This is a genomic window from Brevundimonas sp. FV1ye28, from assembly GCF_058681135.1.
On record NZ_CM178731.1, the window covers coordinates 1,294,182 to 1,404,138 of the forward strand.

The window sequence follows — 109,957 nt, forward strand, 5'->3', positions numbered from 1 at the left end:
TGCGGAAGGCTTCCAGGAACTGGTCGGTCTTGCGGTTCAGGCCGCCGAACTCGAGCAGTTTGATGAGCAGCAGGGTCCAGGAGAAGATCGAGGCCAGCAGCAGGCCGATCATGACGATCTTAACGACGATGCCGGCTTCCATGAACATGGAGATCGGCGTGATGTCGCCGTGGCCCGAGCCACCGACGGCGTCGCCGACCGATTCCGGATCGGCTTCGGCGGGGGCGGCAGCTGCGGGAGCGGCCGGGGCTGCAGTGGTCGGAGCGGCAGCGGCCGGAGCGGCTGCGTCAGGGGCTGCCGGGGCCTGAGCCAGAGCCGGCGAGCCCGCCATCAGGACGGCGGCGCCGGCCAGGGCGAGAAGGGTGTTGGTCTTAATCATGTGTCGCCAGTTCCTGCTTTTTCGTCTGACTCGTGGAACCAAAGGATCGAGGCGCGTCAGGGCGCCCCGCCCTCTATGAAAAATCGGTTGTCCCACCGGCCGGCCGGGATGGCCCTACGGCGGAACGCCTTCTGTCGCACCCGGTTGCCTTGAAAGGCGTCCATCGGCGGGTTGGTCGAGGCCCGATGACACGGGTGTCACACAGGCTCCGGCCGCTCACGCAAAGAAAGCGGTCAAGCTCCTTTGGCGAACCGATAACAGAGCGTCAAGGCTTCCGAGGTGCTTTTCGCCCCCTGAGCGAGCGCGGCGTCCGAAACGTGCAATGTCTTACCGCTGCTGCATTTCAGCGTTAGGTTAATCGACCCCGCCGATGCCGAACGGACTTCCCGGGCTGACGTTGGGGAACGGGCGTTCGCAGAGGCGAAACCGAGCGTCGTCCGCGCAGGAATGCGAGACAGTGACGCACCCTGCAGCGTGCGGCCACGGCCTGCGCGATCGGTTCGATCGCAGGCGATTGAGACTGAGGGAAAAAGGAGTGGTGCCTGGAGGCGGGTTCGAACCACCGACACATGGATTTTCAATCCATTGCTCTACCAGCTGAGCTATCCAGGCGCCGCGCCGAAGCGCGAGAGGCGGGTCTATAAGCGAGCCGAAACGGGGTGTCCAGCCGTTCAATCGTCGTTTTCGGGATCGTTGTCGGGCAGCGGCTCGTCGGTCTCAGGCAGGACATAGGACCCGACCAGCCAGCGCTGCAGATCAAGGTCCGCACAGCGCTTGGAGCAGAAGGGCTTGTAGGCTTCGACCTTGGGATGTTTCCGACAGATCGGGCAGTTCGCGCCGCCGGCGTCGTTCGCAGTCGTCATGGCTCAACCCTCATCGATGACGAAACGCCCGACCGGAACCTGCGGGTCCGCGACGACACTGGCTCTGGGTCCCAGACCCGCCGCCAGGGGCGCTGCAACCGCCGCCTCTTCCGGCGAGCAGCGCGCGACGAAGCGGGGGCTCGTGGTGTCGCTGAGCATGGAGTGTCTCAACCGCCGCACGATATCGATGGCGCGGGTCGTCGCCGAGCGCCGACCGCCCGTATTCAGTATCTCTTCCACCGGCGTCGTCCGCCACGGCAGGGCCAGTTGGAGAAGGCCGAACCGGCTCACCGGCCCGAATGACGCGTCGTCGCCCGCGAAGGCCGCCTTCGCCATCTCCGTGATCTGCCCGGGATCCAGCGCCGTTCCGACTAGGTCCACGGCCAACAGACCGCCCCAGCCGCTCAGACGGATCATCCGTGCCGCCTGCTTCAGCCCCTCCCGGTTCGCCTGCGTCCGCCCCTTGCGGGGATCCCGACCGGGGAGATGCATATAGTCTATATCGACGGCAATCAGGGCCCGTGTCCGCTGCACCGCCACGTCCAGCGCCCATTGGGGAAAGACGCCGCCGGCGGCCAACGCTTCATCCTCGGCATCCCAGCTCGCCTGGATCGCCTCGACGCCAGTGATCGGTGTCACGCCCGGCGCGAAGTGTCGCAGTCTCTGGATCACATCGGGGCCGGTCGAGATCAGGCGAGGCCTGCCCTCCCCGGCTCCAATCCGTTTCAGCACGGGCCCCTTGGTCTCGCGCGGCTCCGCCGTCACTTCGACCTCGATGATGTCGCCCGTCCGGATCGCCTCCCCCTTGCCCAAGGGCAGAAAGCCGGCCTTGTCCCCGCCCAACTCGACGAAGGCCGCCTTGAAGGCGCCGGCCGGCTCGATCACCCGCCCCACGCTCCGCGCGCCCAGCCGATTCTGCGGCGGCACATCGTCTCTCTGGATGATCAGGCGTTCAAAGCGGCCGTCCCGCGACACAATGCCCCGGATCTCGCCGGGCGTGTCGTCCAGGAAAACCTCGACCTCGCTCATGTCCGCCAGCCGGCGCCCGCCAGCAGGTTGACGGTCTCGGGCAACGGCAGACCCATCACAGCGGGATGGCTGCCGATGATGCGCAGCACGAAGGCGGCCGCCGGTCCCTGGATGCCATATCCGCCCGCCTTGCCTCGCCAGTCGCCACCGGCGATGTAGTCGGCGATCTCGGCCTCCGACAGGCGTTTGATGGAGACGCGGGTGTCCACAACCCGATGCGTCACCCGTTCCCCGACCGCCACGGCGACACCGGTAAAGACCCGGTGATTCCGCCCCGACAGCAGACGCAGGAATTTCTCCGCCTCTGCCACGTCTGCGGGCTTCTCCAGCAATCGACGTCCCACGGCCACGACCGTATCGGCGGCCAGGACGACGGCACCCGGCGACCGCGCCGCCGTCGTCTGGGCCTTGGTACGCGCCAGCCGCACGGCCAGCCGCGAAGGCGTCTCATCCTTCAGCGGGGTCTCATCGATATCGGCGGGATCGATACGATCGGGTTTGATCCCGATCAGCGCCAGCAGTTCGATGCGGCGCGGGCTGGCCGAGGCCAGCACGAGTTCAGGCTTGGGGCTCACCCCTGCCCTTACTTGAAGCGATAGGTGATGCGACCCTTGGTCAGGTCATAGGGGGTCATCTCGACCAGCACCTTGTCCCCGGCCAGCACGCGGATGCGGTTCTTGCGCATCTTGCCGGCGGTGTGGGCGATGATTTCGTGGTCGTTTTCGAGCGTCACGCGGAACGTGGCGTTCGGCAGCAGTTCGCTGACGGTGCCGGGAAACTCGAGCAGTTCTTCCTTAGCCATGCGGCCTCTCGCGCCCTTGAATACGAATCAAGGCCCGCGCCGGACGAAAGCGCGAGCCGTAAGAAGTCGGCGCTAATGCACCAGATGAGGGAGAAAGTCGAGTTCAGCCGCGTCGATAGAGCGCGCACACCAATGTAAACAGCCGCCGCGCCGTCTCATGGTCGATCACCACCTTGCCGTCCAACCGTGCCTTCAGCAGTTCGGCGCCTTCGTTGTGCAGCCCTCGCCGCCCCATATCGACGGCCTCGATCTGGCTGGCCGATGATCCACGCAGCGCCTCGTAGTAGCTGTCGCAGATCATCAGATAGTCCTTCAGCACGCTCTTCATCGGCGTCAGGCTGAGGGCATAGGTCCGGCTGTAGTCCACGCCGGTGATGTCGAAGACCAGCCGGTTGTCCTGCAACGAGAGCTTCAGCCCATATGGCCCGCCCTCCGCGCCCTCCGGCTCGAAGACGTTCTTCTCGATCAGGTCGAAGATCGCCACCCGCCGCTCGTGCTCGATCTCGGCCGTGCCGGACGGTAGGGTCGCTTCGTCCAGATCGACGGACGCCAGGCGATGATCGCTCACGATTTCGCCCCCTCAGGCGAAGTGTCGAGATGGGTCGGTGCCACCCGCGCGGGCCAGCGTTCCGACAGATCGGTCACCACCGCGTCCAGGCACTCGACGTCGACCCTTAGGTCCCCGCCGCCCGCGAACATCAGAATGGCCCGCCCGCCCGGCGCCTCGCCCTCGAAGAAGTGGATCGCCAGCAGCTCCAGCGGCGTGTCCGGCAAGCGCGGCAGACCCCGGCTCTTGACCGCCAGGACGTCGCCGAACTGCATCGCGGCGCGCACGCGCGTCCCGCCGCACTCCCAGCAGAACCGGCTCAGTTGGATGGTCAGCCGACGCGCCGCCTTTTCCCACACGATGTCTGCGGGCCTCAGGATCGCATCCTGTAGCGCGGCCGAGATGATCGCCAGATCCTCTCCGTCCTCGGCCAGCAGGCGCAGGGGCTCATTCGCCCCGCCGCCGCTCACCGCGCGGATGGCGTCCTGCTCCTCGCGATCAAGCGCCTCAGTGGTCATCACCCGGTCCCTCGACGGGCGGACCCTTGATCCGCCGGATATCGGCCCCGCAGGCGCCGAGCTTTTCTTCCAAACGCTCGAACCCGCGATCCAGATGATAGACCCGACCGATATTGGTGTCGCCCTCGGCAACCAGACCGGCGATGACCAGGCTGACAGACGCCCGAAGGTCGGTCGCCATGACCGGGGCGCCTTTCAGCTTCTCGACGCCCGTGACATGGGCCTCACCGGCGTGAACCGAGATCTCGGCCCCCAGCCGCGCCAACTCCGGCGCATGCATGAAGCGGTTCTCGAAGATGTTCTCGTGGATCACGCTGACGCCCTCCGCCGTGGTCATCAGCGTCATGAACTGGGCCTGCAGGTCCGTGGCAAAGCCCGGATAGACTTCGGTCGCCACGTTCACGGCCTTCAGACGCTGCGACGGATCGCGTTTGACGATCACCCCGTCCTCGGTCGGGATGATCTCCACGCCCGCCTCGGTCATCTTGTCGCTGAGCGCCGTAATCAACTCGGCCCGGCCCTTCGTCAGCCTCACCTCGCCCCCCGCCATCGCGGCGGCGCAGGCATAGGATCCCATCTCGATCCGATCGGGAATCACCGACCATTCGCCGCCGCTCAGCGACGTGACCCCCTCGATCACCAGGGTGTCGGTGTCGATCCCCTCGATCTTGGCACCCATCATGACCAGACAGCGCGCCAGGTCGCCGATCTCCGGCTCGCGCGCGGCGCGTTTCAGCACCGTCGTCCCCTTGGCGAGGACAGCCGCCATCAATGTGTGCTCGGTGGCACCGACCGAGACGAACGGAAACTCGATCTCGGCCCCGACCAGACCCTTTGGGGCCGTGGCGGAGACATAGCCCTCCTCCAGCTCGATGATCGCGCCCAGACGCGTCAAGGCGTCGATATGCAGATCGACCGGCCGCGCCCCGATCGTGCAACCGCCCGGCAGTGAGACCTTGGCATGCCCGGTGCGCGCCAGCAGCGGCCCCAGAACGTTGAAGCTCGCCCGCATCTGGCGAACCAGATCATAGGGGGCGAAGGTCGATGTGATTTCCTTGGCGTCGAACAGCGTCTCCTGGCCGTCATGGCCGTCGCGCTCGTCCACGGTGATGCCGAACTGCTGCAGCAACCGACCCAGGAATTTGGTGTCCGCCAGACGGGGCATGTTGGTCAGCCGCAGCGTCTGATCCGTCAGGATCGACGCCGCCATCAGCTTGATGGCCGAGTTCTTGGCGCCGCTAACCGGAATCGATCCGTGAAGCGGGCCGTTGCCGTGAACCGTGATGCTGTCCATGTCGTCCTTGAGGCCGCGAGGATCGACTGTCCCGGCGAGCCGGCTATCTAGCGCGGGAGCCGGGTGTCGCGAAAGGGCCGCGCGGCGTCCTGGCGATGACTTTCAGTTGCCCGGCTTGTCGCGCTTCGGCGGGACTGCCTTCCGCCGTCTCAGATTCTCCCTCAGCGCCTTGGCCAGCCGCACGGTACGCTCGGCCCGATCGATTTCGCCGGGGGTGCGGGACGCGACGGCCGCCGTCTTGGAAGTTTCGGACGGTGGAACGTCGGTCGGTTCGGTCATCTTTTCACTCAGCCTCGGGAAAAGTTTCGGGGCAAGGGAAAATGGGCTTCCCCCCCGGCGGTTCAGTGGCTATACGGCCGCTTCCTCGGAACAGGCCGCCGTAGCTCAGTGGTAGAGCGCATCCTTGGTAAGGCTGAGGTCGTGGGTTCGATTCCCCCCGGCGGCACCATTCCGAAGCGATAAGGCCCGGTCGCGAGACCGGGCCTTTTTCGTATCCGTTCGATGAGAACGCCGCTGCCTCGCGCGTTTAGGCGCTTCCTCAGTCCTCGGCGATTCCGCGCTCCCGCCGGCCCTTGTCCTCGTCCCAGCTGAAGCCCAGCGACAACGACCGCGACCGCCCCGACGCGCCGTAGAACGAATCATACCCGCTGAACGGTCTCACTCGCGCGCCATAGGCGGCGCTGCCGTAGCCGTACCCACCTGGATCGCCATAGGCGCCATATCCGTATCCGGGATAGCCGTAGCCGTTCTTGGTCTGGGTATAGGCGAGGTCCAGCCGTCCGTTCTCACCGACCGGCATGGAGACGCCGACCGAGACCGAGCTGTAGTCGTTGGTCCCGATCGAGCCGCTGACGAAGCCATGCATTTCGCGGTCGTCCTGGGGCCCGCGTTCGGCGGCGAACGGCGTCGCATCGGTGGCGCGCGCCGAAACCCAGCGGTCGATCTGTTCCTGGGTCGTCAGATTGTGCGGCGTCGCCGTGACCACCTGGGACGCATCGGGCCGGGCATCCGTGGTCGGCGCCTCGGCCCCGACGACCACAGCCCCGGCGCCGCGCGGGGCGGTCGTCACCACGCCGTCCGGATCCACGGGAGAGAGGACGGCGGCCAGGGCGAGGACGATCAGCATGGGCGATACTCCGGACTGAGGTTCATCCTAACCCGGATTGAGGCCGGACCGTGATGGTGAAGTTTCGGCCCCACTTCCAGCACGGACGTCACGCCACCCCGTCGCCGCGCCCGAGCGGATCGGGCAAGGGCCTGCCCTCCTCCACGAACTGAAGTGCGACGGAGTTTATGCAGTAGCGCAGTCCGGTCGGCGGCGGGCCGTCTGGGAAGACATGCCCCTGATGGCTTCCACAACGCGCACAGGTCGTCTCGGTCCGGACCATGCCATAGGCGCGATCCTCGATGGCCGTCACATGGTCGTCGCTGACAGGCTGGGTGAAACTGGGCCAGCCGGTGCCGCTCTCGAATTTCGTCGTGGCCTTGAACAGCGGCAGACCGCATTCGCGACAGCAGAAGACCCCCGCCCGCTTCTCGCCCAGCAGCACCCCACAGAAAGGCGCCTCGGTGCCATGGCTCAGCAGCACACGCTTCTCTTCCGCGTTCAGATCGGCCTCCAGCGCCACGCGCTGACCCTCGGAGGGCGATGTCAGATCATATCCGGCGGCGGACAGGTTCGGGCGGGTGTCGGTGATGTCGGTCATGGACGGGAAATGGGGGCCGTCACCGACGGTTCCAAGGGGACATGGCCTTCCCCCTCCCACTCGGGGGAGGGTGGCCGAGCGCAGCGAGGTCGGGTGGGGACGGCAAGGCAAAAATCCACAAGACTACAAAACTGTACGAGATCGCCCTCGCCTCCCCACCCGGTCGCTTCGCGACCACCCTCCCCCGAGTGGGAGGGAGAACCGCGCGCGCTAAACGAAAAAAGTCGGGCGGGGTCTCCCCCGCCCGACCCTATCTCGATCAGTCCGCGCTCAAGCAGCGGGCGACCGCTCAGCCGCCGAACAGCGTCCCGACCCAGGTCCGCACGGCAGTCTCGTCCGCCGGATTGCCCGTGTAGACCAGGCCCTGCGCCGGAGTGAACGGCTGGTTGTTGCCGCGCTGACGGCTGGTCCAGGCCTTGTGGCCGTAGCTCAGGTCCGAATAGTTCGAGGGCAGACGCTGCACGGTCGGCTCGATGAAGATCGAGTCGGTGGCCGTGGTCGAACCCGCGATGCGCACGTTCGGCAGCTTGGTCAGCAGGTCCAGCGTGTCCAGGCAGCCGCCCGAGCAACCGGCGTCGACCAGCACGACCACCGGGCCTTGGACCGGGTTTGCGGCGCCCGTGTCGGCGACGGCGGGGCGACCCGCCAGGGTGAAGGTCGGCTGGCCCGCGGCGATGGCGGCGTCGAAGGCGGCCACGATCGCCTGGGTCTGTTCGATCACCGGGGCCGATTCCTGCACGAAGCGCGGGTCGCCCTGCATGCGGCCCAGGGTGTCGGCGTACCACTGACGGTTCCCGGCGGTGGCGCGATAGGTGATCTCGCCGGCGGCCGGCTGGCGGCTGACGGTGAATTCCGGCGTCCAGATGCGGTTGGCCAGGCCATAGCCCCGTGCCGTCGACGTATAGGCGGACGAACCCCGCGCGGCACGCAGGTCCAGCACGAAGCCCTGCGGTCCGCGGATGGCGGTGGCCTGGGCCTCGACCTGCGCGTTGAACGCATCCCAGGCGGTGCCGTCGGCGAACGAGTGGACGTGGACCCACGGGCGACCATCGACCGTCTCGACGCTCAGCGGCGTTGCCGGCGGCATGTAGACGGTGGCGCGATAGGCGGCTTCCAGATCACCGGCGACCAGCGGCACGGGGCGCAGTTCGACCGCGCGCGGACGACCGCGCTCGCCACGCTGGAACTCACAGGTCGACGGCGTGCCGGCCGCGAACGGGTTGTTGCGGTTCCACAGCAGATAGGGGGCGGACGTGACGCGACCGGCCTCGGTCTCGAGGTTGCCCTCCCACTTGTCGAGCTTGCCGCGGGCGTATTCCTCGATCGGCGTCAGGTTGCAGCTGACCACGACGTCGCCGATGCGCGGGGCATTGCGGACGCCCTGTTTGACATAGGTGACCTCGTACCGGCCGTTGCGCCAGCCGGTGGTGATGCCGGGCCAGCTGATGCCGAAGTAGGGGCCGAGGCCTTCGAACGAAGGCGTGATGGCGATGTTCGAATCGCGGAAGCCGCCGGCGTAGTAGCGCATCAGATAGGCATGGGCGTCGCCCGAGTTGACCTGACCGACACGGCCGTTGGCGTCGGCCAGACCGGCGTCGATCCAGCTGCGGAAGGTGTCGCCCGCGGCGCCCGGGATGGCGGCGGCGGGGTGGTTGGCCTGCAGCGCGTCATGCGCCGCCTGAAGGTCCGTCCGGGCCAGGGCGCGGAAGTCCTGCGCATTGGCGGTCCCTGCGACGAACAGGAGGGCGGCCGCCGAAACGGCGGTCAGAAAGCGGGTCATGAACGAACTCCAGGCCGGGGATGCGAATGGTTCGGGGGCGAGTTAAAGCCGATCCGACCGGACCTTGCCAACCCTCAACGGCACGCGTGTGACGGTTCGCCCCCCGCGCATGCCGAAACCGACGCCCGTTTACACGCCCGCGACGCCCGCCTATCCGTCACCCATGTTCTCAAAGATCCTGATCGCGAACCGGGGCGAGATCGCCGTCCGGATCATCAAGACGGCCCGCCGCATGGGCATCCAGACCGTCGTGGTCCACTCCGACGCCGACGCCGGCTCCATGGCCGTCGAGATGGCCGATGAGGCCATTCACATCGGCCCGTCCCCTGCCGCCGAATCCTATCTGGTCCAGGACAAGATCGTCGAGGCGGTGCGCCGCTCGGGCGCCGAGGCCGTCCACCCCGGCTTCGGCTTCCTGTCGGAGAACCCCGTCTTCGCCCGCCGTCTGGAGGCCGAGGGCATCGCCTTCATCGGCCCCAATCCCCACGCCATCGAGGCCATGGGCGACAAGATCACCTCCAAGAAGTTTGCGGCCCAGGCCGGCGTCTCGACGGTCCCCGGCTACATGGGGCTGATCGAATCCGACGAACACGCCATCCAGATCGCCAACGAGATCGGCTATCCGGTCATGATCAAGGCGAGCGCCGGCGGCGGCGGCAAGGGCATCCGCGTCGCCCACTCCGACGCCGACATGGCCGAGGGCTTCTCCGCCGTGAAGGCCGAGGCCCTGACCGCCTTCGGCGACGACCGCGTCTTCCTCGAGAAATTCATCATCGACCCGCGCCACATCGAGATCCAGGTGCTGGGCGACAAGCACGGCAACATCGTCTCCCTGTTCGACCGCGAATGCTCGATCCAGCGTCGCAACCAGAAGGTCATCGAGGAGGCGCCCTCCCCCCTGCTCGACGACGCCACCCGCAAGGCCATGTCGGAACAGGCCGTCGCCCTGGCCCGCGCGGTGAACTACGACTCGGCCGGCACGGTGGAGTTCGTCGCCGGTCAGGACCGCAGCTTCTTCTTCCTGGAGATGAACACCCGGCTCCAGGTCGAACACCCGGTCACCGAACTGATCACCGGCGTCGATCTGGTCGAACAGATGATCCGCTCGGCCGCAGGCGAACGCATGGCCTTCGGTCAGGACGACCTGAAGATCAACGGCTGGGCCATCGAGAGCCGCATCTACGCCGAGGACCCCTATCGCGGCTTCCTGCCGTCCATCGGTCGCCTGGTCCGCTACGACCAGCCGGAAGAGGGCGAACAGGACGGCTACACGGTGCGCAACGATTCCGGCGTCCGCGAGGGCGACGAGATCTCCATGTTCTACGATCCCATGATCGCCAAGCTGAACACCTGGGCCCCGACCCGGATCGAGGCTGTCGAAGGCATGGCCCGCGCGCTCGAAGACACCCATCTCCAGGGCGTCGGCCACAACGTGCCCTTCCTGGCGGCCGTCATGGATCAGGAGCGGTTCCGCTCCGGCCAGCTCTCGACCTCCTACATCAAGGACGAGTTCCCCGAGGGCTTCAAAGGCGCCACGCCAGATCGTCGCCGCACCGACATCCTGATCGCCACGGCCGCCGCGATGAACGAGATTCTGGCGGAGCAGTCTGGCGACCCGTCCGACCGCACCGACTGGATCGTCCTCATCGACCGCGATGCGCATGGCGTGTCCCTCGGCTACGACGAGGACGAGGCTCTGACGCTGGACCTCGCCGGCGAGGATCGCGCGCTCCAACTCTCCGAGATCGACTGGCGCCCAGGCCTGGCGCAGTTCCGCGCCGTGCTCGACGACACCCCCTTCACCGCCGAGGTCGCCCGCATCGCCGACGGCTTCAACATCCGCACCGGGGCCACCCGCGCCCGCGTCCGCGTCCTCACCCCCCGCATGGCCGAGCTCTTCGCCCGCCTGCCTGAGAAACAGGCCGCCGACACCTCCAAGCTGATCCAGTCCCCCATGCCCGGCCTCGTCGTCTCCATCGCCGTGACTGTCGGCCAGGAGGTCAAGGCCGGCGAAACCGTCGCCGTCATCGAAGCCATGAAGATGCAGAACATCCTCAAGGCCGAACGCGACGGCATCGTCAAAGCGGTCGGCGCCAAGGCCGGCGATCCGGTCGCGGCGGATGATGTGCTGGTCGAGTTCGGCTAGGCTTCGCCGCACTGGACTAACCTGCCCTAGTCCACTAAAGTTCGGGTATGGAAACCCTCAACATCCACGCCGCCAAGACCCACTTCTCGGGTCTCGTCGAGCGTGCTGAGCAGGGCGAGACCATCATCATCGCCCGGGCCGGAAAGCCGGTCGCCAAGCTTACGCCGCTGGAGCCAGAAGCCGACTCGCCGCCAAAGCGCCGGATTGGTTTTCTGAAGGACGTCTACGATCTCCCCGAAGATTTCGACATCAAGGCAATCGGTCGTGACGACATCGAGGCCATGTTCTACGGCGAGCCCGAGGATTGAGGCTGCTCCTCGATACCCAGCTGGTCCTCTTCCTCTCCATTCAGCCCGAAAGACTTTCGGCTGAATGCAGGGACATGGTTCTCGACAACGCGAACGAGGTCGCGTTCAGCGTCATCAACCTGTGGGAAATCGCGATCAAACGCGGACTGGGCCGACCGGATTTCCAGTATGACCCGCGCGTCATCCGCCGATGGTTCATCAGCGAAAACTATGTCGAACTCCCCGTCTGCGGAGAACATGCGCTGGCCGTCGAAGGTCTGCCTCCCATCCACCGCGATCCGTTCGACCGTCTCCTGATCGCTCAGGCCGCCAGCGAGGGCCTTACCCTTCTGACGACCGACAGCAAGATCGCCTCATATCCCGGTGACATCCGCCGCGTCTGACGAGGCCTTGCCCTCCGAACCCGGGGCGACGATGCGCCGGCGCCTTCAGCATCGCCTGCATCACTCGCTCAGCGTGACATAGAGCTCCCGCTCCAGCAGCCACTGCCCGTGCCGCGCCCGCCAGGCGGCCATATAGGTCCCGCTCATCTCGACCCCGCCCTGCCAGGTTCCGAGCCAGCGACCCGCCTCGGCCGCACGCTGTCCGTCCGCCGCGACCTCGACCGTCTCGGTCGTCCGCACATAGGCGACGAAGGCCGGATCGGAGAACTGGGCGGCGAAGGCCGAAACCACCGCCTCCACACCTTGGATCAGACCGCCGTCGCCCACGATCACCACGACATCCTCGGTCAGATGCGGCCTCAACCGCGCCGCATCATGCGCTGCGATCAGGCGGTTGGTCAGCTTGCGCTTGGCGCGAACGGCGGCGTCGGGTGCGGGCATGGTTCAAGTCTGACCCGGCCGTCGCCGCCAGCCAACCCTATCCGCCTAACCCGATCTTCAGACCTGTCAGGCATCGTCGTTCTCCCGAAAAGGAGAAGCCTGTGTTCGGAGAAATGCTCGCCTGGCTGCATCGCCACAACCGCCTCGCCGTCACCAGCACGATGCTGCTGACCTTCGTCGGCGTGGTGCAAATGATCGCCTAGGGAGACTGGGGCTTCCTACTCAGGCACCGCCTGAGCGATTCCGGCGAGCAGGCTCGCCGCCGTCACCGGTTTGGCGACGTGCAGATCCGCCCCTGCCGCCAGCGCCTCGTAGCGGTGCTCCGCCATCGCATTGGCGCTCAGCATGATGATCGGTGTCCGCGGACGGCCCCGTTCGGCCGCACGGATCGCTCGGGTGGCGGTCAGACCATCCATGACCGGCATCTGCATATCCATCAGGATGACATCGAAACCCGACCGCCCGACCGCCTCGACCGCCAGGGCGCCGTTCTCGACCGTGACCACCTCCGCGCCGACCGAGGCCAGGATCAGTTGAACCACGCGCTGATTGGTCGGATGGTCTTCGGCCAGCAGGATGCGCAACGGCCGTTCGGGCAGGAAGATCGGCGCCGGTCCCACCTCATTGGGCGCGCCCAGCCCGTCGTACTCGTCCAGCGCCACGACGCGTGGCAGCGGCAAGGTCAGGGTGAAGGTCGAACCTTCGCCTGGACAAGACCGCGCCTCGACCACCCCGCCCATCATCTCGGCCAGCGAACGGCAGATCGACAGCCCCAGCCCCGTGCCGCCGAACCGGCGCGTGATCGACGAATCCGCCTGGTTGAAGCGCTGGAATAGGGTCGCGCCGGTCGCGGCGTCGAAGCCCACGCCGGTGTCCGAGACGACGAAGGTGAACATACCCTCGCCCGCCTCGTCGCCCTTCACGTCCCAGTCCACCGTCACCTTGCCGGTCGCCGTGAACTTGACCGCGTTGGACAACAGGTTGCCGACGATCTGGCCGATCCGGGTGCTGTCGCCCATGAAGACGCCGCGCGCCCCGGCACCCTGACGCTCCTCGAAATCCAGCCCCTTCTCGGCCGCTCGGTTGTGAGACACGTCGATGATCCCGGCGAGGGCTTCGCCGAGATCGAACGCCCGGGACTCGAAATCCAGCTGTCCGGCCTCGATCTTGGATACGTCGAGAATGTCGGACACCAGCCGTTCCAGCGTCACCCCCGACATCTGGATCAGATCGACCATCTCTCGCTGTTCGGGCGTGAGCTCGGTGCGACGCAGGGCGTCCACGATGCCGATCACCCCGTTCAACGGCGTGCGGATCTCGTGGCTCATATTGGCCAGGAAGTCGGTCTTGGCCCGGCTTGCGGTCTCGGCCGCCGCCTTCGCCTCGATCAGGGCCGCGTCCGCCGCGACGCGCTCGGTGACGTCGCGCGCCACGCCATAGATCCGGTCGTCGTACCGGTGCGCGCGCCATTCCACGGTGCGATACCCGCCATCCTTGTGGCGATAGCGATTGACGTGCCCGTAAACCGGCGCATCGGCCTTGCGCGTCTCGACCTCGACGGCGCTGCGACGCGTCTCGGGCACATCGTCCGGATGGACGAAATCCAGCAGCATCCGCCCTTCCAGCTCGTCCGGCCGCCAGCCGAGATGAGTCTCCCACGACCGACTGACGCGCGCGATCCGCCCGTCCAGCTGGCGGATGATCAGCATGTCCAGCGAGACGTCGAAGAAGGTGGCAAGATCGGTGAGGTCGGACAGATCGATCGATCGATCGCTCACTCTAGTCGCCGTCGCTCCGTCCATGAGGCTCATCCGACTCAACCGTTGGTCCGTTACCGTACCAGCGAGCTGTTAAGCCCGTGTTTCATCCAACGGGGATTTTCCGACTGCGCCAAAAACGCGCACGAAGCTGGCCTTCAATGCCGCATCGGCCTCATCCATCGACGCGGTCACGCCCAGGTCCAGCAGACTGGTGACCCCGTGCTCGGCGATGCCGCACGGCACGATGCCGCCGAAATGGTCTAGGTCCGGTTCGACGTTCAGGCTGATGCCGTGAAAACTGACCCATTTCCGCACCTTGACGCCGATGGCCGCGATCTTGTCTTCGCGCGACCAGCCAGGACCTTTGCGCTCGACCCAGACCCCCACCCGGCCCTCGCGCACATCCGCCTCGACCCCGAACTCGTCCAGCGCGCCGATGATCCACTGCTCCAGCCCGCGCACGAAACCGCGCACGTCCTTGCCGCGCCGCGTCAGGTCCAGCATCACATAGGCCACCCGCTGACCCGGCCCGTGATAGGTGAACTGCCCGCCTCGTCCGGTCCGGTGAACCGGAAACCGACCGGCATCAATCAGGTCCTCGTCCCTGGCCGAGACCCCGGCGGTATACAGCGGTGGATGTTCCAGCAACCAGACCCGCTCGGCCGCCTCTCCAGCGGAAATCAGGGCGACCCGCGCCTCCATTTCGGCGACTGCTTCGTCGTAGGGGACATAGCCGGGCGCAACGACCCATTCGACCGGACGGCCGTCGGGACGAATCAACGGGGAAATGGCGGCGCTTAACGGGTCGGCAAGCATGATCGTCCCAATGTGCCCCTGAGGGCCGCCAATGCAAGACCTGCCGCCAGTACCCTCCAGCTTACCCGGAGAGACCTTGAGCCAGATCGAAGCCGTAGACGTCGAACTGTCGGTCGTCCTGGGTCGCTCCGTGCTGCCCATGTCCCAGCTTCTGAAGATGGGTCGCGGTGCCGTGATCCCCCTGGACGCGTCCGAAAACGACGAGGTCTGGATCCTCGCCAACAACCACCCCGTCGCCCGCGGCCAGATCGAGATCCGCGACGACCGCATCGCCATCACGGTGACGCGTCCGGCCGATGTCTATGATTTCATGGCTGGAGCGGCCTGAAGGCGAGGCAGTAGGCAGTAGGCAGTAGGCAGTAGGCAGTAGGCAGTAGGCAGTAGGCAGTAGGCAGTAGGCAGTAGGCAGTAGGCAGTAGGCAGTAGCGAGGATGGCGGGCGATGGACACGTCAACAGCTATCGCGACCTCAAGGTTTGGCAGCGGGCCATGGATGTGGCCGTTCTCGTCTACGAACTGACGCGGACCTTCCCGAAAGAGGAGCAGTTTGGTCTGACTTCCCAGGCTAGGCGCGCCGCAGTCTCGATCGCGGCGAACATTGCCGAGGGCTATGGACGTTCGAGCAAGGCCTCATATCTGAACTTCCTGCGCATCTCTCAGGGGTCGCTGAAGGAAGTCGAGACCCACCTGATCCTCTCCGCGCGCGTCGCTATCTGCCCCGAAGCGGCCACGACCCCCATTCTGACGGAGGCGGACGAACTCGGCCGGATGCTCCGCGCCCTCATCGTGCGGTTGGAGCAGCACACCACCCCATAAACCCGCCTTCTACTGCCTACTGCCTACTGCCTACTGCCTCTCTTCAAAGCCCCTTCCCTTCCTCTCCACTCTCCGCTATCAGCGCGCCTCCGATGCGAGCGGTCGTGGCGGAATTGGTAGACGCGCAGCGTTGAGGTCGCTGTGGGGCAACCCGTGGAAGTTCGAGTCTTCTCGACCGCACCATCGTTCACGCACCAGGCAGAGCACTACCGGCTTTGCCGTCCGGTGCGTGAAAACAAAACGCGAGATCGGGCCTGACCGATCTCGAACAAGGGATACAATCGGCGCGATCGGCTGATTCACATCGAGAGAGGGAGGAAGCTCCATGCGCGAACGCACCGCTGCTCTCGATCCCGACGTCAACGAAGACCACGAAGCGCTCGACGAGGACTACGTCCTGACGGCTTCCTTCGTCGAGAAGGTGGTCGACGCCGCCGACGACGGCGAGGGCCTTCGCCTTCGGTCCCTGCTCGAAGATCTCCATCCCGCCGACGTCGCCGACCTGATGGGCTTCCTGACGACCGAGCATCGCGCCGTCGTGGTCCTGTGGCTCCCGCCCGAGCTTCTGGCCGAGACCCTGCCCGAACTGGACGACGGCATCCGCGAGGAGGTGCTGGAGCGCGTCCCCAACGCCACCCTGGCCGAGGCGCTGCAGGAACTGGACTCTGACGACGCCGCCGCCGTCGTGGAGGACCTGGAGGACGAACAGCGTGAGAAGGTCCTGGCCGCCATGCCGGCGACCGACCGCGCCGCCATCGAAAGCTCGCTGGGCTATGCCGAGGACACCGCCGGCCGCCTGATGCAGCGCGAGGTCATGGCCGCGCCCCTGTTCTGGACCGTCGGCGACACCATCGACCACGTCCGCGCCCAGGGCGAGGACCTGCCCGAGCTCTTCTTCGACATCTACATCGTCGATCCGCACAACAAGCCGGTCGGCGGCATTCCGATCAGCGGCCTTCTCCGCGCCGCCCGAACCGTGAAACTGTCGGACCTGATGGAGCCGGTGAACGAGATCGCCGCCGACACCGATCAGGAAGAGGTCGCCTACGTCTTCGAGAAATACCACCTGATCTCGGCGCCGGTCGTGGATGCCGCCGGACGCCTGGTCGGCCAGATCACGGTCGATGACATCGTCAACATCATCCAGGAAGAAAACCGCGAGGACATCCTGCGCCTCGCCGGTGTTCAGGACGAGGATCGCGGTTCCTCAGTCACCGAGATCGTGCGCGGCCGGGTGCCCTGGCTCGCCATCAACCTGTTCACCGCCGTCATCGGCGCCAGTGTCATCGGCTGGTTCGAAGGCACGATCCAGCAGATCGTCGCCCTGGCCATCCTGATGCCCATCGTCTCGGCCATCGGCGGGAACGCCGGGACCCAGGCCCTCACCGTCACCGTCCGCGCCCTCGCGACGCGCGAGTTGAACAGCTCCAACGCGCCCCGCACCTTCATGCGCGAGCTGGTCGTCGGCATGGCCAACGGTCTGATCCTCGCGCCGATCATCGGTTTGGCCACGGCCCTGTGGTTCCGCGACGAGGACTGGAAGATCGGCCTCGTGATCGGCACGGCCATGGTGCTCAACCTGATCGTGGCGGCCACCATCGGGGTGCTGACGCCCCTGACCCTGTCCAAGCTGAAGTTCGACCCGGCCGTCTCTTCCGCCGTCTTCGTGACCGCGACGACGGATTTCTTCGGCTTCCTGATCTTCCTCGGTCTTGCGACCCTCGTCCTTCTGTAGGAACGGTTCCGGGCGGCGCGACCCTTGCTGGCTCCCCTGCAGGGCGACCGCGCCCTGTCTCGATTTGGGTCATTACCGTTGTCCGACGCAGCCAGACAAAACCTGAAGGTCTCCCGCGAGGGGATCGTGCTGATCAAGAGTTTCGAGGGATTCCGCCCCCGAGCCATCCAGCGCGCCGAGGGCGGCTGGATCATCGGCTACGGCCATACCCTGTCCGCCCGCGAAGGCGCGACGGTGTCGGAAGCCGACGCCGAGTTGCTGCTGCGCTACGACCTGCTGCCGGTCGAAAAATCGGTCAATGACGTCGTCCCGGCGACCCTGAACCAGCACCAGTTCGACGCCCTGGTCAGCTTCGCCTTCTCGGTCGGCGTCGACCGCTTCGCCGGCTCCGATGTGCGCCAGCGTCTGGCCGCCGGTGCGCCGGGTGAGGCCGCCGATGCCATTATGGGCTGGCCCGAGCCGGTCCTGCCCGAAACGGCCCTGCGTCGTCGCGCCGCCGAGCGCGCCCTGTTCGTCGCCAATCCCGACGCTCCCGTCGCCCTCTCCGACCTGCTCGGCGCGCCCCTGCCTCCGCCGCCCGTGGTCGTGCCGTTCCAGACTCCACCGGTCGAGACGCCCGCCTCAGTCCCTGCGAAGGCCGAACTCACCCCGCCCCCGGAGCCCGAAGCGCCGGCAGAGATCGACCCGCGCGGCGCCGCCGTCGCCGCCCTGCTCGGCGAACCGCCTGCCCGCATCGTCCAGGAGGACACACCGGAAGCCTTCGACGAGGCCCCGGTCGCCAACGACAACCCACCTGCCGAGATCGCGGAAGACGTCGCTCCGTCCGTCGAGCCCGGCTCTGATTCCGACGACGGCACCGAAGTCGCGCCCGAGACCATCGAACAACCCGCAACCTCCGACGTCTCGATCGAGCCGACCGAAGAAACCCGACCGATCGCCGAAGCTCCTGTGGATGCTGACGAACAGCCGGCGTCCGAAACCGCCGTGGAGTCTGAGCCCGACCCGAGCGCGTCAGCGAATCCCGCTCTCGGCTGGGCCGCCACCCGCTACGCTCCCTACGGCATGGCCATGGTCGGCCCCCTGCCCTTCCTGACGCGGGCCGAACCGCGCGACGAGCCGACGACGACCGAAGCCGCCGTGGACCAGCCCGTCGTCGACGTCACGCCGGCCTCTGAGCCCGATCAGGCGCAGGAAAGCGTCGCCGAGCTCGAACCCGCCGAACCGATCCCGTCCGAGCTCGTCGTCGAGGCGGAGCCCGTCCCGGCTTCAGCAGAAGCCGCCGTGGTCGAGCCCGACCCTGTCCCGGCTGAAGCGGAGCCCGCCGTCCAAGCCGAGGTGACCCCGGTTGAGCCGATGGCCTATGTCGCACCGGCCGATCCCGCGCCCGTCACCGAACTGGTCCTGACGCCGCTGGAGGAAACGCCCGAGCCCGCCGTCATCCGCCCGCTCTGGACGGCGGAAGAGCGCGACGCCCCCGACGGTTCGGAGACCAATCTCTTCGGCGAAGACCTGACCCTGACCATGGGCGGCGGCTCGATCATGCGCCACGAGATCGAGATGGAAGCCCCGGCCAAGTTCGACTGGAGCGAGACCGGTCCCTTCATCTTCATGGGCGGCGTGGGCCTGGTGTCCTTCGGCGCCTCCATGGCGGCCTTCCGTCGCGCGGCGGAACAGTCGGGCGGCTCCGAACTGACCATCATCGGCTGGGTCCTGGCCCTGATCGGTCTGGCCTGCGTCGGCGTCTCCTCGGTCAACCTGTACCGCAAGTTCGGACTGCCCGGCGGGGACTGACCCCCTCTCCCCACGCGGGCGGGGATCGTGCTAACCCGCTGGCATGAGCATTCCGAACGCACCCCAATCGATGGAATTCGGCCTCGGCGAGAACGCCGACATGATCCGCGAGACCACCGCCCGTTGGGCCTCCGACAAGCTGGCGCCGCGCGCCGCCGAGATCGACGAGACCAACACCTTCGCCCGCGACCTCTGGCCCGAGATGGGCGAGCTGGGCCTGCACGGCATCACCGTCCCAGAAGAGGACGGCGGCCTCGGCATGGGCTACCTCGAGCACGTCGTGGCGATGGAAGAGGTCTCCCGCGCCTCCGCCTCGATCGGCCTCAGCTACGGCGCCCACTCCAACCTGTGCGTCAATCAGATCAGCCGCTGGGGCAATGCCGAGCAGAAGGCGAAATATCTGCCCAAACTGATCTCCGGCGAACACCTGGGCTCGCTGGCCATGTCCGAGGCCGGCTCCGGCTCCGACGTCATGTCCATGCGCACCCGCGCCGAGAAGAAGGGCGACCGCTACGTCCTGAACGGCACGAAATTCTGGATCACCAACTCCCCCACCGCCGACACCCTGGTCGTCTATGCCCGCACCGGCGAAGGCAACGGCGGCGTCACCACCTTCCTGATCGAGAAGGGGATGAAGGGCTTCAGCGTCTCAAAGAAGCTCGACAAGATGGGCATGCGCGGCTCCGACACCGCCGAACTGGTGTTCGAGGACTGCGAAGTCCCCGAAGAGAACGTCATGGGCCCCGTCGGCGGCGGCGCCGGCGTCCTGATGTCCGGCCTCGACTACGAGCGCACCGTCCTGTCCGGCGGCCCGCTGGGCATTATGCAGGCCGCGCTCGACGTCGTCCTGCCCTACGTCCGCGAGCGCAAGCAGTTCGGCAAGGCCATCGGCTCCTTCCAACTGATGCAGGCCAAGGTCGCCGACATGTATGTCGCCTTGAACTCGGCCCGCACCTACGTCTACGCGGTCGCCAAGGCCTGCGACGCCGGCAAGACCACACGCTACGACGCGGCAGGCGCCATCCTCCTGGCCTCCGAGAACGCGGTGAAGGTGTCGCTCGAAGCCGTCCAGGCTCTGGGCGGCGCCGGCTACACCAAGGAATGGCCCGTCGAGCGCCTCGTCCGCGACGCCAAGCTCTACGACATCGGCGCGGGGACGAACGAGATCCGGCGGTTCCTGATCGGGCGGGAACTTCTGGGGTCGTAAGTTGCATGAGTGCGGATAAAACCGTACATTGCATTCATGAATACGCTCGCGAAGTATGTACATGCTCAGCGCGGTCAAACCAGCGCGCTAGCGCGCGAGGTCGGCGTCTCGCAAGGACAGATATCGCGCGTTGCATCGGGCAAATCGCGACCATCTCCCGAGTTGGCCCAGCGGATAGAGGCGGCGACGAACGGCAAGGTCGTGGCTAGCGAACTGCTGGGGCTGTCGGAGACCGCCTCATCCTTCGATCACCAGCTTGCCGCCCATGACCTCGGGGACGGTCGCTGGGCCGCGAATATCGGCCCGGATGGATCGGTCGTGCTGCCGCCGCAAATGGTCGATGCGCTCGGCTTCTCACCCGGTGATCAGCTCGTTTTTGCGCGAACGGCGGGGTCGGTGACCGTCACATCCACCTCCGACGCCATTGCCCGCGCTCGCAGGATGTTCGCCCAGCGCGTGCCCGCCGACATGGATGTGGTAAGCGACTTCATCGCCGATCGACGCGCTGAAGCCGCGCGTGAATAGGGCTGTCATCGACGCCTCGGTCGTTCTGGCGGCCCTGAAAGGCGAACCGGGCGGCGAGCGGCTGGAGGACTTGCGCGCCGGTCGGCTGATCAGTTCGGTCAACCTGACGGAAGTTCTATCCCGACTACTCGACCTGGACTTCTCGGACCGCCAAGCCCTCTCGATGGTCGAGGCCTTGGGGCTGACTGTCGTTCCGTTCGACGCCCAGACGGCCGTCCGGGCTGGTCGTCTGCGGGACAAGACACGGGCGGCGGGTCTGTCGCTCGGCGATCGAGCCTGTTTGGCACAGGCCGAAACCTCGGCCCTGCCCGTTCTCACCGCGGATCGAAACTGGGATCGCGTGACTATGGACGTCGAAATCCACCAGATCCGTTAAGCCGGAACTTCGGTTCACTCGGTCGGTTTCTCTGCGGAAGGAGCCACCCCATGCCAGCCAAATCCGCGGCCCAGCAAAAGGCCGCCGGCGCCGCCCTGTCGGCCAAACGCGGCGATACGCCCAAGTCCGAGCTCAAGGGCGCTTCGAAGTCGATGGAAGAATCCATGACCGAGAAACAGCTCGAAGAGTTCGCCCACACCAGACGCAAGGGCAAACCCGAACACGTCGACGACTGAGCGCGGCGATTGAACCGCTCGAAACCGTCGCGTTCGCCCTCTAGGCTCGCTCCATGAGCCTGACGGAGACCTCGACCGGCCGCCCCCGCCGCTTCTCCGAAACGCTGGAGCGGCTGGGTGCCCATGGCGGTCATGCTGCTGTTCGCCATCATCAACATGCTGCCCTGGCCGCCCGGCGGCACGCCCCTGATCGGCGAATGGGTTAGCCGGATCTTCTAGTTCTGTCGGAATGTTAAGTGGCGGTCAGTCGCCAGCGTGCCTAGATCGTCCCCACCCCTCGCCGAGCTCCATCTGATGCCCGACTACGACTTTCAGAGCGACACCCGGCCGTTTTCCCAGGTGCTCGACGACATCGGCGCCAAGGACGATCCCAAGCTCTATCTCGGCGAGCTCGTGAATGCGTTCGGAGAGCGCGGCTTCGGTGCCCTGATGGTCTTTTTCGGCCTGCTCAACGCCATCGCCTCGCCGATCCCGGGGTCGACCACGGTCCTGGGCGCACCCTTGCTGCTGATCTGCCTTCAACTGGTCATCCGGCGTGATCAGCTCTGGATGCCGGCCTGGGCCCTGAAATCCAGCCTGCCCCGCGAGAGTTATCGCACCACGATCGGCAAGGTCCGCAAGCCGCTCCAGTTCGTCGAAAGGCTGTCCAAGCCACGGTTCAGCATCATGAGCAGCGAGGTGTCCGAGGTGCTCATCGGTATCGTCACCAGTCTGCTGACCGTCATCGTCATGCTGCCGATCTTCGGCGGCAACCTGTTCCCGTCCCTGTTCGTCGCCCTGTTCGGCTTCGGCCTGATGCAACGCGACGGATTCCTGATCGGCGCAGCATGGCTGGGCGTCGCCGGCTTCTGCGTCTTCGTCTGGGCCGCGTGGGAGCTGATCTCCCGACTGTTCCTCGCCAGCGCCGGCTGGTTCATTCACGCCGGCGACTGGGTCCAGGGTCTGTTCTCCTAGCTCCACCGCACCGGCCGCGCTCAAGCGGCGAGACGCCGCGCGAGCGGTAGCGCCCAACAAAAAGGCCCGCCGGATTGCTCCGGCGGGCCCCATTGTCTGACCGCTTACGGTCTGACCTTTAGCAGCCTGAAAGGATCAGGCCCGGACCTCGTGGGAGGACCAAGCTTCGGTCACCGTACGGGTTTGGGACAATGAGATCACTTGATCACCTCCTTTCGACTGTTGAACAGGACCTTCAAGTTGGGGTGCGTTCGAGCGTTCGTCAATCGCTTCCGACGATCGGCGACACCGTCACCTTCAGTCCCTCGAACATGACGCCGTCGGGGCCTTCCTGGCCGATCACGATGCTGGCGTCTCCGCCGCGGCGGATGATCAGGTCGGGCTCCACGGGCTGGGCGTCGCCGTCGATGATGGAGATCGAGAGAGCCAGCGAATCGTCGTCTCCGTCACCCTGGACCGGAGACAGCTGCGCGTTCATTTCGAACAGGCCGCCCGCGTCCTGCACGGTGACGTTCGCCGACCCGTCTTCCACCAGGACCGTCCGGGCGCCCACCGTCTGCACACCCTGATGGATCACCGTCAGTTCCAGCAGATAACGACCCGGCGTCCCGTCGGCCTGAATGGGACCGGCGGCGAGAACGAAGAGGGCGGCGATAGCGCTGAGCATCAAACATCTCCTGGTTGAGGATGCCCAGAATTCGCGGATTCAGTTGAGGCAAGGTTAACGCGCCGCGCCCCGGCCGAAAGCGACGGTGTCCCGCCCGATCGCGCCCTCGAACAAAGAAAAACGCCGGAGAGCTTGGGCTCCCCGGCGTCGTCCTTACGCTTACTGGAACAGCGACAGAAGGATCTGCGGCGACTGGTTGGCGATGCCCAGAGCCTGCACACCCAGTTGCTGCTTCGTCTGCAGCGACTGGAGCTTGGCGCTTTCCTTCGCCAGATCGGCGTCCACCAGATTGCCCACTCCGGATTCCAGCGCGTCCGTCAGTTTCCCGACGAAGGTGCGATGCGTGTCCAGAGCCTTCGCCTTGGTGCCCAGACGCGCCAGGGCGCCCGAGACCAGGTCGATGGAGGCGTTCACCAGACCCAGGGCCGCAGTGGCCTGGGTCGAGGTCCCGATGGTCGTGGTCGTCGTCACGGTGACGTTCGTCGACCCCAGCGACAGCACCTCGGGGGTGACCGTCAGGGTCGCCGTGCCCGCCGCGTTGGCCAGAGCCTGGAAGCCGGTCGCGCCGGTCTTCAAAAGGTTGATCCCGTTGAAGTCGGCGTTTGCGGCAACCGTGTTGATCTGGTCGCGGATGGCCTTGAAGTCCTCGTTCAGAGCGCCCCTCGATGCCGTCGACAGCGACACGTCGGTCGCCGCCAGTGCCTTCTCCTTCAATTGCAGCAAGAGATCCGAGATGCTCTCGCCGGCCGCCAGGCTCACATCCACCGCTGAACTGCCGCGGTCGAGCGAGGTTTTGACCGCCCCCAGGGCTCCGATGTCGGCACGTTGGCCTTGGGCGATTGCCCAGATGGCCCCGTTGTCCTTGGCGTTGGCCACCTTCTTCCCGGTGTTGATGCGGGTCTGGGTGGTCGCCAGCTCGGAGTTGGTGGCGTTCAGATTTTGCAGCGCGACGAGCGCGCCCAGGTTGGTGTTGACCGAGTTGGCCATGATGAAGTCCTTCCATTCTGGTCGGGGGAGCGGCCTTCTGGCCGTTGAACCGGTTCTGGTCCTGCGCGCGGTCTCGCAAGGACCAGGCCGGACCGATCAGTTTGAAAGGATTGGGAAAGTTTCGGAGGGTCGTCGGCGCTCGGCAATTTCTCGCCGGTCAGCGCCGCACTTTGCCCACCTGCAGGCGCTTCAGGCCGCCTGCTGACCCTGGGGCGCGAGGCCCTGCATGATCGACCGGTTGATGTCGATCAGCGGCTCGAAATCCTCCTCGCCGCGCATGACGGCCGAGGAGTGACGTCCGACGAACAGGCTGATGGAGATGATCTGGGCCTTCAGCGGATTGTTCAACTGATTGTCGCTGTCGGAGCAGTCCGTGGCCAGCACCGACCAGAGACGCCGGTTCCAGTCCAGGGCGTCGATCCGGGTCTTAACATCCGACTTGTCGACGCTCGCCGCGTGCATCAGGGCGCGGGTGACCTGGCCGAACAACCGGTACTCCATCTCACGCGGCGTCTCGGTCCGGTTCGACGTCTGCGAATAGGCCTTCAGCATCAGGTCAGGCTTTCCTCGTAGTCCACGATCTTCCGGGCGCTCATCAGGGCCTTGTAATACTCGCGCGTCATGACGTGCTTCGACGTCTGGACGCACTCGGCCATGATTTCGGGATTGCGGGTCGCGCCCATGAACTCGGTCAGGCGGGTGACGAACTCGTCGTACACCTTGGGCACGGCGGTCTCGTCCAGATACATCATCATGACCGGGAAATAGATGCGCTTGGCGGGGGTGGTGACCTCCTCCAGCTGCATGATGTCCTTCTCGCGCAGCACCGAAGCCTTGTTCTGCAGGATCAGGACGCCGCGGCGGTCGCCGTTCTGGACGACGGCGCCGTTCAGGACGAACTTCTCCCCCGGCTTCAAGGACAGCTTCAACGGCATGGGGTGCGCCTCCTTAGCGCCCGCGAGCCTTCGAGATAGCCCGTCGGTGACTGACACAGGCTAAACAGCCGTGGTTAATCATCTGTCTAGAACGCCCCCCGCAAGTGGATCGGCCCCCTCTCCCGTGCCCCCCCTCACCCGCTTTCTCTCACCGTGCACCCCGGCGAAGGCCGGGGTCCAGATGGAGGTCACCAAAGGTTCAGGCAGCACACCGACGCCCCATCCCGGCCGCCTGGGCGCTTGATCTGGACCCCGGCCTTCGCCGGGGTGCACGGATAAAGACGTCCAAGTTTGCCCAAGGATCGCCCAAATCCCCCAACGATTCCAAAGCCGCGAACTTTTAAGACCCCTCCGAACCGGCGCCCCCTCGAACATGCCTTATGATGGGAGCCATCCCGTCGTTGGGGAAGGCGTCCTGGGCCCAGGACCCGGACGTGCGGCGGGACCGATCGTAGCGGGATTGTTCGAGGGGCATGAAACCTCGGAGCCCGGCGGGCCTGAGCCTGCCGCCCGTCGCGGGCCTATCGCCTGAGGGTCCAAAGGACTCGGGATTCGTGGCCGGTCTTCGCCGAGGCGGGGATGCAGGCCCCCCCGGGGTGTCCGTAAACCCGCTGGGTGACGCTCGCGGACCCGGTCGGGGACGGAGCCTTCGGCGCGAGCCGAAAACAACAATCACAGGGTCCCCGTAACGCGAAAGCAGGGGGCCACTCCGGTTCCGGGCGAACGCCCAGGCTCCGTCGACTTCCCCACACCCGTTCGCAGCGGAAGGACGATGAGGCGTGTCTGACTTATCTCCCTCCCCCGAGTGGGAGGGAAAAGATCGCGACCCGTTCAGTGGGCGGCAGGCAGGGCTTTCAGGTCGGTGTCGATGGCGGCGATGGTCTCCGACGTGACCTGGCCCCCCGACATGGGGGCGACCTGGGCCAGGGTCATGTCCTGGAACTGCGGCAGGGCCGGGTGTTGCGAAACGCCCGGCAGGTGTTTCTCGACCACGGCCGCCGTCTCGGGGTTGGCCAGCAGGTCCTTGATCGAGCTTTCGATGGTCGGGCGGGCGGCGGCATGGGCCTCGTGGCCGGCGTGGGGAGCATGGTTCTGGGCCGGAGCCGAGGTGGTCTGGGCGGAGGCGGCGGTGGCCACGGCGGCGAGGGCCACGGCGGCGAAAACGGTCTTGATCATGGGAACAGCTCCGAAGGTGAGACGCACAGATGACGCTCAAATCGCGACAGCCTCAAGACAGGAACTTTCGCTGCGCCGCACTCGGCGCTAATCAGGGCCTATGACCGACACCCTCTCCTCCTCGAAACTGATCCAGGGCCGCACCGGCGACTGGGAAATCGTCATGGGCCTGGAAATCCACGCCCAGGTGGCGTCCAAGGCCAAGCTCTTCTCCGGCGCCGCCGTGGGCTTCGGCGCGGGCCCCAACGAGCAGGTGTCGCTGGTCGACGCGGGCTTCCCCGGCATGCTGCCGACGCTGAACAAGCACTGCGTCGAACAGGCCGTGAAGACGGGCCTGGGCCTCAACGCCGCGATCAACAGGAAGAGCCAGTTCGACCGGAAGAACTATTTCTACCCCGACCTGCCGACCGGCTATCAGATCTCGCAGCTCTATTATCCGATCGTCGGCGAGGGCGTCGTCGAGGTCGAGGCCGAGGACGGCTCCTTCTTCAACGTCGGCATCGAGCGCCTGCACCTGGAACAGGACGCGGGCAAACTGATCCACGACCTGTCGCCGACCGAGAGCTACGTCGACCTGAACCGCGCGGGCACCGCCCTGATGGAGATCGTTTCACGCCCCGACATCCGCTCGCCGGAAGAGGCCGTCGCCTACGTCAAGAAGATCCGCACCATCCTGATCTACCTCGGCACCTGCGACGGCGACATGGAGAAGGGCAATCTTCGGGCCGACGTGAACGTCTCCGTCTGCCGCGCCGGCAACTATGCGAAGTTCAAGGAAACCGGCGACTTCAAGTTCCTCGGCACGCGCTGCGAGATCAAGAACGTCAACTCGTTCCGCTTCATCTCCCAGGCCATCAACTACGAAGCGCGTCGCCAGGTCGAGATTCTCGAAGACGGCGGCAAGATCAACCAGGAGACCCGCCTGTACGATCCCACGGCCGGCGAGACCCGTTCGATGCGGTCCAAGGAAGAGGCCAACGACTACCGCTACTTCCCCGACCCCGACCTCTTGCCGCTGGAACTGGAACAGGCCTGGATCGATGAGATCAAGGCCCATCTGCCCGAGCTGCCGGACGCCAAGCGCCGCCGGCTTATGGCCGAGTACGGCCTGTCGCAATACGACGCCGTCGTCCTGATCTCGGACCAGGCCAAGGCCGACTATTTCGAGGAAGCCGCCAAAGGCCGTGACGCCAAGCTGGTCTCCAACTGGGTCACCAACGAACTGTCGGCTCGCCTCGCCGCCGCGAATCTCGAGTTCGACGCCAGCCCCCTGCCCGCCTCCTACGTCGCCGAGTTGGTCGCCCTGATCGAGGAGGGCGTCATCTCCTCCAAGATCGCCAAGGAGGTCTTCGACCACGTCTGGAACGGCGAGGGTTCGCCCCGCGCCGTCGTCGAGGCGCGCGGCCTGGTCCAGGTCAACGACACCGGCGCCATCGAGAAGGCCGTCGACGAGCTGATCGCCGCCAACCCCGACAAGGCCGCCGCCGTCGCCGAGAAGCCCCAGGCCCTCGGCTGGTTCGTCGGCCAGGTCATGAAGGCCACCGGCGGCAAGGCCAACCCGGCCTCTGTCAACGAGATCCTGAAGTCCAAACTCGGTCTTTGACATGAAAAAGGCCCGCCCGGATCACTCCGGGCGGGCCCTTCACGCCCACGCCGCTCTCTAGTTGGAGAGCAGCGAAACGATCACGCCCGTCGCCAGGGCCGCGAGCACCACGTCACCGGTATCGGTCCGGTAGTAGCCGTAGCCGCGCGGCGGAGGCGCATAGCCGTAGCGGTTGTAGTCGCGGACATACCAGTTGCTGCGGTACTGATATGGCAGGGTCGCGCCGCGATAGTAGCGGCGGTGATCGCGGTACTGATCGCGCTGGCCGCGACGGTAGTCGTTGTAGCGTTCGCGGTTGGTGTAGCGCCTGCCGTCCCAGCGATTATGGTCCGCACGACGCTCCCAGCGCTCGTAGCGGCCGTCGCGATCGCGATCTCCGCCGCGCCACTGCTGGGCCGAGGCGGCGACGGGGGCGGCGAGCGTGGCCAGGGCCACCGCGCCGATGACGAACAGGTTTGTCTTCTTCATTGCACTGCTCCTTTGAATGGACGGCGCGGGATGAGCGCGCCTTGCCCGACCTTGAGGAACAGTCTCGTCGCCGCGACATGAACTGCCGCTGAACGCCTCGTTTAGGAAACGAGCGCCCTGGTCTTCAGCGTTCGCAACGCGCCGCCGTCGCCACCTGGGTCGCCAGAACGGCCTTCACGGCCAAAGGCGTATCCGTGGCGATCACCACCGCGCCCTGATCGAACAGCTCACGGTACTCGGACGGATTTCCGTCGGCGGCGTACTGATCGTCCAGCCGTCGTCCCGGCGCGCCCAGGGTCCCGAACTGCGCCTCCACGCCCCGCTCGGCCAACGCCTGCCAGAGCGCAGGCCGCACCTCCCGCGTCCCGGTCCAGGCCAGGATCTGCGCCGCGTTCAACCCGTCCAGCCCCGCCACATCGCTCAGCCCAGCCGAGATCATCATCTCCGGCGCCAGGGCCGCCACCGCCCGCGCCGTCTCCGGCGAATAGGTGATCAGGATCACCCGATCCTGCGCCCCCGCCGACCGGACCTCTGCGATCACGGCCCGTGCCAGTGTCAGGGTCGAAGCCTCGTCTGCAGGCTTCAGGTCGATGCTCGCGATCGCCCCCACCCGCCCGGCAGCGTCCAGCGCCTCGCGAAGGGTCGGCGGCGGGGCATCGGTCACCGTGCCGTTCGTCGCCTCCAGCCGCGCTGCCCGCACCTCGGCGAAGGTCAGGTCGGCGACCTTGCCGGCACCGGTCGAAGTCCGCTCCAGCGTCTCGTCGTGCATCAGCACCAGCCTACCGTCGCGGGTCAGGGCGGCGTCGATCTCCAGAATCGCGCCCGGGATCGCCCGGCCCGTGGCCTCAATGGCGGCGATCGAGTTCTCCGGATGATCGTTCGCCGATTGGGCGCGATGCGCCGAGATCGCGACACCGCCGCTTCCCCGGACGCAGTCGAAATAGGCGGCCAGGGCCGGCGCATCGGCGTCTCCCCGCATCGGCGTGGCCGCGCAGGCCGAGGCCAGAAGGCCGGTCAACAAAGCAGGGACGACGAAACGGGTCATGATCAAGGCCTGAACTAACGAAGCGCCCTCATAGCCTCCAGAATCGACGGGCGTAAGACGGACCGAACCCTTGTCGCGCCGACCGTGCCGACGCATGTTCGGCTCGAGCGACCATCGGGAGAGAATCAGGTGCAGGATCTTGTCGGGCCAGCGATCGGTACGCTCGCGGCGGTGGCCGTCGGCGGCTACCTGCTGGGCTCGGTCCCGTTCGGTGTCCTGATCACCCGCGCCGCCGGCGCCGGCGACGTCCGCAACATCGGGTCCGGCAACATCGGCGCGACCAATGTGCTCCGCACCGGCCGCAAGGATCTGGCGTTGGCCACCCTGTTGCTCGACGCAGGCAAGGGCGCGGCCGCCTTGCTGATCGCCCGCCACCTGTTCGGCTCGGAACTGGTCGGCGCCATCGCCGGAGGCGCCGCTTTTCTCGGCCACCTGTTCCCCGTCTGGTTGGGCTTCAAGGGCGGCAAGGGGGTCGCGACCTTCTTCGGCCTGCTGATCGCCGCCTGCTGGCCGCTTGGGTTGATGGCCGGAGCGACCTGGCTGATCGTCGCCTTCGGCCTGCGCTATTCGTCGCTGGCCGCTCTGGTGGCCGCCGCCGCCGCGCCGCTCTACGCCCTGCTCCCCCTCCCTGCGCTGGGCCTGCCTGCGGCCCAGCCGATCTTCGTCCTGGCCATCGTCACGGCGATCCTGATCTATATCCGGCATCACGAGAACATCAGCCGCCTGCTCAAGGGAGCCGAGCCCCGCATCGGCGCCGCCAAGACGTGAGCCTGTCGGAAGCCGAACGCTTCGCCCGCCTGCGCCTCGCGCGCTGCGAGCGGGTCGGCCCGGTTTCCTTCCGCCAGCTGCTGGAGCGCTTCGGCAGCGCCCAAAGCGCGCTCGACGCCGTACCGGATATCGTCCGCAAGGGCGGCGGTCACGGGTATGCGATCCCGCCCATAGAGCGGATCGAGCAGGAACTGGCAGCCGGCGATAGAATCGGCGCCGTCCTGCTTGTCCTCGGCGACACCGCCTACCCGCCCCCGCTCGCCGCCGTCGATCCGCCACCGCCGCTGCTTTGGACACGGGGCGATGTCGGCCTGCTGTCCGGTGAAGCCGTCGGCGTGGTCGGCGCCCGTATTGCCTCGGCCGGCGGACAAAGGATCGCCCGTGGCCTTGCAACTCAGTTGGGTGAGGCTGGGTTCGTCGTCGTCTCCGGCCTCGCGCGAGGGATCGACGCCGCCGCGCACGCCGGATCGCTGGAGACCGGCACGGTCGCGGTACTGGGCGGCGGCGTGGACGACGTCTATCCGTCCGAAAATGCAGGCCTCTACGACCAGATTGTGGAACAGGGCTGCGTCGTCTCCGAAAGCCCGATCGGTGCCAGGGCCCAGGCCCGCGACTTCCCCCGGCGCAACCGCATCATCTCCGGCCTGTCGCGCGGAGTCATCGTCGTGGAGGCGGAACTGAGGTCCGGCTCCCTGATCACCGCCCGCCTGGCCGGCGAACAGGGCCGCGACGTCTTTGCCGTGCCAGGCTCGCCGCTGGATCCGCGATCAAAGGGGCCCAACGAACTGCTGCGCCAGGGGGCGATCCTCTGCGAAGGGATCGACGACATCCGCCGCGCCTTCGAGACCCTGCGGACGCTCCGTGAGCCGCCGAGCCATCATCCTTTCGACGACGTCCCTGACGAGATCGACGCGGCCTTCCTCGACAGAGTGGCTGATCTGCTGTCGCCGACGCCGACGCCCCGAGACGAGATCGCACGGGCCCTGAACGCGCCGATCGGCGAAGTCGCCGCCGCCCTGCTGGAGCTCAGTCTCGCCGGGCGGGCGACGCTCCTGCCCGGGGGATCGGCCTCGGTTTAGACTGCGCGCGGGCCGGCCGGTTGGGCGACAACGGTCCGCTTCATCGCCTCACCCGCCAGACTGGCCGCGCTTTCCAGAATCCGGGCCAGAGCTTCGTCGCCGTCCCAGCGCGCCATCTGAGCCAGTTCCAGCGCCATCGCGCCGATGTATTCCCGCACGGGGAACTCCGCCGGGGCCTCTTCCAGAGCCGCTTCGGTGGCGGCCACCCTTGCCGTTTCGCTCCCGCCTTGCATCGCCGTCGCCATGTTGATCGCCTTTCCTAAGCCCAGCACCGCCATAGGATACAACTTTGGGTATATTCGCAACCTTAACGAGAAGACCGTTCCACAAGTTTCGCCTGGTTGACAGGGTTCGCATCCCTGACCACGTTCCACCCCCCTCCTCCCAGACTGAGCCGTAATGAATCTCGTCATCGTCGAGAGCCCCGCAAAGGCCAAGACCATCAATAAGTACCTCGGCTCGGACTTCGAGGTTCTGGCGTCCTACGGGCACGTTCGCGACCTTCCGTCCAAGGACGGGTCGGTGAAGCCTGACGAAGACTTCGCCATGGAATGGGAGGTCGACGCCAGGGCGTCCAAGCGCATGTCCGAGATCGCAGAGGCCGCCAAGCGTGCCGACCGCGTCATCCTGGCGACCGACCCCGACCGCGAGGGCGAGGCGATCAGCTGGCATGTGCTCGACATCCTGACCAAGAAGAAGGCGCTGAAGGACACCCAGGTCGAACGGGTCACCTTCAACGCCATCACCAAGTCGGCGGTGCTGGAGGCCATGGCCAATCCGCGCCAGCTCGACATGGAACTGGTCGAGGCCTACCTGGCCCGCCGCGCGCTGGACTATCTGGTGGGCTTCACCCTGTCCCCGGTGCTGTGGCGGAAGCTCCCGGGCGCCCGGTCGGCAGGCCGGGTGCAGTCGGTGGCCCTGCGCATCGTCGTCGACCGCGAGATGGAGATCGAGCGGTTCAAGGCCCAGGAATACTGGTCGATCGAGGCCGATCTGGCCGCCGACAGTCCGCCGTTCACGACGCGTCTGGTCAAGCACGAAGGCAAGCGGATCCAGCGCCTGGACATCCCGTCGGAGGCCGTCGCCTTCGCCGCGCGTGACGCCATCAAGGCCGGCGACTTCACCATCAAATCGATCGAGAAGAAGCCGGTCCGCCGATTCCCCTCCCCGCCGTTCACCACCTCCACGCTTCAGCAGGAGGCGTCGCGCAAGCTCGGCTTCGACGCCCAGCGCACCATGCGCGCGGCCCAGAAGCTGTACGAAGGCGTCGACGAGACCGGCGGCCTGATCACCTATATGCGGACCGATGGCGTCCAGACGACGCCCGAGGGCATCGCCCAGGCCCGCGAGGTCATCGCCGACACCTTCGGTCCCGCCTTCGTCCCGGCCGAGGGCCGCCAGTACAAGACCAAGGCCAAGAATGCGCAAGAAGCGCACGAGGCGATCCGCCCGACGAACATCGCGCGTCGCCCCGACAGCCTGCGTCTCGAGAGCGACCTGCAGCGGCTCTACGAGCTGATCTGGAAACGGATGGTCGCCTCCCAGATGGAGGCCGCACGCCTGGACCGGACCACAATCGACGTCGAGACGCCCGACGGCCAGACCGGCCTGCGCGCCACCGGCCAGGTGGTGACCTTCGACGGCTTCCTGGCCGTCTACGAGGAAGGCCGAGACGAGAAGCAGAAGGGCGCCGAGACCGAAGAGGACGACGACACCGCACGGCTGCCCGCGCTCAAAGAAGGCGCCAAGGCCAAGGTCGAAGCCGTCCGCACCGACCAGCATTTCACCGAGCCGCCGCCGCGGTTCTCCGAGGCCACCCTGGTCAAGAAGCTGGAAGAGCTCGGCATCGGTCGCCCCTCGACCTATGCCTCGATCCTGACGACCCTGCGCGATCGCGAATATGTCCGCATGGACAAGAACCGCTTCATCCCCGAGGACAACGGCCGCCTGGTCACCGCCTTCCTGGAGCAGTTCTTCGGTCAGTGGGTCGAGTACGATTTCACCGCCGCGCTGGAGAACCAGCTGGACGAGGTCTCCGCCGGTCAGGCCGACTGGAAGGCGCTGCTGCGCGAGTTCTGGTCCAAACTGAAGCCCGCGACGGCTGCCGTTCTGGAGCGTCAGGGCGTCATCGACGAGCTGGACGAGGCGATCGGCCCCTTCCTGTTCCCGCCCAAGGAAGATGGTTCGGACGCGCGTCTGTGCCCGCTGTGCAAGACCGGGCGGCTGCATCTGAAGGCCAGCTTCAAGATGCGGTCGTCCTTCATCGGCTGCTCCAACTATCCCGAGTGCCGCTATACGCGAGGCTTCGGCGCCGGCGAGAACGCGGGCGAGGAGGCCGGCGGCGACCGCGACCTGGGCGTCGATCCCGAGACCGGCCTGCCGGTGGCGCTCAAGATCGGGCGTTTCGGCCCCTATGTCGAAACCGCCAATCCCGGCGAAGAGAAGCCTAAACGGTCGTCCCTGCCCAAGGGCTGGAGCCCGGCGACCCTGACCCTGGAACAGGCGGTGCGCCTTTTGGCCCTGCCGCGTCCGGTGGGCGACCACCCCGAGGACGGCAAGCCGATCACGGCGGGCTTGGGGCGGTACGGACCGTTCATCCTGCACGCGGGCACCTATGCCAATGTCGCGGACATCGACGAGGTGTTCGAGATCGGCCTGAACCGCGCCGTGGTCCTGCTGGCCGAGAAGCGGGCCGGCGGGTTCAAGGGACGCGGCGCGGCCGTCGCCCCGCTGAAGGATCTGGGCGCCCACCCGGAGACCGGCGAGCCGGTCCACGTCATGGCCGGCCGTTTCGGGCCGTATGTGAAGTCCGGCAAGATCAACGCGACCATCCCCAAGGGCACCGCGCCCGAGGACATGACGATGGAGGTCGCCGTCCCCCTGCTGGCCGCCCGCGCCCTGGTCGCGCCCAAGTCCAAGAAGGCCCCGGCCAAGAAGGCGGCGGCTCCGAAGGCGGCAGCGGCCAAGAAACCGGCGGCGGCGAAGAAGCCCGCCGCCAAGAAACCGGCCGCGAAGAAGGCCGCACCGAAGAAGGCTTCGGCCAAGAAGGCTCCGACCGAGGACTGACCCTCGGTCGGAGAGCCGGCCGGCCCTATCCCACCCGACCGGCCGCGACCGCGACGGCGTCCAGATCGGTCAGGGGTTCGACGGTATCGCCGGTCACGAGGACGGCAGGCGCATCGGCATAGGGGGCGCTGGCCTTGCCGAGCGCGGTCAGGGTCGCGACGACGCCCTCACCGAAGGCGAAGACGGGCGCGCCCTTGTTCCAGGCGCGGGTGATGGCGTCATCGAGGGCGGCGCGGGTCTCGCTGTCGCCGGACCCGGCGGGCACGACCAGGGCCTTGAGCGCACCGCTGTCGATGTCGGAGACATCGGCGGTGGCCAGGACGCTGGTCCCGCCGACATTCAGTCCGGCCTCACCGACCGACATGGGCGCCAGAGACAGGCCGTTGGAGCGCAGAACGGTCTCGGCTTCCGGCATGTCGCCGAAATTCATGGCGCGACGCATGGCCAGACCGACGCGGGCGCGAATGGGCGCCGGGCGATAGCCGTAGCGCGAACCGGGGTTGGAGCGGGGGGTGAACGGGGCTTTGCGTTGAGCGAACAAGACGTCTCCTTCAGGGTTGTCGGGTCCTGAAGGGCCTCTCCGAATAGAGTTCGCACACCGGCGCGAGAACGCGTCGGCGGACGAGGGAAAGGGTTCAGGATCGAATAGAGGTGGGCAAGCGGGGCCGTGATTTCAACCCGGTCGGGGCGGCCTCACGGGTTCGTCATACGCGGGTGATGCGGATGCAACCGTGTGTGGCTTGCCTTGCCCGCCCCACCCGACCTCGCTTCGCTGAGGCGGCGCTGTGATGCGGGTGGTAGGCCTGTGTGGCTTGCCTTGCCGTCCCCACCCGACCTCGCTTCGCTCGGCCACCCTCCCCCGCGGGGGGAGGGAGAAGAATTTCGCCAGACACGGGTCATCGTCCTTCCGCTGTGAACGGGTGTGGGGAAGTCGACGGAGCCTGGGCGTTCGCCCGGAACCGAGGTGGCCCCCTGCTTTCGCGTTACGGGGACCGATTGATTGTGTTTTCGGCTCGCGCCGAGGCTCCGTCCCCGACCGGGTCCGCGAGCGTCGCCCAGCGGGTTTACGGACACCCCGGGGGGGCCTGCATCCCCGCCTTGGCGGAGACCGGCCACGAATCCCGGGTCCTTTGGACCCTTAGGCGATAGGCCCGCGACGGGCGGCAGGCTCAGGCCCGCCGGGCTCCGAGGTTTCACGCCCCCCGGACAATCCCGCTACGATCGGCCCCGCCGCACGTCCGGGTCCTGGGCCCAGGACGCCTTCCCCAACGACGGGATGGCTCCCATCATAAGGCATGTTCGAGGGGGCGCCGGTTCGGAGGGGTCTTAAAAGTTCGGGACGTTGGAATCGTTGGGGAAATCCGGCGATCCTTTGCCAACTTCAGCGCCTTCCTTCTCCCCCTGCGGGAGAAGGGACAGGTGAAGCTTCTCCCTGCGCTTTGCGCCCGCTAACCTCGCCTCATGAACGCGCTGACGCTGCTGAGGTCCGTCGAGGAGCTGCTGTACGAGGTGGTCTCGTGGCTGGTCTTCTATCCGAAGACGCTGTGGATGACGCTGAGCCGGCCGTTGCGGACCCTGGCCTATTCGGACCGCGAGCAGCACGACAAGCCGGATCAGCAGTATCTGGACACCCTCAGCCCGCCGCTGTTCCTGGTGCTCAGCATCCTGCTGGCCCACGGGATCGAGCTGGCGGCCGGGCTGCACCTGGATCAGAGCCGCACGGCCTTGGGCCGGATGATAACCTCGAACGACCAGACCCTGTTGTCGGTGCGTGCGCTGGCGTTCAGCCTCTACACCGTCGCCTATGCGACCCTGTTCCTGGTGTTGAGCAAGAAGCGGATCGACCGCGAGACCGTGCGTGCGCCCTTCTTCGCCCAGTGCTTCCTGTCCGGCTCCCTGGCGATCCTGACCAGCGTGGGGACGACCGGCATTCGCTATCCCAGCGATGTCGCGACCCTGGCGGGGCTGGCGCTGATCCTGGTCACGGTGGTGTGGTTCCTGTGGGTGCAGACACGCTGGCTGGCGCGGATCGAGGGCGTCGGCAGGGCGGCGGCCTTCGGGTGGTCGGTGGCGGCCTTCGCGGCGTCCACGGGGGCGGTGATCGGGATTGGGGCAGTGATCGGTTGACCTTCTCTCTCCCAAAGGGAGAGGGCTTTAGCGCACGGCGGCGAAGCCGTCGTTCTGGTGCGAAAAGGTGAGGAGTTACGGTCCATGACGCGTCAGACACCGACCGACTTCGCCCGCGCGCTGCGACAGACGCAGACACCCGCCGAGGCCAAACTCTGGAAGGCGCTGCGTTCAGGCCGCCTCGACGGTTGCAAGTTCCGCCGTCAGCACGCCATCGGACCTTACTTCGCCGATTTCGCCTGCGAGGCCCTGATGCTTGTCATCGAACTGGACGGCGGGGTGCATGACGATGACGAGCAGGTTCTGAAGGATCACCTCAGACAGCAGCATCTCGAAACCCTCGGCTGGTCGGTGCTGCGGTTTCCGAATGTGGAGGTGATGGCGCGGCTCGCCGATGTGCTGGACGCGATCCGCGATCACGCGAAACTGGCGCGCCCCTAGTCTTCCCTCTCCCGGAGGGAGAGGGCTTGAGGCTCGCAGAGCGGAGCGATGCGTCTTCAGCCGAAAGGGTGAGGGGTTGTGCCCTCACCGGTTGGCGACATTACCCCTCACCCTTTCGCGCAAGTCCGATCGCCTGACGGCTCCCGGGCGCTCAAGCCCTCTCCCTCCGGGAGAGGGAAGGCCCGGCCGACGCCGTCTCCACCCCGGCCAGGCGGCGAACAACGGCTCGGCCGTCGGCGAGCGGATGCGGTTGCGGAAGCAGAGGAAGAGGAGATTGGTCAACGACGATGCTAATTGAACAGCTTCCGGACAATGCTCGTGGAGGAGCTTAGCGCTCAAAAAACGCTCAACTTAATGCCGCAAGCCTAGACTTTCTGCCAGAACCGTTGATTTAATCGAACGGGGCGCTGCAACACCAAGTTACAAAGAATCCTGATGGCGGCCGAGGGGGGACTAATGGAGGAGGCTAAGCGGCAATTTCGAAAGGGGTTTCAAGTTGATGGAACCGCCCTTGCAGGCATGTTTGCTACTACCACACAACATCTTGCTAAAGTGGGAGATGGGCAAGTTACGTCAAACTTTAAAGTCGAGCTAAAAGATGGAAGCTCTCAGACTTTGCCGAACGTCGCCGCAGTAACGGCCCTGCAGAACGTTGGCAGGAAAGAAATTCGGACGATCGAGTTCCAGTCTTCGACATCAGATAAGTCGTCTCCCTGCTCAATCTACATCGTCATCGGAGAACCGGAAAAATCGAAAGATCCAACGGTCTCATATTCTATAGAAGGTAAAGAGCGAGAATGGGTTCGATCCACTCAGATTGACATAGACGATTTTGTTTCCGGCATATCTAGACCAAACATAGCAAAGACTCTATCGCTCGCACGCATGATAATACCGCTACTTGTTATGGTCGCAATGATAGCACTTATGTATTCTCTATTTGCTAACGTTGAGAATATCCCAACTGGTAATATTGATGCCCTTAAGTCTTCCCTTTCTGGAAAGGAAGATGCAGCCTCTGCAATATTAGCTTACGCAGAGTGGCAGCAAGAATCAGCTAAGAATATGTCATCCAGATCCGGAATTTCCTCAATGAAATGGATCCTACCCCTTATGGCCCTAATGCCGATTTCGGTTGCCCTAAGTCATGGAAATATAAATAAAATATTTAAGTCTTACGTATTTTATACGGGTGGAATGGTCAGCATTGTAAATCAGAGGCGGACTATGCACAGCATATTTTGGTTAGGTATCGTACTTGCGATAGCTGTCGGTCTTCTCGTCAACTATTTGAGCGCTTCGATATCCTGACGGCACTAAAGCGGAATATTATCGTGTTTTTTCCACGGGTTCGTCTGCTGCTTGTTCTTCAGCGTCCGTAGCGCCCGGATCAACCTCCGCCGCGTCCCATGCGGCATGATCACGTCGTCGATATAGCCCAGTCCCGCCGCCACGAACGGGTTCGCGAACCGTTCCTTGTACTCGGCCTCGCGCGCGGCGAGGGCCTCCGGGTCGCCGGCTTCCTTGCGGAAGATGATCTCGACCGCGCCCTTGGCGCCCATGACGGCGATCTCGGCCGAGGGCCAGGCGTAGTTGACGTCGCCGCGCAGGTGTTTGGAGCTCATCACGTCATAGGCGCCGCCATAGGCCTTGCGCGTGATGACGGTCAGCTTTGGCACCGTGGCCTCGGCATAGGCGAACAGCAGCTTGGCGCCGTGCTTGATCAGGCCGCCGTACTCCTGGCGCGTGCCGGGCATGAAGCCGGGGACGTCGACGAAGGTCACCAGGGGGATGTCGAAGGCGTCGCAGAAGCGGACGAAGCGGGCGGCCTTGCGGCTGGAATCGATGTCCAGAACCCCGGCCAGGACCTGGGGCTGGTTGGCGACGATGCCGATCGGCTGGCCGTCCAGGCGGCCGAAGCCGCAGACGATGTTCTTGGCGAAGTCCGCGCCGATCTCGAAGAAGTCGGCCTCGTCCACCGTCTTCAGGATCAGCTCCTTGATGTCATAGGGCTGGTTCGGATTGGCCGGGACCAGGGTGTCGAGCGAGGCCTCGTCGCGGTCGGGGTCGTCGTAGGAGTCGCGGACCGGCGGCTTCTCGCGGTTCGACAGGGGCAGGAAGCCGATCAGGCGGCGGACCTCCGACAGGGCCTCCAGATCGTTCTCGAAGGCGCCGTCGGCGACGCCGGACTTCTGCGAGTGGACGCGGGCGCCGCCCAGGTCCTCGTGGGTGACGACCTCGTTGGTGACGGTGCGGACCACGTCGGGGCCAGTCACGTACATGTAGCTCGTGTCCTTCACCATGAAGATGAAGTCGGTGATGGCCGGCGAATAGACGTCGCCGCCGGCGCAGGGGCCCATGATGACGCTGATCTGGGGGATGACGCCGCTGGCGAGCGTGTTCTGGAGGAAGATGTCGGCATAGCCGGCCAGGCTCTCGACCCCCTCCTGGATGCGGGCGCCGCCGGCGTCGAACAGGCCGATGATCGGGGCGCCGTTGGTCAGGGCCATGGTCTGGAGCTTGACGATCTTGGCCGCGTGCGCGCCGCTGAGCGAGCCGCCGAAGACGGTGAAATCCTTGGAGAAGACATAGACCAGACGGCCGCCGATCGTGCCACGTCCGGTGACCACGCCGTCGCCGGGGACGCGCTGGGTCTCCATGCCGAACTGGTGCGAGCGGTGCTCCACGAACATGTCGGTCTCTTCGAACGAGCCCTCGTCCAGCAGCACCTCGATCCGCTCGCGGGCGGTCAGCTTGCCCTTGGCGTGCTGGGACGCGATGCGGGCGGGGCCGCCGCCTTGGCGCGCGGCTTCGCGGCGGGCTTCGAGCTGGTCGAGGATGGCTTTCATGGGGGCGGTCTCCGTGTCGAAGACGAGGCTTAGAAGCCGGGACGCCGAGGAGCAAGGCAGGCTAGCGGGAGGCATGCTCCAGAGTTGCCGGTCGATAGGGATGCAACTTCGAGGTTGCCCTACGCAGATATTTGAATAACGTTGGTCTCCAGAAGAGGGAGGGGCGAATGCGTTTGAAGGCAGTTGTGATCTTGATATCGGGCCTGGCGCTCGGCGGGTGTTCGACACTCTATCGAGGAGCCCCGACCTACGCGTCGCCGCCGATGGACATCGAGCAGCAGGTGCAGTTCGACGTCGCCGTGTTGCTGGGCTCGCCTCAAGACACCCGCCTCGAAACGGCGATCATGAAATTCTCCGGCCGCGAAGCCGAACGAAACCGGGTGGCAGGTGCGCTGCTGCTGGCGTCCGATCGCAACTGCGACATCTACCTGGAGAATCTACGGGGCTATCAATCCGCCTGGCGAACCGCCTTCAGTCTGGCGGGTGTCGGCCTGGGCGCCGCAGGGGCGATCGTGACGGGCGCGGACACCGCCCGATTGCTGAGCGGCCTGACGGGCGCAGCCAGTGGTGCCCAGGGCAAGCTGGACGAAAACCTGATGGGCGGCATGGCGTCGGAAATCCTGGTGTCGGGCGTTCGCGCGGGTCGGGAGCCGATCCGGGCGGAGATCGTCGCCAACATGCAGAAGCCCTATCCGCAATGGCCGGTCGAACTCGCGATCGCCGACGTCATCCGCTACCATGGCCGATGCAATGTGGTGTCCGGTCTCACCACTGCCCAGCGGGCTGTCGAACAGTCCGTCCGGCCGCAAGACACCGGTGGTCGCCAAGCCCCCGTTACGCCGACGCCTCCGACGGGCCCGACGACCGTTCCCCGTATCTAGAGCCGCCTCTGCTCCGCCAGCTTGTCGACCATCCAGACGCGGGCCTGAGGGATGGGCTTGTTCTGGGGGTGGAACACGAACTGTTCGAGGAAATGTCCGGTCAGGTCGAGGCCTGAGCGGACGTCGCCCTCGCCGAGGCCCGCCTGGGCGCCCAGCATGAAGGGGGGCAGTTTCAGCAGCTTGTCGGCATAGGGGGCACCGGCCTCGCGGGAGACGGCGCGGCCGGTGCGGGGACTGACCCATATCAGGTCGTCCATCGTGCCGGTGACGGCGCAGCGGGAGAGGTCCAGGCCGAAGCCGAGATCTTCCAGCAGACCCGCCTCGAAGCGGACGAAGATGGCGGGCCAGACGGACGGGATCTGGAACGCCGCCATCAGGGCCTCGAAGGCCAAGAAGGCGCCGGGGTGGGGCTCGCGTTCAGGAAGCGCGCCCTGCGCCACGGCGGCGGCGGCGGCGAGGCCGGTCAGGGCCAGACCGTCATCGAACAGGGCGCTGGGCCCCTCCCCCACCGGCTCCAGACGGGCCGAGCCGAGGTGGTCTGAGGTCCGCGCGCGGTAGTCGGCGATGACCCGGGCGCCGGGCTGCAGGAAGGGCTTCATGCGCCGCGACGCCCCGCCGGCGACGAAGGCGGCGTGACGGCCGTGGGTCTCGGTCAGCAGGTCGACGACCACCCCGGTGTCGCCATGAGCTCGCGCCGACAGGACGAAGGCCTCTTCGTGGAATTCCATCAGGGGGTCGTCGTCTCTTTTGCCGCTTCATAGGCGCCGATGATCCGGGCGATGGGGCTGGCCAAGTCGTTGGGGACGGCGAGGCTGAGGACGTACTGCTCGATCTTCCAGCCGTCGTCGGTCAGCCGCATGACGCCCGAACCGCGCGTGCGGCCGTAGGATTCGTTGGTCAGTTCTTCCTCGAACCAGGCGATGCATCGGCACGCGATCTGGGCGATGGTGATGGTCCGGTTCGTGGCCGGATAGGACCAGCCGTTGCCGCGATCGAAGTGCGGCGTGGCGTAGGCGCGGAACTGTTCGACGCTCCAGTGCTCGCCCGCGTCGGTGCCGACGAAGCGGGCGTCGGGCGTGTAGAGAGCGAAATAGGCGTCGGCGTCGGCGGCGGCCGAGGCTGCGTTCAACTGGTCCAGGACGGCCGCGACCTGGGCCTCGGGGGCGGCTTCCGGCGTGGCCTGGACGGCGAGCGCCATGGCGATGGCTGCGAACATGGCGGGGCCTCCTTGCGGGTGAGACCGAAGCCTAGACCTACTCGCCGCTTTCCGGAACCGGATAGGTCGACGGCTTCAGCACCTTGGCCAAGCCGATCAGGTTGCGGGCGGCGTTGCGGCCCACGCGGTCGGAATAGTCGTGGCCCTGATCGGTTTCGACATAGTCGGGGCCGGGCCCCGGGCCGAGGTGCCAGTAGGTCCAGCTCTGAGCCGGGATGGTGAAGCCCATGTCGATCAGACCCTGCGAGATCGTCGCCACGATGTTGTGGGCGCCGTCCTCGTTGCCGGTGACGACGATGCCGGCGACCTTGCCGAAGGCGACGGGACGGCCCGTGTCGTCGATTTCGCCGAACCAGGCGTCCATGCGTTCGAGCGCGCGCAGGGCGACGCTGGACATCTGGCCGAGCCAGGTCGGGGTGGCGAAGACGACGATGTCGGCGGCCTTCAGCGTCTTGTCGACATCGGGCCACTGGTCGCCGTCGCCCTCGTCGCCGCTGACGCCGGGTTTGATGTCGAGATCGACGAGACGGATCAGTTCGACCTCGGCGCCGCCCTTCTCCAGTTCGGCGATGACGACCTTGGCTAGGGCCTCGGTGGAGGATGTCGCCGGCGAGGGCTTGAGGGTGCAGTTCAGGACGACGGCGCGCATGGGGATCTCCGGTTTGGGTCGAGAGAACGGACGGTGATCGAGCCTGTTCCTTCACTCCCTTTCGTCATCCTCCGGCGAAGCGAAGCGAAGACCGGGGGACGCAGCGGCGCGCGGGAGCGCGAACCTGCCACACACACGCCCGCTTCCGACATCGGGGCTGAACAGATCGCCTTCGGCGCCGCTGCGTCCCCCGGTCTGCGCCGCCAAGCGGCGGCTTGCCGGAGGATGACGAGAGTGAAGGAAGGCATTTAACCGAACGGTTGACAACGCGATCGGGTGGGCGCATTTAACCGATCAGTTACACACGAAAGCGCCATGCAGACCGATCCTCTCTCCGCAAAGTTCGCCGCCCTGGCCGACCCGACCCGTCGGGCCATCCTGGCGCGGCTGACCGAGGGCGAGTGTTCGGTCAGTGACCTGGCGGAACCGTTCGACATGAGTTTGCCGGCCGTCTCCAAACATCTGAAGGTGCTGGAGAAGGCCGGTCTGATCTCTCGCGGCAAGGAGGCCCAATGGCGCCCTGCCCGACTGGAACCGATGGGCATGAAGGGCATGGCCGAGTGGCTGGAACACTACCGCCGATACTGGGATCAGAGCTTCGACCGCCTGGAAGATTATCTTCGCAAGATTCAGAAAGGAAACGACGATGGCCAACGAAACTGAGACCAACCCCTGCGACACCGACGGTGCCGCACACGCCTTCGACCTGACGCTTGAACGGATCATCGACGCGTCGCCGGAGAAGGTGTTCAGGGCCTATACCGACCCGCAAATCCTGGCCCAGTGGTTCGCGCCCAAGCCGTGGAAGATCGTTGATCCGATCATCGAGCCGCGCGTGGGCGGCCGCTTCAACTTCACCATGCATGGGCCGGACGGCGAGGTCTTCCCGAACTCGGGCGTCTTCCTGGAGGTCATCCCGAACCGCCGGATCATCACCACCGACGCCTTCACCGCCGAGTGGAAGCCGGCCGGTCAGCCCTTCATGGTGGCCCAGGTCGACATGGAGCCGACCCCCGACGGCAAGACGAAATACACCGCCGTCGCCCGCCATTGGAACGAAGAGGCGATGAAGCAGCACGAGCAGATGGGCTTCCACGAAGGGTGGGGCACGGTCGCCGACCAGCTGGCCGAAATCGTGAAGACCTTCTGATCCGATGAGCACCGTGGTCGCCGAGGCTCCAAATCGCCCGACCCTGAACATGCAGCGCGTCTTCGATGCGCCGCGCGAACTGGTCTGGCGTGCCTGGTCCAACCCGGAGATCCTGGTCCTGTGGATGGGGCCGGTCGAATGGCCGGCCGTCAGCGCCACGGCTGACTTCCGGGTCGGCGGCGCGTGGCGCATCTGCCTGCGCTCGCCGACCACCGGCGAAGACCTGTGGCAGGGCGGGGTCTATCGCGAGATCGTCGCGCCCGAACGGATCGTCTTCACCTTCAAGTGGGACGAGAGCCACGAGGACGGGCCGCCGGTCGACACCCTGGTCACCGTCCGTCTGTCCGAGACCGACGACGGCAAGACGCGAATGGACTTCACCCACGAGGGGCTGAAGTCCGAACAGAGCCTGACCGGCCACAAACACGGCTGGACCTCCACGGCCGACCGGCTCGAAGCCTGGCTGGCAGCCAACCCTGACTGAAGGAGAAGACGATGAAGATCGTGACCAGCCTGAGTTTCGCCGGCAATTGCCGCGAGGCCTTCGAGTTCTATGCGCGGGTCCTGGGCGGCAAGATCACCTTCGCCCTGCCCTACGGCGATGCGCCGCCGGAGATGCCGGTGCCGCCGGAAATGAAGGACTGGCTGATGCACTGCTGGCTGGAGATCAGCGATCAGGCGCTGATGGGGTCGGACATGCATTCCGCATGGGCGACGAAGATCAACGAGCCCAAGAACGGCTTCGACGTCAGCCTCCATTTCGACAGCGTCGATGAAGGTCGCCGCGTGTTCGACGCCCTGTCGGAAGGTGGCACGGTCGCCATGGCCTTCGGCGAGACCTTCTGGACCCCGGGTTTCGGCACCCTGACCGACCGGTTCGGCATTCCGTGGATGGTCAATGTCGCCCCAGGCGCCGATTGGCGGCCGGGCGAGCCCTCGTCCTGAGGTCTTCCTGCGACAGAGGTTGAGCCTCAGTCAGCCAAGGCCTGGGGGAATTCATGCCCCAGGGCCTCGGCCATGCCCTGCTGCGAAATCAGCAGGACCTGTTGCTGCTGGTGGTAGTTGTTCGACAGGACGATGACCGCCACCCGCTGATCCGGCTGCCAGACCTCGATGTTGCGGAAGCCCGACCAGCTGCCGGTATGGTAGATTTCCCAGTCCTGGAAGGCCGGCGTCACCCGCGTGCCCAGCCGGTTGGACATGACGCCATAGCCCCAGGCGCGATGGGGTCGCCCGCCCCGCTCGTTCGGCTGGTCCGCCGGAGAATGGTCCATGATCATCTGTGCGTAGCTGTACGCGCTCAGCACATGGCCGGTGTTGAGCGCCCGCACCCACACCAGCAGATCGTCCAGCGTCGAATAGAGGGCGCCCGCGCCGTAGACGATCGAGACGTTCGGATTGCGCTGGGCGGTCAGCCCGGCCGGGAAGTTGGCGTGTCCGGTGACGATGCCGAGGTCGCTATCGTCATCGAAGCCGGTGTCCCTCATGCCCAGGGGCTCGAAGAAGGCTGTTTGCAGATAGTCGGGGAAGGTCTGGCCGCTGGCCTTCTCCACAATGGCGGCCGCCAGGTTGAACCCGGCGTTGTTGTAGCGGACCTTGGTCCCCGGCTCGAACGACAGGCGGAAGGCCTTGGAGTCCTCGGTCAGTTCGTCGAGCGTCGCCGGGGTGGTGCGGCGGGCGCCCCAGCCGGGACGGGCCATCAGGTCGGGGATGCCCGAGGTGTGAGAAATCAGGTGATGAATCCTCAGCGGTGCCCAGGCCGCGGGGCATGGCTGGATCCACTGGCAGACCGGATCTCCGATCGTCAGCTTGCCGTCGTCCTGGAGCTTCAGGATCGCGGCGGCGGTGAACTGTTTGGAGATCGAGGCCAGGCGAAAGCGGTCGCCGATGCCGAGAGGTCGGCCTGTGGCGACATCGGCGGTCCCATAGGCCTGGCGGAACAGGATTTCATCGCCGCGCGCAACCAGGACCGCACCCATAAAGCGGCCGGCCTCGGCCTCGCGCTGCAGGCGGGCGGTCAGTTGCGGGAGAGCTTCGACGACCTCAAGCGGCGGACGCGCGGGCGTCGGAGCCAGACGTGAGGCGGCGGACGGCAGAGGCTGGGAGGTCAGGCCGGCGACCAGACCGGCGCCGCCGATCAGGACGACGGCGGCGATAAGACCGAGGAAGAGCCGAGGGTGGTTCCCGGCGGTACGCGGAACGTCAAACATCGAGGCTTGGTAACGGGTCCGGACGATTCGTCACCCCATCGGCCGATCCCGTTTGCGTCATCTTCCGATTTGATCAGGGGCCGCCGCCATGGCGGTAAGGCGGCGATGGCGGACGGGAGTCTCGCGCTCGTCTGACGTGCCGCTTCGGGGCAGGGCGTCGATTTCCGCAAACGCCCCTTAGGTGACTTTAACCTGACGTCGGCTAAAGATCAGGGGAGGGGCGTATGCCACGGAGCACTGAATAAAGGAGGCGGCGGATGGCCGTTACGTTCAGGTCGCCAAGGCTTGCTCACACCTGGAACCGTCCGCATCCTAATCTACGATGAAGCGCGGCTCGGCACTTGGGCGACCAAGGCCAATCTTTGCAATCAACGATTGTTTAACTCCGCTGGCGTCATCAAAGGCCCTGTCGCAATCCGCGATTGGAGCTCAAAATGATTATCGCGCTCGCATTCGCTGCAGCTACCTGCATGTCACCCGAGTTTACGGCCCGTCATCCGAAGGCTGTCAGCGTCGTCGTCTCCCCATATTTCAGCCAAGGGACCGCCGCAGAGCGTGAGGAGCGCCTACGAAACAGCTTCGCATTGATGGACGAGAATAGTGACGGCTTCATCTCTGATCGGGAAATCCCGATTGGAACACGGGGCTTCGCTGGCCGGCCACACGACGAAGAGGCCAGCACTGCCCTTTGGCTCGAAGGCATCGACCTTAACGACGACCGAAAGGCTGACTGGCAGGAGTTCGGTAGCTATTTCCTGCCAGTCATGACCGTGGCGAGTTGTCAGAGGGGGTGACAGACGCGCGAGACGAGGACGTACTTGCACTGGAAGGATCCGTCTGCGTTTACGACACACTGCGGCGAGTAGACGTAGTCGCAGACCTCGCCCTCGTTCGGGGGCGCATCGACCACTTGGGCGGGTGCCATCGTGGGGACGGCCAAAGAGCCGACGAGCAGCGCAGCCGACGCCAGGATGCTTGTGATTTTCATGGGCTTCACTCCTTCAAAATGGTTAACGCCGAAGGAGTTGCACGGCAGATCATTCGCCAGAAGGTTGGATGGCACAACTTTTGATGAATAGTGTGGGTAAGTGCCCAGCACGAACGTGAGCCGTCTAAGAGGAGGACATCTGCTTCCAGGCCGCTAGGGTGAATCCCCTTTCCACCCCTCTCAGACCTGCGGAACGTCCGCTCTGCGGAGCCTTGGTTGTCTGCGTCAGCCTGCTGCCGACGCTTGCTGGTGGAAACCCTAGGCGTTGAAGTCCAGGCCGAACTGGGCGTAGAGCGCGCGGCTGTCCTGCCATTTCGGATCGACCTTGACCGTGATGAACAGGTGGACCGGGCGGTCCAGCAGTTCGGTCAGTTCCTCGCGCGACTTCTGGCCGATCCATTTCAGGGTCTGGCCGCCCTTGCCCAGCACGATGGGTCGCTGGCTTTCGCGCTCGACATAGATGGTCTGTTCGATGCGGGCCGAGCCGTCGGCCTTTTCATCGAAGGCGGTGGTTTCGACGGCGGCCGAATAGGGCAGCTCTTCGTGGACGCGCAGATAGACCTTCTCGCGCGTGATTTCGGCGGCGAGTACGCGGATCGGCACGTCGGCGGACTGGTCTTCCGGATAGAGCCAGGGGCCCTCCGGCATGTCGCGGGCCAGACGCTGTTTCAGGTCGTCGACGCCGTCACCTGACAGGGCCGAGATCATATAGACCTCGGAATAGACGCCGTGCTCGAACAGGCCGTGCGACAGGGCCAGGAGCGTGTCGCGGCGCATGCCGTCGATCTTGTTGAGCACCAGGATGACCTGGGTGTTCGTCGCCTTGAGGTTGGCGATGATGGTCTCGGTGTCCTCGGCGGACTTGCGGTCGGCGCCCGTGCCGTCCTTGCCTTCCGAAGCGATGTGGGAGGCCGCGTCGATCAGGTGGACGACGACGTCGGCGTCGGACGCCCCGCCCCATGCCGAGGCGACCATGGCGCGGTCCAGCCGGCGCTTGGGCGTGAAGATGCCGGGGGTGTCGACGAGCACGATCTGGGCGTCGCCCTCTATGGCGATGCCGCGCACGGGAAAGCGGGTCGTCTGGACCTTCTGGGTGACGATGGAGACCTTTGACCCCGTCAGACGGTTCACCAGCGTCGACTTGCCGGCGTTCGGCGCGCCGATGATGGCGGCGAAGCCTGCGCGGTTCTGCTGGGGGTTGGTATCGGTCAAATCACGCCTTCACGTTGGAGCATGGCCATGGCGGCCGCTTTCTCCGCGTCCTGACGCGAACGTCCGGGCGCGGTCAAGGGTTCGACCCCTGCGATGGAAACCTCGACCGTGAAGGTCGGGGCGTGGTCGGAGCCGGTCTGGCCCACGACGCGATAGGACGGCAGGGGACGGCCCTGGCCTTGGGACCACTCCTGCAGAGCGGACTTGGGATTGTTCAGGGCGCGCGGCGCGGGCGTGGCCAGTTCCTCGGCCCAGGCGCGATCGAACATGGCGCGGGCGGCATCCAAGCCTCCGTCGAGGAAGACGGCGGCCAGCAGGGCCTCCACGGCGTCGGCGACGACGCCTTCCTTGCGACGGCCGCCGGACTTGGTCTCGCCGGGCGACAGGCGCAGAGCCTCGCCGACCTTCAGCCGTTCGCCGACACGGCCGCAGGCGTGCTTGTCGACGAGCGCATGCAGGCGGGACGAGAGCTCGCCTTCGTCGGCGGACGGGAAGTCGTTGTGCAGACGCTCGGCGACCAGAAGGCCGAGGACGCGGTCGCCCAGGAACTCGAGCCGTTCGTTGTGGCGCGCGGGCTTGCCGGCGGCCTTATCGGCCCCCTCCCCCACGCTGGAATGGGTCAGGGCCCGCTCAAGCAGAGCGGGATCCTTAAAGGCATGGCCGAGACGGTCGACCAGCGCGGCCACCGCCTCATGCCGGGTATTGGCCATCAGTCGAGGACGCGGAAGAAGCGGCTGGGCCGGACGTTGGCGAACCAGCTGACCGGGTTGAACAGCGAGGCGCCCGGTTCCCACGAGAACATGATGATCTCGGCCTTGCCGACCAGGTTCTCGTCCGGGACGAGACCGACGCCGGCCGACTGTTCCACGCGGCTGTCGATCGAGTTGTCGCGGTTGTCGCCCATCATGAAGTAGTGGCCGGCCGGGACTTCGTAGACGGGCGTGTCGTCCAGGTCGCCGCCGGGGCCGAAGTCCTGGGTCATGAAGGTGCGGCCGCCCGGCAGGGTCTCGCGAACCTGGGTGACGGGGCGCGGACCGAAAATGTCGTTGACCTCACCGGCGCTGACGACGGCGTCCTGAACCGGCTGGCCGTTGATGTAGAGCTTGTTCTCGATCATCTGGATCGTGTCGCCGGGCAGGCCGATCACGCGCTTGATGTAGTCGGTCTTGTCGTCGCGCGGCAGTTTGAAGACCACGACGTCGCCCCGGTTCGGCGCGCGGCCGAAGACGCGGTCGTCGCCCAGCGGCAGGTTGATCGGCAGGCCCGACGAGAACTTGGAATAGCCGTAGGCCCACTTGGACACGACGATATAGTCGCCCTCGTAGAGATTGGGCTCCATCGAGGCCGAAGGGATGGTGAAGGGCTGGAACAGGAGGACGCGCAGGACGAAGGCGATGGCCAGGGCCACGACCACCGTCTTGACGATCTCGACCGTCTCGGAGGCGGCCGAAGGGCCGTCGTCGTCCTTGTCGTCGTCGCGGACGTGAACCTTGGCGGCCGAGGGGATCTTTTCCTTCTTGCCTGAGTCGTCGAACGGCGCGTCGCCCGCGTCGCTCCAGATCGGGCGACGGGTCGCGGAGGTGACCACGGGATCGGAGGTGACCGTCCGATCGCTTTCGGATGCGGCGAACTCGGCTTCGGGCGTGACCTCGACGTCGTCGGGCGAGACGTCATGGGTCACCACGGCGGACGATTCCGCATCGGTGGTGTCCGTGATGGCCTTGTCGTCGTCGGTGGGCTTGTTGTCGCTCATCGTATGAAGTCGTCCCCGGTCGCCGAACGCGACACGCATGCGTGGGCGAGTATAGCCCGATTACGCCACCGGCAAGGCTTCGATCACCACGAAGGCGAGTGCATAGGGGTGTTCGTCCGAAAGCGTCAGATGAATATGCGGCGTGTGGCCCACAGGCGTCAGCCGTTTCAGGTGCTCGGCGGCCGGTCCGGTCAGGGCCAGGGTCGGCTGGCCGGACCTCAGGTTCACCACCCCCATGTCCTTCCAGTAGACGTCACGGCGCATGCCGGTGCCCAACGCCTTGGCGCAGGCCTCCTTGGCCGCGAACCGCTTGGCGTAGCTCCAGGCGGCGTCGGGTTTACGGTCCGAGCGGGTGCGTTCGATCTCGGTGAAGCAGCGGGTCTTGAAGCGGTCGCCGAAGCGGTCGATCGACGCCTGAATGCGTCGGATGTCCGACAGGTCCGCGCCGATGCCGATGATCACCGGCCCCTCTCCGAAGCCGGCGCCTCCAGCCCGCGCGCCTCGTCCATGAGGTCGCGCATCCGCCGGATCGCGGGACCCAGACCCACGAAGATGGCCTCTCCGATCAGGAAATGGCCGATGTTCAGTTCCATGATCTCCGGGATGGCCGCCACGGCCGCCACGGTGTCGTAGTCAATGCCGTGACCCGCATGAACCTCCAGCCCCAGGGCATGGGCCTGGGCTGCTCCGGCAGTCAGGGACGCCAGCTCGGCCTCGGCCTCGACCGTCCGCCCCTCGCGCACGGCGTCGCAATAGGCCCCGGTGTGCAGTTCGACCACGGCCGCGCCGGTTCGGAACGCCGCCTCGATCTGCGCCGGGTCCGCGCCGATGAACAGAGAGACGCGCGAACCGGCCTCTTTCAACCTGCCCACGACGGGGGTGATCCAGTTGTGACCGCCGACGACGTCTAGCCCACCTTCGGTCGTCCGTTCCTCACGCTTTTCGGGAACGAGGCAGACGGCGTGGGGTCGGTGATGCAGGGCGATGGCCAGCATCTCCTGCGTGACTGCCATCTCGAGGTTCAGCGGCCGGTCCTCGGTATTCAGCAGGGCTGACAGATGGTCGATATCGGCGTCGGAGATATGCCGACGATCTTCACGCAGGTGAGCGGTGATGCCGTCGGCGCCGGCGGCGAGCGCCTCCTCGGCCGCCCTGACGGGATCGGGAGATTGGCCGCCGCGCGCATTCCGCACCGTCGCGACGTGGTCGATATTGACCCCGAGGCGCACGCGCGTGCCGGTCACTTGGATAGCCGCCGGCTGCCCGGATCCTCGACCGGGAGGGCCGCCAGTTCGGGCGGCAGGGCGTCGGCGGGGTATGCGGGGACGTCCAGCGAGGCGAGGGCCACGAGAGGCACGCCGACATCGGCCTTGCCCCCCGAGCGGTCGACGATGCAGGCAGCGGCGACGACGGTGCCGCCTGCGGCCTGGATGGCGGCGATGCATTCGCGGCTCGACAGGCCTGTGGTGACGATGTCCTCGACCATGACGACCTTCTCGCCCGGTTCGACATGGAAACCACGACGCAGCTTGAACTCACCGCCCTCGCGCTCGACGTACATGGAGCGGACGTTCAGGTGTTTGGCGGTCTCGTAGCCGGGGATGATGCCGCCGACGGCCGGGGAGATGGCGACATCGACCGGCCCGACCAGGGCGACGATCTTCTCGGCCAGCGCCTTGCACAAGCGCTCGCAGCGCGCGCCGTCCATGAAGACCAGATTCTTCTGCAGGAAGACCGGGCTGTGCAGGCCGGACGACAGCACGAAATGGCCCTCGCGCAGGGCGCCGGCGGCGCGGAACTCGTTCAGGACGTCTTGGGTGTTCATGTCCTGCATCTAGGACACCCGTCGCCGCTCGTGAAGAACGAACCTTATCAATCACCGTGCACCCCGGCGAAGGCCGGGGTCCAGATCGCGAAGGCGATGGTCAACGCTGGAGGCTCGGTCGGTGATTCCAGCCGACGGTGTCTGTGATCTGGACCCCGGCCTTCGCCGGGGTGCACGGAAGAAAAGTCTAGTATTCCCGGCTTTCGGCCTGGCGCTCTTCCAGATGGCCGTCCTTCAGGGCGAAGACGCGGTCCATGTGGCCGGCCAGCTCCATGTTGTGGGTGGCGATCAGGGCGGCGACGCCGGTGGTCTTGGTCAGTTCGCGCAGGGATTCGAACACCGACTGGCTGGTGGTCGGGTCGAGGTTGCCGGTCGGCTCGTCGGCCAGAAGCAGGCGCGGTTTGTTGGCCAGGGCGCGGCCGATGGCCACGCGTTGCTGTTCCCCGCCTGACAGCTGGGCCGGCTGGTGCGTCAGGCGTTCGCCGAGGCCCAGGGCGGTCAGGGTTTCCTCGGCACGGGACCGGGCGACGGCTTCGGGGTAGCCCGCGATTCGCATCGGCAAGGCGACGTTGTCGCGCGCGTCGAACTCCGGCAGCAGATGGTGGAACTGATAGACGAAGCCGACCCGGTTCAGGCGGATGCGCGTCCGCGCCCGCTCGTCCAGAGCGCCGACATCCTCGCCGTCGATGAAGACCTGGCCGGAGGTCGGACGCTCAAGCAGGCCGGCGGCATGCAGCAGGGACGACTTGCCCGAGCCGGAGGGCCCGATCAGTCCGACCAGTTCACCGGGGAAGATGTCCAGGTCGACGCCCCGGAGGACGGTCAGCTCGCCGTTGCCCGTGACATAGGTCCGGGTCAGGGCGCGGGCGGAGAAGACGGGACTACTCAAAACGCAGGGCCTCCACCGGGTCGATCTTGGTCGCATTCCACGACGGGATCAGGCTGGCCACGCAGGACATGAAGAAGGCCCAGACGGTGATCCAGAAGACGTCCGCCGGGTCCACCTCGGCCGGGATGGAATCCAGCATGTAGACGTCGGCGTTGAACAGCTGCGTCTGGAAGACGAACTCGAGGAAGTGCTGGATCGCGCCGATATTCAGACAGAACAGCAGGCCGAGCACCAGGCCCGTGATCGTGCCCGCAACGCCGATCGAGGCGCCGGCCATGAAGAAGATGCGCAGGATCGACGATGGGCTGGCGCCGATGGTCCTGAGGATGGCGATGTCGCGGGTCTTGTTCTTCACCAGCATGACGATGCCGGAGATGATATTGAGCGCCGCTATGGCCACGACCATGCCGAGGATGATCGACATGGCGACCCGCTCGACCTTCAGCGCGCCCCAGAAGGCGGCCAGCTTGTCGCGCCAGTCGACGACGAAACCGCCTGGGCCCGCCGCTTCGCGAACGGGGACCAGATAGTCGCCGACGCGGTCGGGCTCATCGACCTTGATCTCGATGACGTCCCAGACGCCCTCCTTGCCGAAGAAGAGCTGGGCCTGTTCCTGCGGCATGAAGATGAAGGCGCGGTCGTAGTCGGCGGTGCCCGAGGAATAGGTGCCGCCGATGCGGTAGGTCTTGTTCAGACCGCCCAGATTGCCGAAGGCCGAGTCCGCGCCGGTCGGGGAATAGATCTCGATCGGATCGCCGACACGCAGGCTCAGGCTGTCGGCCAGAGCCTGGCCGATCAGGATGTTGTCGCCGCCGTAGGCGCCCTGGCCGAAGCTGGTCCGCGCCTGTTCCGACAGGCTTTCATAGACGAAATTCATCGTGTCGAGATCGTCGGGCGCGATGCCGCGCACATAGGCGCCGGTCGTCTGGCCCCCTGCGCGGATGATGGCCTGGGACTCGGTCAGGGGGGTGACGCTGATCACACCCTCGACGCCCCGGAGACGGTCGACGACGGCGTCGCGGTTCGGCGCGTTCAGCACCTCGCCCTGCACATACATGTGGCCGTTGAAGCTGAGCATCCGGCCCAGCAGCTCGTTCCGGAACCCGGCCATGATGCTGAGCACCACGATCAGGGCCATGACCGCCAGTGCGATGCCGACGAAGGAGATGATGGCGATCAGGGCGACGCCGCCCTCCTTGCGCTTGGCGCGCAGGTAGCGAAGCGCGAGGCCGATCTCCCAGGCGGAGAAGGCGCCGGCGGGCTTGGGCGGGGGCGTCACAGACGTCGTCGTCAACGGATGGCCTCCAGAGCAGCGTCGAGCGCCACGGTCGACTTCTCGCCGGTTGCGCGGCGCTTGAGCTCGACGACGCCCTCGGCCACGCCCTTGGGACCGATGACCAGTTGCCACGGAATGCCGATCAGGTCGGCGGTGGCGAACTTGCCGCCCGGACGCTCGTCGGTGTCGTCATAGAGGACGGACTTGCCCGCCGCTTCCAGAGCATCGACCGCCGCCTCGCAGGCCTGGCAGACGTCGGGGTCGTTGACGCGCAGGTTGATGACGACGACGTCGAACGGGGCCACGGCGTCGGGCCAGATGATGCCGGCATCGTCATGGCTGGCCTCGATGATCGCGCCCAGCAGACGCGACACCCCGACGCCGTAGGAGCCCATGTGGACGTTGGTGTCGACCCCGTCCGGCCCCGCCACCTTGGCCTTCATCGGCTCGGAGTATTTGGTGCCGAAGTAGAAGATGTGGCCGACCTCGATGCCGCGCGCCGACAGACGGTCGGCCTCGGCGGTCTGGGTCTCGAACTGGGCCGCGTCGTGCATTTCCTCGGTCGCGGCGTAGAGGGACGTGCGCTCGTCGAAGACGGCCTGCACGGCCTCGGCGCCGAAGTCATGCCCGGGAGGCGCCATCTCGACCAGCTTCCTGTCGCAGAAGACCTCGCTCTCGCCGGTCTCGGCCAGGACGATAAACTCGTGGCTCAGGTCGCCGCCGATCGGGCCGGTGTCAGCGCGCATCGGCACGGCCTTCAGACCCAGGCGGGCGAAGGTGTTCAGATAGGCGACGAACATCCGGTTGTAGGCGGTGCGGGCCGAGGCCTCGTCCAGATCGAAGGAATAGGCGTCCTTCATCAGGAACTCGCGGCCGCGCATCACGCCGAAGCGCGGACGGCGCTCGTCGCGGAACTTCCACTGGATGTGGAAGAGGTTCAGCGGCAGGGATTTGTAGGATTTGACGAAGCTGCGGAAGATGTCGGTGACCATCTCCTCGTTGGTGGGGCCGTACAGCAGCTCGCGCTCGTGCCGGTCGGTGATGCGCAGCATCTCCGGGCCGTAGGCGTCGTAGCGGCCGCTCTCGCGCCACAGGTCGGCCAACTGGAGGGTCGGCATCAGAAGTTCGACGGCCCCGGCCCGCTCTTGCTCCTCGCGCACGATCTGCTCGATGCGGTTCAGGACGCGCAGGCCCAGCGGCAGCCAGGCATAGATGCCGGCGGCCTCCTGTTTGATCATGCCGGCGCGCAGCATCAGCTGGTGCGAGACGATCTGGGCGTCCGAAGGCGCCTCTTTCAGCGTGGGCAGGAAGTAGCGCGACAGGCGCATGGGGCGTCTCGGATTCGGAAGGCGTCAGGGGTGGTCAGCTTTAGCCGGGACAGAGGGGCAAAAGCTAGGCGGTCAGCCGGGCTCAGGGCACTGGAGGCGCCATGTCCGGCAGAGGCATCCAGCCGATGAAGACCAGCCACATCACGAACAGCCACAGCAGGAAGGCCACCCAGGTCGTGGTGATGAACTTGCGCTTCAGATCCGGCGTCTTGGGCGCGCCCCACTGCGAGCCGTCGGTCGGCGGCGCCTCGTGGCGTTCGGCGGAGGTGCCGAGCGGCAGGACGGCGAACAGCACCACCCACCAGACGACGATGTAGATGGCGAACATGGTGATCGGGCCGATCGGCATGTCAGTGCGCTCCCTTTTCAGCAGAGTGGGGCGGGGTTTCCATCAGTTCGACCAGGACCCCGCCCATGTCCTTGGGGTGCAGGAACAGGATGGGGGTGCCGTGGGCGCCGATGCGGGGTTCGCCGGTGCCGAGCAGGGTCGCCCCCTTGGCCCGCATCGCGTCGCGGGCGGCCAGGATGTCCTCGACCTCGAAACAGACGTGGTGCTGACCGCCCTTGGGGTTTTTGGCCAGGAAGCCGTGGATCGGGCTGTCGTCGCCCAGCGGCTCGATCAGTTCGATCTGCGAGTTGGGCAGGTCGATGAAACAGACCCGCACGCCTTGCGCCGGCAGGTCGAAGGGTTCGCTGGCCGAGGTCGCGCCGAGCATGTCGCGGTAGAGGGCGACACTGGCCTCGATGGAGGGCGTGGCGACGCCGATGTGATTCAGTCTGCCGATCATGGGGTGGCTATGGGCGTTGATCCGGTCGTGGGCAAGCCGCCCCCATGCCGGGAGCCCGCAGAGCCAGCAGGGTGGATCGTCGCACCTCGGCCGACATCAGGTCCGCCCCCTCCAGGATACAGCCGACCACGGTGTTTGAGTTGGGCGCCAGCAGGCCATAGGTCTCGTCCATCGCCTCCAGTTCGTCACGGGCGCGGGCCAGTTCCCCAGGAGCGGCGGCGACCACGGCCGGGTCGCGGCTGACGATGGTCATCTCGTGCAGGCTCTCGCCCGAACTCGGGAAGTCGTAGGCGCGGTCGTCGTACTGGAAGAGGCGGGCCGAGAGGCGGTCGCCCGGGCCCTCCCCGTCCTCGAACTTACCCTCCTGGCTGGCCGAGAAGGAGATGGCCGGCCCCTCCTGCGGCACTACGAGAATGTAGGCGTGGCGTGGGAACAGCAGGTACTGCGCCATCCACTTCGTCACCCAGACGGCCGGGGCGCGGTCCGGCCCCAAGGCATGGGCCCCGACATAGACGCCGGGCGGCAGGACGCGACTGTCGATGCGGCCGTTGATGGCCTGCATGCGGTCGATCATGACCTGATCCAGCAGGAAGGTGCCGCCCTCCGACGCCCGTTCGAAATGGGCGCGGATGTCGGCGGCGGTCGGGGCGTCGCCCATCTCCCGGCCATAGATGGCGTCGAAGGCCTTGTCCGAGGTCGGGCTGTCGTCGGCGGTCGAGAACCACAGAACGCCGATCTCGTGCGCCGTCCGCGCCACCGGATCGTCGCCCCGGAAGGTCGACAGGCTGAGCACCAGATTGCAGGCGAGGAACAGGACGACGAACCCCGCCAGACCCTGTCCCGTGATCACCGCCCACTTGCGCCACCCGGTCAGCGGATGGCGCGCGTTGCGGACGCGGTGCTTGAGGCGGCGCCCCCTGTCTCGAACGGTTTCGAACGAAGGGCGCCGCATCGGTTCAGAGCCTCAGGATGACCGTCTCGACGATGGGACGGCGGTCCCAGATCTGTTGCGAGGCCTTCTTCAGCACCCGCGCCACGGCCTGTTCGACCACGGTGTCGTCATCGCGGGCCTCGCCTTTCAGCGAACCGACCGTCTGCTCGACCCGCTCCGCAAGATTGTCGAGGGCATCGCCCAGCGGCGTGACCTCGTCGCCCGGAAGGCCGATGGCACGGACGTCGATATCCGAGACGATCCGACCGCGCTTGTCCATGGCGAAGCTGACCACCAGGACGCCGTTGGTCGAGGCGTGGCGACGCTCGCGCAGGGCCTCGCCCTTCTCGGTCACCACCATGCCGCCGTCGACATAGAGGCGGCCGTTCGGGACCTCGTCGATGATCGCGGCCTTGCCGGGGGCCAGGCGAACCAGGTCCCCATTGCGCGGGGTCACCGTCTCCTCGACGCCCAGATCGCGGGCGAAGGCGGCGTGCTCCATCAGGTGGCGACGCATGCCGTGGGTCGGGATCGAGATGCGCGGGCGAGCCCAGGCGTACATCTGCTTGATCTCGTCGCGGCAGGGGTGGCCGGAGACGTGGATGCCGGGGTGATCCTTCTCGGTGTAGAGGCGGACCCCGCGATCGGCCATGCGGTCCTGCAGGTTGGCGATGGCCAGTTCGTTGCCGGGGATGACCCGCGACGAGAAGATGCAGTGGTCGCCCAGACCCAGTTTGATGAAGGGGTGCGAACCGTCGGCGACGCGCGACAGGGCCGCGCGATCCTCGCCCTGGCTGCCGGTGCAGAGATACAGGATCTGGTCGGCCGGCCAGTGACGGGCTTCGTCCTCGGTCAGGATGCGCTGGCTGTCATTGAACAGGCCGACGTGACGCGCGGCGGCGGTGATCCGGTGCATCGAGCGACCGGCCAGGGCGACGCGACGCCCGGCCTTGTCCGCCGCCTTGATGACGCTGACCATGCGGGCGACGTTGGAGGCGAAACAGCCGACCGCGATCTTGCCGGTCTTCAGCGAGCCGATCAGCTCGATCAGGCCGTCCTGGGCCTCCAGCTCCGAACCGGCCTCGCCATCCACGAAGACGTTGGTGGAATCGCAGACCATGGCCAGCAGGCCCTCGGCGCCCATCCGGGTGATAGCCGGAATGTCGGTCGGCTTGCCGATGACGGGGTTGGGATCCAGCTTCCAATCGCCGGTGTGGAAGACCGTGCCCAGGGGGGTGGTGATCTTCAGGCCGTTCGGCTCGGCGATCGAGTGGGTCATGGTGACGAAATCGACCTGGAACGGGCCGAGGTCGACCTGGCCGCCCAGCGGCACCTCTATGATCTTGACGTCGTGCACGCCGTTGTCCCGCAGCTTTTCGCGGATCAGGAAGGCGGTGAAGGGCGTGGCGTACAGCGGCGCCTTCATCCGGCTCCACAGCCAGGGCAGCGCACCGATATGGTCCTCGTGCGCGTGGGTCAGGACGATGCCGCGGATGTTCTCGCCCTCGAGGAAGGACGGGTCCGGGACGATGATGTCCACGCCCGGCGTGGACAGATCGCCGAAGGTCACGCCGACGTCGACGATCATCCACTGGCGATCGTCTTCAGGGCCGTAGCCGTAGCAGTTCAGGTTCATACCGACCTCGCCCGAGCCGCCGAGGGGCAGGAAGACGAGTTCGTCGTGGGCCGTAGCCTTGGTTTTCTTGGTCATGTGTCCGTCAGATGGGTATTGCGGCGCCAGATTTCGAGAAGGCCGCGGATGGTCAGGTCCGGATCGAACCGGTCGATGGCTGGGGTCGCCCCCTCGAACAGGGAGGCGACGCCTCCGGTTCCGACGACGGTCATGGGTGCGCCCCATTCCGCCTTGATGCGCGAGACCATGCCCTCGATGAGGCCGACATAGCCCCAGAAGACGCCGGACTGCATGTTGGACACGGTGTCCTTGCCGATCACGGTGTCGGGTTTCTGGATCGCGATGCGCGGCAGCATGGCCGCCGCCTCGTGCAGGGCCTGGAGGGAAAGGTTGATGCCGGGCGCGATGGCCCCGCCCTCGAACGCCCCATCGGCGGCGATGATGTCGAAGGTCGTCGCGGTGCCCGAGTCGATGACGATCAGGTCGCCGGGATAGACCAGGTGTGCGCCGATGGCGTTGACCAGCCGGTCGGCGCCCGCCTCGGACGGCTTCTTGATCCGCACGGGGATGCCGAGCTCGACATTGTCGCCGATGACCAGGGGCTCGACCGACAGATAACGGCGCGACAGGTTCCTGAGGTTGAAGATCGACTGCGGCACGACGCTGGAGATGATGCAGCCGGTCAGGGAGGCCAGATCGATCTTCCGCATGGCGAGAAGCTGGGTCAGCCAGACGGCGTATTCGTCGGCCGTGCGACTGGCCTCGGTGGCGGTGCGCCATTGGGCGATCCAGTTGTCGCCGTCATGGACCGCGAACAGCGTGTTGGTGTTGCCCTGTTCGATGGCGAGAAGCATCAGGCGGCCCTTCCGTGCGCGTCCGAACCGAAGAAGACATCCCCCGCCGAGATGAGGCGCAGGCTCCCGTCGGCGGTGCGCAGCCGAAGCGCGCCGTCGGGGGCGACGCCCTCGGCCGTGCCTTCGACCGTCTCATGCCCCAGCCGGGCGACGCAGGGGCCGTCAAGGCCGTGCGTGCGGGCGGTCCAGGCGTCGAGGATGGGCTGGAAGCCCAGGCTCTCCCAGCGCCCCTGCCAGACGGTGAAGGCCTCAGCGAGCACGGTCGCGGCGGCGTCGATGGCGGGCGGATAGGCGATGTCGGAGCGCAGGTGGGCTGCGAGACTGGTCGCGGGTCGCTCGGTCCCCTCGGGCGCATGGGCCAGGTTCACGCCGATGCCGACGGCCAGCCACAACTGGCCCGATGCATGGACGCCGGACTCGATCAGGATGCCCGAGGCCTTGTCGCCCGATAGCATCACGTCGTTGGGCCATTTGATGCTGACCACGCCGGGAACGGCGAAGGCGTCCAGCAGGTCGGCGACGGCGAGGGCCGCGACGAAGGTCACCTGAGCGGCCTCAGCGGGAGGCTTGTCCGTCAGGGTCAGCAGCGTCGCGAACAGGTTGCCCGTGTCGCTGTTCCATTCCCGGCCGCGCCGACCGCGCCCGGCGGACTGACGGCGGGCGACGATCCACTGGCTGGACGCGTCGCCGCTCTCGGCCCGGCGACGGGCCTCGGCATTGGTGGAATCGATCTCGTCGAGGAGATGGATGGGCGGGGTCACCGCCCTACCCCGCTCCGAAACCGGTCGCCGCGATACGGGTCAGGGGCTCCAGCCAGGTCAGGCCGACGATGACCAGCGGGAAGGAGAAGGCCGCGCAGGCCCAGCCGATCCACTGGGCCTCGACCGGCGCCTTGTCGGTCTTGGCGACGCCCTCGGGGGCCTCGTCGAACCACATCAGCTTGATGATGCGCAGGTAGTAGAAGGCGGCCACGACCGAGGCCACCAGACCGGCGGCGGCGACCATCCAGTAGCCGGCCGAGGCGGCGGCGCCGAAGACGTAATACTTGCCCCAGAAGCCCGAGAACGGCGGCATGCCCAGGACCGACAGCGACAGGACGGTGATGGCGATGGTCGTCAGCGGACGATCCTTCTTCAGGCCGGCCAGATCGGAAATCTTCCGGATCGGACGACCCGAGCGGCTTAGCGACAGCAGGATGGCGAAGAAGCCGATGGTGTCGATCATGTACAGGGTCATGAAGGTCACCATGGCCTGCAGGCCCTGTTCGGTGCCGGCCGCGATGCCCAGCAGGGCGTAGCCGATGTTGGCGATCGACGAATAGGCGAGCAGACGCTGAATGTCCTTCTGCGCCAGACCGCCCCAGGCGCCGACCACGAAGCTGGCCAGACAGATCAGGATCAGGACCTGGGCCCACTGGTCGTGGGCGCCGAGGAAGCCTTCCGACAGGGCGCGGGCGAACAGGACCATGGCGGCCATCTTCGGCGCGGTGGCGAACAGGGCCACGACTGGCGTCGGGGCGCCTTCGTAGACGTCGGGCGTCCACATGTGGAAGGGCGCGGCCGAAACCTTGAAGGCCAGTCCGCAGATCAGGAAGACCAGACCGAAGATCAGGCCCGGGCCGGGGTTGGCGGTCGCATAGGCGGCGATGTCCTCGAACCGCATCGAACCGGCGAAACCGTAGATCAGGCTGGAGCCGTAGAGCAGCAGGCCCGACGACAGGGCGCCGAGGACGAAATACTTCAGGCCCGCTTCCGACGCCTTGAGGTCGTCGCGGTGGTAGGCGGCGAGGACGTACAGGGCCAGCGAATGCAGCTCGACTCCGACATAGAGCGAGATCAGGTCGCCCGAGGACACCATCATCCCCATGCCGACAGCGGCCAGGACGATCAGGATCGGGAACTCGAAGCGGGCGATGTTCATCCGCTGCATCCAGCCGCCGCCCAGGATCACGGCGACCGCCGAGGCGATGTAGATCGCGACCTTGGCGTAGATGGCCAGGGGGTCGGCGACATAGGCGCCGTTGAAGGCCTGACCGAGCGGGCCGGTGGCGGCCACGGCCGAGGCGGCGACCAAGAGGGCCACCGACAGGATGGATATCAGCCGCGCCGACTTCTCGCCGATGAAGGCGCCGAGCAGCAGCAGGACAAGGGCGCCGATCGCGAGCGTCAGCTCCGAGGCGGCGAGGTTCAGGGCGTAGGACAGATCAGGCATTTATCTTCTCACCCGCCGGTCGCGAGCTGCCAGCCGTTGACGACGGCGTCGACGGAGGCTGCGGTGTAGTTCAGGACCAGATCCGGCTGCACGCCCAGCCAGATGGTGCCGACGATCAGGGGGACGAACAGGACCAGCTCGCGCAGGTCGATGTCCTTGATCGTGGCCAGGGCCGGGTTGGTGATCTCGCCGAACATGACGTTGCGATACAGGGTCAGGGCATAGACGGCCGACAGGATGACGCCCGTCGCGGCCACGAATGCGGCCCAGGTCGAGGCCTGATAGACGCCGGTCATCGTCAGGATTTCCCCGATGAAGCCCGACGTCCCCGGCAGGCCGACGTTGGCCATGGTGAACATCAGGAAGATGGCGGCGTACCAGGGCATCCGGTTCGTCAGGCCGCCGTAGAAGGCGATCTCACGCGTGTGCATCCGGTCGTAGACCACGCCGACGCAGAGGAAGAGCGCGCCCGAGATCAGGCCGTGGCTCAGCATCTGGAAGACGGCGCCCTGCATGCCCTGTTCGTTGCCGGCGAAGATGCCCATGGTCACGAAGCCCATGTGGGCCACCGACGAATAGGCGATCAGCTTCTTGATGTCGGTCTGACGGAAGGCGACCAGCGAGGTGTAGGCGATGGCGATCACCGACAGGGTGAAGACCAGCGGCTGGTACTGGATGGACGCGTCCGGGAACATCGGCACGTTGAACAGGATGAAGCCGTAGCCGCCGAGCTTCAGCAGGATGCCGGCCAGGATGACCGAGCCCGCCGTGGGAGCCTGGACGTGGGCGTCGGGCAGCCAGGTGTGGACCGGCCACATCGGCATCTTGACCGCGAAGGAGGCGAAGAAGGCCAGCCACAGGATCGACTGGGCCTGCGGTCCGAAGGCGTAGTCCTTCAGCGCCGGGATCGAGGTCGTGCCGGCCTCGTTGGCCATCCACAGCATGGCCAGCAGCATCAGGACGGACCCGAGCAGGGTGTAGAGGAAGAACTTGTAGGCGGCGTAGATCCGGTTGGCCCCGCCCCACACCCCGATGATGATGAACATCGGAACCAGGGTGCCCTCGAAGAAGATGTAGAAGAGGAACAGGTCCAGCGAGGTGAAGACGCCGATGACCAGGGTCTCGAGCACCAGGAAGGCGATCATGTAGTCGCCGACGCGTTTCTCGACCGACTTCCAGCTGGCCAGGATGCAGATCGGCATCAGGAAGGCGGTGAGCAGGACGAACAGGATCGAAATCCCATCGACGCCCAGATGATAGCCGGCGCCCGCGAACCAGACGTAGTTCTCGACGAACTGATAGGCCGGGTTGGCGCTGTCGAACTGGAGCACCAGCACCGTCGAGACGGCCAGCACCACGAGCGTCGTGATCAGGGCCACCCAGCGGGCGATGCCGTCTTCGTTGGACTTGGCCATGAACTTGGCCAGCACGATCAGCAACGCGCCGACCAGCGGCAGGAAGGTGACCACGCTCAGGATATTGGGGATCGCACCCATCTTATGCGCCCCAGGCGTAGATGGCGAAGGCGAGCAGACCGGCCACGCCGAGCAGCATCACGAACGCATAGTGATAGACATAGCCGGACTGGATCTTGGCCAGTCGCGCGGCGGATTTCAGCGAGGCCCAGGCGGCGCCGTTCGGCCCCAGCCCGTCGATGATCTTCACGTCGCCGACCTTCCAGAACAGGTCGCCCAGCGCCTTCGCGCCCTTGACGAAGAGGAGGTCGTAGAGCTCGTCGAAGTACCACTTGTTGTAGAGGAAGCTCCACAGCGGACCCTCGTTGGCCGCCATCCGCTTCGCCAGGCCTTCGCGCAGGACGTAGTAGTAGAAGGCGATGAAGGCGCCCAGCAGGGTGACGATCAGCGGCGACCACTTCACCCAAGTCGGGACCTCGTGGCTGTCGTGCAGGACGTGGTTGCTCGCGCCGGAGAAGATGGCTCCGCGCCAGAACTCGCCTTCGTGATGGCCGATGAAATGCGGGGCGAAGACGAAGCCGGCGAACACCGCGCCGATCGACAGCAGGATCAGCGGAACCAGCATGACCGGCGGGCTCTCGTGCGGATGCAAGGGACCGTGGTGGTGATCGTCGTGCGCATGATCGTCGTGACCGTCCGGCTCGGAGTGGGTCTCGAGCTGAGCATGCGAGGCGTGGTCGTCGTGCGCATGAGCGTGGTCGTCGTGCGCGTGCGCGGCCATCGCCTCTTCCGTCCACTGCGGCTTGTTGTGGAAGGTCATGAAGATCAGCCGCCACGAGTAGTAGCTGGTCAGGGCCGCGGCCAGGATGCCTACGGCGAAGGCGAAATAGCCGGCCGCCGAGTGACCGGTGGTCGCCGCCGCATAGGCACTCTCGATGATCGAATCCTTGGAATAGAAGCCGGCGAAGCCGCCGACGCCGGGCAGGCCCAGGCCGGTGATGGCGATCGTGCCGATCATCATCACGCCATAGGTGACGGGCAGCAGCTTCCACAGTCCGCCCATCTTCCGCATGTCCTGTTCGTGATGCATGCCGTGGATCACGGAGCCGGCGCCGAGGAACAGCAGGGCCTTGAAGAAGGCGTGGGTGAACAGGTGGAACATGGCGGATTCGTAGACGCCGACGCCCGCCGCGAAGAACATGTAGCCGAGCTGCGAACAGGTTGAATAGGCGATGACCCGCTTGATGTCGTTCTGCATCAGACCGACCGTCGCGGCGAAGAGGGCCGTGATCGCGCCGGTGACGGCGATGATCAGCGACGCGGTCGGGGCGTATTCGTAGATCGGGCTCAGCAGGCAGACCATGTAGACGCCGGCGGTGACCATGGTCGCCGCGTGGATCAGGGCGGAAACCGGCGTCGGGCCTTCCATGGCGTCCGGCAGCCAGGTGTGCAGGAAGAACTGCGCAGACTTGCCCATGGCACCGATGAACAGGAGGAAGCCGGCCAGGTCGAGCGCCGACCAGGTGTGGCCCAGGAACTCCCAGCCCGTGCCGGCCTTGGACGCGATCATCGGGAAGAGCTCGGCGAACTGGATCGTGCCGAACATCCAGAAGATGGTGATGATGCCGAGGGCGAAGCCGAAGTCGCCGACGCGGTTGACCACGAAGGCCTTGATGGCGGCGGCGCTGGCCGTGGGTTTCTTGAACCAGAAACCGATCAGCAGATAAGAGGCCAGCCCCACCCCTTCCCAGCCGAAGAACAGCTGCATGAAGTCCGCAGCGGTGACGAGCGCCAGCATGGCGAAGGTGAAGAGCGACAGGTAGGCGAAGAAGCGCGGCTTGGAATCGTCCTCGGCCATGTACCCCCAGGAATAGAGGTGCACGAGCGACGAGACGCTGGTGACGACGACCAGCATGGTCGCGGACAGGGCGTCGATGCGGATCGACCAGTTCGACTGGAAATCGCCGACGGTAATGAAGGGCGAGACGACGACCGTGAACGGCTCCAGGTGAGCCCAGGTCCACTGGCCGAAGACCGTCCAGGCGACGAAGCACGAGAAGAACAGCAGGCCGGTCGTGATGGCCTGCGAAGGAATGTCGCCGATACGGCGGCCGAAGAAGCCGGCGACGGCGGCGCCGAGCAGCGGGGCGAAGACGCCCAGGGTGACGAGCAGTTCGAGAGACACGATCAGCCCTTCATCACGCTGGCGTCGTCAACCGCGATATCGCCGCGGTTGCGGAAGAAGGTCACCAGGATGGCGAGGCCGACAGCGGCCTCGGCCGCGGCGACCGTCAGGACGAACATGGCCATGATCTGCCCCGACACGTCGTTCAGATAGGCCGAGAAGGCGACGAAGTTGATGTTCACGGCCAATAGGATCAGCTCGACCGACATCAGGATGATGATGACGTTCTTGCGGTTCACGAAGATGCCGAAGACCCCGATGGTGAACAGCATCGCCGCCACCGCCAGATAATGTTGAAGCCCGACTTCCATCAGCGCAGTTCCTCGCCGGTGACGCCGACGCCGGTGACGACGCCCTTGATTTCGATCGCCGTCTTGCGGTCGCGGTTCGACTGGGCGCCCGGATCCTGGCGGCGGACCGAGGTCCGCTTGCGCAGGGTCAGGACGATGGCGCCGATCATGGCGATCAGCAGCACGATCCCGGCCGCCTGGAAGAAGTAGACGTAGTCGGTGTAGAGCACCCGCCCGATCGTCTCGATGTTCGAGGCGTCCGCAGTGGCCACGGCCGGTGCCACGGCGTCCGACGCCGCCCCGCCCTGCACCACCACGATCGAGATCATGATCATCTCGGCCAGCAGGATGCCCGCGACGATCGCGGCCAGCGGCAGATAGGTGGCGTACCCCTCGCGCAGGCGGACGAAGTCGACGTCCAGCATCATGACCACGAACAGGAACAGCACCGCGACGGCGCCGACGTAGACGACGACCAGAAGCATCGCGAGGAACTCCGCCCCAAGGAGGACGAACAGCCCCGCTGACGAGAAGAAGGCCAGGATCAGCCACAGGACCGAGTGCACGGGGTTGCGCGCTGTGACGACCAGAAGGCCGGACACAACGGCGGTGGCCGCCATCAGATAGAACGCTATGCCTTGCAGCATGGGAGGGACGATGCCCCTTTCAGTCGGTTGGGCGGCGAACCCACAGGGATTCGCGCGCTTCGTTTAGCGATAGGGGGCGTCGAGTTCCAGATTCTTCGCGATCTGCCGTTCCCAGCGGTCGCCGTTATCCAGCAGTCGGGCCTTGTCGTAGTAGAGTTCTTCGCGGGTCTCGGTCGCGAACTCGGAGTTCGGTCCCTCGACGATCGCGTCCACCGGGCAGGCCTCCTGGCACAGGCCGCAGTAGATGCATTTGACCATGTCGATGTCGTAGCGGGTCGTGCGGCGGCTGCCGTCCGACCGGGGTTCCGACTCGATCGTGATGGCCTGGGCCGGACAGATGGCTTCGCACAGCTTGCAGGCGATGCAGCGTTCCTCGCCGTTCGCATAGCGACGGAGCGCGTGTTCGCCCCGAAAGCGCGGCGACTGGGGGTTACGCTCGAACGGATAGTTCACCGTGTACTTGGGCTTGGCCATGTACTTCAGCGACAGGCCGATGGCGCCGAACAGGTCCAGCATCATCGCGCCCTTGGCGGCCTGGGCGATACGCGTGATCATCGGACGGGGTCTCCCGGACGCGTGCAATCGCGTTTGTAGCGATCCGTGTCCTTGTTCATGATGGCGCACAGGCGGACGCGTTCGGCCTCGCGGCGTTCGATGCCGTCCTGGCGGCGCTGCCACTGGTAGGGCGAGTTGGGCAGGTCCTCGTAGGGTGCCGGGAAGGCGCAGCCGGCCAGGGTGGCGGCGGTGACGGCGATGAAGGTCATGCGGATCATGCCCCCACCGCGAAGACGCGCCAGGCCGAAACGATGACCACGGCCACCAGGGACGTCGGCAGGAAGATCTTCCAGCCCAGGCGCATCAGCTGGTCGTAGCGGTAGCGGGGCACGAAGGCCTTCACCAGCGAGATCATGAAGAACCAGAAGACGATCTTGGCGAAGAACACCAGGAACAACAGAAGGTTGACCAGGAACGGCGGCCACTCGGCGGTGAAGTCGATCGGGAAGCCGGGGTTCCAGCCGCCGAAGAACAGGATCGAGATCATCGCGCACATGAAGATGATGTTCACGTACTCGCCCATCATGAACAGCAGATAGGGCGTGGACGAATACTCGACCTGATAGCCGGCCACGAGTTCGGACTCGGCCTCGGGCAGGTCGAACGGGGGACGGTTGGTTTCCGCCAGGGCCGAAACGAAGAACATGATCATCATCGGGATCATGACGACGATCAGCGGCCAGGTGCCCGCGCCGCCGCCGAAGACGTACCAGTTCCAGATCCAGCCGTCCTGCGAGGAGACGATGTCTGACAGGTTCATCGTCCCGGCCAGCAGGATGACGTTGATGATGATCAGGCCGATGGAGACCTCATAGGACACCATCTGTGCGGCGGATCGCAGCGAGCCGAGGAACGGATACTTCGAGTTCGAAGCCCAGCCACCCATGATGATGCCGTAGACGCCCATCGAGGAGATGGCGAAGACGTAGAGGATGCCGACGTTGAGGTCGGAGATGACCCAGCCCGGCGCGAAAGGAATGACCGCCCAGACGATGAAGGCCGTCAGCACGGTGATCACCGGCGCCAGAAGGAAGACGATCTTGTCCGCGCCGGCGGGAACGACGATCTCCTTCAGGACGAACTTTATCATGTCCGCGAAGGACTGAAGCAGGCCGAAGGGGCCGACCACGTTGGGGCCCTTGCGCATCTGCACGCCGGCCCAGATCTTGCGGTCGGCCAGAAGCAGGAAGGCCACGGCGATCAGGACGCCGACGGTGACCAGCAGCACCGCGCCCGTCGTGGCGAGGGTCCAGCCGAGCGGCGTGGTCCAGAAATTCGGTTCCATGCGTCTACTCCGCCGCCAGCAGGGCCGGAGCCATGCGCTGGGCGCTGAGCTCGGCCATCGTCGCGCTGGCGCGCGCAATCGGGTTGTTCAGATAGGGGTCGACCACGGCCGAGGTGAAGGCGACATCGCCCAGTTCGCCCTTGGCGCCCAGGCCAGCCACGTCGAACGACCCGGCCGGAGCCAGGTAGTCAATTCGACCAAAGGTCGGGTGGTCCGTCATCAACTTTTGACGAACCTGATCAAGCGTGTCGTACGGCAGGGTGTGGCCGACGCGTTCCGACAGGGCGCGGATGATGGCCCAGTCTTCCTTGGCGTCGCCCTTGGGGAAGACGGCGCGTTCGCCCATCTGAACCCGACCTTCGGTGTTGACGTAGAGGCCCGACTTCTCGGTCCAGGCGGCGGCCGGCAGGATGACGTCGGCGGTGTGAGCGCCCCGGTCGCCGTGGCTGCCCAGGTAGATCTTGAAGGCCTTCGACGGACCGGTCTCGATCTCGTCGGCGCCGAGCAGGAAGAGCACGTCGAGCGCGCCCGGCTGGACCATGTCGTGGGCCGTCAGACCACCAGTCGCGGGCACGAAGCCCATGTCCAGTCCGCCGACGCGTGCGGCGGCGTGGTGCAGGATATTGAAGCCATTCCAGCCGTCCTTCACGACGCCGAGCTTGGCCGCCAGCTTGCCGAGCGCGTTCAGAACCTTGGCGCCGTCCGGCCCCGACAGGGCGCCGGCGCCGACCACGATGGCGGGGCGTTCGGCGTTCGAAAGCGCGTCGGCGGCGGCCTTCGGCAGCTTGGCCAGCGTCTTCGTGCCACGGCCGACGACATCATAGTCGTAGGTCAGGTCGGCGCTGTCGCCGATGACGCCGACGCGGGTCTTGCCGGCCAACCAGCTCTTGCGAATCCGCTGGTTGAGCAGCGGCGCCTCGGTGCGCGGATTGACGCCCACCAGCAGGATGGAGTCGGCCTCTTCCAGCCCTTGCAGGCCCGTGTTGAACAGCCAGCCCTCGCGCGGGCCATAGCCCAGGACCGAACCGTCCTGGCGGCAGTCGGTGTTCGACGATCCCAGCGCACGGAACAGGTCCAGCGCCGCCTTCATCGATTCCGCGTCCTGCAGGTCGCCGGCGATGACGCCGATCCTGTCGGCCGAGGCGGCCGTCAGCTTCGACGCGACGACGTTCAGCGCCTCGTCCCAAGAGGCGGCGCGCAGCTTGCCGTTTTCACGGACATAGGGGCGGTCCAGGCGACGCGCCTGCAGGCCGTCGACGACGTAGCGGCTCTTGTCCGACAGCCACTCTTCGTTGATGCCCTCGTGCACGCGCGGCAGGATGCGCATGACCTCGGCGCCCTTGGACTGGGCCGAGATGTTGGAGCCCAGGGCGTCCATGACGTCGATGGTCTCGGTCTTCTTCAGTTCCCACGGACGATAGTGGAACTGCCACGGACGGTGGGTCAGGGCGCCGACGGGGCACAGGTCGTTGACGTTGCCCGACAGCTCGGAGTTCACCGCCTGTTCGAGATAGGTCGTGATCTCGGCGTCCTCGCCGCGCGAGATCATGCCGATGTCCGGCACGCCCGCCACTTCACTGATGAAGCGCACGCAACGGGTGCACTGGATGCACCGCGTCATGAAGGTCTTGATGGTCGGACCCATGTGCTTTTCTTCGACCGCGCGCTTGTTCTCCGCATAGCGGGAACCGTCGCGGCCATAGCCCATGGCCTGATCCTGCAGGTCGCACTCGCCGCCCTGGTCGCAGATGGGGCAGTCGAGCGGGTGGTTGATGAGCAGGAACTCCATCACCCCTTCGCGCGCCTTCTTCACCATCGGCGTGTCGGTGAAGATCATCTGGCCTTCGGCGGCCGGAAGGGCGCACGAAGCCTGGGGCTTGGGCGGTCCGGGCTTCACCTCGACAAGACACATGCGGCAGTTGCCGGCGATCGACAGTCGCTCGTGATAGCAGAAGCGCGGGATCTCGTGCCCGGCGCGCTCGGCGACCTGGAGCACGGTCATGCCGGGCTCGAACTCGACTTCGACGCCGTTGACCTGGGCGACGGGCATCAGCGGACCTCTTCTTCAGCGCGGACGACCTCGGTGGCCGTCTGCGTCGTGCCATCAGGCAACGTCTGGGTGATCTCGATCTCGTCGCCACGGATGGCGTAGCGGACGACCGGATCGCCGGATTCATTCATCCACCGCACGGCGGCGGGGTCGGGCAGTTCAAGCGGCTTCCACACGACCAGACCGTCGGCGGCGCGGCATTGGGCCTTCATGACCCCGCCGTCGACCGGCGCGCGCCACTGGGCGTTGACGACATCGCCCTCGATGCCGGTCAGTTCGATGGCGGCGATCTCCTGGCCGTGGATGGCAGCGAGACCGGCCTTGCACACGCGGCGCAGGTCGACGGCCGTCAGCACGGCGGGCGTCTGGGCCACGGCGTCGGACACGGGCGCGTCGGCGGCGACGATCTCCGTCGGCGTCGGCTCGGCCTTCTCCGGCGCCTGGTTGCAGGCGGCCAGAGCGGCCACGGCCACGGTCAGGATAAGCGCAGTCCGCATCCCCTACTCCGCCGCGATGGCGTGGCCGGCGAAGTTCGCGCGGCGTGAGCGGTAGGCCGAGATGCGATCTTCGATCTCGTGGCGGAAGTGACGGATCAGGCCCTGGACCGGCCAGGCGGCGGCGTCGCCAAGGGCGCAGATGGTGTGACCCTCGACCTGACCGGCGACGTCGAGCAGCAGGTCGATCTCCGACGGATCGGCCTCGCCCACGGCCATGCGTTCCAGCACGCGCCACATCCAGCCCGTACCCTCGCGGCACGGCGTGCACTGGCCACAGCTCTCATGCTTGTAGAAATAGCTGATGCGGGCGATCGCCTTCACCAGGTCGGTGTCGTTGTCCATGACGATGACGGCGGCGGTGCCGAGGCCCGACTTCATCTCGCGCAGGCTGTCGAAGTCCATCAGCGCCGTCTCGGACATCTCGCGCGTGATAAGCGGCACGGAGACGCCGCCCGGGATCACGGCCTTCAGGTTGCCCCAGCCGCCGCGAACGCCGCCGCAATGCTCTTCCAGCAGCTGACGCAGCGGGATCGACATGGCCTCTTCGACATTGCACGGGCGGTTCACGTGGCCCGAGATCGACATCAGCTTGGTGCCGGTGTTGTTGGCGCGACCGAAGCCGGCGAACCATTCGGCGCCGCGACGAAGGATCGTGCCGACGACGGCGATCGATTCGACGTTGTTCACCGTGGTCGGGCAGCCGTAGAGGCCGGCGCCGGCCGGGAACGGCGGCTTCAGGCGCGGCTGGCCCTTCTTGCCTTCCAGCGATTCCAGCAGGGCGGTCTCTTCGCCGCAGATGTAGGCGCCCGCGCCGTGGTGGATGTAGACGTCGAAGTCCCAGCCGTGAACGTTGTTCTTGCCGATCAGCTTGGCTTCATAAGCCTGCTTGACCGCCGCCTCCATGCGCTCGCGCTCGAGCACATATTCGCCGCGCAGATAGATGTAGCAGGCGTGGGCCTGCATCGCGAAGGAGGCGATCAGGCAGCCTTCGATCAGCAGGTGGGGATCATGACGCATGATCTCCCGGTCCTTGCAGGTGCCGGGCTCGGACTCGTCGGCGTTGACGACGAGGTAGTGAGGACGATCCTTCACCTCCTTGGGCATGAAGGACCACTTCAGGCCGGTGGAGAAGCCCGCGCCGCCACGGCCGCGCAGGCCGGAGTTCTTGACGTTGGTGATGAGCCAGTCGCGGCCCATGTCCAGCATGTCCCTGGTCGCGTTCCAGCAGCCGCGGTTCTTCGCCCCTTCCAGGCCCCAGTCCTGGAGCCCGTACAGGTTGGTGAAGATACGATCCTTGTCTTGCAGCAGACCGGCCATCAGCGGAGGCCCTCCACGGCCTGAACCGCCAACGCCCTTGCCGCGCGGGCGCGAGAGTTCGCTGCGACGATCGCCGGTCTGGCGCTCGGCTGGCGGAGGCGGACGCTGGCCGCCTGAATTCGAGGGTGTCTGATCAGGCGCATTCGGGGAACCGGCGGGAGAAGACGGAGGGGACGGCGCGGTTGGCGTCGGCGAAACGGGCTGTGCGGAGGCTCCACCCAAGGGCAGAGCGCTGGCGCCCATCATATTGGCCATGAACAGGCCGGCGACGCCGCGCTTCGGATGTTTCGATGTCACGACGGTCCCCCGAACGTCTTGAGATCATGGAGTGTGCACGCACCGTCGGACAATCACGCGACGGTTCGCCGTGGGCGAGAACCAGGACGCTCATCGGGCGGCTCCGTCGAGCTCGGCCAGACGGCGGCGGTGATAGCGGGTGCGAAGAAAGATGGCGGCCAGCATCATGGCCCAGCCGCCGCCGAGCGCGACATAGCCGGCCAGCTGAACCGTGGGACCGAGGCCACCCGCGCGCTCTGCGGACCAGACCAGGACGGCACCGAGCAGCACCAGTCCGAAGCCGACGAGACGCGGCATGCGCCCCACGGTGCGCAGCTCGGCGCGATAGGCTGCGACCTTGGCGTCGGCCTGGGGATCGGGGGCGGTCACGCTGGAACCGGCGCGGGGTCGGAGTTCGGCAGCTTGGTGATCGGCTTGGCCGCCGAGCCGTCATAGAGCTTGGGATCGGTCAGGGTCAGGGCCCCGCCCTCCGGCGCCGAGTTGACGCGGTCGACGCGCGGGCCGGGCTTAGGCGTCTTGCCGGCGGCGAAGTCGTCGATGATCTGGTTCATGTCCGAGGCCGTCAGGTCCTCGAAATAGTAGTCGTTGATCATGGCCATCGGCGCGTTGACGCAGGCGCCCAGGCACTCGACCTCTTCCCAGTAGAACTTGCCGTCGGCGGATAGGGTCTGTTTCTCGCCGATCCGGCTCTTGCAGACCTTCATCAGCTCACCGGCGCCGCGCAGCATGCAGGGCGTGGTGCCGCAGACCTGAATCAGGGCGGCCGAGCCGACCGGCTCCAGCATGAACATGGTGTAGAAGGTCGCGACCTCCAGCACCCGGATGTAGGCCATGCCCAGCAGCTCGGCGATGGCGCGCAAGGACGGCTCGGAGACCCAGCCCTCCTGCTTCTGGACCAGCCAAAGGATCGGGATCACCGCCGACTGGCGACGATCGGCCGGGTATTTGGCGATCCACCACTCGGCCTTCTTCATCGTCTCCTTCGAGAAGGCGAACGAGGCCGGCTGTTCCTTGGCGAGACGACGAACGCTCATGCTCTACCCATCCAACGATTCAGGCGCGCGCCCCAGACCGCCTTGCCGGCGTTCGCGAGGTCGCGGGAAAGCCAGGACATCGGCGGCACGAACCGCACGGCCAGCTGGCTGAGAAAAATGAAGCCGCTCATCCAGACGATCGAGCGCAGGTTGGCCTCCAGAAAGCCCCTGCCCTCGGCCAGATAGCCGGCACGATACGCCCCGCGCACGAGGGTCACGCCCGCGATGCCCGGCGTGGCGATGACGGCGGAGGCCAGGGCGAACTTCGCCGAACCCATGATCTCGCGACGGCGCGGCGAGAAGAAGAACTGCACTAGCACGCCGGACAGCAGGAAGCCGACGAAGGCGATGACCTGCGGCGGGGTGAAGACGGGATCGACGATGAAGGCGCTCATGAGAAGGCCTGCTTCTTCAGAGACACAACACGCGCCTGAGCGCGACGGACGCCAGGGATCAAGAAGCGGGCCAAGACGCAGACGACGCACAGGACAAGCAGCGCCGGCAGCCACCAGACCTGCTCACGCAGCGTCGGGAAGTTCCATCCGACAACGATCATCACCAGAAACGGCGCGACTGTGCCGGCCACGAGCAGTTCGTCGCGCAACCGACCCATGCGGCCGCCCGGATGCATGGCATTCCGGGGATCGTGCATGTTGGCGACGAAGATCACACCGCCGATCATGACCAGACCGGCGACGATGACAGTGCCCAGGGTGATGTCGGCGAACAGCTCGGTCACTAGCGGTCGACCTCGCCGAAGACGATGTCGAGCGAGCCCAGGATGGCGGAGACGTCGGCCAGCATGTGGCCGCGGTTCATCCAGTCCATCGCCTGAAGGTGGCGGAAGCCGGGGGCGGAGATCTTGCAGCGGTACGGCTTGTTGGTGCCGTCACTGACCAGATAGACGCCGAACTCGCCCTTGGGCGCCTCGACGGCGGCGTAGACCTCACCTTCCGGCGTGTGGAAGCCTTCGGTGTAGAGCTTGAAGTGGTGGATCAGGGCTTCCATCGACCGCTTCATCTCACCACGCTTGGGCGGGACGATCTTGTTGTCCTCCACCATGACCGGATCGCCCGGGCAGTTGCGCAGCTTGTGAATGCACTGCTCCATGATGTGGAGCGACTGCTTCATCTCTTCGACGCGGCAGAGGTAACGGTCCCAGCAGTCGCCGTTCTTGCCGACGACGATGTCGAACTCCATCTCGGCATAGCATTCGTAGGGCTGCGACTTGCGCAGATCCCAGGCGATGTCGGAGCCGCGCAGCATGACACCGGAGAAGCCCCATTGCAGGGCCTGTTCCTTGGACACCACGCCGATGTCGACGTTGCGCTGCTTGTAGATGCGGTTCTCGGTGACCAGGCTCTCGATGTCGTCGAGGTCCTTGGGGAAGTCGACGATGAATCGCGCGATGTCGTCGATCAGGTCCATCGGCAGGTCCTGATGAACGCCGCCGGGACGGAAATAGTTGGCGTGCAGGCGCGCGCCGCAGGCCCGCTCGTAGAAGACCATCAGCTTCTCGCGCGGCTCGAAGCCCCACAGAGGCGGCGTGAGGGCCCCGACGTCGAGCGCCTGGGTCGTCACGTTCAGCAGGTGCGACAGAAGGCGGCCGATCTCCGAATAGAGCACCCGGATCAGCTGAGCGCGGTACGGAACCTCGATGCCCAGCAGCCGCTCGATGGCCAGGCAGAAGGCGTGCTCCTGGTTCATCGGCGAGACGTAGTCCAGCCGGTCGAAGTAGGGGATGTTCTGGAGGTAGGTGCGCGACTCCATCAGCTTTTCGGTGCCGCGGTGGAGCAGGCCGATGTGCGGATCGACGCGTTCGACGACCTCGCCGTCCAGCTCCAGCACCAGACGCAGCACGCCGTGCGCGGCCGGGTGTTGCGGGCCGAAGTTGATGGTGAACTTGCGGTCGTCCATCTCCTTGGCGTGGTCGGTGCGGTAGTCCGCGAAGGCGTCCACGTCGTGCGAGATGTGACCCAGGTCGTCGGCAACCACGTCCAGCGAAGCGCGGTCAGGGGTCGCGTTGGCGATCTTCATGTCGTCAGCCATCAGGCCTTGCCTCCCGAAGGCGTGCCGGCCGAGCCGACGGCCTTCTCGTCGCCCGGCAGGACCGGCGCAGGATACTCGGCGCCTTCCCACGGGGAGAGGAAGTCGAAGTTCCGATATTCCTGGGTCAGCTTGACGGGCTCATAGACCACCCGCTTCTGCTCTTCGTCGTAGCGGACCTCGACATAGCCCGTCATCGGGAAGTCCTTGCGCAGGGGATGCCCCTGGAAGCCGTAGTCGGTCAGGAGCCGGCGAAGGTCCGGGTGGTTCGAGAACAGCATCCCGTACATGTCGAACGCCTCGCGCTCGAACCAGTTGGCCGAGGGGTAGACTTCGATCACGCTGGGGACGGGCTGGATCTCGTCGGTCGTGACCTTGACCCGGATGCGGGCGTTCCGCGTCAGCGACAACAAATGGTAGACCACCTCGAACCGCTCGGCGCGATCCGGATAGTCGACGCCGCAGACGTCCAGCAGCTGCTGGAAGCCGAAACGGTCACGCAGCGAGGTCAGGACCTCGACGATCCGGTCGCGGTGGCAGACGATCGTCAGCTCGCCCCAGGCCACGGTCGCATCGACCTGCAGCTCTGCGACCATCTCCTGGCCCAGCGGGGTCAGGATCTCGGCGTTCCGCGCAACGGCGGCGAGATGACCGCTCATCGTTCGATGGTCCCGGTGCGACGGATCTTCTTCTGCAGCTGCAGCAGGCCATAGACCAGCGCCTCCGCCGTCGGCGGACAGCCGGGGACGTAGACGTCCACCGGAACGATCCGGTCGCAACCGCGCACGACACTGTAGCTGTAGTGGTAGTAGCCGCCGCCGTTGGCGCAGGAACCCATGGACAGGACGTAGCGGGGGTCCGGCATCTGGTCGTAGACCTTGCGCAGGGCCGGAGCCATCTTGTTGGTCAGGGTGCCGGCGACGATCATCAGGTCCGACTGACGCGGGCTGGCGCGCGGGGCCATGCCGAACCGCTCCAGATCATAGCGCGGCATCGACGCCTGGATCATCTCCACGGCGCAGCAGGCCAGACCGAAGGTCATCCACATCAAGGAGCCCGTGCGGGCCCAGTTGATGACGTCGTCCAGCGAGGCCGTCAGGAAGCCCTGCTCGGTAACCTCGGTGTTGACCGCCTCGAAGAACTTGTCGTGAATCTTGGGGTCATAGCCTTCGACCGTCGAACGCCCGCCCTGACCATAGGCAGTCGGCAGGGGCGAGGACGGGGCGATCACGCCGCCGGTCACACCCGTAAGGGGGGGAGAGATCACTGCCATTCCAGCGCGCCCTTCTTCCATTCGTAGATGAAGCCGACCGTCAGGACGCCCAGGAAGGCCATCATCGACCAGAAGGCGAAGATCATGCCGCCACGGGTCAGGTCGAACATCGACACGGCCCAGGGGAACAGGAAGGCCACTTCCAGGTCGAAGATGATGAACAGGATCGACACGAGATAGAACCGCACGTCGAACTTCATCCGCGCGTCATCGAAGGCATTGAAGCCGCACTCGTAGGCCGAAAGCTTTTCCGAGTCGGGGCTGGACGGCGCCATGGACCACGAGGCGACCATGAAGCCGACACCGATCACGACGGCGATCACGACGAAGATCACGATCGGCAGATACTGAAGGAGAAATGCGTTCATAGAATTGGGTCCATGCCGCGTGGGAGGGCGGCGGATTCGGCGCTTTCTAGACCCAACCCGGCGACGGTTCAAACCCAAGCGGCGAAAGGATTTTTCTTGCGAACGGTTCGCAGAAATTCGAGGTTTTCGCGGGTACGCGGACCGGTTTTCGGACAACTCGGAAATCTGTCGAAATCGTCCAAAAGGTCGTTGACAGGGAACAGCCCCCCCGCCTAAACGACGCCCCTCGCCGCCGAGGAAACGACGCAGCGGGAAACGCGGGTGTAGCTCAGTTGGTTAGAGTGCCGGCCTGTCACGCCGGAGGTCGCGGGTTCGAGTCCCGTCACTCGCGCCACTTTCTGTGATTGCAGAAAGTGGCGCGCGCCCCGCCCCCATTTGATCTTCAAGACCAGACAGCCGTCCTTGCGCTGGTCGACGACTGCAAATCCAACGCGTCGAGAACCGCCAACGCTGCAAACGCGACGTGCGAATCGCGCAGAGACCGCGCCTATTCTCCGGGCGCCGTCCGCATCTGCACGCGGACCGAATGCGCCATGGCGGAGGCGACCGCACCTAGCCTTCCCTGACCGGAAATCTGGCTCTGTTCCGCGCCATAGACGCCACTGAGAAAGGCCAGGTCCCAATTGGTCAGGGTCGCTGGCGCGCGTGCAGTATCCTCGAACAGATTCAGGATCGTATCGTAGCCGCGAGGTTGCGCCTCCGGGTCGACCTGAACCAGCGCGATCATGGTCAGATAGGCGGCCAGCTGATCGGTCGTAACCCCGCCGATTCTGTCCACATCGACCACGATGATGACCTGGGCCAGGTCGTCCCGAAGATCGTTTCGCAGAAGCGAGGCGGTCACGATCCTCCGGTTATCGCCGAAGTCGTTCGGGCTCGTGAGATCCCCCGACGGCGCAAACGGCTCATCTCCCGGAGCCCGGTTCGCCGCGATTCCCGTATCGCGATCCACCGGAATGCTGACGTGCCACCAGCGCACCGCCGCGTCGGTGTTCTGGAACCGCGCCAGGGCTCGCGAGCCCCGATTGGAGCCGGACATGTTCAGCCTGAACTCACGGCGCCGCGAGGCGACCATCGCCCGGGTCGTTTCGTTGGCGTCGACCGTGAAGGTGATAAAGACCCGCGGTTCGCAGCCCGGCCCGCCCAAACGGACGCCGAGACCTTCGGCCGTCGCTGAAATCCGCTCGATGATCTGTTCGGCCGCGTCGCGCTGCAGATTGCCGACACCGATGCAAAGCGTTTGCCGCCAGGACGCCGCGCCGCTGCCCACCACGGGCGCCGCCACCTCATCGACGAACGCGACCGTCGCTTCACGCAATGGGCGGCCAAGCACGACGATGTCGTCGACTGGCGTCTCATCCTGGCTGCCGGCGAGCGGCCGGCTCGCCTGCTCAGTGGCGGTCGCACCGCTCAATACAGCGGCGACGGCCAGCGCCACGATCCCGAACCCCATGAAAAGCTCCCAACTGATCAGCGCACAGGACGCGGGCAGTTGGAGATCAAGTCAAGCCCCGGTTGTGCGGCAAGACGCTCAGTGAACCGCCAGTTCCTCACCCGGCGTCACGAACTCCGGCCGGCCGCTGACCTCGCCGTAGGTCATGCAGAGGTCCTCGAAGACGCGGTTCCAGGCGAAGGTCTCGACCGTGTGCACCCGCGCTGCGGCGCCGATGGCTTCGATGTCGCGTTCGAACAGGGCCTCGATGGCCGCGGCATAGTCCGAGGGGTCGGCGCTGCGAGAGAGCTGGCCCACGCTGTCGTTGACCGTCTCGGCAACGCCGCCGGCGTTGACGCCGACGACCGGGCGACCGCAGGCCATGGCCTCCAGCACGATCAGGCCGAAGGGCTCCTTGTCGTTGGCGTGGACGAAGGCGTCGCAGCTGGCGATGATGCGGGCCACGGCCTTGGGATCGCGCTCGTAAGGCAGGGCGATGACGCGGTCCTCGGCGGGCATCCCCTGCCCCGCCCCGACCAGGACGAGGTGATAGGGGGCGCCCAGCTTCTGGACCGCCTCGATCAGGACATCGATATTCTTCTCGCGCGCCGGACGGCCTGCGAAGCACAGCAGGCGCGCGCTGGCGGGCAGGCCCAGCTTCTTCAGTAGCCAGTTCCGATCGCCCCGATCCGGGCGGAAGGTGTCGATCTCGACGCCCAGCGGGCGGATGACGATGTCCTGGATGCCGGCCTCTTCCAGGCGGCGGGCGATGAAGCGGCTGGGCGAGATGACGCGGTCGAACTGGCCGAACAGGCGGGCCCAGCGTTTCTCGACGGGCTTCTTGGCCCATTCGCCGAAGTGGAGCGCGGCCAGACCCGCCGGATCGGAGTGGCAGAAGCCGACGACCGGGCAACCGGCGCGCTGGCCTGCCTCCAGGGCACCCTGCCCCGGCGTATAGGGGTCGCCCGCCTCGATCAGCGAGGGCTTCATGGAGGCGACCCAGGCGCCCCAGCGTTTGACCGACGAGGGCCAGCGATAGCCGTCGCCGAACGGCAGCTTGGTGGCGTGCAGCTTGATGATGCCGTCCGAGCCTGCCTGATGACGAGCGCCAGGCACGACCAGAGAGTGGGCCACGCCCGGACGATTCGCCTCGATCCAGGCCTTCTTCGACAGCAGGTAGCGTTTCACCCCGCCTGAGCGCGGCGCGTACAGCATGGTCGTGTCGACCATGCGCGGCCGAGCGTCCTGGGTAGAAGCCCTCAGCACCCTGAGCGTTTCGGCGACTTCCTCGTCCCAGCCCGGAATGAGCCGCAGCTCTCCTTCGTGAACGTCGAGGTCGGTCATGCTCATGGGGTCGTGCTCCGGGGCGGTCGGCGGCTGAACGCGCGTCCGTCGAGATTGGATGCGTGCGGACGATTTGGGCCGGGCCATAAATCGCCCCTACGCCTGAGCTTGGCGAAGCTCAAGCCTGATCGTCGGTCTCACCCGGCGGGGGGATGACGATCCCCCGCCGGGTCAGGGATTCCCGCAAAAGAATCTCCACCTGCGCATTCACAGACCGCAGTTCCGCCGCCGCCAGCCGCTCGACCGCCGTCATCACCCCGGTCGAGGCGCGCATCAGGAAGGGCTTGCGGACCTTGGCCACGGCCTAGCCGTAGAGGGTGCCGGTGTTGACCACGGGCTGGGCCTCGCGGTCGGCGCACAGCACCACCAGCAGGTTGGAGACCATGGCGGCCTTGCGGTCCTCGTCCAGTTCCACGACGCCGCGCTCGCCCAGATCCTTCAGCGCGCTTTCGACCATGCCGACGGCGCCGCGCACGATCAGGCGGCGTGCCGACAGGATGGCCTCGGCCTGCTGACGACGCAGCATGGCCCCGGCGATCTCGGGCGCATAGGCCAGGTGGGCCAGACGCGCCTCGTCGACGGCGACGCCCGCCACGCGCACCCGGTTGGCCAGTTCGTCGCGCAGGCGACCGGCGACATCCTCGGCGTCGGCGCGCAGGGTCAGCTCCTGCTGGACGCCCTCCTCTTCCTCGCCATGGTCGTAGGCGTAGTGGGAGGCGATATCGCGCAGGCCCGTGTCGATCTGGATGTTCACGAAGGCCTGATAGTCGTCGACGTCGAACAAGGCCTGGGCCGAATCCTCGACGCGCCAGACCACGTTGGCGGCGATCTCGACCGGGCTGCCGCGCTTGTCATTCACCTTCAGCTTGTCGGAGGTGATGTTCCGGGCGCGGAAGGAAATCTTCTTCCTCGTGTACCAAGGCAGGACCCAGCGCAGACCGGTGGTTCGATCCGTGCCGCGGTAGGATCCGAACAGCAGAATCGCCGCGCCCTCGTTGGGCTGCAGGGCATAGAGGCCGCACAGCAGGAACAATCCGACCACGGCCAGAACGATGCCGCCGACGACATACAGCGCCACATCCGGCCCCTGGACCACGGCCACGGGCCCCAGAATGATCAGCCCAATGCCGACCAGCAGCATCAGTATGCCGTTAGCCGTCTGCGCGGGCCGCTCCTTCGAGATTGTGCGTTGATCGGTCATTTCGCCCTCCATTTCGATATAAAAGTGATATCACTCTTCAAAGGACACAGCAACGCTTTCAGTGACCTCCGGTCGCCCGGATCCATAGGTTCGGCCTTGCATTCGCCTCAAATTCGCGAAACTTGAGACAGGTCGCGATGCCGCTGTTAGAAGGCGCGCGGCGCCCGTGCGCGTGTCCACTTGGGGTGATTTCTCGAATGCGTAGACTGTTTGCGACCGCGGTGGCGCTTGCCCCTCTCATGGCGGCCGCAGGGGCGCATGCAGAGGTCGTCATCTCGACCGCTCGGACGACGCCCATCGTCACCTCGACCGCGACAGGTACGGCGCGCGACGATATCCGCCTGGCCACCGGCGGTTCGATCGCCGTGAACACCGGCGCGGCCATCACGGTCGATTCGAACAACAGCGTCGATCTGGACGCCGGCTCCAACATCACCATGGCCAACTCGGCCGATGGATCGACCGCGATCCTGGTCGGGCCGAACGCCACCGCCGCCAATATCACCATCGGCAGCACGATCACGGTCACCGACAGCATCGACACCTATGCCGACAGCGACAACGACGGCGATCTGGACGGCCCGATCGCGGCCGGCGCCAACCGCTATGGCCTGCGTCTGACGGGCCCGACCGCCCTGACCGGCAATATTCTCGTCGAGAGCGGCGGGGCGATCCTGGCCGAGGGCGCCAATGCTCGCGCCATCTCGATCGAGCGCGGTCTGACCGGCAACGTGACCACCTTCGGCTCGCTGCGCGCCGTCGGCGACAACGCCATCGCCTACTCCCAGACCGGCAACGTCTCCGGCGCGGTCAATCTGGGCGGCCCCGTCACGGCCCAAGGCGCCGGCGTCAACGCCGTCAACGTCCAGGGTGACATCGGCGGCCGCCTGACGCTGCAAGGCGACATGGCCGCGACCGGCTATCGCTACACCACCCGTCCCAGTGACGCGGCCCTGGCCCTGCTGGACGCCGACGACCTGCTGCAGGGCGGCTCGGCCGTCGTGATCGGCGGGAACGTGGGCGGCGGTCTGGTCCTGGATGCGCGTCCGGCCGATCTGATCACCGACGTCGCCACCACGCCCAGCACAACGGACGAGGACGGCGACGGCATCGCCGACGCCTCCGAAGGCAATCTGATCATCAACAGCTACGGCGGGGCCGCGGCCCTGACGGTCGGCTCGGCGACGCGCGGCATCACCCTGGGCGCGGCCGGAACCACGGCGACCACCAACTACGGCCTGATCAACAAGGGCAACATCAACGGCGACGGCGTCTACGACAACATCGCCGGCCTCGGCATGCAGCTGGGCGTCACGGGCGGCCAGACGGTCAGCATCGCCGGCGGTGTCCGCAACGAGGGCGGCATCAGCGCCATCGGGCGCAACGGCGGCGGCACGGCCGTCTCGATCGGCGCCGGCGTCACCACGCCCCGGTTCGACAACATCGGCACCATCACCGCCGGCGTTTCCAGCACCAAGACCAACTCGGACGCCACCGGGATCAACATCGCGGCGGGCGCCAACCTGCCGAGCCTGTTCAACAACGGCACCATCCTGGCCACCGCCGGCGGCGGCATCTCGAACGTCAACGCCATCCGCGACCTGTCCGGCACCCTGACCTCGATCCAGAACGCCGGCGTGATCCAGGGCTCGCTGGTCGCCAACGAGGCCGGCGATCCGCTTACCGGCACGGTCACCGCGATCGACGTTTCCGCCAATACGACGGGCGTGACCCTGCGCCAGTTCGGCGAGACCAGCACGCCGACAGCCACAGATACCGACACCGACGGCGACGGTGTGACCGATTCCAACGAGCCGGTGCTGATCGGCGCGATCAAGTTCGGCTCCGGTGCCGACCTCCTGAGCCTCGAGAACGGCGCGATGGCCGGAGCCGTCTCGTTCGGCGCCGGGGCGGACCGGCTGAACATCACCGGCGGCGGCGTCCTGACCGGCGCGATCACGGACACCGACGGCCTGCTGGACATTAATGTCGCCAACGGCACCCTCGACGCCCGTCAGACCACCCGCACCAACCTGACCAGCCTGACCGTCGGCGCGACCGGAAACCTGATCGTCACCGTCGATCCCGCGGCCGGCAACACCTCCGGCTTCCGCGTCAACGGCGCGGTGAACATGGCGAACGGGGCCGACCTCGGCGTCCGCTTCAACTCTCTGCTGACCGTCGCCCAACGGTTCACGGTCATCGACGGCAATAGCCTCAGCATCGGTACGATCGACCAGGCGGCGGTGCAGGCGAACTCGCCCTATCTCTACGTCGTCAGCGCGGGCGCCGATGTGGCCGCCGGTGACGTCTATATCGACGCGCGTCGCCGCACGGCCGCCGAAGCCGATCTGATCCCGGTCGAGGCCCAGGCGTTCGACGGCTTCTATGGCGCGCTCAGCTCCAGCGCCGTCCTGCGCGACGCCTTCCTGTCCGAGACGGGCCGTGACGGCTTCATCGACCTCTACGAGCAACTGCTGCCCGACCACTCGGGCGGTCCCCTGCTGTCGCTCGCGTCCGGTGTCGATGCGGTGACTCGCGCGCTTAGCGGCCGCAACGCCACGGTGGAGCCGGGCCAGACCTCAGCCTGGCTGCAGGAAATCAACTTCTACGCCGACAAGGACAAGACCGACACCTACGGCTTCCGGTCGGAAGGCTTCGGCGTCGCGGGCGGCCTCGAACGCGGGACGGGCCTGGGTGCCCTGGGTGTGTCCATCGCCTTCACCTCGTCGGACATCGAGGATCCCGAGGCCGAGGCCGAGGAAATCCTGTCGGCCAACCTGGTCGAGCTGGGCCTCTACTGGCGGGCCCAGGGCCAGGCCTGGAGCACCTGGGCGCGGGCCGCGGGCGGTTATGCGACCTTCGATTCGACCCGCCAGCTGGTGACCGAGAACATCAACCTGATCAACACCTCCAGCTGGAACGGCTTCACCCTGTCGCTGGGCGGCGGGGCGGCATACGAGAAGAATTTCGGTCGCCTCAGCATCCGGCCGGAAGTCTACGCCGAGTATTTCTCGCTCAGCGAGGACGCCCACACCGAACAGGGTCTGGAGCCTGGCTTCAACCTCGATATCGAGGACCGCGACGGTCACATGTTCACCGGCACGGCCGCGGTGAACATCGGCTACGGGTTCGGCGAGAACGGCTGGATCCGTCCAGAGGTTCGCCTGGGCTGGCGCCAGAACTTCTCGGTCGATCCGGGCGAGACCATCGCCCGCTTCGCCTCGGGCGGCTCGCCGTTCACCCTGACGCCGGAATCGATCGAGGGCGGCGGACCGATCGCGGGCTTCCACCTCAGCGTCGGCAACGACCTGGGCAAGATCTCGATCAGCGCCGATGCCGAGATGATCGAGGACTATGTCCGCTACACCCTTCTGCTGCGGGCCAGCTTCCGGTTCTGATCGACTTGATCGATTTGGTCGTCAGACCTGGTCGGTTTGACGATGCAAAACAGAGGCCGCCGGATCGCTCCGGCGGCCTTTTTTGTGCTTGGCGGTTGAACCCGGAGCGTTGGCCGGGCAGTTAGACGCCGTGGAATGGGCGGCTAGCTCAGCTGGTCAGAGCATCTCGTTTACACCGAGAGGGTCGGCGGTTCGAACCCGTCGCCGCCTACCACACCCGAGAAAAAGGCCGCCGGATCGCTCCGGCGGCCTTTCTGGTCTCAGTGGCTGACGACTGTCGATCCGTCGGGGGCCGGAGGAGCCTGCGGAGCCGGGTTCAGCGGCTCGGCCACCTCGTCCCATTCCACAGGCGTCAGGGAGCCGGTCAGGGCCCACTTGAGCGCCTCGTCGGCCGTCGAGATCGGGACGATCTCCAGCGCGCCCTTCACATTGTCCGGCACGTCGGCGAGGTCCTTCTCGTTTTCCTGCGGGATCAGCACCGTCTTCACGCCCGAGCGCAGCGCTGCGAGCAACTTCTCCTTCAGGCCGCCGATCGCCGTCACGCGACCGCGCAGAGTGATCTCGCCGGTCATGGCGATGTCCTTGCGGATGGGGACACCGGTCAGGACCGAGACCATGGCCACGGTCATGGCGACGCCGGCGGACGGACCGTCCTTGGGCGTGGCGCCGTCCGGTACGTGGACGTGGATGTCGGTCTTCTCGAACACCGGCGGCTTGACGCCGAAGGCCAGCGACCGGCTGCGGACGTAGGAGGCCGCCGCCGAGATCGATTCCTTCATCACGTCCTTCAGGTTGCCGGTGACGGTCATGCGACCGCGGCCCGGCATCTTGATCGCCTCGATGGTCAGGATGTCCCCGCCGAACTGGGTCCAGGCCAGGCCGGTGACGATGCCGACCTGATCCTCCTCGTCGGTCTCGCCATAGCGGAACTTACGAATGCCCGCGTATTCGGCCAGCTTGGCCGCGTCGATGGTGATCGACAGCGTGTTCTGCTTGGACATTTCACGCACCGCCTTGCGGGCCAGACCGCCCAGCGCCCGCTCCAGCGACCGCACCCCGGCTTCGCGGGTGTAGTAGCGGATCAGGTCGCGGATCATGTCGTCAGGCACCACGAACTCGGCCGGCGTCAGGCCATTGTCCTTGGTGACCTTGGGCAGGACGTGACGCTTGGCGATCTCGACCTTCTCGTCCTCGGTGTAGCCGGAGACCCGGATGATCTCCATCCGGTCCATCAGGGGCTGAGGCATGTCCAGGCTGTTGGCCGTGGTGACGAACATGATGTTCGACAGGTCGTAGTCGACCTCCAGATAGTGGTCGCCGAACGCATTGTTCTGCGCCGGATCCAGCACCTCCAGCAGGGCCGAGGACGGATCCCCGCGCCAGTCGGCGCCCAGCTTGTCGATCTCGTCCAGCAGGATGAAGGCGTTCGTCGTCTTCACCTTCTTCATGGACTGGATGATCTTGCCGGGCATCGAGCCGATGTAGGTCCGGCGGTGACCGCGGATCTCGGCCTCGTCGCGCATGCCGCCCAGGGACATGCGGACGTACTCACGCCCGGTGGCCTTGGCGATCGACTTGGCCAGCGAGGTCTTGCCGACGCCCGGAGGGCCGACGAGGCACAGGATCGGTCCCTTGAGGCTGTTGGTGCGCGCCTGCACCGCCAGATACTCGATGATCCGTTCCTTGACCTTTTCCAGGCCGTAGTGGTCTTCCTCAAGAATCTCCTCGGCCTTGTCGAGGTCGATCGGCTTCTGCTTGGACTTGCCCCACGGGATCGACAGCAGCCAGTCGAGGTAGTTCCGGACCACGGTCGACTCGGCCGACATCGGGCTCATGTTGCGCAGTTTCTTGACCTCGGCCTCGGCCTTGGTGCGAGCTTCCTTGGACAGGCGCGTCTTACGGATGCGCTTTTCCAGCTCCATGATCTCGTCGCGAGCGTCGTCGGTCTCGCCCAGCTCGCGCTGAATCGCCTTCATCTGCTCGTTGAGATAATATTCACGCTGGGTCTTCTCCATCTGGCGCTTCACGCGCGAGCGGATCTTCTTTTCGACCTGCAGGACGGAAATCTCGCCCTCCATCAGGCCGTAGACCTTCTCCAGACGCGCGGGGACGGCGATGGTCTCAAGCAGTGCCTGCTTGTCGGCGATCTTGACCGACAGGTGGGCGGCTACGCTGTCGGCCAGCTTCGACGCATCGGTGATCTGGGGGATGGAGCTGAGGGCCTCGGGCGGGACCTTCTTGTTGAGCTTCACATAGGATTCGAACTGCTCGACCACGGCGCGCAGCAGGGCCTCGGCCTGGGACGGTTCGCCCAGGTCGTCCTCGATCTCGACGGCCTCGGCCTCGAAATACTCCTCGCGGTCGGTGAAGCGGGTCAGGCGGGCGCGGCCCTTGCCTTCGACCAGGACCTTCACGGTGCCGTCGGGCAGTTTCAGCAGCTGCAGCACGGTGGCCAGCACGCCGATCGGATAGATAGCGTCCGGCGACGGATCGTCGTCGACGCTGTTCTTCTGGGTGGCCAGCAGGATCTGCTTCTCACCCTTCATGATCTCGTCGAGGGCCCGCACGGATTTCTCGCGCCCTACGAAGAGCGGCACGACCATGTGGGGGAAGACGACGATGTCCCGCAAAGGCAGGACGGGCAGAATTTTACTCTCAGTCATAATGCGCTCCTGGACCTTCGATCATCTCCGGTCCGCCTGACCGGACGCCCCGCATTATGCAGCGACACCCTGGACAGGCCCGTCGATTCCGACGGCGTTAGGGTGAGTATGTGGCCCCTTGGCCCCGAGGTTCAAGCGCTGCGGCGGGACGATGCACAACTCCGCCGGTCTGCAAAGAAAAAGGGCGGGACCGCGATGGTCCCGCCCCGGTTCCTTGGGCCGAAAGCCCGGTGGTCAGGCGGCGCCGTCGGCGGCCTTTTTCTTCTCGGCATAGATCAGCAAAGGCTGGGCCTTGCCGTCGATGACCTCGGCGTTGACGACGACTTCCTCGACGCCCTCGAAGGTGGGCAGTTCGAACATCGTCTCCAGCAGGATGCCTTCCAGAATGGAACGCAGGCCGCGAGCGCCGGTCTTGCGCGTGATGGCCTTCTTGGCGACAGCGTTGAGCGCGTCGTCGGTGAAGGTCAGGTTGACGTTCTCCATCTCGAACAGGCGCTTGTACTGCTTGACCAGGGCGTTCTTCGGCTCGGTCAGGATGGTGACCAGGGCCGCTTCGTCCAGGTCCTCCAGCGTCGCCAGAACGGGCAGACGGCCGATGAACTCGGGGATCAGACCGAAACGCATCAGGTCGTCGGGCTCGACGCCCTTCAGGATGTCGCCGGTGCGGCGTTCGTCGACGTTCGACACCTTGGCGCCGAAGCCGATCGAGGCCCCTGCTCCGCGCGCCGAGATCACCTTCTCCAGGCCGGCGAAGGCACCGCCGACGATGAACAGGATGTTGGCGGTGTCGACCTGCAGGAACTCCTGCTGCGGATGCTTGCGGCCGCCCTGAGGGGGCACGGAGGCGACGGTGCCTTCCATGATCTTCAAGAGGGCCTGCTGCACGCCCTCGCCCGAGACGTCGCGGGTGATCGAGGGGTTGTCGGACTTCCGCGAGATCTTGTCGATTTCATCGATGTAGACGATGCCGCGCTGGGCGCGCTCGACGTTGTAGTCGGACGCCTGGAGCAGCTTCAGGATGATGTTCTCGACATCCTCACCCACATAACCGGCTTCGGTCAGGGTGGTGGCATCGGCCATGGTGAAGGGCACGTCGATGATGCGGGCCAGCGTCTGGGCCAGCAGCGTCTTGCCCGAGCCCGTGGGCCCGATCAGCATGATGTTGGACTTCGCCAGCTCGACGTCGTTGTTCTTCGTCGCGTGGTTCAGGCGCTTGTAGTGGTTGTGGACCGCGACCGAGAGGACCTTCTTGGCGTGGTTCTGGCCGATGACGTAATCGTCCAGGACTTCGCGGATTTCCTTCGGAGTCGGAACCCCGTCCTTGGACTTCACGAAGCCGATCTTGTGCTCTTCGCGGATGATGTCCATGCACAGTTCGACGCATTCATCGCAGATGAACACCGTCGGTCCGGCGATGAGCTTGCGCACCTCGTGCTGGCTCTTGCCGCAGAAGCTGCAATAGAGCGTCGACTTGGCGTCTGTGCCGGCTGCTTTGGTCATAGACCCTTCTCACTCTCGCGCCGTTCAATGGGACGGACGCGCTTTTCCCGCGTTGATTCCACCACTATGGACGCGAAGATATTCAAAAAATGACAATCACCCATCCGAACGTCCGCCACAACCCCGCCCGAGCCGGGGAAGTCGTGACTGGCGTGGACATTTCTGGCGAGATGGAGATCACGGCGAATGACTGAGATGGGTGCCGGACAGGCCTTTCGCCAGCCCACCGATCCCACGCGGCCGATCGTCGCGTTCGATTTCGACGGCACGCTGACCGTCCGCGACAGCTTCACCCAGTTCCTGCGCTGGCGGGCTGGCCCCGGCGGCTGGGCTCTGGGCCTGATCAAGATGGCCAAGGCGACGGCGGCCTATGCGCGAGACCGTGATCGGGGGGCGATCAAGGCCGCCTCGGTAAAGGTGTTTCTGAAGGGCGTCACCCGGGCCGAACTGGAGGCCGACGCCGACCGGTTCGCCGATCACGTCTGGGACAAATTCATGCGACCGGATGCCCTCGCGGCCTGGGAGGACTGGGGTCGCAAGGGCGCTCATCGCGTGATCGTGACCGCATCGCCAGAGATCACGGTGGCGCCGTTTGCACGAAGGCTGGGGGCCGAGACCCTTTTGGGCACCGATCTGACCTTCGGCGCCGAAGACAGGGTCACAGGCGCTTTCTCCGGCCCCAACTGCCGGGGAGAGGAGAAGGTGCGCCGTCTGCATGAGGCGTTCGGCAAGGACCTCAAGCTGATCGCCGCCTATGGCGACACATCGGGTGACACCGAGATGCTGGCCATCGCAGACCAGCCGGGTTTCCGGGTGTTCACGGGCCGTCCTTCGCGCGGCTGAGCCGGGGCGCCGGCCGAGCGACGACCGCAGCCGGCAGGCGCATCCACCGCGACTCCAAAATAATTGTGGCAGAGTCGACAGAGTCGCATCCGACCTGCATGATTTCAATCGCTTACCGGTTCGACCCTTGCGACTCCGGCGCCCACGCAGGCCGTGGGATGGCCCCGGAGCGGCGTCATCAGACGGTTTCAAAGACCCGCGCGGGATATGGGCGACGAGGCCGAAGCCGCAAGAGCGCGCGAGGAATAAAGTCTTTTCGGCCGGATTCGGCGGCGCTAATTACCGTCGGCGTCCACGTCGAACACGACGACCTTGCCCCGCGAGGTCGGATCCCAGCCTGCGGCCATGGCGGATCGGACGGCGTTCTTCACGCTCTCGATGTTGATCCGCTGGCGCTCGAAATTGGGCGAGCCGTTGGCGCGCATCACCATCGGGAACAGGACGATCGCCTCACGCTGGCCCGTCACCAGCTTCAGCGCGAGGCCGATGCCGTCCCAGTTGTTGCCGGTCGTCCGCTGGGGCTGGCGACGGACCTCCCATTCGTAGTCTTCGCCGTCGACCTGGACGACGCCTTTGAGATCGCGCGTGTGTTGCATGGCGGCCTGATAGCACAAACGAAAAGGGCGCGCCGATCATGGCGCGCCCTTCCCTTGTCATTGGACGGACCGGATCAGACGGTCTTGATGCCGTCGGCTTCGGCCTCGGTGCGCTTGTCGTAGACGTGGTCGACGATGCCCCAGGCCTTGGCTTCCTCGGCGGTCATGAAGTGGTCGCGGTCCAGGGTGCGCTCGACTTCTTCATAGGTCCGGCCCGTGTGGTGGACGTAGATTTCGTTCAGGCGACGCTTGGTGGCGATGATGTCCTCGGCGTGACGCTCGATGTCCGAGGCCGTGCCGCGGAAACCGCCCGAAGGCTGGTGGACCATGACGCGCGCGTTCGGCAGGGCGATACGCTGGCCCGCCTCACCCGCCGTCAGGATCAGGGAGCCGGCGGAGGCCGCCATGCCCATGACCACCGTCGACACCGGCGACTTGATGTACTGCATGGTGTCGTAGATCGCGAGCGCCGAGGTCACCTGACCGCCGGGGCTGTTGATATACATGCTGATTTCCTTCTTCGGGTTCTCCGATTCCAGGAACAGCAGCTGGGCGCAGATCAGGCTGGCCATGCCGTCCTCGAACGGGCCGGTCAGGAAGATGATGCGCTCGCGCAGCAGGCGCGAGAAGATGTCGAACGCCCGTTCGCCGCGGCTGGATTGCTCCACCACCATGGGAACGAGGTTGTTGGAGATGTAGTCGATCGGGTCGCGCATGGGATCTCGCTGATGCAGGGCCCGCGACTCAGGTCGGTCGCGGTTCCGTGCTCATATTGCGGTCCGGCGCAAGCGATACAAGCCGAACCGCGCGCAAATGCCGATCAGTCTTCGGTCTCTGCGGCTGCTTCCTCGGCGCGGGCCATGGCACCGGCGATGCGGCCGACCTGAGCCGAGCTGCGCAGGACGTTCAAATCCGCAGCGTAGAGCTGGCGCAGATAGGTCAGATCCCAGTCGGTGAGGCCGGACAAATTCGTGGGATCATCGAACAGGTTCAGCACGGTCTCGAAACCGGCCACCTCGGCCTCGGCGTCGACCTGGGCCAGGGAAACCATGGCGATGTAGTCGCCGAGCTGTCCCACATCGACCGTCCCGATGCGGTTCACATCGATGACGACCATGACCTGGAAGATGGCGTTGATGTCCTGGCTGCTGAGGCGGCTGGCGCCGTCGATCCGGCGCGTCGGCGCGTCGCCCCCGTTGCGTGAGCGAACGGTAAGCTCACCCGTCCTCGCATCGAGCGGCAGGGTCAGCATCCACCAGCGCACCGGTGCATCGGAGGTGCGGAAGATGTTCAGGGCGCGATAGGTCAGCGAGGTTCCGGCGACGCCGGTCATGTAGGCGGTCGGCCGATCCTCGATCAGGCTGCTGGCCATGGCGGCCCCGTCATCGGCACCGATGATGATGACATTGGCCTTGCAGCCGGGCTCGCCCGCCTGAAGTCCAAATTCGAGCACCCGATCCACGATCCGATCCGCCAGAGCCTGGGCCACATCGCGCTGCATGTTCACGACGCCCGGGCAGATCGGTTCGCTGGTCTGCCAGCGGGCGATACCGCGCCGGGGCGGGGTGATCAGGATCTCGTTGGCGAAGGTGCGGGCGGCGTTATAGGCCGTGCGCCGCTGGCCTTCGACCTTGATGGTGGACAGGGTCGTCGCCTGGTCCTGATCTTGGGCCTGGGGAGTCGATGCCGGCGGGGCGGTCTGCGCCCCTGCCAGCATCAGCGCGATCGATAAAGCCGAAACCAGCACGCGAAACCCCACAACTCAAACAAGAAGCGGAAGCTAGCGGCGGGTCAGTCGGCCGACAAGGGGGTTAGGCCTCGTCTTCGTCCTTGAGCAGCTCTTCCTTGCTGATCTTGGTGTCGGTGACCGTGGCCAGCTCGACGATCAGGTCGACGACCTTCTCTTCGTAGATCGGGGCGCGCATCTGGGCGGCGGCGTTCGGGTTCTGGCGGTAGAAGTCCAGCACCATGCGCTCCTGGCCCGGATAGTTGCGGGCTTCGGCCATGATGGCGTTGTTCAGTTCCTGATCGGTGACGCCGACGTTGTTGGCGCGTCCGATCTCGGCCAGGACCAGGCCCAGGCGCACGCGGCGCTCGGCGATCTTGCGATACTCGGCCTTCAGCTCGTCGTCCGACTTCTTGGCGTCGTCTTCCGTCAGGTTGCCGGCGGTCTTGTCGGCCTCGACCTGTTGCCAGATGCCGTCGAACTCGGCTTCCACCATCTTGGGCGGCAGGTCGAAGGAGTGGGCGGTGTCCAGCTGGTCCAGCAGGGCGCGCTTCAGCTTGAAGCGGGCGGCGCCAGCGTATTGCTGGTTCAGGTTCTGACGCAGCAGGTCCTTCAGCTTGTCCAGCGACTCCAGGCCGATGCGCTTGGCGAACTCTTCGTCGACGACGGATTCGGCCTCGGCCTTGATCGCCTTCACCTTGATGTCGAAGGTCGCCAGCTTACCGGCAAGGTTGGCGGCCTGGTATTGCTCGGGGAAGGTGACCTCGATGGTCTTCTCGTCGCCGACCTTGGCGCCCTTCAGCTGCTCTTCGAAGCCGGGGATGAAGCGGTTCGAACCGATCACCAGGTCGGCGTCTTCGGCCGTGCCGCCGTCGAAGGCGACGCCGTCCAGCTTGCCGAGGTAGTCGATCGTGACCTGGTCGCCGTCGGCGGCCTTCACGGTCTTGCCCTTCTTGTCCTCATAGGACTTGGCCTGACCGGCAAGTTCCTTCAGCGCCTCGTCCAGATCCTCGTCCGAGGCCTCGTAGACCGGGCGGTCCAACTTCAGGGTCTTGGGATCGACCGGGGTGAAGTCGGGCATGACTTCCAGCGACATTTCGTAAGCGAGGTCGTCCGAGCCGGCCAGGACCTTGTCCATGTCCGAAGTCAGCTTCATGTCGGCCGGGGCTGCGGGGCGGACCTTGATCTCGTCGAGGGCGGCCTGGCTGGTTTCGTTGATCGTGTCGTTGACGATCTCGCCCATCATGTCGCGGCCGAAGGTCTTCTTGACGTGGGCGACGGGCACCTTGCCGGGACGGAAGCCCTTCAGGTTCATCTTCGGGGCCATCTCGGCCAGCTTGGCGTCCAGCTTGGCGTTCAGTTCGGCGACCGGGACGGTCACGGTGATGACGCGGCTCAGGCCTTCGGTGGTGTTTTGGACGACTTGCATGGGACGGTTCTGACGCTCTGAGGCGGCGTCTGGTCGTTGACGCGCGCGAAGATGGTGAAAGCAGAAAGGGCCGCCCCATCCGGAGCGGCGCCTCGAAGCCCGCCCTTATGATGAGATGGGCCCAAAAGGTCAACGCGGAGGCGGTTTCGCCTGACGCCCAGGCTCGCTATGTCGGTGGCATGACCCAAAGCCCCTCCCCCGTCGGCGTCTTCGTGACGCCGGTCACCCCGCTGCAGCAGAACTGCACCACGGTCTGGTGCACGGCGACGATGAAGGCCGCCGTGATCGATCCGGGCGGGTCGGTCGACCAGATCATCGCCGAGGTCGCGCGACGCGGCCTGACGCTGGAGCAGATCTGGATCACCCACGGCCACCTCGATCATGCGGCGGGCGCGGCAGAGATGGCCGAGAAGTCGGGTGCGCCGATCATCGGCCCGCATCCGGAGGACCAGTTCTGGATCGCCGACCTGCCGGAGCATGGCCAGCGCTGGGGCATCCCCGATGCGCGCACCTTCGTTCCGACCCGTTGGCTGGACGACGGCGACACCGTGACGCTGGGGGAGACGACCTGGGAGGTGGCCCACTGCCCCGGCCACACGCCGGGTCACGTCATCTTCTTCAACCGCGCCGCCCGGTTCGCCCAGGTGGGTGATGTCCTCTTCAAGGGCTCGGTCGGGCGCACGGACTTTCCGCGTAGCGACCCCGAGGCCCTGACCCGGTCGGTGGTGACCAAGCTGTGGCCGCTGGGCGACGACGTGACCTTCGTGCCCGGCCACGGCGGCATCTCGACCTTCGGCGAGGAGCGGAGAACCAACCCCTTCGTGTCGGATGCGGCCGTGGCGCGAGCGCCCGTGTCTCGTGAGCCGACCGGGCCGGCTTAACGGCGCAGCAGAAGACCGATCATGACGCCGACGCCCAAGGCGTAGACGGTGGCCTTCAAGGGCTTTTCCTCGATCCGGGTGCGGGCGAGGTAGGCGCGTTCGCGCGCCCAGTCGCGGCCCGTCCCGATATCCGACTTCACGGCCTGACGCAGGCCCTGGTCGCGGGCGAAGCTGCGGCCTTCCGCATCGGCCATCCACAGGTCGCCTTCGCGATCCAGGCGGGCGCGCCGGTCGTCGGCGTCGTCGAGGATGTCTTCGGCGCTGAGATTGGTCGGGTTGATGTCAGTCATTTGAGGGGCTCCTGCCGGGCTTGTGATCAGTTCGATTGAACCCGGGCGGCCCGCGACGGTTCCGATCTGCGACACCCTTCACAGAGGAATGAGCGCACCATGACCGACCCCACCCCCCAGCCCGAGATCACCCCGCCGCTGACGCCGTCGCCGCAACCTGAAATCGATCCCGCAGGCACGCCCGACGAAGTGCCGCCCCAGCCTGGCGATAATGACGGAGAGGTCGACAGGCCAGGCGCTGACTGATTCGCACACGGTTGAAATCATGCGGCTTTGGAACCGCCACGAAGCTTCGGGGTTCTTTCTGCAACCGCCAGCATACAAGTCGAAAGGGAGCCTCGCATGGCCCAAGGTCAGCCCACCCGTCCCTCAGGAGTCTCCAAACGAGGCTTCGCCTCGATGGACCCGGAACGCCAGCGAGAGATCGCGCGCAAGGGCGGCGCCAGCGTCCCGAGCGAGAAGCGCAGCTTCTCGCAAGATCGCAGCCTGGCCGCTCAAGCCGGTCGGAAGGGCGGTGAGGCGTCTCACGGTTCGCGCCGCCCCGACGACGTCGAGGGCCAGGCCGAATAGGCTTCGGACGATTGAGTGAATAGAGGGGCGGCCAGAACATTCCGGGCCGCCCCTTTTTCTTTGCGTGGGTCCGATCGTCCGGACGAAAAAATGCGGACGAAACGGACGAAAAAGACAAGGGCGTAAGGGTCGGCTCCCCCTCGTCCAAGCGACGGCCGGGAGCGAAGGGGCGAACCCCGCAAACCGTCAAGCCGAAAGCAGCACCAGGGCAACGGATGGGTCGGGGCTTTGCTGGAATGACACCACGCGCCAGCCGGCCGCCTCGGACAGGGCGGTGACCGAGGCCTGGGTGAACTTGCGTGAGCTCTCCGTATGGATCGTCTCGGCGGCCTCGAACGGAATCACCAAGGACCCGATCCGCACCTGCATCGGCCTGGTGGCGCGCAGGTGCATCTCCATCCGCGACTGCTCGGCATTCCAGACGGCGAGATGGTCGAAGGCGTCCAGATCGAAGTCGGCCCCCAGCTCACGATTGGCGCGCACCAACAGGTTCTTGTTGAAGGCGGCCGTCACCCCCTGGGCATCGTCGTAGGCGGCCACGAGAACGGCCGGATCTTTGACCAGATCGACGCCGAGAATGAACAGGGACGACGATCCGAGCCGCTCCCGCGCATTGGCCAGGAAGGCCACGGCCTGATCGGCCTCCAGATTGCCGATTGTGGATCCCGGGAAGAAGCCGACCCGACGGCCGCGACCCAGTTCGGGCAGAGGCGCCAGGTTGAGGAAGTCACCCACCATCGGGGCCACCTCCATCTGAGGATAGGCCTTGGCGATGCTGGCGGCGGCCGCATTCAGCGCGTCCGGGCTGATGTCGATCGGCACATAGGCCTGAAGCGTGGGGGCGGAGTCGAGGAGGATGCGGGTCTTCTCGCTGGCCCCGGAGCCGAACTCCACCAGGACGGCGTCATCACCGAAATGCTCGGTCAGGCCGGGCGCCATGGTCCGCAGAAGACCGGCCTCCTGACGCGTCGGATAGTATTCCGGCAGTCGGGTGATGTCCTCGAACAGGTCCGAGCCGGCGGCGTCATAGAACCATTTGGGCGACACGGCCTTCTGCGGCCGCGAGAGGCCTGCGACCAGTTCGGCGCGGAATCGCGCGGTCTCGAGATCTTCGACGCGCGCGCGTTCGCCCGCCGGGGCGTCGGACGCCAGTCGCAAACCCATGAAGGCCCACCTTTGATGAGGATAAAAGAAGTTGCGGTAGGTCGACCGCGTATGTCCCGGCGGCGTGGCGAACGAGCCCCCGCGCAGGACCCGCTGGTTGGCCATGAATTTCCCGTTGTATTCCGACGCCGTCCCCTCGGTCGGCTTGAAGCCGGGATAGGGGGAGTAGGCGCTGGAGGTGTGCTGCCACACCTCGCCGAACAGGTTGGAGAAGACGTCGGGGGCGGTGGCCACCGCGCTCTCCCACTCCGCCTCGGTCGGCAGGCGCTTGCCGGCCCAGTGAGCGTAGGCGTCGGCTTCGTAGGCGCTGATGTGGCGCACCGGCGCGTCCGGATCGACCGATGCCCGACCGGTCAGGCCCAGCACGGTCCATTGGCCGTCATCTTCGCGCCAGTAAAGGGGCGCGTTCCATCCCTCGGCCTTCACCACCGCCCAGCCGTCGGCGAGCCACAGCTCCGGCCGGGCGTAGCCGCCGTCAGCCATGAACTTGAGCCACTGGCCATTGGTGACCAGGTCGTGGTCCAGCAGGAAGGGTTCGAGCCACGTCCGATGGCGCGGCCCCTCGTTGTCGAAGGCGAAGCCGGCGCCGTCGTGGCCGATGTCGACCAGACCACCCTCGAAGCGCGTCGCACCGCCCCTGCCCGCCTGAAGCGGCCCGGCGGGACGCGGTCCGGCGTCATAGGCGGCCGGGTCCAGCGGCGATTTCGACATTAGGTTCAGCAGATCCATCAGGAAGAGCTCCTGATGCTGCTGATCGTGATGCAGGCCGAGGACGAACAGATAGTCCTCGAGACCGTCGAAGCCCTGCTCGATCCGCTTGGCCATGCGCCGGTCGATCTCGGCGCGATAGGCCAGGACCTCATCCAGCGACGGCCGCGTCATCAGCCCGCGCTCATGCCGTTCAACCCGACGACCGAGGCTTTCATAATAGGAGTTGAACATCTGCTGGAGGCGGGGATCGACCGGACGATAGCCCGGCTCGACCGCCAGGATCATCGCTTCGAAGAACCAGCTCGTGTGGGCCAGATGCCATTTGCCGGGGCTGGCGTCCGGCATGGACTGGGCGGCCAGATCCTCGGCAGACAGCCCCTCGGCCAAGGCGGGCATGGCGGCCCGAACGTCGCGATACCGGGCCAGATGATCGGCTTCAGGCGACGCAACGTGCGCAAAGGCTTTCATCGGACACGCTCCAGCTGCGCGGGACAGCCCCCTTGGTCGCCCGCGTCGGGCTAACACATCTGTTCCGGTTTCGTTGCCTTCAAGGCCGGCTGTGTCGGCCTGCTGACACAAAGTGGCAGCAGGCCGAGGTCAAGGGTCGAGCGCCTTGGTCCGGTCGAGGAAAGCTCAGGATCAGCGGACGGGCTTGCCGCCGTGCTTGGCGTATTCCAGGCGCGCGATGGTGCGGTTGTGCACCTCGTCCGGGCCGTCGGCGAGACGCAGGGTCCGCACCGTGGCGTACATCTCGGCCAGGGGCGTATCGCCGGAAACGCCCGCCCCGCCGAACGCCTGGATGGCGTCGTCGATGATCTGTAGCGCCATCCGCGGTGCCGCCACCTTGATCTGGGCGATCTCGGACTTGGCGTTCTTGGCCCCGGCCTGATCGATCATCCAGGCGGCCTTCAGCACCATCAGGCGGCACATCTCGATATTGGTGCGCGCCTCGCCGACCCGCTGTTCCCACACCGAATGCTCGGCCAGTTGTTTGCGGAAGGCGGTGCGGTTCAGCAACCGCTCGCACATCAGTTCCAGCGCCTTTTCGGCCGCGCCGATCACGCGCATGCAGTGGTGGATGCGGCCCGGCCCGAGGCGCCCTTGAGCAATCTCGAAGCCCCTGCCCTCGCCCGCGATCAGGTTCTCGATCGGCACCCGGACGTTGTCCAGCACGACCTCGGCATGGCCGATGGGGCGCTCGTCATAGCCGAACACCGTCAGCATCCGCTCGACGCGGAAGCCGGGCGTGTCTGTGGGCACCAGCACCTGCGACTGCTGCTGGTGGGTTGCGGCACCGGTGTCGGTCTTGCCCATGACGATGGCGATGCCGACGTTGGGATGGCCCATGTTGGTCGACCACCATTTGCGGCCGTTGATCACATACTCGTCGCCCTGACGGACGATCGAGGTCTGGATGTTGGTCGCGTCCGAGGACGCCACCGCCGGCTCGGTCATCAGGAAGGCCGAGCGCAGGGTCCCCGCCATGAGGGGCTTCAGCCAGCGCGCCTGCTGGGCCTCGTTCCCGTACATATGGAGCACCTCCATATTACCGGTGTCGGGCGCGTTGCAGTTGAATACCTCCGGGGTCCACAGACCCGCGCGGCCCATGGCCTCGGCCAGCGGGGCGTATTCCAGGTTGGTCAGACCCGCGCCGTGATCGCCCGGCAAGAACATGTTCCACAGGCCGGCGTCGCGCGCTTCGGCCTTGAGGGCCTCCATGGTCGGGGACTGGACCGTGTGGTCGCGGTGAATATCAGCCCAGTAGTCGGCGGCGCGCGGCGCCACCTTATCGTCGAGGAAGCGATTGACCCGCTCCTGCCAGTGCAGGGCCTTGTCCGAATGCCTGAAGTCCATGGTCGTTTTCCTTCCCGATATGCGAACGGCGCGATCCGCATGGACCGCGCCGTTTCAGTCTTCTTGTTTGTCAGCGAGCCATCAGCGCTTCAGCAGCGGAGCCAGCTTCTGGGCGATCATCATGTCGCCGGCGATCTTCAGCTTGCCCTGCATGAAGGCCATCATGGGGTCGAGCTTGCCTTCCGACAGGGCCATGAAGTCGTCCCAGGTGATCGAGACGGTGGCGTCGGCCGGCTTGTCGTCGTTGGTGACGGTGTTGGGCACGGACGCGCCGTCGATGAAGATCTTACCTTGGTCGCCCAGGTCGATCTTCACGGTCTTGCCCAGACCGGAGTTGTCGCCGACGGCGCCGCGGATGTGTTCGGTGACTTGAGCCAGATCGGCCATGATGTCGTCTCCCTAGGACGGTGGAAGCGAATGCCTATCCCTCCGCAGCCGACGTCACAAGATCACGTCAGGGAAAGCAGACGACGGGTCGCATCGACCAATCCGAAAACATTGCCTCTCAGCGCATTGCGCCGGGTCGCGGCCTCCGCTATCTGGCCTGCCTGCCGGAGACGTGGCCGAGTGGCTGAAGGCAACGGTTTGCTAAATCGTCATACCCTGTAAGGGGTATCGAGGGTTCGAATCCCTCCGTCTCCGCCAGACCCCTCGCCGACTAGGGAAAGCGTCGGGCCAGCACGTCCGGCAAGGCGTCCAGGTCCGGGATGGTGAACAGGGCGTCGTGACCGGCGGACGCCGCCACCCCTCTATGGATGCCGGTCAGGACCCTGATGGTCGTCACGCCGAGCGGGTTCAGGTTGACGAAATCCTTGGCCGGATTGTCCCCGATGTAGATCATGTCGCGCCAGGCGCAGCCGGTCTCGGCCTTGATACGCTCGAAACAGTGGGTGGACGGCTTGGAGGCGGCGACGCCGAAGCGGTGGGTGATGAAGACCCTCTTGAAGTCCGACCACAGATCGAGCGCGTCCACCTTGTTGCGCTGGACGATCTTGTTCCCGTCCGTGACCAGGTAGAGCGGACCGCTTGGGCGGTACCTGTCGATCATGCGCCGCCCGGCTGGGAACAACTCGATTTCAGGTCGGTGGTACCGGTAGGCCTGGACGCAATCGCGCGCCCGACCGCGCGACCAGGCGTCATGCTCTTCGAGCCATCGATCGAAGACCTTGCCTCGCCCCTCCCGAGCGAGAATCTCGCGCAGGGTGTCTAGCGACCGGCCGGTATCCCACCCCCAACGGTCCTGGCCGTACCGTGCGACGGCGGCCAGGCCTCCGTCGACGAACCGGCTTTCGTCGTAAAGGGTGTCGTCGAGATCAAAGATCAGGATCACGGATCACGATATCCTCTGAGACGCGGATCTGTCGGATCTCGCCCTGTCGTCGATCGAAGTCGGGCAAGGGCGCGTCCGGCCAGACGCGCTCGAACAATGACCAGTAAAGCAGGTCCAGCCCCACCGAGAGGGAGGCTGTGGAAGCGCCGCCGAAACGGGCGTTCACCTCGATGACGGCGAGGCCAGCGTCCGTGACGATGGCCTGCATCACCACAGGGCCCGACAGGCCGAGCCGTTCGAGGACGGCCGCAGCCTGCGTCTCCAGCCCGGCGTCGCGGAAGGTCGTCGTCGTCTGGCTTTCTCCGTTCACGACACGGTCGCGTCTGCGAAGGACCAGTCCATGCAGGGCTCCAGTCGATGTCAGCCAGGCGTCTATGCTGATCTCAAAGCCTGGGATCAGAGGCTGAAACAGCGGGTCGGCGAGATCGGTCGCATGTCGTCGGGCCTCGGCAGGCGTCAGGTCGATGCCGATCGATCGTGAGCCCGCACCGAAGCGCTCCTTCACCACCAGGGATCGGCCAGGGTAGTGGTCCGGGTCTCGCGAGGCTGGGATCACGGGCAGACCTTCGACCGCCCCCCATTCCGCGAAGGCCAGCTTATCCAGACACAGGGCGACGCTCTCGGGTCGAGACACGATCACGGAAATGCCCGCGGCCAGCAGCGCCGGTCCGAGGCCCGCCCAGAATGGCAGTTCCCCGTCCCGGGTGGGCAGGATGGTGCGGACGTCGCGGTGCCGGCACTCGGACACGATTGTTTCAAGATCGAGCGTCTGAAGCTTCGGCATGAGCCAGAAATCGTCGGCGAGATGGCGGCTGGCGACGTCGGGATCGATATCGGCGGCTACGATGGTCGCCTTCGGATCGATGCGCCGGGCCGCTTCGCGCATGGCTCGCAGGCAGGGAATCTTGTTTCCCGCGCTGGTCATGAGGACGGATCCCAGCAGGCCCGTCATCCGGCACGCTCAATGTCGGAAGCGAGGCAGCCGTGGACCACGGCATCCATCGGACGCCCGCCCACCCGGACATGCTGCCGCAACAGGCCCTCCTGTCGGAAGCCGGCCTCGCCTAGGACGCGCAGATGCAGGGTCCTCATCGCATAGGTCTCGGTCGTCAGCCGGGAGAGACCCAGATCGTCGAAGGCGAGGCTTTGCATCTGGCGAAGCCATGCCGCGAACAGGATCGAGACCCCTTCGTCGTCTCCCGCGATTTCTGAATCCAGCAGGAAGGAGACCTCTGCTCGGGCATAGTCCCAAGCGATGTGGACGAGCCCGCCGTAGCCGATGAGCCGGTCATTCCGGAACAGGCCGAGCAGGATGTTGGCCGGTTGATCGACCTCCTTGTCGGGCCAGATCGCCCGCTCGAAATAGGCGATTTGTTCCTCGGTGGTGATGGGCCGCGTCTGTCTCAGCACGTCGATCTGCGCGTTGCGCCAGCATCGGATCAGCTCGATATGCTCGGGCTCGATCGCCCGGACGAGGATCGATCCGTCACCCAGGACGGGCCTTTGACGCATGACGCGATAGGGACCGCGCCCGTCGGTCATTCCACGACCAGCCACGAGGCGAGCGGATTGGAGGGATCGCGTCGGATCGCATAGCGGGACAGGCCCAGCACCTCTTTCAGGGCCAGGGTCTCGCCGGGGAACTCGGGCATGTTCAGCTCGTCGAAGGCCAGCACGCTGCCCTTGGTCAGGTGCGGCAGGATCGCCTGGAGGCAGTCGCGGGTCGGCGTGTAGAGATCGAAGTCGAAATAGGCCATGGCGATGACCGTCTCGGGATGCCGCTCGAGATAGGCCGGCAGGGTCAGGGTAGCGTCGCCCTGAACCAGCTCGTGCTTGATCTTGTGCGGGATGGGCGCGTTCTGGGTGTGGAAGGCCAGAATGTCCTCCAGCTCCTCCCTCCAGTTTTCCGCGACGCCATAGTCGCCGGGCTTCACCCCGCCGCCGTCCTCCGGCGCGACCGAGGGAAAGCCCTCGAAGGTGTCGAAGCCGATCAGTTTGCGATTGTAGTTATAGGGCTCGTGGATGCCCCGCAGGTTGGACATCAGGGCCATGTTCTGACCCCAGCGCACGCCGAACTCCATGATGACCCCGTGCACGGGAAGGATCATGGCGTAGAGCTGCTGCATGAAGTTGATCCGCGAGAGGGTCTGGCGGGTCAGGTAGAGCCCGAGGTTGTCGAGCAGTTCGCCGTCCGGCACACGCGACGTGCGCAGCCTGTCGACCATCGCCCGCTTGCGCTCGGTCTCGCCTTGCGTCGATCCAACCAGGGTGTGAATGGCGCGATCGTCCGTCATGTCTGGTCTTCCTGTTCGGCCTTTGGTCGGAGGCGCGGGTCGGTCATCCGCAGATGTCCCTCGCTGCGCATTCGGTCTTCACGCCTCGAACCCGCCTTCGATCATCGAAGCGGCCAGGGCCTCCCCGAAGGCGAGGTCGCGGGCCGCGCGACGGCCGAGCACCGCGTCGAGATGTTTGGGCTTCATGCCGAGGCCGGGCCGGATCGAGCGCAGGTTCTCGAGCGTGAAGACCTCGCCCTTGGCGACCGGCGCCACGACATAGAGGGATCGCCGGTTCTTGAGGACGGTCGCTTCCGACGCGGTGGGCGCGAAGGCGGGCGACCCGACCGTCTGCCGCGCGATCCGGGCGTTGCGCACCAGTTCGGCCAGTTCCGCGGGCTCGAGCGAGAAGGCGCTGTCGACGCCGCCCTCTGCACGGTCGAGCGTGAAATGCTTCTCGATCACGTCGGCGCCGAGGGCGATGGCGATGCCCGGCACGACCGTGCCCATGGTGTGATCGGACAGACCGGCGACCACGTCGAAGCGACGCGCGATCTCGACGATGGTCGTCAGGTTGGCCTCCTCGGGCGGCGCCGGGTAGGCGGCCGTGCAATGCAGGACCACGATCTCGGTCGCGCCGGCGCCCCGCGCCGCTTCCACGGCCTCGCCGATCTCCTCCAGCGTCGCCATGCCGGTCGACATCATGATCGGCTTCCCGGTCCGCGCGACGGTGCGGATCAGGGCCAGATCGATCAGTTCCGGCGACGCGATCTTGTAGGCCGGCGCGTCCAGGGTCTCCAGAAGATCCACGGCGGTCGCGTCGAAGGGCGACGAGAAGACTGTGATCCCGATCTCGCGGCCATAATCGAAAATGGGACCATGCCAGTCCCAGGGCGTGTGGGCCTCTTCGTAGAGCTCGAACAGCCGCCGACCGTCCCACAGCCCGCCCTCGACGACGAAGCCGGGGCCGGAATGGTCTATGGTGATGGTGTCGGCGCGATAGGTCTGGATCTTGACCGCATCGGCGCCGGCCGCCTTGGCTGCGTCCAGGATGCGGAAGGCCCGCTGGATGTCCCCGTTGTGATTGCCGGACATTTCGGCGACGACATAGGGAGGATGGTCCGGCCCGATGGCCCGCCCCGCAATGGATATCGTCTGAGCCCTAGGCATCACTGGATTCCTGAATCACGACGCGACGATACCCCGCCGGTTGTTAGCAAGATCACCCAATTCGGCGTTTCCGGCAGCTTTTTTCCGGCTCGCGAACACGACCATCGGCCGAGCGGACCGGCGGCGGGATCCGGTCCCGGCCGGGGCAACCGGCGCGACGGGCGGAATCGGTGCAGGGTCACGAAAGGCGACGTTAACCCTGTTTCGCGACTGTGCGCCGCTCGACGAGGTGTTTGATGACCCAGCTGAAGGATTTTACGGCGCCGCCGAGACCAGCGCTCGAGGGGCTGATGGGCGATTCGGCTTCGGCCGAAGCGCTCGCGCGTCTGAAGCAGGCCAACGAACGCAAAACTCGCGGGACGGTGACCCTGTCGTCGAAGGCGCAGGCCAGACAGCGCAAGATGCTGGGCCTGCTGAAGACCGGCCTGCAGTCCCTGGCCGCACTGGATTACGTCGCCGCCTCCGAGACGCTCCTGAAGGCCCTCGAACTGGATGAGCACAACGTCCTGGCGTGGCACATGCTGGCCATCGCGCTCGAAAAACAGGGCGAACTCACCAAGGCCTTCACCGCCTATGAAGCCGCCGTTCGACTGGCTCCCGACGACGTCGCGGTGGCCAACGACATCGGCCGCCTGGCGCACCGGCTCGGTCAGTACGAGATCGCCGAGAAGCTGCTGCAACGCTTCCTGGCGACCAACCCAGGCAACGAAGAAGCGACCAACAACCTGGCCTGCGTCCTGCGCGACCAGAGCCGGTATGGCGAAGCCATCACCGTGCTGCGCGACGCGCTCGGCATCTATCCCGAACGTCCCGTTCTGTGGAACACCCTGGGCACCGTCCTGAGCGAGAGCGGTGACACGGCCGGGTCGATGGTGTTCTACGACGAGGCGCTTCGGCTGGATCCGGGCTTCTACAAGGCGCGCTACAACCGCGCCAACTGCCTGGTCTCTCTCGGTGAACCCCAGAGGGCCATCGAGGATATGGACATCGCCGTCCAGGGCCTGACCGATCCCAACGAGGTCGCCACCATCGGCATGGCCAAGGCGCTGACCCAACTGCTCGTCGGTGACTTGGCCGGTGGCTTCGAGACCTACGAAGCGCGCTTCGATCCGGCGCTGGAAGGCTCGGTTCGATTCACGGCCTACGGCAAACGCTGGGCGCCGGAAGACGACCTAAACGGCAAGACCCTGCTGATCTACGGCGAACAGGGGCTGGGTGACGAGGTCCTGTTCGCCAATGTCGTGAACGATACGCTGGAGGCCCTCGGCGCCGATGGCCGTCTGCTGATCGCCGTCGAGCAGAGACTGGTGACGCTGTTCCAGCGAAGCTTCCCCCGCGCGGAGGTCTTCGCGCACCGGAGCGTCAGCCACATGGGCGTCTTCTACCGCACCGTCGATCTGCGCGAGCCCCAGCCGCCGGTCGACCTGTGGACCCCGCTGGCCAGCCTCTTCCGCCGCTTCCGCACCACCCTCGCCGCCTTCCCCCGCGATCGTGGCTTCCTCGTGCCCGATCCGCAGCGCGTCGCCCATTGGCGCGAGGTGCTCGAGGACGCTGGACCGGGCCCCTATGTCGGCGTGCTCTGGAAGAGCATGAAGATGACCGGCGGACGCCATCGCCACTATTCGCCCCTGGCGCTGTGGAACCCCGTTTTCGAAACGCCGGGCGTCCGCTTCGTGAACCTCCAGTACGCCAACGCCGAAGAAGACCTGGCTGCGGCCAAGGCGCAGGGCTTCGATATCTGGACCCCGCCGGGTATCGACCTGAAGCAGGACCTCGATGATCTGGCCGCGCTCTGTTCCGCGCTGGACGCGGTCATGGGGCCTTCGACCGCGACGACGAACCTCGCGGCCGCAGTGGGCGCGCGTGTCTGGCTCAGCGCCGGTCCAGGCTCGTGGACCGGGTTCGGCACCGATCAACAGCCCAGCTATCCGTCCGTCCGCGTCTTCCATGCCCAGCATTTCGATCAATGGGAGCCGGTCATCCAGCAGATGGCCGACGTCCTGCAGGAGGAACTCGGGCCGGAGAGCCAAGGCGCGAGGATCGCGGTCTGATGCGACGGACGCGGAGACGCTGACGATGGGTTCCGAACCCTTGATCCCCTACGGTCGCCAATGGATCGACGCGGACGATGAGCGTGCCGTCCTATTGACCTTGCGATCCGATTTTCTGACCCAGGGCCCCGCGACAGGCCGGTTCGAGACCGAGCTGGCGGCCTATGTCGGCGCCCGGTTCGCGGTCGCCGTCAGCAACGCCACGGCTGGCCTGCATCTGACCATGGCGGCTCTGGATCTCGGCCCCGGCGAGGGGATCACCTCTCCGATCACGTTCGTCGCGACGGCCAACGCCATGGCCTATGTGGGATTGACGCCGGTGTTCGCCGATATAGACGCCGAGACCCTGAACCTGTCGCCCGTAGCCACGCGGGCGGCGATGACGGAACGGACGCGCGTCATCGCGCCGGTGCATTTCGCCGGCTGGCCCGCCGACGTGGCCGCTTTCCGAGAACTGGCCGAAGAGACCGGGGCCCGCGTCGTCGAGGACGCCGCCCACGCGATCGGCACCGAACATGCGGACGGCAAGGTGGGCGACTGCCGACACTCCGACGCGACCGTGTTTTCGTTTCATCCCGTCAAGACGATGACGACCGGCGAAGGCGGCGCCGTCACGACCAACGACCCGGACCTGTACGAACGCCTCATGATGCTGCGGTCCCACGGCATCACCCGCGATCCCGCGCGCCTGTCCGACAGCCCCGGCCACTGGTGGTACGAACAGCAGATGCTGGGTTTCAACTATCGAATGACCGAGATCCAGGCGGCCCTGGGCTCGAGCCAGTTGAAGAAGCTGGACCGCTTCATCGATCGCCGGCTTGCGATCATCGATCGCTATCAGGCCGCGTTCGCGGGGCTGGACTGGCTTCGTCCGCCGCTCCCTCGCGATACAAGCCGCATCGGCTATCACCTGTTCGTCGTCCAGATCGACTTCGAGCGCATCGGCCTGTCCCGGCCCGAGGCGATGGCCGCCCTGGCCGCCCAGGGTGTGGGCTCTCAGGTGCATTACATCCCCGTCCCGCGACAGCCCTGGTACCGCCAGACCTACGGCGAGCCGGCCCCCTTCCCCGCCGCCGATCGCTACTATGATAGGGCGCTCAGCCTGCCCCTGTTCTCCGCCATGACGGACGAAGAGGTGGAACGCGTCATCTCTGCGGTCCACAGTCTGGCGCGCGAGGGAGCGGCGTGAAGTCGCTGGCCGTCATTCCCGCGCGCGGCGGCTCCAAACGGCTGCCGGGCAAGAACATCCGTGACTTCTGCGGAAAGCCCATGCTGGCCTGGTCGGTCGAGGCGGCGCTCGAAAGCGGACTGTTCGACACGGTGATGGTGTCGACCGACAGCGAGGAGATCGCCGAGGTGGCGCGTGCGGCGGGGGCGAACGTCCCCTTCCTGCGCAGCGCGAAAACCGCCGACGACCATGCGATCATCCTCGACGTGACAGCCGAAGTGCTCGAGCGCTACGAGGCGGCCGGCCAGCGGTTCGATCGCCTGTGTTGCATCCTGGCGACCGCGCCCCTGCTCCGCGCCTCGACGCTGAAGCATGCTGCCGATCTGATGGACGCCGAGGGCTTCGACACCGTCTTTCCCGTTGTCGCCTTCGGCTATCCGATCCAGCGCGCCCTGCGGCGCGACGCGTCAGGCCGGACGGAGATGCGACAGCCGGAACATTACGCCAGCCGGTCTCAGGACCTGGAGCCCGCCTATCACGACGCGGCTCAGTTCTTCTGGATGACGCGCGAGGTCTGCGTGACCAGACAGCCGGTCTTCGCCGGGCATGCGGGCAGTTTCGTGATCGACGCCATGGAGGCCCAGGATATCGACACCCTGAGCGACTGGCGACTGGCCGAACTGAAGATGCTGGCCCGATCGGCTCAGTAGGCCGCCTGGGCGTTGAAGGCTCGCGTTTCCTCGACGGTCAGGAAGTGGGGGTTGGTCGCGGAATCGTACTGGAAACCGGGCGTGACACGCTCGCCGATCTCGCCCAGCCGGTTATGCCCGAAGTCCGCGTCGCCGTTGTGGAAGCGAATCGTGGGCGCGATCACATAGTGGTCGTCGAACACATAGGTCAGGTGCGAGTCGTCGGTCGGGCACATGATTTCATGCAGCTTCTCGCCCGGCCGCACGCCGACGACATGGGTGGGCATTCCCGGGGCCAAGGCCTCAGCCAGGTCGGTGATGCGGACGGATGGGATCTTCGGGATGAAGATTTCGCCGCCGTGCATCCGCTGGAAATTGGTCAGGACGAACTCCACGCCCTGGCGCAGTGAAATCCAGAACCGGGTCATGCGCGGGTCGGTGATCGGCAGGGACTCCACGCCCTCGGCGATCAGTTTTTCGAAAAGCGGCAGGACCGACCCCCGCGATCCGACCACGTTGCCGTAGCGCACCACCGAGAAGCGGGTGCGGTGACTGCCCGACATGTTGTTAGCGGCGACGAACAGCTTGTCCGACACCAGCTTGGTCGCCCCGTAGAGGTTGATCGGACTGGCCGCCTTGTCCGTCGACAGGGCGATCACGCGCTCGACGTCGTTGGCCAGGGCCGCCGCGATGACATTCTCCGCGCCGTTGATGTTGGTGCGGATACATTCGGTCGGATTGTATTCGGAGGCCGGGACCTGTTTCATCGCCGCCGCGTGGATGATGAAATCGACGCCCCGCGTGGCCTGGATCAGCCGCTCCTTGTCACGCACGTCGCCGAGGAAGAAGCGCATGCGCGGGTCCGAAAACTCGTGCTGCATCTCGAACTGCTTCAGCTCGTCGCGCGAATAGACGATCACCCGCTTGGGGTTGTAGCGCTCAAGGATTGTGCGGACGTACATGCGCCCGAACGACCCAGAACCGCCGGTGATTAGAACCGATTTGTCGTCGAACATGGCGGTCTCGGATGCCTCAAGCTGGTGCTGCGAAAATCGGCATCCCTGACGCAAGGCTCTGTGACTGCCTATCGATCCGGCGCTCTCACCGCACGCGATCCGAGAACGGGGTGATTCAACAGTGCTGTCAATCGGACGCCCCGAACCTGGACCGACGCCCGCCCCGGACGGTCCGAACGAGAAAAGGCCGCGCGGTCGCCCGCACGGCCAGTTTGCCTCAGGGAGGAGGTCCGTCCCGGCGGGGCGCCGGGACGGTCGAGGTTGGGATCAGTAGCGGTAGTTCAGGCCGATCAGGAACGTCCGGCCATAGGTCTGATAGTCGATGACCTGACGCTCATCGCCGTTCTGGAAGGTCTGGAAGGGCTCGTCCGTCAGGTTGTTGACTTGGAACAGGACCGAGGCGCCTTCCAGCGGGCCCGACTGGAACTCGTAGCCGAGCTGGGCGTCGACGACGTTCTCGGCCGCGACGGTGCGCAGGGTGCGGCCGTTGCCGAAGCCTGCGACTTCACCGAGGAAGTCGGAACGGTAGCGGTTCGAAACCCGCGCCTGGAAGCCGTTCGCCTCGTAATAGAGGGTCAGGTTGGCGACAGTTTCAGACAGACCCGGAAGCGGGGTGGCGGCATTTCCGTCAGGCTTGATCTCCGACGAGGTCTGCGAGACCGAAGCCTGCATGCCGAAGCCTTCCAGCGCCGGGTGGAGGATCGAGAACGGCGCCGACAGGGCGAACTCGACGCCGGAGATATAGCCACCCTCTCCGTTGTCAGGCGCGGACACCACGCCTTGATTGATCACCGGCGTAACGCCGCCCGACGGATAGCCGGTGAAGTCGAAGATCTGATTGCTGGAAAAAACGAAGCTTTCCAGATCCTTGTAGAAGCCGGCGATGGAGAAATAGCCCTGACGGTCGGCGAAGTATTTCTCGAACGAGACGTCATAGACGTTGGCGATGGTCGGACGCAGTTCCGGATTGCCGCCCGAGCCGCTCCACGGCGAGTTCACGTCGGGACGCGCGGCCGGGGTGTTGAAGGTCACGTTGAACCCGAAGTTCCGCGAGGCGCGCATGTCGTCCATGCGCGACCGGGCCAGGGTGCGAGCCACGGCGAAGCGCAGGTACATGTCCTCCTGCAGCTGCAGGATGAAGTTCGCGGCGGGCAGGAACTCCTGGTATTCAGCGCCGCCGGTGACGGCGGTCGAAACGGTGGTCGCGCCCGTGCCGGAGGCGGCAAAGCCGTTCGAGCTCTGGTCGGTGGCGACGTACTGCAGGCCAAGGTTGCCGGTCAGCGGGAGCGAGCCCAGCATATGGTCGATGTTCAGCTGGACGTAGCCGATATCCACCTTCTCGGTGACTTCCCAGTTGCCTGAGCGGACGTCCGCGTTCGGGTTCCGGACCCGGTTGTAGAAGCCCGAGTTCACCAGTCCCAGAGCGTCGTAGCTGATGACCGGACCCAGACCCAGATAGGTCAGTTGGGTCGAGGGCAGAAGGAAGGCCGTCGGCACGACGGCCGAGGCCCCGTTTGGAACGCCCAGGAAGAACTGGTCGTTGACGAAGCTCTTCTCGCGCTCGGAAATATTCACGCCGAACTTGATCGAAGAGAAGGGACCGCCGTCGCTGATCTCGTGACGGGCTTCGAGGCGCAGGGCCTTCAACTCGTCCTCGACCGTGGGGGTGTTCAGATAGCCGTCCTGGCCGCCGGGGATGATGTCCCCGCCCCAGCCTTGCGGGCTGGTCAGTCGGATCAGGTTCGGATCGGCATAGTTCAGCGTGTGGGTGAAGACGGCGGAATTGTCCTCCGTCAGACGATAGCCGATGGTGTCCAGGGCGCCCGCGATGTCACGACCGGTGCCGGCATAGGTCTCCAGCACCACATCGTTGCGCTCGACCTTGGAGTAGCTGAGGTCGGCCATGAACGACCAGTCGTCCGTGGCGTCGAACACGGTGTTCCAGCCCAGCGAGGTGATCGTGCTCTCGCGAGTGTTGAC

Annotated in this window: 118 protein-coding genes and 6 tRNA genes (2 of these 124 only partly in view); 38 read left to right on the top strand and 86 right to left on the bottom strand. The window is 66.0% G+C overall.

What is annotated here, in order from left to right:
* The 10 genes from exbB to ACW171_RS06495 all read right to left on the bottom strand — a co-directional run.
* A protein-coding gene (gene exbB, locus ACW171_RS06450; protein ID WP_492096260.1) for a tonB-system energizer ExbB crosses the window boundary here: on the bottom strand, positions 1-379 show its 5' end (the start). It extends 518 nt beyond the left edge of the window; the window shows 379 of its 897 coding nt (coding positions 1-379); it begins with the start codon at positions 377-379; its stop codon lies off the left edge, out of view.
* A 536-nt stretch (positions 380-915) separates the two neighbouring features.
* A tRNA-Phe gene (locus tag ACW171_RS06455) sits at positions 916-991 on the bottom strand.
* A 59-nt stretch (positions 992-1,050) separates the two neighbouring features.
* Positions 1,051-1,242, bottom strand: coding sequence for a DNA gyrase inhibitor YacG (locus ACW171_RS06460; protein ID WP_492096261.1), 192 nt, complete (start codon positions 1,240-1,242; stop codon positions 1,051-1,053).
* Positions 1,243-1,245: 3 nt separating this feature from the next.
* Positions 1,246-2,271, bottom strand: a complete 1,026-nt coding sequence (locus ACW171_RS06465) for a S1 domain-containing protein (protein ID WP_492096262.1) — start codon at positions 2,269-2,271, stop codon at positions 1,246-1,248.
* Positions 2,268-2,846, bottom strand: coding sequence for a Maf family protein (locus tag ACW171_RS06470; RefSeq protein ID WP_492096263.1), 579 nt, complete (start codon positions 2,844-2,846; stop codon positions 2,268-2,270). The genes ACW171_RS06465 and ACW171_RS06470 overlap by 4 nt, the downstream gene beginning before the upstream one ends.
* An 8-nt stretch (positions 2,847-2,854) precedes the next feature.
* On the bottom strand, positions 2,855-3,073 hold the full coding sequence (infA, locus tag ACW171_RS06475; protein ID WP_008261544.1) for a translation initiation factor IF-1: 219 nt from the start codon (positions 3,071-3,073) through the stop codon (positions 2,855-2,857).
* Positions 3,074-3,176: 103 nt separating this feature from the next.
* A complete protein-coding gene (locus tag ACW171_RS06480) occupies positions 3,177-3,641 on the bottom strand; it encodes a UPF0262 family protein (protein WP_492096264.1) in 465 nt (154 codons plus the stop codon).
* Positions 3,638-4,138: a DUF2948 family protein gene (locus ACW171_RS06485; RefSeq protein ID WP_492096265.1), complete on the bottom strand. Its 501-nt coding sequence runs from the start codon at positions 4,136-4,138 to the stop codon at positions 3,638-3,640. The genes ACW171_RS06480 and ACW171_RS06485 overlap by 4 nt, the downstream gene beginning before the upstream one ends.
* On the bottom strand, positions 4,128-5,432 hold the full coding sequence (gene murA / locus ACW171_RS06490) for a UDP-N-acetylglucosamine 1-carboxyvinyltransferase (RefSeq protein WP_492096266.1): 1,305 nt from the start codon (positions 5,430-5,432) through the stop codon (positions 4,128-4,130). The genes ACW171_RS06485 and murA overlap by 11 nt, the downstream gene beginning before the upstream one ends.
* A 102-nt stretch (positions 5,433-5,534) precedes the next feature.
* Positions 5,535-5,711, bottom strand: a complete 177-nt coding sequence (locus ACW171_RS06495; RefSeq protein ID WP_492096267.1) for a hypothetical protein — start codon at positions 5,709-5,711, stop codon at positions 5,535-5,537.
* 94 nt (positions 5,712-5,805) lie between these two features.
* Between ACW171_RS06495 and ACW171_RS06500 the strand changes: the two genes are divergently transcribed.
* A tRNA-Thr gene (locus ACW171_RS06500) sits at positions 5,806-5,880 on the top strand.
* Between the two features lie 90 nt (positions 5,881-5,970).
* Here ACW171_RS06500 and ACW171_RS06505 read toward each other — a convergent pair.
* From ACW171_RS06505 to ACW171_RS06515, 3 genes are all read right to left on the bottom strand, one after another.
* A complete protein-coding gene (locus tag ACW171_RS06505) occupies positions 5,971-6,558 on the bottom strand; it encodes a hypothetical protein (RefSeq protein ID WP_492096268.1) in 588 nt (195 codons plus the stop codon).
* Positions 6,559-6,646: 88 nt separating this feature from the next.
* On the bottom strand, positions 6,647-7,138 hold the full coding sequence (gene msrB, locus ACW171_RS06510) for a peptide-methionine (R)-S-oxide reductase MsrB (protein WP_492096269.1): 492 nt from the start codon (positions 7,136-7,138) through the stop codon (positions 6,647-6,649).
* 289 nt (positions 7,139-7,427) lie between these two features.
* Entirely contained in the window at positions 7,428-8,918 is a 1,491-nt protein-coding gene (locus tag ACW171_RS06515) for a hypothetical protein (protein ID WP_492096270.1), read from the bottom strand.
* A gap of 163 nt (positions 8,919-9,081) precedes the next feature.
* On the opposite strand from ACW171_RS06515, the gene ACW171_RS06520 reads away from it, so the two are divergent.
* The 3 genes from ACW171_RS06520 to ACW171_RS06530 are packed head-to-tail and all read left to right on the top strand — an operon-like array spanning position 9,082 to position 11,755.
* Positions 9,082-11,064 carry an ATP-binding protein gene (locus ACW171_RS06520; protein ID WP_492096271.1) on the top strand — a complete coding sequence of 661 codons (1,983 nt, stop codon included), beginning with the start codon at positions 9,082-9,084 and terminating at the stop codon, positions 11,062-11,064.
* 47 nt (positions 11,065-11,111) lie between these two features.
* Positions 11,112-11,372 (top strand): type II toxin-antitoxin system Phd/YefM family antitoxin, encoded by a 261-nt coding sequence (locus ACW171_RS06525; protein WP_492096272.1) that lies wholly within the window; start codon positions 11,112-11,114, stop codon positions 11,370-11,372.
* On the top strand, positions 11,369-11,755 hold the full coding sequence (locus ACW171_RS06530; protein WP_492096273.1) for a type II toxin-antitoxin system VapC family toxin: 387 nt from the start codon (positions 11,369-11,371) through the stop codon (positions 11,753-11,755). Before ACW171_RS06525 ends, ACW171_RS06530 begins: the two co-directional genes overlap by 4 nt.
* Positions 11,756-11,815: 60 nt before the next feature.
* Here ACW171_RS06530 and ACW171_RS06535 read toward each other — a convergent pair whose 3' ends face one another.
* The 3 genes from ACW171_RS06535 to lipB form a co-directional block, all read right to left on the bottom strand.
* Positions 11,816-12,196 carry a YybH family protein gene (locus tag ACW171_RS06535; RefSeq protein WP_492096274.1) on the bottom strand — a complete coding sequence of 127 codons (381 nt, stop codon included), beginning with the start codon at positions 12,194-12,196 and terminating at the stop codon, positions 11,816-11,818.
* A 218-nt stretch (positions 12,197-12,414) separates the two neighbouring features.
* Positions 12,415-13,974, bottom strand: a complete 1,560-nt coding sequence (locus ACW171_RS06540) for an ATP-binding protein (protein WP_492096275.1) — start codon at positions 13,972-13,974, stop codon at positions 12,415-12,417.
* A gap of 72 nt (positions 13,975-14,046) precedes the next feature.
* Positions 14,047-14,772, bottom strand: a complete 726-nt coding sequence (gene lipB, locus ACW171_RS06545) for a lipoyl(octanoyl) transferase LipB (protein WP_492096276.1) — start codon at positions 14,770-14,772, stop codon at positions 14,047-14,049.
* A gap of 76 nt (positions 14,773-14,848) precedes the next feature.
* Between lipB and ACW171_RS06550 the strand changes: the two genes are divergently transcribed.
* The 10 genes from ACW171_RS06550 to ACW171_RS06595 all read left to right on the top strand — a co-directional run bounded on the left by ACW171_RS06550 (position 14,849) and on the right by ACW171_RS06595 (position 22,411).
* Positions 14,849-15,100 (top strand): FliM/FliN family flagellar motor switch protein, encoded by a 252-nt coding sequence (locus ACW171_RS06550; RefSeq protein WP_492096277.1) that lies wholly within the window; start codon positions 14,849-14,851, stop codon positions 15,098-15,100.
* 103 nt (positions 15,101-15,203) lie between these two features.
* Positions 15,204-15,587, top strand: coding sequence for a four helix bundle protein (locus ACW171_RS06555; protein ID WP_492096278.1), 384 nt, complete (start codon positions 15,204-15,206; stop codon positions 15,585-15,587).
* A 98-nt stretch (positions 15,588-15,685) separates the two neighbouring features.
* Positions 15,686-15,770: transfer RNA gene (locus tag ACW171_RS06560), tRNA-Leu, on the top strand.
* A gap of 142 nt (positions 15,771-15,912) precedes the next feature.
* The gene (gene mgtE / locus ACW171_RS06565) at positions 15,913-17,322 is read left to right on the top strand and encodes a magnesium transporter (protein ID WP_492096279.1); all 1,410 of its coding nucleotides are present in this window, start codon (positions 15,913-15,915) and stop codon (positions 17,320-17,322) included.
* Between the two features lie 78 nt (positions 17,323-17,400).
* Entirely contained in the window at positions 17,401-19,113 is a 1,713-nt protein-coding gene (locus ACW171_RS06570; RefSeq protein WP_492096280.1) for a lysozyme, read from the top strand.
* Positions 19,114-19,156: 43 nt separating this feature from the next.
* The gene (locus tag ACW171_RS06575) at positions 19,157-20,320 is read left to right on the top strand and encodes an isovaleryl-CoA dehydrogenase (RefSeq protein ID WP_492096281.1); all 1,164 of its coding nucleotides are present in this window, start codon (positions 19,157-19,159) and stop codon (positions 20,318-20,320) included.
* Between the two features lie 36 nt (positions 20,321-20,356).
* Entirely contained in the window at positions 20,357-20,845 is a 489-nt protein-coding gene (locus tag ACW171_RS06580) for a YdaS family helix-turn-helix protein (protein ID WP_492096282.1), read from the top strand.
* Positions 20,838-21,221: a type II toxin-antitoxin system VapC family toxin gene (locus tag ACW171_RS06585; protein ID WP_492096283.1), complete on the top strand. Its 384-nt coding sequence runs from the start codon at positions 20,838-20,840 to the stop codon at positions 21,219-21,221. The genes ACW171_RS06580 and ACW171_RS06585 overlap by 8 nt, the downstream gene beginning before the upstream one ends.
* Positions 21,222-21,271: 50 nt before the next feature.
* Complete coding sequence (locus ACW171_RS06590) at positions 21,272-21,457, top strand: DUF3008 family protein (protein ID WP_492096284.1); 186 nt, start codon at positions 21,272-21,274, stop codon at positions 21,455-21,457.
* A gap of 294 nt (positions 21,458-21,751) precedes the next feature.
* A complete protein-coding gene (locus ACW171_RS06595) occupies positions 21,752-22,411 on the top strand; it encodes an exopolysaccharide biosynthesis protein (RefSeq protein WP_492096285.1) in 660 nt (219 codons plus the stop codon).
* 262 nt (positions 22,412-22,673) lie between these two features.
* On the opposite strand, the gene ACW171_RS06600 is transcribed toward ACW171_RS06595, so the two are convergent.
* The 5 genes from ACW171_RS06600 to ACW171_RS06620 all read right to left on the bottom strand — a co-directional run bounded on the left by ACW171_RS06600 (position 22,674) and on the right by ACW171_RS06620 (position 26,176).
* Positions 22,674-23,078 (bottom strand): hypothetical protein, encoded by a 405-nt coding sequence (locus ACW171_RS06600; RefSeq protein ID WP_492096286.1) that lies wholly within the window; start codon positions 23,076-23,078, stop codon positions 22,674-22,676.
* A 159-nt stretch (positions 23,079-23,237) separates the two neighbouring features.
* Positions 23,238-24,065, bottom strand: a complete 828-nt coding sequence (locus ACW171_RS06605) for a flagellin (protein ID WP_492096287.1) — start codon at positions 24,063-24,065, stop codon at positions 23,238-23,240.
* Between the two features lie 189 nt (positions 24,066-24,254).
* Complete coding sequence (gene flaF / locus ACW171_RS06610) at positions 24,255-24,620, bottom strand: flagellar biosynthesis regulator FlaF (RefSeq protein ID WP_492096596.1); 366 nt, start codon at positions 24,618-24,620, stop codon at positions 24,255-24,257.
* Positions 24,617-25,000 carry a flagellar biosynthesis repressor FlbT gene (gene flbT / locus ACW171_RS06615; RefSeq protein ID WP_492096288.1) on the bottom strand — a complete coding sequence of 128 codons (384 nt, stop codon included), beginning with the start codon at positions 24,998-25,000 and terminating at the stop codon, positions 24,617-24,619. The genes flaF and flbT overlap by 4 nt, the downstream gene beginning before the upstream one ends.
* An 831-nt stretch (positions 25,001-25,831) precedes the next feature.
* Positions 25,832-26,176, bottom strand: coding sequence for a hypothetical protein (locus tag ACW171_RS06620; protein ID WP_492096289.1), 345 nt, complete (start codon positions 26,174-26,176; stop codon positions 25,832-25,834).
* Between the two features lie 100 nt (positions 26,177-26,276).
* Here ACW171_RS06620 and gatB point away from each other — a divergent pair, with 100 nt between their 5' ends.
* Entirely contained in the window at positions 26,277-27,779 is a 1,503-nt protein-coding gene (gene gatB / locus ACW171_RS06625) for an Asp-tRNA(Asn)/Glu-tRNA(Gln) amidotransferase subunit GatB (RefSeq protein WP_492096290.1), read from the top strand.
* Positions 27,780-27,836: 57 nt separating this feature from the next.
* Here the strand turns inward: gatB and ACW171_RS06630 are convergent, their stop codons facing one another.
* Positions 27,837-28,247 carry an RcnB family protein gene (locus tag ACW171_RS06630; protein ID WP_492096291.1) on the bottom strand — a complete coding sequence of 137 codons (411 nt, stop codon included), beginning with the start codon at positions 28,245-28,247 and terminating at the stop codon, positions 27,837-27,839.
* A 124-nt stretch (positions 28,248-28,371) separates the two neighbouring features.
* Positions 28,372-29,292 carry a glycerophosphodiester phosphodiesterase family protein gene (locus ACW171_RS06635; protein WP_492096292.1) on the bottom strand — a complete coding sequence of 307 codons (921 nt, stop codon included), beginning with the start codon at positions 29,290-29,292 and terminating at the stop codon, positions 28,372-28,374.
* Positions 29,293-29,421: 129 nt separating this feature from the next.
* Between ACW171_RS06635 and plsY the strand changes: the two genes are divergently transcribed.
* Together plsY and dprA are read left to right on the top strand one after the other, a co-directional pair.
* Positions 29,422-30,060: a glycerol-3-phosphate 1-O-acyltransferase PlsY gene (gene plsY / locus ACW171_RS06640; protein ID WP_492096293.1), complete on the top strand. Its 639-nt coding sequence runs from the start codon at positions 29,422-29,424 to the stop codon at positions 30,058-30,060.
* A complete protein-coding gene (gene dprA / locus ACW171_RS06645; RefSeq protein ID WP_492096294.1) occupies positions 30,057-31,139 on the top strand; it encodes a DNA-processing protein DprA in 1,083 nt (360 codons plus the stop codon). The genes plsY and dprA overlap by 4 nt, the downstream gene beginning before the upstream one ends.
* Here the strand turns inward: dprA and ACW171_RS06650 are convergent.
* The gene (locus ACW171_RS06650) at positions 31,136-31,345 is read right to left on the bottom strand and encodes a hypothetical protein (RefSeq protein ID WP_492096295.1); all 210 of its coding nucleotides are present in this window, start codon (positions 31,343-31,345) and stop codon (positions 31,136-31,138) included. The two genes, dprA and ACW171_RS06650, sit on opposite strands and share 4 nt — an antisense overlap.
* A 193-nt stretch (positions 31,346-31,538) precedes the next feature.
* Between ACW171_RS06650 and topA the strand changes: the two genes are divergently transcribed.
* Positions 31,539-34,205 (top strand): type I DNA topoisomerase, encoded by a 2,667-nt coding sequence (gene topA / locus ACW171_RS06655; protein WP_492096296.1) that lies wholly within the window; start codon positions 31,539-31,541, stop codon positions 34,203-34,205.
* Between the two features lie 25 nt (positions 34,206-34,230).
* On the opposite strand, the gene ACW171_RS06660 is transcribed toward topA, so the two are convergent.
* On the bottom strand, positions 34,231-34,746 hold the full coding sequence (locus ACW171_RS06660; protein ID WP_492096297.1) for a hypothetical protein: 516 nt from the start codon (positions 34,744-34,746) through the stop codon (positions 34,231-34,233).
* Positions 34,747-35,666: 920 nt separating this feature from the next.
* Here ACW171_RS06660 and ACW171_RS06665 point away from each other — a divergent pair.
* From ACW171_RS06665 to ACW171_RS06675, 3 genes are all read left to right on the top strand, one after another.
* Positions 35,667-36,332, top strand: coding sequence for a hypothetical protein (locus ACW171_RS06665; protein WP_492096298.1), 666 nt, complete (start codon positions 35,667-35,669; stop codon positions 36,330-36,332).
* Positions 36,333-36,416: 84 nt separating this feature from the next.
* A complete protein-coding gene (locus tag ACW171_RS06670; protein ID WP_492096299.1) occupies positions 36,417-36,773 on the top strand; it encodes an endonuclease domain-containing protein in 357 nt (118 codons plus the stop codon).
* A gap of 435 nt (positions 36,774-37,208) precedes the next feature.
* Complete coding sequence (locus ACW171_RS06675) at positions 37,209-38,084, top strand: hypothetical protein (RefSeq protein WP_492096300.1); 876 nt, start codon at positions 37,209-37,211, stop codon at positions 38,082-38,084.
* 5 nt (positions 38,085-38,089) lie between these two features.
* Here the strand turns inward: ACW171_RS06675 and ACW171_RS06680 are convergent, their stop codons facing one another.
* Entirely contained in the window at positions 38,090-39,622 is a 1,533-nt protein-coding gene (locus tag ACW171_RS06680; RefSeq protein WP_492096301.1) for an acyl-CoA carboxylase subunit beta, read from the bottom strand.
* 167 nt (positions 39,623-39,789) lie between these two features.
* Here ACW171_RS06680 and ACW171_RS06685 point away from each other — a divergent pair, with 167 nt between their 5' ends.
* Positions 39,790-40,503 (top strand): hypothetical protein, encoded by a 714-nt coding sequence (locus ACW171_RS06685; RefSeq protein WP_492096302.1) that lies wholly within the window; start codon positions 39,790-39,792, stop codon positions 40,501-40,503.
* Here the strand turns inward: ACW171_RS06685 and recO are convergent.
* From recO to ACW171_RS06700, 3 genes are read right to left on the bottom strand one after another with little or no spacing between them, the layout of a single operon-like run.
* Entirely contained in the window at positions 40,500-41,231 is a 732-nt protein-coding gene (gene recO / locus ACW171_RS06690) for a DNA repair protein RecO (RefSeq protein WP_492096303.1), read from the bottom strand. The genes ACW171_RS06685 and recO overlap by 4 nt on opposite strands.
* Complete coding sequence (locus ACW171_RS06695; RefSeq protein ID WP_492096304.1) at positions 41,231-41,719, bottom strand: nuclear transport factor 2 family protein; 489 nt, start codon at positions 41,717-41,719, stop codon at positions 41,231-41,233. The genes recO and ACW171_RS06695 overlap by 1 nt, the downstream gene beginning before the upstream one ends.
* Positions 41,720-41,756: 37 nt before the next feature.
* Positions 41,757-42,368, bottom strand: a complete 612-nt coding sequence (locus ACW171_RS06700; protein ID WP_492096305.1) for a flavodoxin family protein — start codon at positions 42,366-42,368, stop codon at positions 41,757-41,759.
* Between the two features lie 315 nt (positions 42,369-42,683).
* Here ACW171_RS06700 and ACW171_RS06705 point away from each other — a divergent pair, with 315 nt between their 5' ends.
* The 4 genes from ACW171_RS06705 to ACW171_RS06720 are packed head-to-tail and all read left to right on the top strand — an operon-like array spanning position 42,684 to position 44,463.
* Entirely contained in the window at positions 42,684-43,031 is a 348-nt protein-coding gene (locus ACW171_RS06705) for an ArsR/SmtB family transcription factor (RefSeq protein ID WP_492096306.1), read from the top strand.
* Entirely contained in the window at positions 43,015-43,518 is a 504-nt protein-coding gene (locus ACW171_RS06710; RefSeq protein WP_492096307.1) for an SRPBCC family protein, read from the top strand. The genes ACW171_RS06705 and ACW171_RS06710 overlap by 17 nt, the downstream gene beginning before the upstream one ends.
* A 4-nt stretch (positions 43,519-43,522) precedes the next feature.
* Positions 43,523-44,002 (top strand): SRPBCC family protein, encoded by a 480-nt coding sequence (locus ACW171_RS06715; RefSeq protein WP_492096308.1) that lies wholly within the window; start codon positions 43,523-43,525, stop codon positions 44,000-44,002.
* Between the two features lie 11 nt (positions 44,003-44,013).
* Positions 44,014-44,463, top strand: coding sequence for a VOC family protein (locus ACW171_RS06720; RefSeq protein ID WP_492096309.1), 450 nt, complete (start codon positions 44,014-44,016; stop codon positions 44,461-44,463).
* A gap of 26 nt (positions 44,464-44,489) precedes the next feature.
* Here the strand turns inward: ACW171_RS06720 and ACW171_RS06725 are convergent, their stop codons facing one another.
* Positions 44,490-45,728 carry a serine hydrolase domain-containing protein gene (locus ACW171_RS06725; RefSeq protein ID WP_492096310.1) on the bottom strand — a complete coding sequence of 413 codons (1,239 nt, stop codon included), beginning with the start codon at positions 45,726-45,728 and terminating at the stop codon, positions 44,490-44,492.
* Positions 45,729-46,162: 434 nt separating this feature from the next.
* Between ACW171_RS06725 and ACW171_RS06730 the strand changes: the two genes are divergently transcribed.
* Positions 46,163-46,522: an EF-hand domain-containing protein gene (locus ACW171_RS06730; protein ID WP_492096311.1), complete on the top strand. Its 360-nt coding sequence runs from the start codon at positions 46,163-46,165 to the stop codon at positions 46,520-46,522.
* Here ACW171_RS06730 and ACW171_RS06735 read toward each other — a convergent pair.
* The 35 genes from ACW171_RS06735 to ndhC all read right to left on the bottom strand — a co-directional run bounded on the left by ACW171_RS06735 (position 46,510) and on the right by ndhC (position 76,675).
* Complete coding sequence (locus ACW171_RS06735) at positions 46,510-46,716, bottom strand: hypothetical protein (RefSeq protein ID WP_492096312.1); 207 nt, start codon at positions 46,714-46,716, stop codon at positions 46,510-46,512. The genes ACW171_RS06730 and ACW171_RS06735 overlap by 13 nt on opposite strands.
* 258 nt (positions 46,717-46,974) lie before the next feature.
* Complete coding sequence (gene era / locus ACW171_RS06740) at positions 46,975-47,928, bottom strand: GTPase Era (RefSeq protein WP_492096313.1); 954 nt, start codon at positions 47,926-47,928, stop codon at positions 46,975-46,977.
* The gene (gene rnc / locus ACW171_RS06745) at positions 47,925-48,638 is read right to left on the bottom strand and encodes a ribonuclease III (protein WP_492096314.1); all 714 of its coding nucleotides are present in this window, start codon (positions 48,636-48,638) and stop codon (positions 47,925-47,927) included. Before rnc ends, era begins: the two co-directional genes overlap by 4 nt.
* The gene (lepB, locus tag ACW171_RS06750) at positions 48,638-49,435 is read right to left on the bottom strand and encodes a signal peptidase I (protein WP_492096597.1); all 798 of its coding nucleotides are present in this window, start codon (positions 49,433-49,435) and stop codon (positions 48,638-48,640) included. Before lepB ends, rnc begins: the two co-directional genes overlap by 1 nt.
* A 306-nt stretch (positions 49,436-49,741) precedes the next feature.
* Positions 49,742-50,143 (bottom strand): holo-ACP synthase, encoded by a 402-nt coding sequence (acpS, locus tag ACW171_RS06755; RefSeq protein WP_492096315.1) that lies wholly within the window; start codon positions 50,141-50,143, stop codon positions 49,742-49,744.
* The gene (locus ACW171_RS06760) at positions 50,140-50,925 is read right to left on the bottom strand and encodes a pyridoxine 5'-phosphate synthase (RefSeq protein ID WP_492096316.1); all 786 of its coding nucleotides are present in this window, start codon (positions 50,923-50,925) and stop codon (positions 50,140-50,142) included. The genes acpS and ACW171_RS06760 overlap by 4 nt, the downstream gene beginning before the upstream one ends.
* Entirely contained in the window at positions 50,922-51,506 is a 585-nt protein-coding gene (pyrE, locus tag ACW171_RS06765) for an orotate phosphoribosyltransferase (RefSeq protein ID WP_492096317.1), read from the bottom strand. Before pyrE ends, ACW171_RS06760 begins: the two co-directional genes overlap by 4 nt.
* A gap of 187 nt (positions 51,507-51,693) precedes the next feature.
* Positions 51,694-52,395 (bottom strand): ABC transporter ATP-binding protein, encoded by a 702-nt coding sequence (locus ACW171_RS06770; protein WP_492096318.1) that lies wholly within the window; start codon positions 52,393-52,395, stop codon positions 51,694-51,696.
* Complete coding sequence (locus tag ACW171_RS06775; protein WP_492096319.1) at positions 52,388-53,689, bottom strand: lipoprotein-releasing ABC transporter permease subunit; 1,302 nt, start codon at positions 53,687-53,689, stop codon at positions 52,388-52,390. Before ACW171_RS06775 ends, ACW171_RS06770 begins: the two co-directional genes overlap by 8 nt.
* The gene (proS, locus tag ACW171_RS06780) at positions 53,686-54,999 is read right to left on the bottom strand and encodes a proline--tRNA ligase (RefSeq protein ID WP_492096320.1); all 1,314 of its coding nucleotides are present in this window, start codon (positions 54,997-54,999) and stop codon (positions 53,686-53,688) included. The genes ACW171_RS06775 and proS overlap by 4 nt, the downstream gene beginning before the upstream one ends.
* Positions 55,000-55,081: 82 nt before the next feature.
* Positions 55,082-55,348, bottom strand: a complete 267-nt coding sequence (locus tag ACW171_RS06785) for a DUF1467 family protein (RefSeq protein WP_492096321.1) — start codon at positions 55,346-55,348, stop codon at positions 55,082-55,084.
* Position 55,349: 1 nt separating this feature from the next.
* Positions 55,350-55,787 (bottom strand): methylmalonyl-CoA epimerase, encoded by a 438-nt coding sequence (mce, locus tag ACW171_RS06790; RefSeq protein WP_492096322.1) that lies wholly within the window; start codon positions 55,785-55,787, stop codon positions 55,350-55,352.
* A 7-nt stretch (positions 55,788-55,794) separates the two neighbouring features.
* Positions 55,795-56,739: a hypothetical protein gene (locus tag ACW171_RS06795; RefSeq protein ID WP_492096323.1), complete on the bottom strand. Its 945-nt coding sequence runs from the start codon at positions 56,737-56,739 to the stop codon at positions 55,795-55,797.
* Between the two features lie 4 nt (positions 56,740-56,743).
* Complete coding sequence (locus ACW171_RS06800; protein WP_492096324.1) at positions 56,744-58,429, bottom strand: ribonuclease J; 1,686 nt, start codon at positions 58,427-58,429, stop codon at positions 56,744-56,746.
* On the bottom strand, positions 58,426-59,208 hold the full coding sequence (locus ACW171_RS06805) for a type III pantothenate kinase (RefSeq protein ID WP_492096598.1): 783 nt from the start codon (positions 59,206-59,208) through the stop codon (positions 58,426-58,428). The genes ACW171_RS06800 and ACW171_RS06805 overlap by 4 nt, the downstream gene beginning before the upstream one ends.
* Positions 59,205-59,966 (bottom strand): biotin--[acetyl-CoA-carboxylase] ligase, encoded by a 762-nt coding sequence (locus tag ACW171_RS06810; RefSeq protein WP_492096325.1) that lies wholly within the window; start codon positions 59,964-59,966, stop codon positions 59,205-59,207. Before ACW171_RS06810 ends, ACW171_RS06805 begins: the two co-directional genes overlap by 4 nt.
* Positions 59,967-59,970: 4 nt before the next feature.
* Positions 59,971-61,416, bottom strand: coding sequence for an NADH-quinone oxidoreductase subunit NuoN (nuoN, locus tag ACW171_RS06815; protein ID WP_492096326.1), 1,446 nt, complete (start codon positions 61,414-61,416; stop codon positions 59,971-59,973).
* Between the two features lie 8 nt (positions 61,417-61,424).
* Complete coding sequence (locus ACW171_RS06820; RefSeq protein WP_492096327.1) at positions 61,425-62,912, bottom strand: NADH-quinone oxidoreductase subunit M; 1,488 nt, start codon at positions 62,910-62,912, stop codon at positions 61,425-61,427.
* Between the two features lies 1 nt (position 62,913).
* Entirely contained in the window at positions 62,914-65,016 is a 2,103-nt protein-coding gene (nuoL, locus tag ACW171_RS06825; protein ID WP_492096328.1) for an NADH-quinone oxidoreductase subunit L, read from the bottom strand.
* 2 nt (positions 65,017-65,018) lie between these two features.
* Positions 65,019-65,327, bottom strand: coding sequence for an NADH-quinone oxidoreductase subunit NuoK (gene nuoK / locus ACW171_RS06830; protein ID WP_492096329.1), 309 nt, complete (start codon positions 65,325-65,327; stop codon positions 65,019-65,021).
* Positions 65,327-65,953 carry an NADH-quinone oxidoreductase subunit J gene (locus ACW171_RS06835; protein WP_492096330.1) on the bottom strand — a complete coding sequence of 209 codons (627 nt, stop codon included), beginning with the start codon at positions 65,951-65,953 and terminating at the stop codon, positions 65,327-65,329. The genes nuoK and ACW171_RS06835 overlap by 1 nt, the downstream gene beginning before the upstream one ends.
* A gap of 63 nt (positions 65,954-66,016) precedes the next feature.
* On the bottom strand, positions 66,017-66,508 hold the full coding sequence (gene nuoI, locus ACW171_RS06840) for an NADH-quinone oxidoreductase subunit NuoI (protein ID WP_374036461.1): 492 nt from the start codon (positions 66,506-66,508) through the stop codon (positions 66,017-66,019).
* Positions 66,505-66,726 (bottom strand): hypothetical protein, encoded by a 222-nt coding sequence (locus ACW171_RS06845; RefSeq protein WP_492096331.1) that lies wholly within the window; start codon positions 66,724-66,726, stop codon positions 66,505-66,507. The genes nuoI and ACW171_RS06845 overlap by 4 nt, the downstream gene beginning before the upstream one ends.
* Entirely contained in the window at positions 66,723-67,793 is a 1,071-nt protein-coding gene (nuoH, locus tag ACW171_RS06850) for an NADH-quinone oxidoreductase subunit NuoH (protein ID WP_492096332.1), read from the bottom strand. Before nuoH ends, ACW171_RS06845 begins: the two co-directional genes overlap by 4 nt.
* 4 nt (positions 67,794-67,797) lie before the next feature.
* On the bottom strand, positions 67,798-69,843 hold the full coding sequence (gene nuoG, locus ACW171_RS06855) for an NADH-quinone oxidoreductase subunit NuoG (RefSeq protein ID WP_492096333.1): 2,046 nt from the start codon (positions 69,841-69,843) through the stop codon (positions 67,798-67,800).
* Positions 69,843-70,340, bottom strand: coding sequence for a hypothetical protein (locus tag ACW171_RS06860; RefSeq protein ID WP_492096334.1), 498 nt, complete (start codon positions 70,338-70,340; stop codon positions 69,843-69,845). Before ACW171_RS06860 ends, nuoG begins: the two co-directional genes overlap by 1 nt.
* 3 nt (positions 70,341-70,343) lie before the next feature.
* Positions 70,344-71,657, bottom strand: coding sequence for an NADH-quinone oxidoreductase subunit NuoF (gene nuoF / locus ACW171_RS06865; RefSeq protein ID WP_492096335.1), 1,314 nt, complete (start codon positions 71,655-71,657; stop codon positions 70,344-70,346).
* Positions 71,658-72,044: 387 nt separating this feature from the next.
* Positions 72,045-72,323 carry a hypothetical protein gene (locus ACW171_RS06870; protein ID WP_492096336.1) on the bottom strand — a complete coding sequence of 93 codons (279 nt, stop codon included), beginning with the start codon at positions 72,321-72,323 and terminating at the stop codon, positions 72,045-72,047.
* Positions 72,320-72,988 (bottom strand): NADH-quinone oxidoreductase subunit NuoE, encoded by a 669-nt coding sequence (gene nuoE / locus ACW171_RS06875; RefSeq protein ID WP_492096337.1) that lies wholly within the window; start codon positions 72,986-72,988, stop codon positions 72,320-72,322. The genes ACW171_RS06870 and nuoE overlap by 4 nt, the downstream gene beginning before the upstream one ends.
* On the bottom strand, positions 72,985-73,383 hold the full coding sequence (locus ACW171_RS06880) for a hypothetical protein (protein ID WP_492096338.1): 399 nt from the start codon (positions 73,381-73,383) through the stop codon (positions 72,985-72,987). Before ACW171_RS06880 ends, nuoE begins: the two co-directional genes overlap by 4 nt.
* The gene (locus ACW171_RS06885; protein WP_492096339.1) at positions 73,380-73,727 is read right to left on the bottom strand and encodes a hypothetical protein; all 348 of its coding nucleotides are present in this window, start codon (positions 73,725-73,727) and stop codon (positions 73,380-73,382) included. Before ACW171_RS06885 ends, ACW171_RS06880 begins: the two co-directional genes overlap by 4 nt.
* On the bottom strand, positions 73,727-74,905 hold the full coding sequence (locus tag ACW171_RS06890; RefSeq protein WP_492096599.1) for an NADH-quinone oxidoreductase subunit D: 1,179 nt from the start codon (positions 74,903-74,905) through the stop codon (positions 73,727-73,729). The genes ACW171_RS06885 and ACW171_RS06890 overlap by 1 nt, the downstream gene beginning before the upstream one ends.
* Positions 74,906-75,036: 131 nt before the next feature.
* The gene (locus tag ACW171_RS06895) at positions 75,037-75,693 is read right to left on the bottom strand and encodes an NADH-quinone oxidoreductase subunit C (RefSeq protein WP_492096340.1); all 657 of its coding nucleotides are present in this window, start codon (positions 75,691-75,693) and stop codon (positions 75,037-75,039) included.
* Positions 75,690-76,328, bottom strand: a complete 639-nt coding sequence (locus tag ACW171_RS06900) for a NuoB/complex I 20 kDa subunit family protein (protein ID WP_492096341.1) — start codon at positions 76,326-76,328, stop codon at positions 75,690-75,692. Before ACW171_RS06900 ends, ACW171_RS06895 begins: the two co-directional genes overlap by 4 nt.
* Complete coding sequence (gene ndhC / locus ACW171_RS06905) at positions 76,298-76,675, bottom strand: NADH-quinone oxidoreductase subunit A (protein WP_492096342.1); 378 nt, start codon at positions 76,673-76,675, stop codon at positions 76,298-76,300. Before ndhC ends, ACW171_RS06900 begins: the two co-directional genes overlap by 31 nt.
* A gap of 257 nt (positions 76,676-76,932) precedes the next feature.
* Between ndhC and ACW171_RS06910 the strand changes: the two genes are divergently transcribed.
* Positions 76,933-77,009 (top strand) — tRNA-Asp (locus tag ACW171_RS06910).
* Between the two features lie 153 nt (positions 77,010-77,162).
* On the opposite strand, the gene ACW171_RS06915 is transcribed toward ACW171_RS06910, so the two are convergent.
* The 4 genes from ACW171_RS06915 to ACW171_RS06930 form a co-directional block, all read right to left on the bottom strand.
* Positions 77,163-78,128, bottom strand: a complete 966-nt coding sequence (locus ACW171_RS06915; RefSeq protein WP_492096343.1) for a hypothetical protein — start codon at positions 78,126-78,128, stop codon at positions 77,163-77,165.
* Positions 78,129-78,206: 78 nt separating this feature from the next.
* The gene (locus ACW171_RS06920; protein ID WP_492096344.1) at positions 78,207-79,457 is read right to left on the bottom strand and encodes a glycosyltransferase; all 1,251 of its coding nucleotides are present in this window, start codon (positions 79,455-79,457) and stop codon (positions 78,207-78,209) included.
* 112 nt (positions 79,458-79,569) lie between these two features.
* Positions 79,570-79,752 (bottom strand): type II toxin-antitoxin system antitoxin, encoded by a 183-nt coding sequence (locus ACW171_RS06925; RefSeq protein WP_492096345.1) that lies wholly within the window; start codon positions 79,750-79,752, stop codon positions 79,570-79,572.
* A gap of 3 nt (positions 79,753-79,755) precedes the next feature.
* Entirely contained in the window at positions 79,756-80,652 is an 897-nt protein-coding gene (locus tag ACW171_RS06930) for an SPFH domain-containing protein (RefSeq protein WP_492096346.1), read from the bottom strand.
* Between the two features lie 197 nt (positions 80,653-80,849).
* Here ACW171_RS06930 and ACW171_RS06935 point away from each other — a divergent pair, with 197 nt between their 5' ends.
* Complete coding sequence (locus ACW171_RS06935) at positions 80,850-84,053, top strand: autotransporter outer membrane beta-barrel domain-containing protein (RefSeq protein WP_492096347.1); 3,204 nt, start codon at positions 80,850-80,852, stop codon at positions 84,051-84,053.
* 137 nt (positions 84,054-84,190) lie between these two features.
* Positions 84,191-84,267: transfer RNA gene (locus tag ACW171_RS06940), tRNA-Val, on the top strand.
* A 46-nt stretch (positions 84,268-84,313) separates the two neighbouring features.
* Here ACW171_RS06940 and lon read toward each other — a convergent pair.
* Together lon and clpX are read right to left on the bottom strand one after the other, a co-directional pair.
* Complete coding sequence (gene lon, locus ACW171_RS06945; protein ID WP_492096348.1) at positions 84,314-86,716, bottom strand: endopeptidase La; 2,403 nt, start codon at positions 86,714-86,716, stop codon at positions 84,314-84,316.
* A gap of 234 nt (positions 86,717-86,950) precedes the next feature.
* Positions 86,951-88,216, bottom strand: a complete 1,266-nt coding sequence (clpX, locus tag ACW171_RS06950) for an ATP-dependent Clp protease ATP-binding subunit ClpX (protein WP_492096349.1) — start codon at positions 88,214-88,216, stop codon at positions 86,951-86,953.
* Positions 88,217-88,402: 186 nt separating this feature from the next.
* On the opposite strand from clpX, the gene ACW171_RS06955 reads away from it, so the two are divergent.
* Positions 88,403-89,059 carry an HAD-IB family hydrolase gene (locus tag ACW171_RS06955; RefSeq protein ID WP_492096350.1) on the top strand — a complete coding sequence of 219 codons (657 nt, stop codon included), beginning with the start codon at positions 88,403-88,405 and terminating at the stop codon, positions 89,057-89,059.
* Positions 89,060-89,334: 275 nt separating this feature from the next.
* Here the strand turns inward: ACW171_RS06955 and ACW171_RS06960 are convergent, their stop codons facing one another.
* The 4 genes from ACW171_RS06960 to tig form a co-directional block, all read right to left on the bottom strand.
* Entirely contained in the window at positions 89,335-89,655 is a 321-nt protein-coding gene (locus ACW171_RS06960) for a hypothetical protein (protein ID WP_492096351.1), read from the bottom strand.
* 74 nt (positions 89,656-89,729) lie between these two features.
* Positions 89,730-90,371: an ATP-dependent Clp protease proteolytic subunit gene (locus ACW171_RS06965; protein WP_271083448.1), complete on the bottom strand. Its 642-nt coding sequence runs from the start codon at positions 90,369-90,371 to the stop codon at positions 89,730-89,732.
* Positions 90,372-90,475: 104 nt separating this feature from the next.
* Entirely contained in the window at positions 90,476-91,372 is an 897-nt protein-coding gene (locus tag ACW171_RS06970; RefSeq protein WP_492096352.1) for a hypothetical protein, read from the bottom strand.
* A gap of 94 nt (positions 91,373-91,466) precedes the next feature.
* On the bottom strand, positions 91,467-92,810 hold the full coding sequence (tig, locus tag ACW171_RS06975; RefSeq protein WP_492096353.1) for a trigger factor: 1,344 nt from the start codon (positions 92,808-92,810) through the stop codon (positions 91,467-91,469).
* Between the two features lie 179 nt (positions 92,811-92,989).
* On the opposite strand from tig, the gene ACW171_RS06980 reads away from it, so the two are divergent.
* Entirely contained in the window at positions 92,990-93,691 is a 702-nt protein-coding gene (locus ACW171_RS06980; RefSeq protein WP_492096354.1) for an MBL fold metallo-hydrolase, read from the top strand.
* Here the strand turns inward: ACW171_RS06980 and ACW171_RS06985 are convergent.
* The gene (locus tag ACW171_RS06985) at positions 93,688-93,981 is read right to left on the bottom strand and encodes a hypothetical protein (RefSeq protein ID WP_492096355.1); all 294 of its coding nucleotides are present in this window, start codon (positions 93,979-93,981) and stop codon (positions 93,688-93,690) included. The genes ACW171_RS06980 and ACW171_RS06985 overlap by 4 nt on opposite strands.
* Positions 93,982-94,080: 99 nt before the next feature.
* Between ACW171_RS06985 and ACW171_RS06990 the strand changes: the two genes are divergently transcribed.
* Positions 94,081-94,227, top strand: a complete 147-nt coding sequence (locus ACW171_RS06990) for a hypothetical protein (protein ID WP_492096356.1) — start codon at positions 94,081-94,083, stop codon at positions 94,225-94,227.
* Positions 94,228-94,323: 96 nt separating this feature from the next.
* Positions 94,324-94,551, top strand: coding sequence for a con-10 family general stress protein (locus ACW171_RS06995; protein WP_492096357.1), 228 nt, complete (start codon positions 94,324-94,326; stop codon positions 94,549-94,551).
* Positions 94,552-94,737: 186 nt separating this feature from the next.
* Here ACW171_RS06995 and egtB read toward each other — a convergent pair whose 3' ends face one another.
* The 3 genes from egtB to ACW171_RS07010 form a co-directional block, all read right to left on the bottom strand.
* Positions 94,738-96,894, bottom strand: a complete 2,157-nt coding sequence (gene egtB, locus ACW171_RS07000) for an ergothioneine biosynthesis protein EgtB (protein ID WP_492096358.1) — start codon at positions 96,892-96,894, stop codon at positions 94,738-94,740.
* Between the two features lie 171 nt (positions 96,895-97,065).
* Positions 97,066-98,280: an acyl-CoA dehydrogenase family protein gene (locus ACW171_RS07005; RefSeq protein WP_492096359.1), complete on the bottom strand. Its 1,215-nt coding sequence runs from the start codon at positions 98,278-98,280 to the stop codon at positions 97,066-97,068.
* A gap of 81 nt (positions 98,281-98,361) precedes the next feature.
* A complete protein-coding gene (locus tag ACW171_RS07010; RefSeq protein ID WP_492096360.1) occupies positions 98,362-98,667 on the bottom strand; it encodes an SCP2 sterol-binding domain-containing protein in 306 nt (101 codons plus the stop codon).
* 166 nt (positions 98,668-98,833) lie between these two features.
* Between ACW171_RS07010 and ACW171_RS07015 the strand changes: the two genes are divergently transcribed.
* A tRNA-Ser gene (locus tag ACW171_RS07015) sits at positions 98,834-98,925 on the top strand.
* A gap of 13 nt (positions 98,926-98,938) precedes the next feature.
* On the opposite strand, the gene ACW171_RS07020 is transcribed toward ACW171_RS07015, so the two are convergent.
* The 5 genes from ACW171_RS07020 to pseI form a co-directional block, all read right to left on the bottom strand.
* Entirely contained in the window at positions 98,939-99,610 is a 672-nt protein-coding gene (locus ACW171_RS07020; protein ID WP_492096361.1) for an HAD family hydrolase, read from the bottom strand.
* Positions 99,594-100,535 (bottom strand): ATP-grasp domain-containing protein, encoded by a 942-nt coding sequence (locus tag ACW171_RS07025; protein WP_492096362.1) that lies wholly within the window; start codon positions 100,533-100,535, stop codon positions 99,594-99,596. The genes ACW171_RS07020 and ACW171_RS07025 overlap by 17 nt, the downstream gene beginning before the upstream one ends.
* A gap of 23 nt (positions 100,536-100,558) precedes the next feature.
* Positions 100,559-101,152 carry a GNAT family N-acetyltransferase gene (locus ACW171_RS07030; protein ID WP_492096363.1) on the bottom strand — a complete coding sequence of 198 codons (594 nt, stop codon included), beginning with the start codon at positions 101,150-101,152 and terminating at the stop codon, positions 100,559-100,561.
* Positions 101,149-101,904, bottom strand: coding sequence for a crotonobetainyl-CoA--carnitine CoA-transferase (locus ACW171_RS07035; RefSeq protein WP_492096364.1), 756 nt, complete (start codon positions 101,902-101,904; stop codon positions 101,149-101,151). The genes ACW171_RS07030 and ACW171_RS07035 overlap by 4 nt, the downstream gene beginning before the upstream one ends.
* Before the next feature lie 78 nt (positions 101,905-101,982).
* Positions 101,983-103,053: a pseudaminic acid synthase gene (gene pseI, locus ACW171_RS07040; protein WP_492096365.1), complete on the bottom strand. Its 1,071-nt coding sequence runs from the start codon at positions 103,051-103,053 to the stop codon at positions 101,983-101,985.
* 236 nt (positions 103,054-103,289) lie between these two features.
* Here pseI and ACW171_RS07045 point away from each other — a divergent pair, with 236 nt between their 5' ends.
* Genes ACW171_RS07045 through pseF form a run of 3 tightly spaced genes read left to right on the top strand, consistent with a single transcriptional unit; the run spans position 103,290 to position 106,982 of the window.
* Entirely contained in the window at positions 103,290-105,104 is a 1,815-nt protein-coding gene (locus ACW171_RS07045; RefSeq protein WP_492096366.1) for a tetratricopeptide repeat protein, read from the top strand.
* 25 nt (positions 105,105-105,129) lie between these two features.
* Entirely contained in the window at positions 105,130-106,293 is a 1,164-nt protein-coding gene (gene pseC / locus ACW171_RS07050; protein ID WP_492096367.1) for a UDP-4-amino-4,6-dideoxy-N-acetyl-beta-L-altrosamine transaminase, read from the top strand.
* A complete protein-coding gene (pseF, locus tag ACW171_RS07055) occupies positions 106,290-106,982 on the top strand; it encodes a pseudaminic acid cytidylyltransferase (protein ID WP_492096368.1) in 693 nt (230 codons plus the stop codon). Before pseC ends, pseF begins: the two co-directional genes overlap by 4 nt.
* Here the strand turns inward: pseF and pseB are convergent.
* Positions 106,976-107,977, bottom strand: a complete 1,002-nt coding sequence (gene pseB / locus ACW171_RS07060; protein WP_492096369.1) for a UDP-N-acetylglucosamine 4,6-dehydratase (inverting) — start codon at positions 107,975-107,977, stop codon at positions 106,976-106,978. The genes pseF and pseB overlap by 7 nt on opposite strands.
* 267 nt (positions 107,978-108,244) lie before the next feature.
* A protein-coding gene (locus tag ACW171_RS07065; RefSeq protein WP_492096370.1) for a TonB-dependent receptor crosses the window boundary here: on the bottom strand, positions 108,245-109,957 show its 3' portion. 1,068 nt of this gene lie beyond the right edge of the window; only the last 1,713 of its 2,781 coding nucleotides appear in the window; its start codon lies off the right edge, out of view — the gene reads right to left on this strand; the stop codon is at positions 108,245-108,247.

What these genes read in the sequence shown, in the direction of transcription:
- ACW171_RS06460 (WP_492096261.1), bottom strand. Translation starts at nt 1,242, where the DNA reads ATGACGACTGCGAACGACGCCGGCGGCGCGAACTGCCCGATCTGTCGG.
- pseB (WP_492096369.1), bottom strand. Translation starts at nt 107,977, where the DNA reads ATGTTCGACGACAAATCGGTTCTAATCACCGGCGGTTCTGGGTCGTTC.
- ACW171_RS06525 (WP_492096272.1), top strand. Translation starts at nt 11,112, where the DNA reads ATGGAAACCCTCAACATCCACGCCGCCAAGACCCACTTCTCGGGTCTC.
- ACW171_RS06595 (WP_492096285.1), top strand. Translation starts at nt 21,752, where the DNA reads ATGCCCGACTACGACTTTCAGAGCGACACCCGGCCGTTTTCCCAGGTG.
- ACW171_RS06665 (WP_492096298.1), top strand. Translation starts at nt 35,667, where the DNA reads ATGAACGCGCTGACGCTGCTGAGGTCCGTCGAGGAGCTGCTGTACGAG.
- recO (WP_492096303.1), bottom strand. Translation starts at nt 41,231, where the DNA reads ATGGAATTCCACGAAGAGGCCTTCGTCCTGTCGGCGCGAGCTCATGGC.
- ACW171_RS06505 (WP_492096268.1), bottom strand. Translation starts at nt 6,558, where the DNA reads ATGCTGATCGTCCTCGCCCTGGCCGCCGTCCTCTCTCCCGTGGATCCG.
- ACW171_RS07035 (WP_492096364.1), bottom strand. Translation starts at nt 101,904, where the DNA reads ATGACGGACGATCGCGCCATTCACACCCTGGTTGGATCGACGCAAGGC.
- proS (WP_492096320.1), bottom strand. Translation starts at nt 54,999, where the DNA reads ATGCGCCTGTCGCGCTACTTCCTGCCCACGCTGAAAGAGGCGCCTTCG.
- ACW171_RS06515 (WP_492096270.1), bottom strand. Translation starts at nt 8,918, where the DNA reads ATGACCCGCTTTCTGACCGCCGTTTCGGCGGCCGCCCTCCTGTTCGTC.
- ACW171_RS06670 (WP_492096299.1), top strand. Translation starts at nt 36,417, where the DNA reads ATGACGCGTCAGACACCGACCGACTTCGCCCGCGCGCTGCGACAGACG.
- ACW171_RS06685 (WP_492096302.1), top strand. Translation starts at nt 39,790, where the DNA reads ATGCGTTTGAAGGCAGTTGTGATCTTGATATCGGGCCTGGCGCTCGGC.
- ACW171_RS06880 (WP_492096338.1), bottom strand. Translation starts at nt 73,383, where the DNA reads ATGAGCGCCTTCATCGTCGATCCCGTCTTCACCCCGCCGCAGGTCATC.
- msrB (WP_492096269.1), bottom strand. Translation starts at nt 7,138, where the DNA reads ATGACCGACATCACCGACACCCGCCCGAACCTGTCCGCCGCCGGATAT.
- ACW171_RS06990 (WP_492096356.1), top strand. Translation starts at nt 94,081, where the DNA reads ATGACCGACCCCACCCCCCAGCCCGAGATCACCCCGCCGCTGACGCCG.
- gatB (WP_492096290.1), top strand. Translation starts at nt 26,277, where the DNA reads ATGACCGACACCCTCTCCTCCTCGAAACTGATCCAGGGCCGCACCGGC.
- ACW171_RS06710 (WP_492096307.1), top strand. Translation starts at nt 43,015, where the DNA reads ATGGCCAACGAAACTGAGACCAACCCCTGCGACACCGACGGTGCCGCA.
- flbT (WP_492096288.1), bottom strand. Translation starts at nt 25,000, where the DNA reads ATGCCGTTGAAGCTGTCCTTGAAGCCGGGGGAGAAGTTCGTCCTGAAC.
- infA (WP_008261544.1), bottom strand. Translation starts at nt 3,073, where the DNA reads ATGGCTAAGGAAGAACTGCTCGAGTTTCCCGGCACCGTCAGCGAACTG.
- pseC (WP_492096367.1), top strand. Translation starts at nt 105,130, where the DNA reads ATGGGTTCCGAACCCTTGATCCCCTACGGTCGCCAATGGATCGACGCG.
- ACW171_RS06915 (WP_492096343.1), bottom strand. Translation starts at nt 78,128, where the DNA reads ATGGGGTTCGGGATCGTGGCGCTGGCCGTCGCCGCTGTATTGAGCGGT.
- nuoG (WP_492096333.1), bottom strand. Translation starts at nt 69,843, where the DNA reads ATGCCCGTCGCCCAGGTCAACGGCGTCGAAGTCGAGTTCGAGCCCGGC.
- ACW171_RS06965 (WP_271083448.1), bottom strand. Translation starts at nt 90,371, where the DNA reads ATGCGCGACCCGATCGACTACATCTCCAACAACCTCGTTCCCATGGTG.
- ACW171_RS06675 (WP_492096300.1), top strand. Translation starts at nt 37,209, where the DNA reads ATGGCGGCCGAGGGGGGACTAATGGAGGAGGCTAAGCGGCAATTTCGA.
- ACW171_RS06720 (WP_492096309.1), top strand. Translation starts at nt 44,014, where the DNA reads ATGAAGATCGTGACCAGCCTGAGTTTCGCCGGCAATTGCCGCGAGGCC.
- ACW171_RS06725 (WP_492096310.1), bottom strand. Translation starts at nt 45,728, where the DNA reads ATGTTTGACGTTCCGCGTACCGCCGGGAACCACCCTCGGCTCTTCCTC.
- ACW171_RS06590 (WP_492096284.1), top strand. Translation starts at nt 21,272, where the DNA reads ATGCCAGCCAAATCCGCGGCCCAGCAAAAGGCCGCCGGCGCCGCCCTG.
- ACW171_RS06620 (WP_492096289.1), bottom strand. Translation starts at nt 26,176, where the DNA reads ATGATCAAGACCGTTTTCGCCGCCGTGGCCCTCGCCGCCGTGGCCACC.
- ACW171_RS07005 (WP_492096359.1), bottom strand. Translation starts at nt 98,280, where the DNA reads ATGGACTTCAGGCATTCGGACAAGGCCCTGCACTGGCAGGAGCGGGTC.
- pyrE (WP_492096317.1), bottom strand. Translation starts at nt 51,506, where the DNA reads ATGAACACCCAAGACGTCCTGAACGAGTTCCGCGCCGCCGGCGCCCTG.
- mgtE (WP_492096279.1), top strand. Translation starts at nt 15,913, where the DNA reads ATGCGCGAACGCACCGCTGCTCTCGATCCCGACGTCAACGAAGACCAC.
- lon (WP_492096348.1), bottom strand. Translation starts at nt 86,716, where the DNA reads ATGACTGAGAGTAAAATTCTGCCCGTCCTGCCTTTGCGGGACATCGTC.
- ACW171_RS06890 (WP_492096599.1), bottom strand. Translation starts at nt 74,905, where the DNA reads ATGGACGACCGCAAGTTCACCATCAACTTCGGCCCGCAACACCCGGCC.
- ACW171_RS07010 (WP_492096360.1), bottom strand. Translation starts at nt 98,667, where the DNA reads ATGGCCGATCTGGCTCAAGTCACCGAACACATCCGCGGCGCCGTCGGC.
- ACW171_RS06835 (WP_492096330.1), bottom strand. Translation starts at nt 65,953, where the DNA reads ATGCTGCAAGGCATAGCGTTCTATCTGATGGCGGCCACCGCCGTTGTG.
- ACW171_RS06845 (WP_492096331.1), bottom strand. Translation starts at nt 66,726, where the DNA reads ATGATCCGCATGACCTTCATCGCCGTCACCGCCGCCACCCTGGCCGGC.
- egtB (WP_492096358.1), bottom strand. Translation starts at nt 96,894, where the DNA reads ATGAAAGCCTTTGCGCACGTTGCGTCGCCTGAAGCCGATCATCTGGCC.
- ACW171_RS06555 (WP_492096278.1), top strand. Translation starts at nt 15,204, where the DNA reads ATGGCGGGCGATGGACACGTCAACAGCTATCGCGACCTCAAGGTTTGG.
- ACW171_RS06635 (WP_492096292.1), bottom strand. Translation starts at nt 29,292, where the DNA reads ATGACCCGTTTCGTCGTCCCTGCTTTGTTGACCGGCCTTCTGGCCTCG.
- ACW171_RS06860 (WP_492096334.1), bottom strand. Translation starts at nt 70,340, where the DNA reads ATGCGGACTGCGCTTATCCTGACCGTGGCCGTGGCCGCTCTGGCCGCC.
- ACW171_RS06580 (WP_492096282.1), top strand. Translation starts at nt 20,357, where the DNA reads ATGAATACGCTCGCGAAGTATGTACATGCTCAGCGCGGTCAAACCAGC.
- nuoI (WP_374036461.1), bottom strand. Translation starts at nt 66,508, where the DNA reads ATGATCACGCGTATCGCCCAGGCCGCCAAGGGCGCGATGATGCTGGAC.
- ACW171_RS06735 (WP_492096312.1), bottom strand. Translation starts at nt 46,716, where the DNA reads ATGAAAATCACAAGCATCCTGGCGTCGGCTGCGCTGCTCGTCGGCTCT.
- ACW171_RS06705 (WP_492096306.1), top strand. Translation starts at nt 42,684, where the DNA reads ATGCAGACCGATCCTCTCTCCGCAAAGTTCGCCGCCCTGGCCGACCCG.
- ACW171_RS06820 (WP_492096327.1), bottom strand. Translation starts at nt 62,912, where the DNA reads ATGGGTGCGATCCCCAATATCCTGAGCGTGGTCACCTTCCTGCCGCTG.
- ACW171_RS06920 (WP_492096344.1), bottom strand. Translation starts at nt 79,457, where the DNA reads ATGAGCATGACCGACCTCGACGTTCACGAAGGAGAGCTGCGGCTCATT.
- ACW171_RS06900 (WP_492096341.1), bottom strand. Translation starts at nt 76,328, where the DNA reads ATGGAAGAAGGGCGCGCTGGAATGGCAGTGATCTCTCCCCCCCTTACG.
- rnc (WP_492096314.1), bottom strand. Translation starts at nt 48,638, where the DNA reads ATGGCCAATACCCGGCATGAGGCGGTGGCCGCGCTGGTCGACCGTCTC.
- tig (WP_492096353.1), bottom strand. Translation starts at nt 92,810, where the DNA reads ATGCAAGTCGTCCAAAACACCACCGAAGGCCTGAGCCGCGTCATCACC.
- ACW171_RS06785 (WP_492096321.1), bottom strand. Translation starts at nt 55,348, where the DNA reads ATGCCGATCGGCCCGATCACCATGTTCGCCATCTACATCGTCGTCTGG.
- ACW171_RS06935 (WP_492096347.1), top strand. Translation starts at nt 80,850, where the DNA reads ATGCGTAGACTGTTTGCGACCGCGGTGGCGCTTGCCCCTCTCATGGCG.
- mce (WP_492096322.1), bottom strand. Translation starts at nt 55,787, where the DNA reads ATGATCGGCAGACTGAATCACATCGGCGTCGCCACGCCCTCCATCGAG.
- clpX (WP_492096349.1), bottom strand. Translation starts at nt 88,216, where the DNA reads ATGACCAAAGCAGCCGGCACAGACGCCAAGTCGACGCTCTATTGCAGC.
- ACW171_RS06795 (WP_492096323.1), bottom strand. Translation starts at nt 56,739, where the DNA reads ATGCGGCGCCCTTCGTTCGAAACCGTTCGAGACAGGGGGCGCCGCCTC.
- topA (WP_492096296.1), top strand. Translation starts at nt 31,539, where the DNA reads ATGAATCTCGTCATCGTCGAGAGCCCCGCAAAGGCCAAGACCATCAAT.
- ACW171_RS06575 (WP_492096281.1), top strand. Translation starts at nt 19,157, where the DNA reads ATGAGCATTCCGAACGCACCCCAATCGATGGAATTCGGCCTCGGCGAG.
- ACW171_RS06730 (WP_492096311.1), top strand. Translation starts at nt 46,163, where the DNA reads ATGATTATCGCGCTCGCATTCGCTGCAGCTACCTGCATGTCACCCGAG.
- ACW171_RS06465 (WP_492096262.1), bottom strand. Translation starts at nt 2,271, where the DNA reads ATGAGCGAGGTCGAGGTTTTCCTGGACGACACGCCCGGCGAGATCCGG.
- nuoK (WP_492096329.1), bottom strand. Translation starts at nt 65,327, where the DNA reads ATGGAAGTCGGGCTTCAACATTATCTGGCGGTGGCGGCGATGCTGTTC.
- murA (WP_492096266.1), bottom strand. Translation starts at nt 5,432, where the DNA reads ATGGACAGCATCACGGTTCACGGCAACGGCCCGCTTCACGGATCGATT.
- nuoH (WP_492096332.1), bottom strand. Translation starts at nt 67,793, where the DNA reads ATGGAACCGAATTTCTGGACCACGCCGCTCGGCTGGACCCTCGCCACG.
- ACW171_RS06800 (WP_492096324.1), bottom strand. Translation starts at nt 58,429, where the DNA reads ATGACCAAGAAAACCAAGGCTACGGCCCACGACGAACTCGTCTTCCTG.
- ACW171_RS06600 (WP_492096286.1), bottom strand. Translation starts at nt 23,078, where the DNA reads ATGCTCAGCGCTATCGCCGCCCTCTTCGTTCTCGCCGCCGGTCCCATT.
- ACW171_RS06495 (WP_492096267.1), bottom strand. Translation starts at nt 5,711, where the DNA reads ATGACCGAACCGACCGACGTTCCACCGTCCGAAACTTCCAAGACGGCG.
- ACW171_RS06485 (WP_492096265.1), bottom strand. Translation starts at nt 4,138, where the DNA reads ATGACCACTGAGGCGCTTGATCGCGAGGAGCAGGACGCCATCCGCGCG.
- ACW171_RS06985 (WP_492096355.1), bottom strand. Translation starts at nt 93,981, where the DNA reads ATGACTGACATCAACCCGACCAATCTCAGCGCCGAAGACATCCTCGAC.
- ACW171_RS06520 (WP_492096271.1), top strand. Translation starts at nt 9,082, where the DNA reads ATGTTCTCAAAGATCCTGATCGCGAACCGGGGCGAGATCGCCGTCCGG.
- ACW171_RS06715 (WP_492096308.1), top strand. Translation starts at nt 43,523, where the DNA reads ATGAGCACCGTGGTCGCCGAGGCTCCAAATCGCCCGACCCTGAACATG.
- ACW171_RS06700 (WP_492096305.1), bottom strand. Translation starts at nt 42,368, where the DNA reads ATGCGCGCCGTCGTCCTGAACTGCACCCTCAAGCCCTCGCCGGCGACA.
- pseI (WP_492096365.1), bottom strand. Translation starts at nt 103,053, where the DNA reads ATGCCTAGGGCTCAGACGATATCCATTGCGGGGCGGGCCATCGGGCCG.
- nuoF (WP_492096335.1), bottom strand. Translation starts at nt 71,657, where the DNA reads ATGGCCGGTCTGCTGCAAGACAAGGATCGTATCTTCACCAACCTGTAC.
- ACW171_RS06680 (WP_492096301.1), bottom strand. Translation starts at nt 39,622, where the DNA reads ATGAAAGCCATCCTCGACCAGCTCGAAGCCCGCCGCGAAGCCGCGCGC.
- ACW171_RS06695 (WP_492096304.1), bottom strand. Translation starts at nt 41,719, where the DNA reads ATGTTCGCAGCCATCGCCATGGCGCTCGCCGTCCAGGCCACGCCGGAA.
- ACW171_RS07045 (WP_492096366.1), top strand. Translation starts at nt 103,290, where the DNA reads ATGACCCAGCTGAAGGATTTTACGGCGCCGCCGAGACCAGCGCTCGAG.
- ACW171_RS06960 (WP_492096351.1), bottom strand. Translation starts at nt 89,655, where the DNA reads ATGCAACACACGCGCGATCTCAAAGGCGTCGTCCAGGTCGACGGCGAA.
- ACW171_RS06630 (WP_492096291.1), bottom strand. Translation starts at nt 28,247, where the DNA reads ATGAAGAAGACAAACCTGTTCGTCATCGGCGCGGTGGCCCTGGCCACG.
- nuoE (WP_492096337.1), bottom strand. Translation starts at nt 72,988, where the DNA reads ATGAGCGTTCGTCGTCTCGCCAAGGAACAGCCGGCCTCGTTCGCCTTC.
- ACW171_RS06930 (WP_492096346.1), bottom strand. Translation starts at nt 80,652, where the DNA reads ATGACCGATCAACGCACAATCTCGAAGGAGCGGCCCGCGCAGACGGCT.
- ACW171_RS06955 (WP_492096350.1), top strand. Translation starts at nt 88,403, where the DNA reads ATGACTGAGATGGGTGCCGGACAGGCCTTTCGCCAGCCCACCGATCCC.
- nuoN (WP_492096326.1), bottom strand. Translation starts at nt 61,416, where the DNA reads ATGCCTGATCTGTCCTACGCCCTGAACCTCGCCGCCTCGGAGCTGACG.
- ACW171_RS06995 (WP_492096357.1), top strand. Translation starts at nt 94,324, where the DNA reads ATGGCCCAAGGTCAGCCCACCCGTCCCTCAGGAGTCTCCAAACGAGGC.
- ACW171_RS06980 (WP_492096354.1), top strand. Translation starts at nt 92,990, where the DNA reads ATGACCCAAAGCCCCTCCCCCGTCGGCGTCTTCGTGACGCCGGTCACC.
- lipB (WP_492096276.1), bottom strand. Translation starts at nt 14,772, where the DNA reads ATGCTTGCCGACCCGTTAAGCGCCGCCATTTCCCCGTTGATTCGTCCC.
- ACW171_RS06605 (WP_492096287.1), bottom strand. Translation starts at nt 24,065, where the DNA reads ATGGCCAACTCGGTCAACACCAACCTGGGCGCGCTCGTCGCGCTGCAA.
- ACW171_RS06535 (WP_492096274.1), bottom strand. Translation starts at nt 12,196, where the DNA reads ATGCCCGCACCCGACGCCGCCGTTCGCGCCAAGCGCAAGCTGACCAAC.
- ACW171_RS06970 (WP_492096352.1), bottom strand. Translation starts at nt 91,372, where the DNA reads ATGCTGGCAGGGGCGCAGACCGCCCCGCCGGCATCGACTCCCCAGGCC.
- ACW171_RS07030 (WP_492096363.1), bottom strand. Translation starts at nt 101,152, where the DNA reads ATGACCGACGGGCGCGGTCCCTATCGCGTCATGCGTCAAAGGCCCGTC.
- ACW171_RS07025 (WP_492096362.1), bottom strand. Translation starts at nt 100,535, where the DNA reads ATGACCAGCGCGGGAAACAAGATTCCCTGCCTGCGAGCCATGCGCGAA.
- ndhC (WP_492096342.1), bottom strand. Translation starts at nt 76,675, where the DNA reads ATGAACGCATTTCTCCTTCAGTATCTGCCGATCGTGATCTTCGTCGTG.
- ACW171_RS06895 (WP_492096340.1), bottom strand. Translation starts at nt 75,693, where the DNA reads ATGAGCGGTCATCTCGCCGCCGTTGCGCGGAACGCCGAGATCCTGACC.